The sequence below is a fragment of the Uliginosibacterium flavum genome (assembly GCF_040566545.1).
GTDB classification, from domain to species: Bacteria; Pseudomonadota; Gammaproteobacteria; order Burkholderiales; family Rhodocyclaceae; genus Uliginosibacterium; species Uliginosibacterium flavum.
The window spans coordinates 229,968-344,202 of the sequence record NZ_JBEWZI010000002.1; the positions used below are offsets into that span (position 1 = coordinate 229,968).

The following is a 114,235-nucleotide window of genomic DNA, read 5'->3' on the forward strand; positions in this document are numbered from 1 at the left end:
CAGCATTGGTCTGGACGGAAAACTCGGTATCGCCAGGGTGTCGCAGACATTTCACTGCACGCTCAACTGTGGCAACGTATCCGACACAACGAACGTCAGTACGACTGGCGTGCTTGCCTTGGGCGCACACTGGGACATGACCAAAAACTTGCGGCTGCGCGCCAGCTATGAACACTTTGGAGGCACAAAATACCGGGCATATGACAACGCCGGGGAGGAAGTTTCCAAAACCGTGGACTATGGCCTGCTGTCGGCCGGCATTGCAGTGCGCTTCTGAGCCAGACCCTCTTCGTAAAAACGCCCGCCAGAGTCGATCTGGCGGGCGGTTTTACTTGCGACTTGCGACTTGCGACTTGCGAACCAACCTACTCCGGCTTGGTGGCCTGATATTCAGCCAGAATACTCAGGCCCTTGTGCTCGATATGCCGGCGTACATTCGTGAACCCGGCCGCTTCCAGCGTGGCGACGACTTGCTTGGGCGGCACGCAGGCTTCGATAGTGTCCCAGTAATAACGCCAGAGCTGGCGGGTGTTCTGCTTGCGGCCGACGACCAGCGCCAGCAAGGGCACGAAGCCTTTCATGTAGATCTTGAGCAGGAACTTGCCCCAGGCGCTTTCGGGGCAGGTGATCTCCAGCAAGCACAACTTGGCGCCTGGCTTCAGGACGCGATTGAATTCGCTGAAGGCCACCGATAGATCACTGATGTGGCGCAGGGCGTAGCCCATGCTGAGGAAGTCGAAATGCGCATCCGGGAAGGGGATGGTTTCGGCGCGACCTTCGACCAGCGTCACGCCCGTCGGCACCTTGGCATTGGCCATCATGCCGGGGCTGGGATCAACGCCGGTAACCAGCGTGGCGTCTCCGACGATTTGCGCCGCACCGCGCGCGACCAGACCGGTGCCCACACCAACGTCGACGATACGCATGCCGGATTTGAGGCCGGCGCGCTCCAGTGCTTCGCTGCGGTACTGAACACCGGTGCCGAAGCCGAGAATGTGCTCCATTCGGTCATAGTCTTCAGCAGTGCTGTCGAACATCTCGCGCACGAAACCAAGCCGCGCCTGCTCGTCGGCGTAGTAGTCGGTAAGCGGGACGTGGGGGGCTTGAGCGGCGGCGATTTTTTCGGGGGCGGCGGTCATGAGAGCGTTCCGGTAAGTTTGCGAAAAACAAGCAGGGGCAGACGCAGGATAAAGCCGAACATCAGCCGCGTGTGCATCCAGGTAAGCAGGCGGTTATCCCGCCAGTAATTGAAGTGAGAGACGCCGCCTTCGGCTGCGCTGAGGTATTTGACCGGGGCGGGCAGGTTGATCGGGCGTACACCGCGCCAGGCCAGGCGCACGACGGCTTCGGGATCGAAATCGAAGCGTCGCATCCAGCGCTGGCCACGCATCACCGCGCGCAGCGGGGCGACCGGATAAATGCGGAAGCCATACAGCGAATCGCCGATGCCGCTCCACAATGTTTCGAGATTGGCCCACCAGTTGGAAATCTTGCGGCCCTGCACACGCAGCGCCGGGGCGCTGGCATCAAACACGGGCACGCCGAGAACCATCGCGGCAGGCTGTGCCTGTGAGGCCGCCATAAATAACGGGATCAGTTCGGCGGGATGCTGGCCATCCGAATCCATGCACAAGACGTGAGTGAAGCCCAGTTGCACAGCTTCATCCAGCCCGTGCAACACAGCGGCGCCCTTGCCACGGTTTTCGGGCAGCACCAGCACACGCAAACCTGCATCTGCGACGGTGAGCGTCATCAAGGCTTCTGTCGAGCCATCTGTACTGCCGTCGACCACCACCCACACCGGACTCCACTGGGCGCGCGCCGCACGCACCGTGTCAAACACCGTGGCGCCGGGGTTGTAGCTGGGGATCAGAACAAGGTGAGTAGAGGAAGCGATGGGCATGGCTTATGCAGCAGGGCTTGCAGAGTTCAGTTCAGCCGCAAAATACTCTTGCAGCGTGCGCGTAAAAACTTCGGGATTGGCGGGCGCGTCAAAACGCTGGCCGAGACGGATACGAAAGCGCATGGGCATATCCGGGCGCTTGAACAGCGGCCAGCCCTTGCCGAGAAAATTTGTATCCTGTTCGATGAACACGGTCTGGATCGGCACCCCGGCGCGATGCGCCACATAGGCCATACCGGCCCGAAAATTGTTCAATTCCGGCGCTTGTTCCGTGCGCGTCCCTTCAGGAAACAGCAGCAACTGACTGCCTTGTTTCAACTCGGCCACAGCCAGGTTGATCGAACCGATGAACCAGTCGTTGCGCACATAGCCGGCCAGACGCGATCCGGCACCCCACAGGATATTGTCGAGCAGGCTCGCCTTGAGCACACAAGCAACATTCGGCAGGCGCGAAATCACCATCAAGGCATCCAGCAGGCCCGGGTGATTCGGGGCAATGATCAGCGGGCCGGCATCGCGCAGCGCATCCAGCGCCTTGATGTCAAACCGCCCGACACCGATGAACCCCAGCCAGCCGATATAGAGCCGGAAACCCAGACAGGCGACCCAACGCCCCAACCAGACACCACGCCGACCGCGCACGAGATAGACGAGTGGCAGCGCCGCCAATGTCCACAACACACAGCCGATGGCCAGCGAGCTCAAGCCAAGGCGCAGCGCGAGCCAGGAATGCGCGTGGCGCAGGGGTGCGAAAATACAGGACAACTTCATGATGCTCAGTTGTCGCCCACATCAACCAGTTCGGATGACTGGAGGAAAGACCAGGTCACGCCGAAACCGTAGGTGATATACGAAGAGCGTTTGACCAGCGGGCTGTTCTCGAACACAGCCCCATGCAAATTGTCATAACGCGCATAGGCGCCGACCCAGGTCTTGCCGAATTTACGCGACAAAGAGGTCAGGAACTGCATCCCGGCATACCCACTGCGGGCCTGGTAAGCCGGGCGGTCGGCGCGCGCATATTCCTCGTCAACCGTATAGAAATAGGCATTCTGACGCCGATCCGCAAACATCGGCCCAGCCACCAGACCGAGGTTCCAGCCTTCTTTCGATCCGGCTGGCATGCCCAGTCCGACAAAATCGATATTCAGTTTGGGCGAGAACACCCAGCCCGCGGAGCGCGGATTGCTGCGCGCCTCGATCGCCGCACGCAGCGGCAAGCGCAGATCAAGGCGGGTGTTGTCCGCCTCGTTACGCCACAGATTGAAATCCAGCGAGGGGCCGAATTCGATCATCGGCTTGATGTCGGGCATGCCTTCGCGCGCGACGTTATTTTTGCTGCGTACCGGCGGCGTGGCGCCCAGACTCAGATTCAATTCCGCCTTGTCGGAATCAAACAGGGTGGCGCGCACGCCGTTGCGATCCGCCTTGAGCCATTCCAGGCGATAGGCCACATAAGGGAAGGGCAGCAGGTAATTGCGCGTTTCGTCCGAGCCGCGATAGTCCGGCATGCTCACGCCACCCACGCCCATACCCACTTCCCAGCGCGGCAGTTGCTCGGCGTGCACAGGCAAGGCCAGCGCCAGAAGACCCAAACCCAGGCAGCGAAGTGCGTTCATTTCAAGTCCTCATCCCGAAAGCCAAAGGCCTCGATCTCCACCAGCAACTCTGCACGGCAGATATCTGCCTGCAGGTAAATCACATCCAGCGCCTCACCCAGCACGGCGTTCAAAACCTGCGCTACCGCCGGCATGTCCTCCGGATGACGCACAAAAACCTTGAACACCAGATCGCGGCAGGAGAAGCCTCTGATCGCCGACTGCAGATTGGCCTGTTCGACGATTACCGCAACATTGTGCAAAGTCTCTTCAGTCTGCGCCCGCACATCGCCCGGATGCAGGCTCTCGTGCCCGACGATGCTCGCTGTCCCGGAGATGAACAAAACCTCCTGCCCCGGCAGCGTCAGTAAACTGGCGCGCGAGAAAGTCGGGCTGCGCGGACCATAACGCTCAGGGTACAGATAAGCGCTGAGCTGGCGCGGATTTTCAATCGTCTGTGGCGCGAAGCGCGAGGCGAGAAAATACAAGACGATATCGCCCGACGCCGTGCCCAGCGCACAGGCCGAAGGCGAACCCACCAGCCAGGTCTGATTCGCCGCGATGAAGGCATCTTGCCGACCAATATTGAACTGGCGGTAACGCTCCAGCCCGCCACCATCCAGATTGATGCGTGGCAGGTAATTCCAGCAGCGCGCCAGATAGGGAAAGCCAGTGCGCTGCAAAACCTCGAAGACCGCCGCATAAGCAGCCTGACTGACCTGCTGCAGGGCGCTGCAATCCTCACGCGAGACAAAATCGGCTTCACGCAGGCTGATGCTTCCAAAGAGCAGCTGGGCGTTATGTCGATAGCTCAGCGCACCAGACTGTCCTACCTCGAAAGGCCCAGGCGAAAGCCAGGTGGTATAGGTACTGCCACCGGCCGGCAGAAGTGGCAGCGGCGCGCCAATGGCGGCGGCGTCCTGCAGCAAAGGCACGCCGTACAGCACCGACCCGAGCAAATCGGCGCCCGCATCACGCGGCGCCAGATCCTGAAGATCGAGCAAGCGGGATGGGTGCTGGATACTCACGACAGCGCCTTAAATGCCAGCACGGCATTGCTGCCGCCAAAGGCAAAGGAGTTCGACAGCGCGGCTTTGAGCGGCACACCGCGCAAGCCCTTGCCCATCACATGACGCACGCCCTGGCAGTCTGGCGACACCTCGTCGAGATGCGCCGTCGGCGGCACTTCACCCCGAGCCAGCGCCAGCACGGTGATCAAAGCCTCCATCGCACCGGTGGCACCCAGCAGGTGACCATGCATGGACTTGGTGGCACTGACCAGCAGGTTTTCCGCGTGCGCGCCAAAGATCTGACGCAAGGCTTCGATCTCGGTCGGGTCGCCCTCGCGGGTGGCCGTGCCGTGGGCATTCACATAGCCGACCTCACTCGCATCCAGGCCGGCTTCACGCAAGGCCAGCCTCATTGCGCGGGTCTGGCCGTAAGCATCCGGCTTGACCAGATGCGTGTGATCGCAACTCTGACCATAGCCGGCCAGCTCGCAGTAAATCCGTGCGCCACGGGCCTGGGCATGCTCCCAGTCCTCAAGCACCAGTGCGGCAGCGCCTTCGCCAAGGACCAGACCAGTCCGCCCAACCTGAAACGGACGGCAGGCACGATACGCCGTCTCTTCATCGCCCTGCCCCACCACACGCATGGCTTCCCAGGCACGCATGACAGAGAAAGACAAAGGCGCTTCCGAACCGCCTGCGACCACCAGCTCGGATTCGCCGGCCTGAATGCGGCGCATGGCTTCACCAATCGACACCGCCGAAGACGCGCAGGCAACCGAATAGGTCAGACAGGAGCTGCCCAGACCGAGATTGATGGCCACATGCGATGCTGCCGCATTGCTCATGGCAAGCACGATAGACAGCGGGTGGGCGCGATCTTTGCCGTGCACGTAAAAATCCGCGTAGCCCCTCTCGAAGGTCAGCGTGCCGCCCACACCGGTTCCCCAGGAGACACCGTATTCATCGGAGCCACCATTTTGACGCGGCAGACCGGCGTCCTCCCAAGCGGAAAACGCGGCAGCCACGCCAAGCTGACTGTAGCGGTCACACACGCCAGCCAAGGGGCGGCCCAACACCGCTTCAGCATCGAAATGCGGACAACTCACCGCTGGCTGAGCCAGGGGCGAAGGCGAAGCGGGATGGTGATAGAGGCGCACCGCAGACTCGCCGCGCATCAGGCGCGCGAAGAAATCCAGCAAGTCGCCACCAAAGGGATTGACGACACCCAAGCCCGTCACCGCCACCCGGCGGCGTGCAGCCTCAGACATTGCTGGCTGGCTTGAGCTTTTCGAAAATGGCAATCAGGTCGCCTACGGTGTCCGGGCGCGGCAAGTCGTCGGGCATGCGCACACCGTACTTGTCTTCCATGTCGAACATCAGATCAAGCAAGGTCAGGGAATCAACGCCAATCTCTTCGAGTCGGCTTTCAAGTGTCACCTCTTCCGGAGGGTTGACGACCCGACGCTTGATGAATTCGCGCAGCAGTTCTAACGTGTCCATGGCAAACCTGTTTACATAAAAGTCGCAAGCGACCCTTGAAGATCCCTTTTGCCCGCATCTGGAAACAGGACAAAGGAGAAAAAGAACGGCATGGCGTGGGCCATATCCGTCAAGTGAAGTTGCGCGATTTTAACCTAGAAAGCGTTCTCGGACGCGCTCAGGCTGGCAGCTCGGGCTGGCGGCAACCCTCACTCAAAAACATCTGCCTGAAGAGCCGCACCTGTAGGCGATCTTCAACGCACATCACTGAAGAGCCAATCTGGGCGCGGCTCTGCAAGCATCGCAAAAACACCCCTAAAACAGGTAATCAATGGTCAGCGGCGCGTGATCCGAAAACCGCTGATCCTTGAAGACGGCCGCGCTATACGCCTGCGCCGCAATCCCCGGCGTCGCCAACTGGTAATCCAGACGCCAACCAACATTCTTGGCCCAGGCCTGACCGCGATTGCTCCACCATGTGTAGCAGGCGTCTGTGGCGTCCGGGTGCAGGCGCCGATAGGCATCCACCCAGCCCGCGTCCAGCTGTGTGCTCAGCCATGCGCGCTCCTCGGGCAAAAAGCCCGAGTTTTTCTGATTGCTTTTCCAGTTTTTCAGATCAATCTCACGCTGAGCGATATTCCAGTCCGCACAAATGATGACCTCACGGCCACTGGCATGCAGTGCGGCCATGCGTGGCGCAAACTCCAGCATGAAACGGAATTTGGCCTGCTGACGCTCTTCAGAGCTCGATCCTGAAGGCAGGTACAAGGAGACCACTGACAGCGGGCCCTGCGGCAAGTCGAAATCCGCTTGGATGTAACGTCCTTCGGCATCAAACTCGGCCACGCCGATACCACTCAGCACCGCGTCCGGCTGACGCCGGGCGTAAATCGCCACCCCGCTGTAACCTTTCTTTTCGGCGCAATGGAAGTAAGCATGCCAACCTGCAGGGTTGAGCATGGCGGGGCTCAAGTCCGCTTCCTGTGCCTTGATTTCCTGCAGACAAACGATGTCCGCATCCTGCGCGGCAAGCCAGTCGTAGAAACCTTTGGTCGCGGCGGAGCGGAGGCCGTTGAGGTTAAGGGTGATGACGCGTAACATTCTTGACGTTTTCCTTGAAATCAGTGATTACCGTGGATTTTAGCCGCAATTTTCTCGCGCTCGCCGAGCGCAAAGGTGCATTGCGCTTTGGTGAGTTCAAAACCAAAGCGGGCCGCCTGTCGCCCTACTTTTTCAATACTGCCCTGTTCGATGACGGAGCGTCCTTCGCCGAGCTGTGCGACTACTACGCCCAGGCCATCCGCGCCTCCGGCATTGCCTTTGACACCCTGTTCGGTCCCGCTTACAAAGGCATCCCGCTAGCCGCCGGTACGGCCATGCAACTGGCCGCGCAAGGCAGCAACATCCCCTTCTGCTTCAATCGCAAGGAAGCCAAGGACCACGGCGAAGGCGGCACCCTGGTCGGTGCCCCGCTCAAGGGCCGGGTCATCGTGGTCGATGATGTGATATCAGCGGGCACCTCGGTGCGTGAATCCGTGGAGATCATCCGCGCCAACGGTGCCGAACTGGCGGGCGTGGTGATTGCGATTGACCGCATGGAACGCGGCACGGGCGAGAAGAGCGCGGCGCAGGAAGTACGCGACGCCTTCAACGTGCCTGTCATCGCGGTGACGAATCTGGACGACCTGATGAGCTTCATCACGACTGACGCACGCCTTGCCGCCTTTTTGCCCGCCGTGCAAAACTACCGGCAAACCTACGGAGTGAGCTGAAAATGAAGCTGCTGCACCTCCTGCTCCCGCTGACCCTGCTGCTGGCTGCAACAGCCCAGGCGCAGACGCGCAGCTTCTGCTGCAACGACGCAAACGGCCGACGCAGCTGCGGTGACAGCCTGCCGCAGGTTTGTTATGACCGTGCCTATGTCGAAATCGTCGGCGGGCGCACCGTACGCGAAGTCGAAGCCCCCATGACTGCCGAGCAACGCGCGAAGAAGAACCTGGAGCTGCGCGCGCAACGCGACCGCCTGGCCAAGGAAGCCGAAGATCGCCGACGCGACCAGGTGCTCCTCGACTCCTATGCCAGCGTCAGCGAACTCGATCGGCGGCGTGACCGCGATGTAGGCAATGTGGAGGGCGAACTGAAAGCCGCCCGCGCCCGCGAAGCCGATCTGCAGGTGCAACTGGCCAAACTCGACAAGAGCCGCCCCAGCAAAGGCAGCTTCCCGAAAACTCTGGCAGATAACATTGCGGTCAACACCTCTGAGCTGGAAGCCATTCGCACCGTCATCAATGCCAAACAGCACGAGATCGATCAGTTGCGCATGCGCTTTGACACTGACCGCAAACGCTATCTGGAGCTGACCGGCGCCTCCGCGCGCTGAGCCGCGAACCGGGGTCGCCATGAGCCTCCCACCTGATCGCCACACCGTCCGCGCCGTCTGTCCGCATGATTGCCCGGACAGCTGCGCGATGCAGATCACGGTAGAAAACGGTCGGGCCATTAAGGTGCAGGGTGCTACCGATGTGCCGATCACGCGTGGCACCTTGTGCGCCAAGGTGGCACATTACGAGGAGCGCACCTACTCGGACCAGCGCCTGCTGTATCCGATGAAGCGTGTCGGCAAAAAGGGCGAAGGCCGCTTTGCCCGCATCAGCTGGGACGAGGCGCTGGACGAAATCGCCGAGCGCTTTGCCAAGCTCGCCGCCACCGACCCGCGCAGCATCCTGCCCTACAGCTACGCCGGCACCATGGGTCTGGTGCAGGGCAGCTCGACGGATCGGCGCTTTTTCCACCGTCTCGGCGCCAGTTTTCTGGATCGCACGATCTGCGCCGAAGCCGGCTTTCAGGGCTACAAAGCCAGTATCGGCGCGACCCTTGGCACTGACCCGGAAGCCTTCGCCAACGCCCCCTACATCCTGATCTGGGGCGCCAATCCGGTCGTCTCCAACCTGCATCTGTGGGCGCGCATCGTTGAAGCCCGACGCAAGGGCGCGCGTGTGGTGTGCATCGACCCGGTGCGCAGCCTGACCGCCGAGAAATCCGACTGGCATCTCGCCCCACTCCCCGGTACCGATGCAGCCCTGGCTTTGGCGATCATGCACGTATTGATTCGAGACGGCCTCTGCGACGAAGACTATATCGCCCGCTACACCACCGGCTTCGCCGCGCTGAAGCGCCGTGTGCACGACTGGACGCCCGAACGCGCGGCGGCAGAAACTGGCCTCACCGCCGCAGCCATCGAACAGCTCGCGCGCGAATATGGTCAAGACGGCCGCCACGCCGCGATCCGCGTCAATTACGGCCTCAACCGTTGCGCCGGTGGTGGTGCCGCGATGCGTGCAATCGCCTGCCTGCCTGCGTTGACCGGCCACTGGCGCTCGCCCCACGGCGGCATCCTGCTGTCTACTTCCGGCAGCTATGGCGTCGACGATCATGCGCTGGAACGCCCCGACCTCTACCCCTACGACGAGCGCTTGCCCCCACGTCACGTCAACATGAGCCGTATCGGTGATGCGCTGCTCGAAGACCGTGATCCGGCCATCCGCGCGATCATGGTGTACAACTCGAATCCGGTCGCGGTGGCGCCAGACTCCAACAAGGTGCGCGCAGGCTTTGCCCGCGAAGACCTGTTCGTGGTGGTGCACGAGTTGTTCCAGACAGATACGGCCGACTATGCTGACATCCTGCTACCCGCCACCAGCCAGTTGGAGCACTGGGACATCCACAAGTCCTACGGCCATCTGAATGTGATGGTGAACGAGCCGGCCATCGCCCCGCTCGGCGAGGCGCGGCCAAATACCTGGGTGTTCCGCGAACTGGCGCACCGCATGGGCTTCAGCGAAGCCTGCTTTACCGAATCCGACGAGGAAATCGGCGCCCAGGCTTTCCGCAAGAGTCATCCACGCAGCGGCAACATCGACATGACCACCCTGCGCACTCAAGGCTGGCAACGCCTCGATGTGCCGACCCCGTTTGCTCCCTTTGCCCAGGGCGGCTTCCCCACACCTTCCGGCAAATGCGAGTTCTATTCCGACACGCTCGCCCAGCAGGGCATCGATCCGCTGCCGCATTTCGTGCCGCCACGCGAAGGCCCGCGCAGCAATCCCGAGCTGGCCGCGAAATTTCCGCTGGCTTTCGTCAGTCCACCCTCGCGCCACTTCCTGAACTCCAGCTTCGCCAACCTGCCCCGCTTCAAGGACGCCGAAGGCCGCCCCTGGCTGGACATGCACCCTCAGGACGCCAGCGCCCGCGGGCTTGAAGACGGCCAGCGCGTGCGCATTTTCAATGATCGCGGCGCTTTTCACGCCACCCTGCGTGTGAATACCGAAGCGCCAGGCGTGCGTCAGAGCGTAGTCAGTGCGCCTTCGATCTGGTGGCAGAAACTCTCCGGCGACGGCTGCAACGCCAACGCCGTAACCTCGCAGGCGCTGGCTGACATGGGTGGCGGCGCGACTTTTTATGATTGTCTGGTAGAGGTCGACGACGACGACGGGCCGCCTGCGGCGGAGTCCTGAGCAATGAGGACTGAGTGCTGAGTACTGAGTACTGAGTGGGCATGCTTGCAAAGCCGCTCCGGCATTGAGTTTTCGGGCAGGTATGCTGCAAAAGCAAGTTGGGCGCGGCGCTTCAGAATGATCGCGTAGCACAGGGCTTATTCGAACAGGCAAGCGCAGCATTCAGCCCCCCCAAGCAACCCTGCGCCGGCGAAGCCGGCGGAAATATCTACTCAGCACTCAGCACTCATTGCTCAGTCCTGCTTTCTCAGTCCTGTTTTTCTCCTCAGCACTGCCGCCACAGGCGGCCATATAATGCAGGCATGAAGCTCAAATTCACCAAAATGCACGGTCTGGGCAATGACTTCGTCGTGATCGACGCGATCAATCAGGCTATCGAAATGACTCCGGAACTGGCGAAGACGCTGGGCGACCGGCGCTTTGGCGTGGGCTGCGACCAGCTCCTGATCGTCGAGCGTCCGACCCAGTCGGGCGTGGATTTCCGCTACCGGATCTTCAATGCCGATGGCAGCGAAGTGGAACAGTGCGGCAATGGCGCGCGCTGTTTCGTGCGCTTCGTGGTCGACAAGCAGCTCACCGCCAAGACCGAGATCCGCGTCGAAACCAAGTCCGGCATCATCAGCCCGCGGCTGGTCGAAGACGGTCTGGTGACTGTGGACATGGGCGTACCGATTTTCGAGCCAGCGCGCATCCCTTTCGTCTCGGATTCCGATGCCGTGGTGCAGCCGTTGGACGTGGCCGGCCAGATGCTGGCGATCACCGCCGTGTCGATGGGCAATCCGCACGCGGTGCAGGTCGTCGCCGACGTGGATACCGCACCCGTCGAGCAACAAGGCCCGCGCATCGAGCATCACCCGCGCTTCCCGGCGCGTGTCAATGCAGGCTTCATGCAGGTGGTGGATCAGCACAACATCCGTCTGCGCGTGTTCGAACGCGGCGCGGGCGAAACCCTGGCCTGCGGTACCGGCGCCTGCGCGGCCGTGGTGGCTGGCATCCAGCGCGAATTATTGCAATCGCCAGTGCGCGTACAAACGCGTGGCGGCGAGCTATCGATTGCCTGGAACGGCCCCTGCGCACCCGTGCTGATGACCGGCCCGGCGGTCAGCGTGTTTGACGGAGAGATAGAGGTCTAAGCCTCCTTTCCCCTCCCCTTTACCTTTTCCATTGAGCCCCCATGCACGCACAAGAAATCATCGCCTTCTTCAACGCCCATCCAGAGTTCTTTGACGAGCATCCGGAGATGCTCAACCAGCTGACCGTACCTCATCCGCTCAACGGGCAAGCAATTTCGCTGACCGAGCGTCAGTTGCTGACCCTGCGCGAAAAGCTCGCCCAGGTGCAGGGCAAGCTGGCCGAGCTGGTGAGTTTCGGCGAAGAGAACGATGTCATTGCAGAAAAGGTTCATCGCCTGACCCTGTCGCTGCTGCTGGCCGAGGATTTCGAGAGCGTGAATTTCGCGGTCTACAACCACCTGCAGGAAGACTTTGCCGTGCCGCACGTAGCGCTGCGGATCTGGAACAGCATCCTCAAGCGCCCGGTGCCGGAGTTCATCGAAGTCAGCGAAGAGCTGCGTTTCTACGCCGCCGATCTGCGCCAGCCTTACTGTGGCCCGGCCGCACAGCATGGAGAGATCCTGACCTGGTTCGGCGAAGCCGCAGATCATCTACGATCAATGGCCCTGATCCCGCTGCGCCGCGACGCCCAGATCTTCGGCATGCTGGCACTCGGCTCGGAAGACCCACAACGCTTCTTCCCCGAAATGGGCACCATGTATGTCGAGCGCATCGGCGACATGGTGGGGGCGGCGGTTTTAAAACAAATTGGGTAAGACAGTGCTGGGTTCTGAGTGCTGAGTACTGAGAAAAAGCGGCTCCTTTTGCCGGTTCGCTTGTTTTCGCTCGGCAGATGAAACAAGGATCGAGATGACGCCCAAAACCTCCACGCCTCCCCCTCAGCACTCAGCACTCAGCACTCAGAACCCGCTTCCTCCGGAAGCACTGATCTGGCTCGACTACCTCGCCCACCAACGCCGCGCCAGCCCGCACACGCTGATCAGCTATCAGCGCGATCTGGGCAAGCTGCACGCGCTCTCCGCTGGCCGTTCGCTGATCGAACTCAAACCTGCCGACATTCGCCGTTTCGCCGCCAAGCTGCACGCCGGCGGGCTGGAAGCGCGCTCGATTGCGCGCACGCTCTCGGCCTGGCGCGGCCTGTTCCGCTGGATGCTGGCGCGCAGCCTGTGCGAGGCCAATCCGGTGCTCGGCATCCGCCCGCCCAAGGCCGGCAAGCCGCTGCCCAAGGCTTTGTCAGTCGACGCCGCTGGCGCCCTGCTGAACGCCCTGCCGGACGATGTGCTGGAAGTACGCGATCTGGCTGTGTTTGAACTCTTCTACTCCTCCGGCCTGCGTCTGGCCGAGCTGGCCGGCCTCGATCTGGCCGGCACTTACAGCATCAGCGAAGGCGAAGTCACCGTCTTCGGCAAACGCAACAAGACGCGGCGCGTGCCCGTCGGCAGCAAAGCACTCGAAGCACTTGGCGAATGGCTGGCCGTGCGTGCCACCCTGGCCGCGCCCGAGGAAGCCGCGCTCTTCGTCAGCCAGCGCGGCTGCCGCCTCTCGCACGGCGCCATCCGCGCCCGTCTGGCGCGCTGGGCTCGCGAGAAAGGCGCGCCGCAGCACGTCCATCCCCACATGCTGCGTCACAGCTTCGCCTCGCACATGCTCCAGTCCAGCGGTGATCTGCGCGCCGTCCAGGAACTGCTCGGCCACGCCAGCATCCGCAGCACGCAGGTCTACACCCATCTGGATTTCCAGCACCTGGCCAAGGTTTATGACGCTGCGCATCCACGAGCAAAAAAGAAGTGCTGAGTGCTGAGTGCTGAGTACTGAGTGTGCTTGCTTGCAGAAGCGCGCCCGTATTGGGTCTTCGGGCGGTGGTGGCGGAAAGGCAATATGGAGACGACTCCGCGAGCATGTCCCGTAGGATCTCGCCCATAGTGCCTCTACAACATACCGTCACGAAGAGTTTTTCTGGGCCAAGCTCTACGAGCACGCCCACTCAGCACTCAATCCTCAGAACTCGGCACTCCGCCGAAGGCGGCCGCTCAGTACTCCGCCGCAGGCGGCCGCTCAGCACTCAGTCCTGAAATAACACACATCCAGGTCATCTGCAGCACCCGTGCATCGACGCTGGCGCGATGGCGGCGCACTTTGAGGCTTTTCTCCACGTCTTCACGGATGAGATTCCATTGGCAGGCTTCGATATCGGGCGTGATCCGTACGAGATGATCAAGGCGATAGGCCGGCGGCACGCCCGCCGCCTCGTGCAGGGTGGCCAGCCAGGAATAGTCGTGCGCCCAGGCGTCGCAATACACCGTCTGCCCGCGCAGCAGCGTATTCAGCCGAATAGCCACCGAGAGCGGCGGCAAACCGTGCGTCTGCAAGGCTTCGCGGCTGATGCCATGCACCGCCTCGGCCGCCGGATCCCAGTGCGTCCACTCCGCCACCGGCTGGATCAGCGCACAGTAAGTACGCCCATCCGGCAAGGCACAACCGACCTCAATCGGATAGCTGCCCGGCCCGAAACCGGAAGCTTCCACATCAATGATGGCGGGCGGCTGGAGCATGCAGATCCTGAGAGATTGGAAAGACTATTGGCTCATTGTGGCTGATCCGCGCGGAGTCTGCCGCCTGAAAAAACAGGCCTACCGGAGAGCCGCGCGGGATAAGGCTCTTCGGGCATGCCCCGCCAGCAGGCAAGCGGGGTGCGGGTCTCGTAGGGTGGGTTCGGAGCACAGCGACAACCCACCATGGGCAAGCGACGAAGCGTAGTGACTTACTTCGCGAACCCACCTTTTTTACCTTACGCGTTATTCCGGTTTACCGCCTCGACCAGTCTATAAGCGATTTTTCGAGCTCATCTTCCCAACAATGAGCACATATACCTTCGTAGTAGTTCTCTTTAATGAACGACAAACCACATGCAACAGCCTTGTTTTGCGCCAGGCCGAACAGTCCATATTGACGATCTGACGGACCTGCGCTCACTGAATTTATGAACTGAATATAGTAAGGGTCTCTATCTTTGCCGTCGACACCAGAGGCAGCCAGTTCAATTAATCGTGGCATGTAATAGGCCATTGCTTCAGGCGTAAGAAAAGAAATTGGCCCCCAACAATCAGTACCGATCTGCTCTATTGAAAGGTCTTGCCGCAGAATCTCAGATAGCAATTCATCATATTCCGCACACTCGCCACAGTGTTGGTGGTTTGTTGAATGCGCCGGTTTCTCATACCCGGAGAATGCTTCAAACGCACTCGTGACCAACTGTTGGAAATCCATATGCCGTTAGAGCTCGATTTCGCGCGTTGCTTTTTCAATGGCTTGCGCATTAAGGAACGGCTTAATGACGGACCATTGCGCAAGAGCCGAATAAAACAAAACACTAAGCCCGCAAAAAACTCCGCCGGCAATACCTACTGCGGAAATAAAAGGCAAGGGCCAGTGGGGCTCAAAAGATTCTAGAAGAGACGCCGCAACAAAAAGTAGTCCAAAAAATTTTAGCGCCGAATTGCGGCGACGAAACTTTAGTAGCTCGCGATCCTCATCCGCAATCAACGCGGACAGCGCGTGCAGTACCTTGAGTCTGAAATTGGATGTACGTTTCACATGGAGTCCTAACTCTAAACTCAAAACCCATCCGCCTTGATCGTGCCAAATGAATTACCCACCCAAGCCCAAAATCGAGCAGAAGCCGTAGCGAGCGGGCCGAGGTCGAAGCGAGGCGCGGAGGCGTACGCGAGTACGTTGAGCACCGGAGCTTCGAGATCGGCCCGCGTAGTAGGCTTATGCCGATTTTTCAGTCGCCGAGGACTGCGCGGACGTTCGCCCACTGCCGCCGGCTGATCGGCAGCAATTCATCCAAGCCATTCAAACGCACGCTCCAGTAGCCTTCGCCACCATCCTCGCCCACCGAGCGTTCGAAGCCAACCACGGCGGCACGCGAGGCGAGGCAGTTGCGGTGGATGCGCACGAAGCGTTCGGCGAATTCCTGTTCGAGTTGCACGAGGGATTCTTCGAGCAGGTATTCGCGTGCGGCGGTGCGGGCGGTGACGTATTTGAGTTCGGCCTTCAGATACAGCACGTCGCCGATCGGGATCAGGTGGATCTTGCCGCGTTCGCTGCAAGTCAGGTGACGGCGCGGCTCGGCGATGGTGTCGAGGCTTTCACGCGCGACCGGCGTGGCGTGACGGGCTTTCTGCAGGGCGCCGGCGAGGCGGTCGGCACGCACGGGCTTGAGCAGGTAATCGATGGCATTCAGCTCGAAAGCCTGCACAGCATGTTCGTCATAGGCGGTGACGAAGATGATCGGCGGCGGCGGCTTGAGCAGGTTGGCATGCTGGGCGAATTCGATGCCGTCCATGGCCGGCATGCGGATATCGACCAGAACCAGATCCACCGGGGTGGTTTCCAGCAGGCGCAGGGCTTCAAGGCCGTTGCCGACCATGCCGATGACGCGGTTGGGCTGTTCAGCAACGATGTCACCGAGCAGGTCGCGCAGGCGCTCACGTGCGGGGGCTTCGTCATCCACAATCAGGATTGCCAGCTGGCTCGTTTCCATCACTTCTCCTCTTTTCGCAGCGGTATGCGGACGCGCACTCTGAATTCACCGTCTTGCTCTTCGGTGTTCAGCGTCGCTTCCATATCAAAAAACAGTGCCAGTCTTTCCCGGATGTTATTCATGGCCATGCGGTTGCCGCTTGTGCGTCGCTCACCACCGGGATTGAGTGGGTTACTGATGCGCATGTCGAGCATGTTCCCGCGCCGGATGATACGCACCAGAATGCGTCCCGGCTCCGGGTTGGGTTCTATACCGTGAAATACCGCATTCTCCAGTAGTGGTTGCAGCATGAACGGCGGAACTTGGGCGTTGAGCGGCGCGTGCTTGAGTTCCCACTTCACATTCAGGCGCTCGCCGAGGCGCAGGCGCTCAAGTTCGAGATAGCGATTGCACAGCTCGATTTCGTCACATAGTTGGACTAACTCGCGGCTGTCGCGCATCAGCTCGCGGAACAATTCGGCCATCGCTTCCAGTGCCTGTTCGGCGCGCTTCGGGTCGGAGCGCATCACGCCGAGCACGCCGTTGAGACAATTGAAGAAGAAGTGCGGACGGATGCGCGCGGTCAGCGCGAGGATGCGCGCCTCGCCCAGGGCCGGCATCTGCGAGATCTGGTGCCAGCGAAAATAGGTGAGCACCGCCATCGAACTGCCCAGCGCCCACATCAAGCCGCGCAGATAGGCATCGCTATCGACGGAAGGCAGAATCCAGGTCTGGAAGATAATGGCCAGCGCCAGCGCCATGCAGCCGGTGATCAGGGACAGATCGCGCCAGCTCAGGCGATTGAGCCAGGGCCCGAGCCAGTAGAGCAGCCCGGCCAGCGCCATCAGGGGCAGCTCGGCACGCCCCAGCATTACGGTCAGGTGATAGCCGAATTCGCGCAGGTGCGGGATGCGGATCAGCACGGTAAAGATGATCAGCAGATTGCCAAAGGCCAGCACCCGCAGTACCGCGCCGAGATTGCGAAAATCCGGCACCAGCACGCGTAGGCCGGCCGGAATCGCTGAGCGTTCCTTCGCTTGCTTTATACTTGTCGTCTTCCCCGGTGTGCCCGCCATGTCCCTGTCCGTGGTACTCCGCCCGAATCCGTCTTTGATGAGCCAATCTGCAGATTATGACTGATAAATCCTCCGGTAACGCTTCCGGCGCCTGGTCCGGGCGCTTCTCCGAACCCGTCTCCGATCTGGTCAAGCGTTATACCGCTTCCGTATTCTTCGATTGCCGCATGGCCGCGCAAGATATCCGCGGCTCATTGGCACACGCCCGGATGCTCGCAAAACAAAACATCATTGGCAATCAGGACTTGTCCGATATTGAACGCGGCATGGCGCAGATCATCGGCGAAATCGAACGCGGCGAATTCGTCTGGACGCTGGACGGTGAAGACGTGCACATGAACATCGAGCAGCGCCTCACCGCGCTGATCGGTGACGCAGGCAAGCGCCTGCACACCGGCCGCTCACGCAATGATCAGGTTGCCACCGACATCCGTCTGTGGCTGCGCGACGCCATCGATTCGATCCTCGTGCTGATTGGCGACTTTCAGAAGAACGTACTGGATCTGGCCGAGCTGCATGCGGCCACGCCGCTGCCGGGCCACACCCACTTGCAGATCGCCCAGCCGGTGACCTTCGGCCACCACCTGATGGCCTATTACGAGATGACCCGGCGCGATGCCGAGCGCTTCGCCGATGTGCGCCGCCGCACCAATCGCCTGCCGCTGGGCAGCGCTGCGCTGGCCGGCACCAGCTATCCGATTGACCGCGAATTCGTAGCGCGCGAACTGGGCTTCGACGAAGTCTGCGAGAACTCGCTGGACGCGGTGTCGGATCGCGATTTCGCCATCGAATTCTGCGCCGCCGTGGCGACGACGATGATGCATCTGTCACGCCTGTCCGAAGAGCTGATCCTGTGGATGAGCCCGCGTTTCGGCTTCATCGATCTGGCCGACCGCTTCACCACCGGCAGCAGCATCATGCCGCAAAAGAAAAACCCGGACGTGCCCGAGCTGGTGCGCGGCAAGACCGGCCGCGTGAATGGCCACCTGATCGCCCTGCTGACCCTGATGAAAGGCCAGCCGCTGGCCTACAACAAGGACAATCAGGAAGATAAGGAACCCTTGTTTGATGCTGCCGACACCCTGATCGACACCCTGCGCATTTATGCCGACATGATCACCGGCATCAAGGTCAAGCCGGACAACATGCTGCAGGCGCTGAGTCTGGGCTTCGCCACAGCGACGGATCTGGCCGACTATCTGGTCAAAAAAGGTCTGGCCTTCCGCGACGCGCACGAAGCCGTGGCGCTGGCGGTGCGCGCCGCCGAAATCAAGGGCGGCGAGCTGCCACACATGTCCATCGATGAGCTGCGCGCCTGCATGGCCCATGTGGCCGGCGCTGGCGAGAAGATCGGCGAGGACATCTACGCCGTGCTGACCGTCGAAGGCTCGCTGGCCTCGCGTAGCCACATCGGCGGCACCGCGCCGAATCAGGTGCGGGCAGCGATTGAGCGGGCACGGGCACGACTGGCGAAGTAATTCGCAAGGCAGGTAAACGTCACAAGGGCCGCAATTGCGGCCCTTGTGACGTACAGCCCGGCGCGAACCGGGATGAACTTATCTTAATCGCCGAGACGACGCAGGGCGCTGATGCCGCGTGAGAACGCACCGCGCAAACCGCTCGGTGCGTCACCGCTGCGTGCCGGTTGGGCACGATTGCCGTCGGCTTCGCGACGCGGCTGGGCGTGCACATTGCCATTCACTTCACGTGCCGGGCGGGCGACATTGCCGTTGGCTTCGCCGCGCGGCGCATTGCTGCGTTGCGGACGGCCATTGGCGCCTTGCGACGAGCCACTGCGAGCCTGCCCGGAAGCCGCACCGGACGGACCTGAGCGACGTGGCTGCCCGGAGGCGCCCGTGCCACGGCCTTGTCCAGCACCACCACCTGCAGAACTACGACGGGCCTCGCCCTGCGGGGCGCGACCTTCGCCGGAGCCCGCTGCACGCGGCTGGCCAGAGGAGCGGCCTGAAGAGCCATTACCGGAGCGGCTGCGCGGCGCACTGGCCTCGCCACCTTCACGCCGCTGGCCCTGACCTTGACCCTGACGACCACGGCCCTGCGGCTGACGCGGCGCGCGGGCTTCGCTTTCGTTGGCCGCACCTTCAGGAATCACGAACTCGGGCAGTGCCACGCGTTCGATCTTGCGCTTGATGAGCTTTTCGATATCCGTGAGGAACTGGGTTTCATCCGGCGACACCAGCGACAGCGCCTCGCCCGTCGAGCCGGCACGGCCGGTACGACCGATGCGGTGCACGTAATCTTCCGGCACGTTCGGCAGTTCGAAATTCACCACATGCGGCAATTCGGAAATGTCGATGCCGCGCGCCGCGATATCAGTCGCCACCAGCACCTGCAGATCGCCGCTCTTGAATTCGGCGAGTGCGCGGGTACGGGCGTTCTGGCTCTTGTTGCCGTGAATCGCCAGCGACGGAATGCCGCCCTTGGTCAATTGCTCGGCGAGGCGGTTGGCGCCGTGCTTGGTGCGGGCAAACACCAGCACCTGGAACCAGGCCTTTTCGCTGATCAGGTGGGCCAGCAGGTGACGCTTGGACGACTGCGGCACCAGCATGACGCGCTGGGTGATGGCTTCGACCGTGGCGTTGCGACGCGCGACTTCGATCATCGCCGGCTTGTTCAGCAGGCCATCGGCCAGGGTCTTGATCTCTTCGGAGAAGGTCGCCGAGAACAACAGGTTCTGACGCTGACGCGGCAGCAAGGCCAGCACGCGCTTGATGTCACGGATGAAACCCATGTCGAGCATGCGGTCGGCTTCGTCCAGCACCAGAATTTCGACGGCGGACAGATCCACCGTCTTCTGCTGCACGTGATCAAGCAAACGGCCCGGCGTGGCAACGAGGATGTCGACGCCGCGCTTGAGCTGGGTGATCTGCGGATTGATGGACACGCCGCCGAACATCATCATCGACTTGAAGGGCATGTGCACGCCGTAGTGGCGCACAGATTCCTCCACCTGCGCCGCGAGTTCGCGCGTCGGGGTGAGAATCAGGACACGGATCGCGCCGGGCTTGCGCGCCGGAGTGTCGTGCAAGCGCTGCAGAATCGGCAGAACAAAACCGGCGGTCTTGCCGGTGCCGGTCTGGGCGCCGGCGAGCAGGTCGCCACCGTTCAGAACCGCCGGAATGGCTTGGGTCTGAATGGGCGTAGGAACGGAATAACCGCGCTCGGCAACGGCGCGGACGAGGGGCTCGATGAGCCCGAGGGATGCAAAGGACATTTTTCTCTCAATCTGAGAGCTGCGTCGACCAGCCGCTGCCTTAAGGGCACGGCTCCAGTCGAGGAGGACGAAGCAGGTTCGTGTGAATTACTGAGAGCAGCAGAGGCTGCGACAGACAGTGGCGGGGAGACTGGAACACATGCCACAGGCTGCGCAGTGTGCATGAGAAGCCGGCAAGCGCCTAGTGAATTCTGGTGTCTTGTGCACAAAAAATAAAAGAGGCCGCAATCTGCGGCCTCTTTCGAAACAAGGACTTCCGTGCGTTCACGGAGTACGCACGGCCGGCAGCGCGACAGCCCCCATGCCATTGCCAAGGAAGAAACTCGGGTGCGGGGGCTGGTTGTAGGCCATGTTCTGGCCCGCGACCTGCACGCGATACTGGGTGTCGTGCATCAACGTGGGGAAGCGGTAGCTGGTCGGAATGCCGGTCGAATAGATCAGCAGAGCGCTGTTATCCGTGTTGCGCCAGATGACCTCTTCGCGCCAGTCGCCGAACAGATCGGCGGAAATTACCGGGTTGGCCTTGGTGCCGTTATTGGAACCCGCATTGGCGCCCGTGACCAGACGCGTGACGCTGGATGAAGACGGCGTCCACTTATCGATTTTCACACCATCGAGCAGTTCGCGCGACAGATCGCCGTCCCACCAGATACCGAAGTTGATGCTCGGACGCGAGCTGCTGATCGACACGCCGGTGGCGCTATACACGCCGCCCACGCTGGACCAGCACTCATAGCCAGGGAAGGCCGGATCGATATCCGCGCACATGCCGCGACCGGTATCCACGCCTGTCTTCACGCCCCACAGGATCTTGCCGGTGGCGGCATCGTGCATCTCCATGCCGTAGGCGGCACCGGTTTCCTCATGCACCATGAACACTTCCTGACCACTGTGGTTCGGATCAAGGTCGCTCATATGGATGGCATCGCCATGGCCCAGGCCTGTGCGATAGAGCAGCTTGCCGTCGCTGCCGATGGTGGCTGCGCCGTAGACGATATCGTCCTTGCCATCCTTATTCACGTCGCCCACGGTGAAATAGTGCGCGCCTTGACCATAGGCACCAACATCCTTGGTCGGGCTGTCATGCGTCCAGCGCTGGGTCAGCGCTCCGTTGCGCCAGTCCCAAGCGACCAATACTGCACGGGTATAGTAGCCGCGCGCGAACACGGCCGAGGGCTTGCTGCCATCCAGATAGGCGACGCCGGCAAGAAAGCGGTCGACGCGATTCCCGTAAGAGTCACCCCAGCTGCTGACCGTGCCACGCGCCGGCAGATAGTTGGTGGTGGCCATCGCGGCGCCGGTAGCGCCGTTGAACACTGTCAGGAATTCCGGGCCGGAGAGGATGTAGCCCGCGCTCGTGCGGTAGTCAGCACTGCTGCTGCCGATCACCACGCCCTTGCCGTCCTTCGTGCCATCGGCCGTCTTCAGCATGACTTCGGCCTTGCCATCGCTATCCAGGTCATACACAACCATCTGGGTGTAGTGCGCGCCGGCGCGGATATTCTTGCCCAGATCGATACGCCACAGGCGGGTGCCGTTGAGTTTGTAGGCATCGATAAAGGTATTGCCGGTGTAACCGGACAGGGAGTTGTCCTTGGCATTGGTCGGCGCCCACTTGAGCACGATTTCATACTGACCGTCGCCGTCCAGATCTGCTGGCGTACCGTCGTTGGCTTCGTAGGTATAGGCCACGCCATCCGGTGTCGTGCCGCCAGCGGGCTTGCTGATCGGAATGCTCAGATAGGGGTTGGCAAAGACCATGGCACTGCTGCCGCTGCCGGTCTGCTCAGCGCCGTTCAGGACGGCCTTGATCGTATAGGCCGAACCGGTGCTGCCAGTCGTGTCGTTGTAGTTGGTGCTGGTGGTGATCGGGCTGCTGTTGAGTTTGACCGTACCCCGATAGACGTTGAAGCCGGTGCTCGCGGACTCGGTGCCCAGCAAACGCCAGCTCACCAGCATGCCACTGGCAGCGGGAACGGCAACCACGCCGCGATCCAGCTTTTCGACATATTTGCCGGTCGTGCCGCCGCTGCTGGAGCTGCTGCTCGACGACGAACTGGAGCTGCTGCTTGAGGAAGATGAACTCGAACTGCTGCTGGAGCTGCTCGACGAGCTGCTTGAGCTTGAGCTGGAGGATGAAGAAGACGAGGACGAGGACGAAGATGTCGTCGCAGCGTAAGAGCAGTAGCGCGTACCCGTAACCGAGCTGGCGGGGAACAGCGAAGCCTGGCAGGTGAAGTTGCCGGTCAGCGTCGCATACACGAAAACGCCTGATTTACCCAAAGCCACCTGGCGCGTGCCGGTCATGCTGCAAGCAGCACCTTCCTTGGCGCACTTGGTGTAACCAGTGGGGTAATCGGTGGCTGCCTGGGCGTTTGCCGCCAGCAACATGACGGCCAAGCCGCCCAGAATCTTGCTACGCATTGTGTCTCCTCACTGTTTTTTTTGAGTGAGGACTGCTGCCCCACCTCTCTGAGTTTTTGTAAGAAAAACTCTTATAAAATCACCCAGAAAGCGGAAGGTAGGCAATGCCGATCCCGCTGTCAAGCAGCGACATCAAGCCGTCTTCGCGGCAAGTTGTCAGTCAAATTTCAAGCATTTAGACGTCGCCACGGATGCTGCCGCGCACTTGCCGAAACGGGCTTGTATCAGAGCACCCTCCGCAAGCCGCGCGGGGATTGGCTTTACAGACAGGCAGGCCGGAGAGGAGCGTCGCGCGCGCCTCTCCGGCCTGTTGTTGCAAGTTGTTATTGATCCAGCACTTTCTTCCAGGTCGTGACGGTCCACTTGCTGGCAAACAACTGATTGATGGCAGGTTCTGCCGCTGTACGGATTGCGGCGGCGTCCGGCGTGACGATCTTCATGCCGGAGGCCTGCAGTTCAGCCAGCAAACTCGCTTCGCGATCCTGAATGGTACGCGTGCCCCATTGCGCGGCTTTCTTGAGCGCCAGACGCACCTTGCTCTGATCGCCCTTGGAAAGTTCCTGGCGATAGAAGCAGGCATTGGCCATCTGCATACCGAAACCAACCAGGTGATTGGTCATGATCAGCTGACTTTGCACTTCGTAGAGTTTCAGCGATTTGATCTGGGTGAGATCGCCTTCCGAAGCTTCGGCGGCCCCGGTCTTGAGCGCCTCATAGATGCCAGGCAACGGCACCTGCACGGGCACCACGCCCAAGGATTGCCAGACCGAAATCCAGTCCGGCACTGGCGGCAGACGCAACTTCATGCCCTGAAAGTCGGCCGGCGTGTTGATCGGTTTATTGGCCGTGAACTGACGAAAACCGCGATAGACCGGATCGAATGCCACCATCTTGCCCTCGGACTCGAGCAGTTTGACCAGACTGTCGCCGATCTTGCTTTCCCAGACTTCCTGCAGATGCGGAAAATCGCGGATCACATACGGGCCATTAAAGAAAAAATAGGCTGGCGCGTAGTCCTGGATCGGCTGACCGCCGGTCAACAACACTTCACCGACGCGATCCGCCGCCGCACATTTCTGGAAAGCCGGATCGATCGTCTGTTCGTTGAGCACGCTGGTCTGGATCGTTACCGTGATATGCGGCGCACGGGCTTCCAGCTCCTGTTTGAACTTGACGGCTGTATCAGCCAGGATATGACCCGTAGCGAATGGGGTCACGACGCGCAGATTGATCGGTGCCGGGGCAGCCTGGGCTGCACCTGCAATCAGGCTGGCGATAGCCAGGGCGATGCCAGTAAGAGCGAACTTCATGGACGAATTCCTCCGGGTCATATGGCGTGGGCAGCGTGCGCTGCCGCAGCGATGCTACCCAATTGCCACAAAGACCCATAGCGCCCTAAAGGACGTAGGCCGTTCATAAAAACGTCACGGCCACGCATCTGCATGCGTGGCCGTGATTGGGTTGTGAGGCTTGATGCGATGCTTAGCGAATGGCCTGGATAGCCTGCATCAAGGTGCGTTGGTCGGCGGTGGTAATGAATTTGTCGTAGACCGGCTTCATCGCCCGCTCGAAAGAAGCCTTGTCGACATCGCGCACGAAGATCGAGCCGGCTGCACTGACGGCCCGGCTGGCCTGCTCTTCGCGCTCCTTCCAGAAGCGCCGCATGATACCAACCGATTCACGGGCCGCATCGGCAATGATCTTGCGATCCTCTTCGGCCAAAGACTCCCAACGCTTCCTGGAGAACACCAGAATGTCCGGCGACATCGAGTGCTCGGTAAAGGAGAAATACTTGAAGACCTCGGAATGCTTGAAGCCTTCATAGGAAGGCAGGTTGTTCTCTGCCGCATCCACCAGACCCATGCGTTGCCCCGAGATGATTTCATCGAGCGCCATCGGCGTAGCCCGCGCGCCCATGGCATTGGCGATCGCGATCCACAAGTCTGACGGCGGCACGCGCAGCTTGATGCCGCGCATGTCGGCAATCGACTTGACCGCCTTGTTGGCATAGATCGAACGCGCACCACTGTCATAAAAACCCAGACCTACAAAGCCACCTGCCGCACAGGAGGCCAGAATCTGTTGGCCCGGCGCGCCATCCATGGCTTTTTGCATGTGATCAATGGAACGGAAGAGGAAAGGCATGGCCGGTACCACCGTGGCCGGGCAGTCCTTGTTCAGACTGGAGAGCATGGTGCGCGTCATGTCCAGGCCACCATTCTTGATCTGCTCCAGCGCTTCTTTCTCAGCACCGAAAGAGCCTTTGGACATGATCTTCATCTTCATGCGCCCGTCCGAGCGCTGCTCGATCAGCTCTGCCATCGCGCGCACCGCACGCACCGCCGGGTGCTCATCGCCATGAATATCAGCCACGCGCAGTTCGATCACGCGGCGACTGTTATCCACCTTGTACAAGGACAGCGACTGAGCAATCTCGCGCCCGGCTTGCGAAATGCGACTCACCGCCGTGGCGGAAGCACCTGCAGCGGCAGAGTTCTGCTCGCTCATCTGGGCGATCTGTTCGATGTTCTGGGCAATCTGGGTGCTCGCCGTCTGCTGCTCGCGAATCGCGCCGGCAATATCCTCCACCACCCCGGCCGCAGCTACCGAACCCGCCTTGATGCGATCAATCGACTCACCCGCCTGCTGGGCATTGACCACGCCGAGACCAACGGCTTGCTCGGTTTTAACCATGCTGTCGACGGCGGATCGCGCGCTGTCCTGCATGCGCAGGACCAAGGCACTGATGTCCTGCGTGGATTTGGTGGTGCGCTCGGCCAGCTTGCGCACCTCATCCGCCACCACTGCGAAACCACGGCCCTGTTCGCCGGCCCGCGCCGCCTCGATAGCCGCGTTCAAAGCCAGCAAATTGGTCTGATCCGCAATCTCATGAATGATCCCGGCCATCGCCGAGATGCTGTCGCAATCGACGCGCAGCGTCTTGATGCGCGCGGCGGCCTCCCCCACGGAGTCGGAAATCGTCCGAATCCCGTCCACCGTATTCATGATCGCGCCGGAACTCTGCTCGGCGATATTCCGGGAATCCTGCGTATGGTGATCGGCGTCCTGGGCTTGCTGCGCCACAATGGAAATACTGACGGTCATCTCCTCCACAGCCGCCGCCATGTTGGCCGAGGCATCGCTCTGGATCTGCGAGTTGCGTGCAATCTTGCGCGAAGACACATCAACCTCTTCAGTCACGTCCAGCATGCGCGTCGTGGACTCCTGAATGGCGACAAAACTCTTGCGCAGACTTTCCAGCAGGCGGTTATAGGCGCTCAGGGATTGTCCGATTTCGTCGTTGGCGCTGATGTTGGCCGTCGCGGTGAAGTCCAGTTTGTCCGCCGCGTGAGAAATGGTTTCCTGCATGCGCTGCAAGGGCTGGATCAGCGAGCGCCAGAGCAGGTAGCCCAGGCCCAGAATCACCACGACGCCCACCACCAGCGCCACCATCGTCAAACTGCGCGCTGACGAAAATGCGGCCTGCACTGCCTGCGGCTCTGCCGACCCTGCGGCCGCCTGCATTCGCGACAAACCCGTCAGGGCCGCCCCGAAAATGACGCCACAACTGGCCAGAGCCACACAGATCAGCAAAAAAATCTTGCGGGTGATGGACATTATTTCTCTCCGAAAATTCTGATCGCTCCGCTCGGAACCCCACGGCGCCGCCTCGGATCACAGCCCTGTTTCTGGCATTGCGAGGGCCCCTGAAAACCCTACGCAAGACAGGCTTACAGGGATGCTTACGGCAGCCCTGCGCTGTTCTTGAGCTCTCGAACCCAAAAGGACGTAGTCCCTTTTTGCCCTGCACAAGTGATACAGACACAGAATCAAGAACGGCCGAAGAGGCTTGAGGCGCGGGCTTCTCCAGCCATGCATTGGCAAGAAGCAAGCTGGGTGCGGCTCTTCAAGCACCACCCAAAAACAATACGGCCGCACACTGGTTCGACCCGCCGACTTGTGCTTGAATGCCCGTCATGCTTGAAGCCCACCACCTCGCCTGCCAACGCGGCGACCGCCTGCTCTTTCACCGCCTCGCCCTTGCCGTAAAGCCCGGCGAGCTGCTGCGCATCGCCGGCGCCAACGGTATGGGCAAGACCAGCCTGCTGCGCCTGCTGGCGGGCTTGTCATCCCCCGCGGCCGGCTCCGTCAGCTGGCACGGTGACTACATCCAGCATCAGCGCGAAAGCTTCCACGCCGCGATGCTGTATCTGGGCCACGCTCCAGCGCTCAATGATCTGCTCACGCCCGCCGAGAACCTGCGCTTTGCCTGCGCGGTGGCCGCCACGCCGGCCAGCCCCGCCACCTGCAGCGAAGCGCTGACCCGCATCGGCCTGCAGCGTCAGCTTCCGCTGCCCTGTAAAGTTTTGTCACAGGGCCAGCGCCGTCGCGTCGGCCTCGCCCGCCTCTTCCTAGAAACGCAACGCCCGCTGTGGATTCTCGACGAGCCCTTCACCGCGCTGGATGCGGCCGCCGTCTCTGATCTGGCCGCCACCCTGGATGCGCATTGCGCCAGTGGCGGCGCGGTGATCTTCACCTCGCATCAGGACGTCGCCTTACGCACCCCCGAGCGCCTGCTCGACGTGGAGGCGTTCGCCAAGTGAACATCTTCCTCGCCGTCCTGCGCCGGGATCTGCTCCTCGCCTGGCGTGGGCGCAGTGATCTGCTCGTTGCCCTGGCCTTCTTCCTGATCGTGGCCAGCCTGTTTCCCTTTGGCGTCGGCGCCGATCCGGTCCAGCTGCGCGCCATCGGCCCCGGCGTGGTGTGGGTCGCCGCACTGCTGGCCAGCCTGCTCGCCCTGCCGCGTTTGTTCGCACAGGATCACGACAGTGGTGTGCTGGAGCAATTGCTGCTCTCGCCCGAGCCGGCCGTCATCTGGGTCAGCGCCAAGATTCTTGCTCACTGGATCGCCACCGGCCTGCCGCTGGTGCTGATCGCCCCGCTGCTGGGTCTGATGTACCGGCTGGAGCCGGGCGCCACCCAAGTGCTGATTGCCAGCCTGGCACTCGGCACACCGATCCTTTCGCTGATCGGCGCCATCGGTGCGGCCCTGACGCTGGGCCTGCGCGGCGCGGGCAGCCTGCTGGCCCTGTTGGTGCTGCCGCTGTTCGTGCCGGTGCTGGTTTTCGGCGCGGGCGCGGTAGATGCCTGGGCGGGCGGCATGAGCATTGCACCGCACCTGTCATTATTGGGTGGCGGCAGCCTCGCCGCACTGGCACTGGCGCCGTTTGCCTGCGCGGCAGCATTGCGACTGGCCTGTGAATAGCGGCACTTGAAATAGATCAAGGCGCCAAGGCCCTGATTTCTTCGTATCATGCGGCACCCCCTGAGAATCCAGCCAAAGACCATGAACATCTTCAGGTTTTCCTCACCGCAGACTTTCTACCCACTGGCCGGCAAACTCATTCCGGTTTTCGGCACGCTGGCCGTCCTGTGCACGATCATCGGGCTGTATCTAGGCTTCTTCGTCGCACCGACCGATGCGGTGCAGGGCGAGGTCTATCGCATCATTTACCTGCACGTGGCAGCCGCCTGGATGAGCATGTTCATCTACCTTGTCATGGCCTTCTGGTCGGCTATCGGCCTGGGGCTCGGGACCCGCCTGTCCTTCTACATGACCCAGGCGCTGGCCCCGACCGGCGCCCTGTTCTGCTTCATCGCGCTGTGGAGCGGCGCCCTGTGGGGCCGCCCGACCTGGGGCGCCTACTGGGTGTGGGACGCGCGCCTGACCTCGCAGTTGCTACTGCTCTTCCTCTACTTCGGCTTCATCGCCCTGACCCGCTCGATTGAAGATCCGCGCCGCGCCGACAAGGCCGGAGCGATCATCGCGCTGGTCGGCGCGGTGAATGTGCCAATCATTCATTTCTCGGTGAAATGGTGGAGCACCCTGCATCAGGGCGCCTCGGTCAGCATGACCAAGTCCAGCATGGAAAGCAGCATGCTCTGGGGCATGCTGATCATGGCCTTCGCCGCCTGGTTCTACAGCCTGGCGGTGACGCTCGCCCGGGCCCGCTGCATCATTCTGGAACGCGAACGCCACACCGACTGGGCCGCTGCCGAGATCGCCGCTAAAGGAGCAAAAGCATGAGCTGGAATTCGCTGAGCGATTTTCTCGCCATGGGCGGGCGCGGCTTTTTCGTGTGGGGCTCTTACGGCGCCGCATTTATCCTGATCGTCGCGGAACTCTGGCTGCTGCGCGTGCGTCGGAGGCAGAGCCTGCAGCGCCTCTACCAATTGCAGCAAATTGAAAAGGATTGACGTGAAGCCTCGCCACAAACGTTTTCTGCTCATCGGCATCGCCCTGGTCCTGCTCGGCGGCGCCACCGCGCTGGTGCTGAACGCCTTCAACGACAATCTGGTGTTCTTCCACACCCCGACCGAGGTGGCCGAAGGCAAGGTGCCGCAGGGCCGCAGCTTCCGCGTCGGCGGCATGGTGCTGGCCGGTTCGCTGACGCGTGACGCGGACGGCCAGAGCGTGCGCTTCGTGATCACGGATACGGCCAAGACCGTGCCGGTGTTCTACAAAGGCGCACTGCCGGATCTGTTCAAGGATGGCAAAGGCGCCGTGGCTCAGGGCGCGCTCGGCGCAGACGGGGTTTTCGTCGCCACCGAGGTGCTGGCCAAGCACGACGAAAACTACATGCCGCCCGAGGCCAAGGACGCCATCGACCGCGCCCACAAAACCGCTCAAACCCTGAATTAGAGAGGCCGCAAAAAATGAAGCGAAGTGAAACGAAGCGGTTCTGGCAAGGCGTGGTTCCGCAGACAGTACAGTTAGTACGGCAAGGCGCCGCAACGACGCCAGAATCATTTTCTTGTGGCCTCGAAGCATGATTCCCGAACTCGGCCATTTCTCTCTGATCCTCGCCTTCGTCATTGCTGCGGTGCTCGGCAGCCTGCCCATGATTGGCGCCCAGCGCGGCGATGCGGCGCTGATGGCCATCGCCCGCCCGGCGGCACGCCTGCAATTCGCGCTGGTGCTGATCGCCTTTGCCTGTCTGGCACGGGCCTTCGTCGATAACGATTTCTCGGTGGCTTACGTCGCCGCGCACTCCAATACACAGTTGCCGCTGATCTATCGCCTGACCGCCGTGTGGGGCAGCCACGAAGGTTCCTTGCTGCTGTGGGGGCTGATGCTGACCGGCTGGACGGCGGCGGTGTCTTTCTCACGGCGTTTGCCCGAGGTGTTCTCGGCGCGGGTGCTGGCGGTGCTGGGGCTGGTCAGTCTGGGCTTTCTGGCCTTCACGCTGATGACCTCGAACCCCTTCGAACGCCTGCTGCCCGGCGCGATGGAAGGCAATGACCTGAACCCGCTGCTGCAAGATCCGGGCATGATCATTCATCCGCCGCTGCTGTACATGGGTTACGTGGGCTTTTCGGTGGCGTTCGCCTTTGCCATCGCGGCGCTGATCGGCGGCCAGTTCGACGTGGCCTGGGCGCGCCTGTCGCGGCCGTGGACGCTGACCGCCTGGCTCTTCCTCACCGCCGGCATCATGCTCGGCTCGGGCTGGGCGTATTACGAACTCGGCTGGGGCGGCTGGTGGTTCTGGGATCCGGTCGAGAACGCCAGCTTCATGCCCTGGCTGGTCGGCACGGCGCTGATCCATTCGCTGGCCGTCACCGAAAAACGCGGCGCCTTCAAGAGCTGGACGGTGCTGCTGGCGATCTCGGCTTTCTCGCTTTCGCTGCTCGGCACCTTCCTCGTGCGCTCCGGCGTGCTGACCAGCGTGCATGCTTTTGCCACCGACCCCAAGCGCGGCGTGTTCATCCTTGCCCTGCTGGTCATCGTGATCGGTGGCTCGCTGCTGCTTTACGCCTGGCGTGCGCCGAAGCTGCAAGGCGGGGGCAAGTTTGCCAACGTCTCGCGCGAAACCTTTCTGCTCACCAACAACGTGCTGTTCGCCGTGGCCGCTGCCTCGGTGCTGCTCGGCACCCTCTATCCGCTGCTGCTGGACGCGCTGAACCTGGGCAAGCTCTCGGTCGGCCCGCCTTACTTCGAAGCGGTCTTCGTGCCGCTGATGGCACCGGTCGTGCTGCTGATGGTGGTCGGCCCCTTCATCCGCTGGAAAGGGCAGGCCCTGTCGCCGATCCTGCGCAAGCTGCTGCCGACGCTGGGCGCGAGCCTGCTCGCTGGTGGGTTACTGGCCTGGTGGATCGGCTCACCCTCGTGGAGAAGCGCGCTGGGCCTCAGTCTTGCGGCATGGGTGCTGGCCGGCAGCGCCCAGCTTCTGTGGACGCGCGTGCAGGGTGAAGACGGCCTGTGGGCGCGGATCTCCGGCATTCCCGGCAGCTGGTGGGGCATGTGGCTGGCGCACCTGGGTATCGGCATCTTCATCATCGGCGTGACGCTGGTGAAGACGCTGGAAAGCAATGCCGATGTGACGATGAAGATCGGCAGCAGCACCCAGCTGGCCGGTTACGACTTCACCCTCGACACCGTGCGCGAAATTAAAGGCCCCAACTACAACGCCGCGCAGGCGGACCTCAGCCTCGCCCTCAAGGGCCAGCACATCAATGTGCTGCATCCGGAAAAGCGCATCTACACCGCGCGCCAGATGCCGATGACCGAATCCTCGATTGATACCGGCCTGTTCCGCGACGTGTATGTGTCGCTGGGCGACGCCGTCGGGCCGGATAGCTGGGTCGTGCGCCTGTACTACAAACCCTTCATCAGCTGGATCTGGGCGGGCTGTCTGCTGATGGTGATCGGCGGGCTGTGCGCGGCCATGGATGGGCGTTATCGCAAACAGGGCAAGAAATGAAAGCCTTCAATATCGACGGATTGAGTGAAGCGGAACTCATCGACCTGAACCGTCGCGTCGTCACGCGCCTGCGCTTCCTGCAAGACGTGCGTACCCACAGTCAGATGTTGAATTTCAGCGTTGGCGACCGGGTAGGCTTCAAAACCAACGACGGCCGCACGATTTTTGGCATTCTCACGCGTTACAACAAAAAGACCGTCACGCTCATCACGGAAGACGGACATCAGTGGAATGTCGCGCCGGGCTTTCTCTTCGCGGCCGAGCAGAAAATACGCGACATCACGCCACAACCGGGGACGCTTGAACCGTGAAAATCACCCTATCCCACCACAGAGACGCAAGAGGCTTCGCCCTGGGCCCCTTCCTGATTTTCATCGCCCTCATTGTTTTTCTCGGCATCGGCCTGACCCTCAATCCGCGCGAGATTCCCTCACCGCTGATCGACAAGCCCGCACCGGCCTTCGCCCTGCCACAACTGCATCAGCCAGAGGCACAGCTGAAGCTGGCGGACATGGCCGGCAAGGTCTGGCTGCTGAATGTGTGGGCCAGCTGGTGCGTGGCCTGTCGCGAGGAGCATCCGGTGCTGATCGATTTCGCCAAGCGCGGCGTGCTGCCCATCGTTGGCCTGAACTACAAGGACAAACGCGCCGACGCGCTGGGCTGGCTGCAGCAATTCGGCGACCCTTACACGACGAGCATCGTCGACGCAGAAGGCCGCGTGGGCATTGATTATGGTGTGTATGGTGTGCCCGAGACTTTCCTGATTGATGGCAAGGGCCGCATCCGCCACAAGCACATCGGCCCGGTCACGCCCGAGGTGCTGGAGAAGGAATTGCTGCCACGGATCAAGGAGTTGCAAGGTGCGTAAATTCATCACGGGCCTCTGCCTGCTGCTCACAACGACGACTTTCGCAGCAAGCCCCGAAGCAGCGCTAGACGCCCGCGCCACGCGGCTTGAAGAACAGTTGCGCTGCCTCGTGTGCCAGAACCAGTCGATTGCCGAATCGCAGGCCGATCTGGCCATGGACCTGAAACGCCAGGTGCGCGAGATGCTCGTCGCCGGCAAGAGCGAGGCCGAAGTGCGCGATTACATGGTCGAGCGCTACGGCGATTTCGTCCTTTACGACCCGCCCATGCAAACCGGCACCCTGCTGCTGTGGCTGGGGCCTTTTCTGCTGCTGCTGGGCGCCCTTGGCGCCTTCTTCTGGCGCCTGCGCCAGCGTGGCAAAGCGCCCGCCGACACCATGCTGGACCCCGCCGAACTGGCGCGCGCCCACGCCCTGCTGAATAACGATGCACCCCACACGGACAAACCGGCATGAGTACCTTCCTGATCGCCGCCGCACTCCTCACCCTGATCGTGCTGGCACTCTTGCTCCAGCCTTTGTGGCACGCCCGCCCGGCAGCACCGTCAGCGCCCGAAACCGATAGCCCGGCGCTGCGCATCCTGCGCGAGCAAGGTGCCGCGCTGGATGCCGAACTGGCCGCCGGCCAGATCGACGCCGCCGCCCATGCCGAAAGCCGGGATGAACTGGCGCGCCGTGCGCTGGCGGAATCCACCGCACCCGAAACCGTGCGCAGCAGCGCGCCACGCCGCAGTTGGGCAATCGCCACCGGCCTGAGCGTCACGCTCGCGGCCGTCGGGCTCTACCTCGTACTGGGCCAGCCCGCGGCGCTCGACCCAGCCGTGCGCGCCCCGGCCGCCGCCGGCATCACGCCGATGCAGATGGATGCCATGGTGGCCAAGCTGGCCGCCAAGGTCGCCGCCAATCCCGATGATCTGGAAGGCCTGAACATGCTGGGCCGCTCCTACATGGTGCTGGAACGCTTTCAGGACGCCAGCGACACCTTCGCCAAGCTGGCCGGCAAGCAGCCGCAAGACGCTCAGACCCACGCCGACTGGGCCGACGCACTCGCCAGCGCCACCGGCAAACTCACCGGCGAACCGGAAAAGCTGGTCGCCAAGGCGCTGAAACTCGATCCAGACAACGTCAAGGCGCTGGCCCTGGGCGGCAGCATCGCCTTCGACAAGCAGGACTTCAAACAAGCCGCCGTGCTGTGGGAAAGAATGCTCGCCAAGGTCGATCCGCAAAGCGACATCGGCCGCTCGGCCCAAGCCATGCTCGCCGAGGCGCGTGCGCGTGCCGGCCTGCCGGTAGCCGCGACAGCCGTCCCTCCCACCTTGCCGCCAGCGCATCCACCCATTTCTACCGCGCAAGCACCCGCGGCCAGCGCGCTGAGCGCAAGCGGACGGCTCAGCATTGCCAGCAAGTTCAAGGGTCAGTTTGATCCGGCGGCAATCCTGTTCATCTTCGCCCGCCCCGCCGCCGGCGGCCCGCCGCTGGCCGCACTGCGTTTCAAGGCCGGCGATCTGCCGCTGGATTTTGACTTCAGCCAGGCCACCTTGATGGCAGCAGGCGGCGCCCTGCCCGAAAAAATCATCATCGGCGCGCGCATCTCCAAATCCGGCATCGCAACCGCTGGCCCCGGTGATCTGCAGGGTTTGTCGGCTGCTCTGGCGCCGAATGCGCAAGGCATCCAGCTGGAAATCGGCGAAGAGATTGGCAAGTAATCCCTGTGTTCGCCCCGGAAATACCGAAACGGCCCTCCGCTCCGTCATTCCGGACTTGATCCGGAGTCCAGCGCCCTTTAATCGTTCCCATGCTCAGCGTGGGAACTTCATGCTGGACGCTCCTGCGTCCGGTTTTGCGGGCGACAGCGGCGGTTGAAACCCTGGCGCAGAGCGCCGGCGGAGGCGCTCCCACGCAGAGCATGGGAGCGATCCAAGCCCGAACCCTCCCTGGAGGGTCGGGTATGCACACCCGACCCGCTCCAGAGGCGCAAGGCATGCCTTGCGAATTCCCTCTTCCGCGCCTCCTTTTGCAAAGGAGGGAATATTCAGACCTATCGATTTCCGCGTGCAGGAAAATCAGACCTGCCACATAGAGCCTGAAGACGCCACCCCGCAGAGCCGCCTCTGGCCTGCTTCTCCAGCACCCCACCCCGCAAAAACCCGCCCACTGGGCATCTTCAGCACACCTTCAAACAGAACAAAATCCCAAGCCGCCCGCCCTTCTGTTCGGGTAAGTATTTTCCCTCTTCCGTGACGTACTTCACGTTTTCTCCAAACTGCAAATTGTTGATTTTAAAAACAATTTTTCGTTGATCCGGTCCGACCGACCATCGGTCGTTAACCGCCATTCAAGCCCCTTCAGACAGTAGGCTGCGCATCGTGAGACGGCTAGCATTCACACAGTTGTCACAAAACACCACACCATGTTTGATATCGCCATCTACAGCAAAACCGCCAAAGGCCGAACCGAAGTCAGCGAACGTACGCTGGGTCTGCCGCCACGTTTGCGCCGGGCGCTGATCATGATTGATGGCAAAACCACCTTCGGAGTGATGCGCCAGATGCTCGAACAACTGGGTGAGCCGAAGGAAATCATGCGTCAGCTGACCAAGCTGCGGCTGGTTGAATCCGACTACGATCTGCCGGCCATGCCCGAATTCCCTGGCATGACCATTGAAGACCCGAGCACGATGATGGATTTCCACCCCAGAAGGTGATGCTGCGCTGGCGTGATTGACCAGGGCGCATAGGCCTGCGCCGGCAACACGCCAAAACTGCCGTGATCGTGCAGTACCAGCTCGCCGCCCGGCCAGAAGCTGACCAACACTTCCTCCAGACTAGTTTCCGTCGTGAAACTGCGCGCCTGTGCCTGCACGGGCGCTTGCGCGGTGGCGATCACGTCGTGATAGCTGGCCCATGAATGTCCGGCCAAAGCTGTTTGCAGGGCCGCCGGCCAACGCGGATCAAGCTGTGCGAGCTTTTGCCCGAGGACATTGGAAAAAAGAATGGCTGCCTGCGGATACGCATCGGCCAAGGCTTGCGGGCCGGCCAAGCTGGAGAAGCAATCCACGCGCCCCTCTACAAAGGGCATGCCCGCAAAGCGCCGTCGCAAGAGGCTTCTGGCGATGGGGTCGGGTTCCAGAATCGTTACCTGTTTGAAGCGCGCCAGAAAGTCGCCATTCAGCGTGTAGCCCGCGCTGGGGCCGACAATCACCAGCTCATTCTGCGGCGGCTGCCAACTGGCCAGCCAATCGGCCACCTGCACCACAAAGGGCGCCCACAACACGCGCCGATAGCGCAGCGCACGCCAGTGATAGACCAGCCCGCCGCTGGCATCCCACAGATGGCTGCGCAGACGACTCATGTCAGAGGATGAGGGCTTTCAGCTCCGCCACTTCAGCACGCAGCTGCATGACTTCTTCGCGCAGACTGGCGACCTCGGCAGCCAGACCGCTACTGCTGGCTCGCGCGGCACCGCCCGGCTCGGCCGAGATCTCCGGCATGCCGCACAGCAGATGCGCCCAGCGGCTTTCGCGCGCGCCCGGCGCGCGCGGCAGCAACACCGTCAGCGGATTCGCCGCCCGCGTCGACAACTCTTCGAGGAAGGCTTCCAGCGAGGAGGCATCGGCAAAGCGATACAGGCGCTCGCAGTTCGCGCGCAGCTCGGCCACCGTCTGCGGGCCGCGCAGCACCAGCGTCGTGACAATCGCCACCGATGGCGTCGGCAGCTGATACACCCGCGCCAGATTGTGACCATATTTTGTAACACGCCCGCCCGAAGATTCGACCACCAGCGCATGGCTGCGCAGCGTGTCGATGGCCTCCAGCGCTTCGGACTCGGTGACTTCCATGATCGGCTCGCGCGCCGTCTTCTGGTTGCAACCGGTGATCAGGGCATTCAGCGACAGCGGATAGGTATCCGGCACGGTGGCCTGCTTCTCGACCAATACTGTGAGGACGCGGGCTTCAACGGGCGTGAGTTGCTGCGGTTCAGACATGAATATTTCCTTGTTGAATTAACCAGCCGATCACTTCGGCCACAAAGCATGAAAATGATGCACCGGGCCGTGGCCCTCGCCAACGTTGAGCTGACCGGAGGCCGCTATCGCGCCGCGCAGCCAGTCACGCGCCTGGCGCACCGCGTTCTCGACCGGGCGAAATCCACCCGCATATTGCGGCAATAGCGCGGCAATCGCGGAAGACAGGCTGCAGCCAGTGCCGTGGGTGTTCTTGGTATCGATGCGCGGGACGCGCATCTCGATCATGCGGTCGCCGTCGAAAAGCAGATCGATCAGTTCCTCACCCGGCAGGTGGCCGCCCTTGAGCAGCACCCAGCGCTCTGAAGACTGCGGCAACATCTCGCGCAGACGTTCGGCGGCGCGGAACATTTCCTTCACGTTTTCCGGCGCGCGGCATTCGAGCAGCACGCCGGCCTCGGGCAGGTTCGGCGTGAGCATGAAGGTCTGCGGCAGCAAGGCCTCAATCAGCATGCTGACGGCGTTGCGGGCGAGCAGATGATCGCCGCTTTTCGCCACCATCACCGGATCGCACACCACCTGCGCTGCCTGCCAGTGATGCAGACGCTCGGCCACCGTGCTGACAACTTCAACCGAGCCGAGCATGCCCAGCTTGACCGCGTCGATACGCACATCGGCGAACAGGGTGTCGATCTGCAGCTTGAGGAAATCGGTCGGCGGCACATGCACGCCGGTGACCGTCCGGGTGTTCTGCGCGGTCAGCGCGGCCACTACGCCGCAGCCATAGGCGCCGAGCGCGGAGAAGGCTTTCAGATCGGCAAACAGGCCAGCGCCGCCAGAGGGATCAATTCCGGCGATGGAAACGACATTGGGAATGCGACGGGTCATGGGGCATAGGCAGAAAAACCGGAGGCGCCATTGTCGCAGAAGCGGCCGGCTCGCGAACGACTCGCCGTACAGCCGCGCCCAGTTTTACTCTCCAGACAGGGCGCGGGAAGAAGCAATCCCCGCGCGGCTTTTCAGGCAGCAGGTTTGAGCCTGTTTACCCGCGCGCCGCGCGTTTCTTCCAGATCGCAGCATTCATCGTCCAGCGCCTGCGCCAATCCTTTGGCATTTTTCCGCGGAGCAGGCCTGCCCTGCGCGGCGCCCGCCGGGAACGGTTCGGACATGGCCGTCGCCAACAACATCATCAGGAACATCGGGGGCCTCTTCATGGCGTTTCTCCGCAAGGGCATGCTGTGAAGCATAGGAAGCGCCAAAGCAAGCTACAAGGCCGGTTTTTGCTGCTGCAGCGCAGCATTAACTGACCCTGATCAAACTTGGGTCTTTGCGCCATTTTCCGGAGCGCGCCGACTAGAATGACATCACCTCCAACGTTCATCGTTTCATGTCTGCACACGCCGAATCCGCTCTCGCCGAAGTCCCTTGGACCGAACGCATCCTGCTCGGCAGCTTCACGCCGGCCTCGGATCACGACTGGCCCGGCCGCCGCGCCGCCACGATCTATCTGCTCGGCTGCCCCTGGCGCTGTGCCTACTGCCACAACCCGCAACTGCAGAAACGCGGCACGGCGCCCGCGCTGAGCTGGTCGCGCATCGCGGCAAAGCTCACGGCTTCACGCGATACGATCAGCGGCGTAGTGTTCTCCGGCGGAGAACCGACCACCGACCGCACCCTGCCCGAGGCCATCGCGGCGGTGAAGGCGCTGGGTTTGCCGGTCGGCCTGCACACCAGCGGCGCCTACCCGGAGCGGCTCGAAACCCTCTTGCCGCAGCTCGACTGGGTCGGCTTCGACCTGAAAACGGATTACGAAAGCTACGACAAACTGACCGGCGCCCCCGGCAGTGCGGCCCGCGCGACCCAAAGTGCGCGTCTGATCATCGCCAGCGGCGTGGCGCATGAATTCCGCCTGACCTGGCATCACCAAGTCATCAACGAGGAATCGGCCCTGCTCGCCGCCCACTTCGCGCAGCATCTGGGCGCACGGCGTTTCGTGCTGCAGGCCTTCCGCAGCGAAGGCGTCGCCAACCCCACGCTGGCACCCGAATCCATGCCCAGCGCCGAGCTGGTGGCACAACTGCGCGCCCTGTTTGCCGATTTCGAAGTGCGGGGCGATATTTGCGGACTGGCAGACTGAAGAGCCGCAGCCACATTGGCTGAGCGGGCAGGCAGGCTGGAGACGTCCGCTGCGCGCGGCGCTTCGGGCGACCGCTCCTTGTATTATCGAAGCCACGTTTTCGTAGGGCCGACTTCAGTCGGCCAGCCACGCATGGCGTGCGACTGAAGTCGCACCTACGCCTGGAGCCCCATCTCACTCCTCACTTCAAGGATAATCCGCCAAACCCAAGCGGACTCCCCTGTGACCTCTTCCAGTAAAACACCTGTCTGGCTCGCCGCCCTGCTCAACCGCCGGATGCTGATCTGCATCATTACCGGCTTCTCCTCCGGCCTGCCGCTCTACCTGCTGCTGAACCTGCTGCCGGCCTGGCTCAAGACAGAGGGCCTGAGCCTGAAGCTGATCGGCGCCTTCGCCCTGATCCAGTTTCCCTACACCTGGAAATTCCTCTGGTCACCGCTGCTCGATCGCTACGCCCTGCCGCTGATGGGCCGTCGACGCGGCTGGATGCTGCTGACGCAAGTCCTGCTGCTCGCCGCGATTGCCGCGCTGGGCCAGCTCTCACCGGCCAATCAGATCGGTCTGGTGCTGGGCCTGACCGGCCTGATCGCCTTCCTCTCCGCCACCCAGGACATCGTGCTGGACGCCTTCCGCCGCGAGCTGCTGCCGGAGATCGAACTCGGCCTGGGCAATGCCATTCACGTCAATGCCTACAAGATCGCCGGGCTGGTGCCGGGCTCCATCTCGCTGATCCTCGCCGACCATCTGCCCTGGGGCACGGTCTTCCTGATCACCGCCCTGTTCATGCTGCCCGGCGTTGCCATGAGCCTGCTGGCGGGCGAGCCGAAAGCGTCCAGCGCGACACCGCGCACGCTACGCGATGCGGTAATCGAACCCTTTCACGAATTCTTCAACCGCCACGGCGTCCGCTCGGCCCTGCTGGTGCTGCTCTTCATCCTGCTCTACAAACTCGGCGATTCGCTGTGCACCTCGCTAGCCACGCCCTTCTATCTGGACATGGGTTTCACCAAGACCCAGATCGGCCTCGTCGCCAAAAATGCCGGCCTGTGGCCCAGCGTGATCGGCGGCCTGCTCGGCGGCCTGTGGATGCTCAAACTCGGCATCAACCGCGCCCTGTGGATTTTCGGCGTGCTGCAATGGATCGCCATCCTCGGCTTCGCCTGGCTGGCCTGGCTCGGCCCGGCCGAAGCCGATGCGGCGCGACTCGCCGTGCTGGCCATCGTCATCGGCGTGGAAGCCGCCGGCGTAGGCCTTGGCACCACCGCCTTCGTCGCCTGGATGGCGCGCACCACGCACCCGGCCTACACCGCCACGCAACTGGCCTTGTTCACCAGCCTGATGGCCGTGCCACGCACCTTCGTCAATGCCTCCGCCGGCTGGCTGGTCGAGGGCGGCAAGCTGCCCCTGGGCAGCTTCGGCGAATTCAGCTTCGGCGGCATCGGCTGGTTCAATTTCTTCATGCTCTGCACCGCGCTGGCGGTGCCCGGCATGCTGCTGCTGTTCAAGGTCGCGCCGTGGAACGAAGCCCCGAAGGAGATACCATGAGCGCCGCCGCCCTGATCACCGCCGCGCGCGAACTCTCGGCCGCGGTCGCCCCGATGCGTTTCGCAGCACCGATCACGCATACCTACAACCCGCTCGATTACGCCTGGGCGCCACACGCGGAATACCTGCAACGTTTCGGCGAGGGGCGCAAACGCGTGATCTTCGTCGGCATGAATCCCGGCCCCTTCGGCATGGTGCAGATCGGCGTGCCCTTCGGCGAGATCGCCGCCGCACGCGACTGGATGGGCCTGTCCGCCCCGGTCCGCAAACCCGCGCAGGAAACGCCGGATCGCCCCATCGAGGGCTGGAATTGCGCGCGTTCCGAAGTCAGCGGCCGGCGCCTGTGGGGCTTGTTCGCCGAGCGTTTCGGTACGGCCGAGACCTTCTTCGCCGAACACTTTGTCGCCAACTACTGCCCGCTGGCTTTCTTCGAGGGCAAGCGTAATGTCACGCCGGACAAACTGCCGGCCGCCGAACAGGCGCCATTGCTCGCCGCCTGCGATACGCACCTGCGCACGCTGGCCGAAGCCACACAAGCCGAATGGGTCATTGGCATCGGCGCCTGGAGCGAGCTGCGCGCCCGCGTGGCCTGCGCCGGCCTGCCGGTAAAGTTCGGCCGCGTGCTGCATCCCAGCCCGGCTAGTCCGGTGGCAAATCGCGGCTGGAGCGAAGCGGCGACGAAACAACTGGTGGCGCTGGGGGTCTGGTAGGGCGTAATCGAAGCAAAGCGCATTGCGCCGGATGTGCGCATGCCCTGCGGCGCAATGCCCTGCGGGCGATTGACGCCCTACAGCAGAATTCGCACACGCAGCCAATCCACCGTACACTTGCGCCCTTCTGCTGATTTCCACCGAATCCGACCATGAGCTTGCGCGTCCTCACCGGCATCACAACTTCCGGCACTCCCCACCTTGGCAACTACGCCGGCGCCATCCGCCCGGCCATCACTGCCAGCCGCCAGGCCGGCGCCGAAAGTTTCCTGTTCCTCGCCGACTACCACGCGCTGATCAAGTGTGACGACCCGGCGCGCATCCAGCGCTCGCGCCTCGAAATCGCGGCCACCTGGCTGGCTGCCGGGCTGGACACCGCGCGCGTCACCTTCTATCGCCAGAGCGACATTCCCGAGATCCCCGAGCTGAACTGGCTGCTCACCTGCGTCACCAGCAAGGGCCTGATGAACCGCGCCCACGCCTACAAGGCCAGCACCGACGCGAATGAAGCCGCTGGCGAAGAGCTCGATGCCGGCATCAACATGGGCCTCTACTGCTATCCGGTGCTGATGGCCGCCGACATCCTGATGTTCAAGGCGCACAAGGTGCCGGTGGGTCGCGACCAGATCCAGCACATCGAAATGGCCCGCGACGTCGGCCAGCGTTTCAACCACCTCTTCGGTGCAGGCCGCGAGCTTTTCGTGCTGCCCGAAGCGGCCATCGAAGACAACGTCGCCACCCTGCCGGGGCTGGACGGCCGCAAGATGTCCAAGAGCTACGACAACACCATTCCGCTGTTTGAAGGCGGCGCCAAGGCGCTCAAGGCTGCGGTGGCCCGCATTGTCACCGACTCGAAACTGCCGGGCGAGCCGAAGGATGCGGACAACAGCCACTTGGTCACCCTCTTCGATGCCTTTGCTAACGCAGAGGAACGCGCACAATTCCGCGCCGACCTGCGCGCCGGCTTGGGCTGGGGTGATGCCAAACAACGCTTCCTGGCCGTGCTGGAGCGTGACCTCGCACCGATGCGCGCCCAGTACGACGAACTGATGAGCCGCCCCGAGCACATCGAGGATTTGCTGCAGGAAGGTGCCGCCAAGGCCCGCGCCGTGGCCACGCCGTTTCTGGCTGAGCTGCGCGAAGCCGTCGGCCTGCGCCGCTTCAACGCGATCCCGGTGCCTGTCGAGAAGAAGGTCGAAACCGCCGCCTCGCAATTGCCGCTCTTCAAGCAATACCGCGAAGCCGACGGCAAGTTCTACTTCAAGCTCAGCAGCCACGATGGCCGCCTGCTCCTGCAGAGTCAGGGCTTCGACTCCGGCCGCGATGCCGGTCAGTGGGTCGGCCGCCTCAAGAGCGAAGGCGCGGCCGTGCTGGAGTGCGTGCCAGCGAGCCTGGGCGAAGACGTGAGCCGCGAGGATGTGGCAGCGGCGCTGGCAGCATTTGCGCAGTGAGCTTTCAGGCCGGAATGCACCGCGCGTTCCGACCTGCAAAGCGCATCCGACAGACCAGTTTGTGCAAGCCTCAGGTCTGGCCGGTTCGTGCATACCCGTACCGGGCATGGCGACCACGACCGGCGCTCATTATTCTTTCTGGCGAACTTGCCGCTCCGCGCACGGTCTTTAGATGGCACGGCGCCCCGGCGCTGCATGACTCATTCAAAAAAAGGATTCCCCCAATGCTGCATCTCCGCTCCGTTCTGACTGCGTTCACCTTGGCTTTGGCCCTGCATGCCGTGCCTGCCAACGCAGGGCCACAAGCTGAAGCGCTCGGTCAATGCTTCGTCAATTCGACCACGGCCGCCGAGAAGGAAACCCTCTCGCGCTGGCTCTTCGTCGTGCTGGCACAGCAGCCCGAAGTGCGTGATCTGGCCAGCATTCCGGATGCGACCAAAGTGGAAACCGACCGTGCGATGGCCAAGCTCGTCGAACGCATGGTCACCGCCGCCTGCCGCGGCCCGGCCCAGCAGACACTGCTGCAGGAAGGCCAGGCTGGCCTCAGCCAGAGTCTGGAAGTTTTCGGTCAGGCCGCAGCGCGCAAGATCTTTGCCGAGCCCTCCGTCGTCAGCGCCGCGAATGGTTTCACGCGTTATATCGACATGGCACGCATCGTCCAGAGCTTCCTGCTGATCCAGTTCGGGCGTTAAAGCCAGCCCATCAAGGGATGGATAACCTATAGAACCGCATGCAGCAAGGCTCTGCGAGGTGGGTTACTGAAAATCCCCACGCAGACTGCCTGAGCGGGCGGCATGTTCGAAGAGCCCCGCTGGACGACGATCTGCGGGCAGCGTCGATTCAGGTCCTGAACTGCATGTCCCTGCCCGCCAAGCCGCTGGTCAGTCCCGCAGCACGGGCGGATAATCTGGAACATCCCAGAAGCCGGAAAGCTCCTCATGCGCCCCTTGTACCGTCGCCTCCTGATCGCGCTATGTCTGCTGCTCGCCCTGGGCGCTTTCATTGTCTGGCTCAAACGCCCACAACCGATTCCCGTGGTGCTGAAAACCGTCGAACCCGGTCTGGTTGAAGCCTCGATTGCCAACACGCGCGCCGGTACGGTGGAGGCCTGTCAGCGCGCCAAGCTGGCGCCGATCACTGGCGGGCGCATTGAATATCTGGGCGTCAAGGAAGGTGATCATGTGAAGGCCGGGCAGGTGCTGATGCGCCTGTGGAATGAAGATCAGCAGGCGCAGGCCGGGCTGGCCTCGGCGCAGCTCGATGCCATGCGCAAACGTGTCGCCGAGGCCTGCACGGCTGCCGACAGCGCCACACGCGAGGCGGAACGCAAACACAAACTCTTCGAGCAGGGCTTTGTCTCGGCGGGCGCCGAGGACACCAGCCGCCTCGAAGCGCAGGCACGCCGCGCCGCCTGCGAAACCGCCCGCGCCGAGGTGAAGAGTTCGGATGCGCGCTTGGCCTCGGTGAGGATCGAACAGCGGCGCACGATTCTGATCGCGCCGTTTAACGGCACCATCGCCAAGATCGTCGGCGAAGTGGGCGAATACACCATGCCCTCGCCCCCCGGCATTGTCACCCCGCCAGCGATTGATCTGATCGATGACAGCTGCCTGTACGTGAAGGCGCCAATGGACGAAGTCGATGCGCCGCGTCTGGCCAAGGATCAAGCCGTGCGCATCAGCCTCGATGCGCTGCCCGGCAAGCCCTTCGAGGGCCGCGTGCGGCGCATCGCGCCCTATGTGTCGGCGGTGGAAAAGCAGGCGCGCACCGTCGATATCGAAGTCGATTTCGTGCGTCCCGAAGAAGCCCGCGGCCACCTGCTGGTGGGTTACAGCGCCGACGTGGAAGTGGTGCTGGCAAGACATGAAAACGTACTGCGCGTACCCACCGCCGCGCTGCTCGAAGGCAACCGCGTGTTGGTCTGGCGCCCGGCGGATGGCAAGCTGGAAGAGCGCAAGATCAAGGCCGGCATCGCCAACTGGGACTACACCGAGGTGCTGCAAGGTCTCACCGCTGGCGAGCGCATCGTCACTTCGCAGGAGCGCGCGGGGGTGAAGGCCGGCGTGCTGGCCACGCCAGAAGAAGACAGCCCGGGCGCGAAATAAGATGGCCCTGATCGAACTCGCCCACATCGAACGCCGTTTCACCCTCGGCGACAGCGTGGTGCATGCGCTACGCGGCGTGAACATCGGCATCGAAGCCAGCGAATACGTGGCGGTGATCGGCCCGAGTGGCTCGGGCAAATCCACCCTGCTCAATCTGCTCGGCCTGCTCGACCGGCCGGACGCCGGCAGCTATCGGCTGGACGGGCGCGACACCACGGGCCTGTCACCGGATGAGGCCGCCAACATGCGCAGCCGGCATATCGGCTTCGTCTTCCAGAGTTTCCATCTGGTGCCGCGTCTCACCGCCGCCGAAAACATCGCCCTGCCGATGGTGCTGGCCGGCATTGATCCGGCCGAACGCAAGCGCCGCGTGCAGAAAGCACTGGAAGGCTTCGGCCTGGCGGACCGGGCGCATCACCAGCCCAATCAGCTCTCCGGCGGCCAGCGCCAGCGCGTGGCGATTGCGCGCGCCACGGTGATGCAGCCCGGCGTGTTGCTGTGCGACGAACCCACCGGCAATCTGGATCGACAAACCGGACAGGAAGTCACCCATCTGCTTGAGGATCTTAATGCCAACGGCGTGACCTTGATCGTCGTCACCCACGACCCGAGCATGGCGGAACGCGCCCGCCGCCAGATCCGCATGGAGGATGGCGCGGTGCTGTCCGATAGCGGAGAGCCGGGGTGAAGCCGCTCGACATCCTGCGCTTCGCCCTGCGCGCGGTCACCGCCTACCCGCTGCGCACCACGCTGATGCTGCTGGCGATGTCCATCGGCGTGGCTGCCGTGGTGATGCTGACTGCATTGGGCGATGGCGCGCGGCAGTATGTCGTGAATGAATTCAATGCGCTGGGCAGCAATCTGTTGATCGTGCTGCCGGGGCGATCCGAAACGCGCGGCGTCAATCCGGCCACTTTCGTCACCGACACGCCGCGCGATCTGAGCATTGCCGACGCCGACGCCCTGCGCCGCCTGCCCGGCGTGGTGCGCGTATCGCCGCTGGTCGTGGGCACCTCGGAAGTGGCCTTCGGCGGCAAACTGCGCGAGACCCTGATCCTGGGGACCAACGCCCAGTATCTGGCCCTGCGCCGCTTCACGATGAATAAGGGCACGTTTCTGCCGGACACGGCCGGGCAGGAAAATGCCGCCGTCGCCGTCCTGGGCAGCAAGCTGCGCGCGGAGCTTTTCGGCACCGCCCCCGCCGTCGGGCGCATGCTGCGTATCGGTGACCGGCGCTATCGCATCACCGGCGTGCTGGCCCCCACCGGCAATGCCATGGGGCTGGCCATCGACGAGATGGCCTTCATCCCGGCGGAGCAGGCCTTCGCCCTGTTCAACACCAGCACGCTGTTCCGCATCTTCATCGAAGTGCGCGAACGCGGCGCACTGGCCGCCAGCGGCGAACGCGTGCGCGCCGTGCTCAAGGCCCGTCACGATGGCGAAGAAGATTTCACCCAGATCACCCAGGATGCGGTGCTCGGAACCTTCGACAAGATCCTCGGCGCCATCACCCTCGGCGTTGCCGGCATCGCCGCCATCAGCCTGGCTGTCGCCGGCATTCTGGTGATGAACGTGATGCTCGTCGCCGTGACCCAGCGCACCCCCGAAATCGGCCTGCTCAAGGCGCTGGGCGCCAGCAACCGGAACATTCGCCTGGCCTTCCTCGCCGAGGCGGTGCTGCTCTCGCTGGGCGGCGGCGTGGTCGGCGTGGCGCTGGGCCAGCTCGGCGCCTGGGCCCTGCGCCTCACCTACCCGGTGCTGCCGGCCTTTCCGCCGCACTGGGCCGTACTCGCCGGGCTGGGTACAGCGCTGGTCACCGGCATGCTCTTCGGATTCCTGCCGGCGCGCCGCGCCGCGCAACTGGACGCGGTCGACGCGCTGGGACGGCACTGATGCGCTGGGCCGACTTCCTTCTCCGCGGCGGATTTGAATTTGAGCTGCGCACTCAACCCCTCCCGTTCGTGCTGAGCGTAATAAGCGCAGCGACTGAAGTCGAAGCATGGGCGCGAATGCCCACACTTCGACTTCGCTTCGCTACGCTCTGTGCGAACGGTGCTTTGTGTACCCGAGGCCTCACCCCCTACCCCCCACTTCCGAGGCATCATGCGCTGGTCTGACTTCCTCCAGCTCGCCACCCGCGCCATCACCGCGCACCGCCTGCGCAGCGCGCTGACCCTGCTCGGCATCGCCGTGGGCATCGCGGCGGTGATCCTGCTGACCTCCATCGGCGAGGGCGTGCATCAGTTCGTGCTGAACCAGTTCACCCAGTTCGGCACCAACGTGATGCAGGTCACGCCCGGCAAGGTCTCCACCGGCGGTGGGCCGCAAGGCCTGCCCACCTCGGCGCGGCCGCTGTCGCAGGAGGATGTCGGCGCGCTGGCGCGCCTGCCCGGCGTGAAAGCGGTCAGCCCGATGGTGTGGGGCAATTCCGAAGTGGAAGCCGAGGGCAAACTGCGCCGCACGATGGTCTACGGCGTCGGCTCGAACATGACCGAAGTGTTCAGCATGGCCGTGCGCAGCGGGCGTTTCCTGCCCCCCGACGAAGCCGGCAGTGCACGCGCCTTCGTGGTGCTGGGCTCGAAACTGAAACAGGAACTCTTCGGCAACAGCAACCCGCTCGGCCAGCGCCTGCGCATTGCCGGCCAGCGCTTCCGCGTGATCGGCGTGATGGAAAGCAAGGGCCAGTTCGTCGGCATGGATCTGGACGACACGGCCTATATCCCGGCCAGTCAGGCACTCGCCCTGTACAACCGCGAAGGCATGCAGCGCCTGGACATCAGCTACACCGAAGGCCTGCCCTCGGCGCTCATCGCCGAACGCGTCAAAACGCTGCTCAAGGCCCGCCACGGCCGCGAAGATTTCACCCTCACCACGCAGGAAGACATGCTCAAGACCCTGTCGAAAATCCTCGACGTGCTGACCGCCGCCGTCGGCGCCATCGGCAGCATCTCGCTGCTGGTCGGCGGCGTCGGCATCGTCACGATCATGACCATCGCGGTCAGCGAGCGCACCCAGGAAATCGGCCTGATGGTCGCGCTGGGCGCCACGCGCCGCAGCATCCTCGCCCTCTTCCTCGGCGAAGCCGTGATGCTCTCCGCTGCCGGCGGAGTGATCGGACTGGTAGTGGGCATGGGGTTGGCTCAGCTGCTGCGCCTCGCCGTACCGGCGATGCCGGTGCACACGCCCTTGCTGTTCGTAGTACTGGCCGAAGGCGTAGCGATTGCCATCGGCCTGCTGGCTGGCGTGCTGCCGGCAAGGCGAGCGGCGCGGCTGGATCCGGTCGAGGCGCTGCGTACGGAGTAGCTGTCGGAGACACGCCAGAATGCATGCCTGAAGAGCCGCTCCCAGCAAGGCTCTTCAGGCATGCATAGCTACGAGGCAAGCGTGGCGAGGCTGTTCAGGCATCGGCGAAAAAGAATGCCTGTACTCTGCTGCTGTGCAAAAACGCCAAGCGTCACGGCTATACTGAGGCCGTCGCACCTCGATTTTGGCAGATCTGATGAATTTCGACTTTTCCGCGCCATCGATCTTCCTGTTTGTCAGCGCCACGCTATGTCTGTGGCTGAGCATTCACGCGCTAAGACGGCAAACCACAAGCTTCACACGCAACTATGCCGGCCTGATGCTCTGCGCTGCGGCCTATGCCTTGGGCTATGGGTTGGAGCTGGGCTCGCCTGACCTTATCCACGTTCAGGTCATGCTGCGCATCCAGTATCTGGGCATCCCCTTCCTGCCATATTTCTGGATTTCCCTTGCCTGGGCCTATCTTGAACCACAGGGCATGCCGCTGCGCTGGAAATACCTGCCGCTGTGCCTATCCGTTGCCATTTTCCTGGTCTTCCAGACCAATGACCTGCACCACCTGTACTACACCAGCCAGGAGTTCACGCGCAGCAACGGGCTGAGCATCACCCGCATCGGCAAGGGCCCCGTCTACTGGCTCAACATTGCCTATCTCAACATCAGCATCGCCATCGGCGCGCTGCTGCTGTTCCGCGCCTGGCGTCAGGCAATTCCACTGTACCGCCAGCAAGCACTGATGCTGCTGGCCGGCTCATTTTTGCCCTGGATATTTCATCTGCTTTACCAGACCGGGCTATCGCCACACCAGATCGATCTGAGCCCCTTCGGCATAGCCGCCACCGGCATCATCTATAGCCTCGCCACCCTGAATCACAAGATGCTGAGCGTGCTTCCGCTGGCGCGCGACATTGTCTTCGATGGCATCGCTGAAGGCGTAATCGTGCTGGACTCCAACCTGCGCATAATCGACTTCAACCATGCAGCCACCCGGTTTTATCCCAAGCTGATGCTGTCGATGATCGGGGCAGAAGCGGCCACGCTGGTCAATCCCGCCGCTTTCGCCGATCCCCTGCCCAGCGCACAAGCCTTCATTGACAGTACGGATGGCCGCAAACTCGAGATCCGTTGCTATCCACTTCGCAACAAACATGGCCCGCAACTCGGCACCGCATTGCTGATTCAGGACGTCTCCAAAAAACTCGCTCTCATCGACGGGCTGCGCGAACTCGCCACCATCGACGAGCTCACCGGCTGCTGCAATCGTCGCCGCCTGATCGAGCTGTCGGAACGCGAAGTTCTGCGTGCCACACGCCACCACCAGCCGCTGGCCTTCATCATCCTTGACGTTGATGACTTCAAAACCATCAATGACACACTGGGCCATCTGGCCGGCGACGATCTGCTGCGGCGCATCGCCTTCACCCTGCGCGGCCGGCTGCGCAGCACCGACATCCTCGGTCGCTATGGCGGCGACGAATTCATCATCACCTTGCCAGAAACAACAGGCTCGGCCGCCGCCCTGATTGCGCAGGAACTACTTGAACACTGCTTCGAGCATTGCGACTCCCGCATGAGCATTGGCGTGGTTGAATTGACGTCCGAAAACAACAGCTTCACTGAACTGCTCAGGCAAGCCGACTTCGCGCTCTATCAGTCCAAACTCGACGGCAAAAACCGCGTCACGCTCTACCGGCCCACACAAGAGCTGGTTGATATCAGGACGATGCTGCGTTGATAATTCCATGAGAATAAATGGAAACGGGCATGCGTCTTTCGACGCATGCCCGTTTTTGCAAGCCAACTCCAGACTGTTACAGCGCCGGATAGGCGTTGCGGATCAGCATCAGGAATTGCTCATGGAACCAGTGGCCGGCGTGCGGCGCGCCGGTCAGGGCGTCAATATTGCCGGTGCCACACATCGGGTCGAAACGCTTGCCTTCCGAATTTACGGCGGTCGCTGAACTGTCGCTGGTGCCATCCGATTCGCCCGGCCCCTTCACCCAGTAATAGGCATCCAGATAGCTGCGCGACGCATCAGGCGCCACTTTCGGGCGCGCGCCGACACCCGCGTTGCGTACATTGCACCAGTTGCCGCGATGCGCACGCAGATCGATGCGCATGTTATCGACATCCGCAGCACTTGCCGTCGGACGCAAGCCACTGCCCCAGCCATTGCGACCCGTATCAACCATGAAGCCAAGGCTGGACGGAAAGCCTGCAGCGACGAATTCGGCGCGCAGCTTGTCGATATAGCCCAGCTCATCGACCATATAATTCCACTCGTAGAACTGGGTCGTGCCGCCGGTGCCGACGACATCCGCCGTGCCGTTGAAGAAGGGCTCATCCAGTGGCGTGTAGTTCGCCACGTTGGTCACGAAACCACGAATCACCGACAAATCACCGTTCTTGATACCACCAATCCAGGTCTTGAAGGCAGCCACCGCACGGCTGCGGTTGTTGTCCCAACCCAACCAGCCGGAGTGAGCAATATCCAGATACTGATAGACGTTGCTCAGCGCCGCGAACTTGCCAACCGCATACTGCACACCTTCGACATAGGTGTTGTTGTTCTTCACCGTCACACAGGCTGCAATCGACGCGCCTTCACCGGCGTTGGTCACCAGATTCGGCAACGAATCCGGCTCGATCACCAAGGTGATACGCAGGCTCTTGTAGGCGTCCTTGGCAAAGATCGCATAGAGGCGGTCGATGTACTGGGCCTTGTACTTGACCATGCCACCATTGGCGGCACTCAACTCGCCGTTGGAGGCTGCGGCTGCGCAATCGCGATCCGGCAGGTCATACACGACAAAAGTGATGGTCATCGCACCACCGCGAGCTTTTTGCTGTGCCAGTGCTTCGATCAGATGACCTTCAACGCTCAGGCGGCCATTGTTCAAGACCCCACCATCAATCGCGTCCATGCGATCGATCCACACGCCGGTCGGGAAGGATTTCATTGCGTTGACGCGCGTAGCTTCTGTCGAGCCCGAAGCCACCAGCGCCTGCGATTGCGCAACGTACTTCGCATAATCCGGATTGACGTACATGCCGGCGCCGGCAAACGGATTGCCGGCAGTGATGCCGAGCGCGGCAGTAATACCACCGCTGGACGAGGAGCTGGACGAACTGGATGAAGAACTGCTGGAGGAACTTGATGAAGAGCTACTGGAGCCGGACGAGCTGCTCGAGCTTGACGATGAACTGCTGGAGCTGGAGGAAGAACTGCCCTGCCCTGAAGAGGTACCGGCGCCAGAGCTTGATGAAGAACTGGCGTTGCCGGCGCCCGACGAACTGCTGGATGACGAAGACGTAGCCGCGCCGCCAGAACTGGAAGACGAGGAGCTCGCCGGACTGCCCGATGATGAACCACCACCATCACTACCGCCGCCACTGCCACCACCGCCACACGCAGCCAGAAGGCCCGCACATAACAGCATGCCCAAAGTCATGCCGTTCAAGCTCAATCTTTTCATCTATCCGTCTCCAAGTAATTCAATCAGTGCTTGCCTGTACAAAACGCCAAAAAGTGTGACTTATTTCCGGTTTTTACGCGTTTTCAAGCGATGAATTACCCGCAGCAGGGGGCGAACGGTTTTAAGGTTTTTTGCACTATTTCCAGTTTTCTGGCGTAGCACCTCTGAATCAACTCAGGGAAATGGGCATTACGCCTTTTGAATACGCGCATTGTCGTATTTGTCATTTCTGGTTCACCCTGCATCATCGCAAGGCAACAGCCTTCGGCCGCGCGGAAAAGTAGCGCTTCTGGCTTAAGATGCCGACAAAGCCGCCACAACAGGTCGATTGCAGCACCTGCCTGAAGAGCCGCCCCCGACGGACTTCTCCAGCATGCCTGCCCGCACAGGTCCGCCCCGCGCGGCTTTTGAAGCGGCCTACCCCGACAGGCAAATCCCAGCTCGGAAAAAACAAACGCCGGCAAAAGCCGGCGCAGGTTTTACTCAGTCCTCAGCACTCATTGCTCAACACCGGGGCTAATGGCCCTTAAGCGCGTAGATGCCGGGCGCGTTGCGCCAATAGCCCTTGTAATCCATGCCGCAACCAAAGAGAAAACGGTCGGCTACATCCAGTCCGGTGAAATCGGCACGCATGCCGGGCACAGCTTTACGAGGATGGTCCTTATGCACGAGCACCGCAGAGAGCACTTCGGCCGCGCCTTCGGCCTTGAGGTATTCAAGGATGGCTTGCAAGGTGAAGCCTTCGTCGAGGATGTCATCCAGCACCAGCACCGTGCGGCCGCGCAGATCCTGCGTGGGGCGCACGCGCCAGTCGAGCAGGTTGCCGTTCAAGGCATGACCATAGCGCGAGGCATGCAGGTAGGATACCTCCAACGGGAAATTCAGTTTGGGTAACAGACGCCCGGCAACGACGAGGCCGCCGTTCATCACCACGAAGACCAGCGGATTGCTGTCGGCCAGCCGGGCACTGATCGTCAGCGCCAGCGCATCGAGTGCGGCCTCCACCCGGGCGTTGTCGACCAGGCAATCTGCCTCGGCCATGGCGCGCTGGGCGTCCTGCAAGTTTTCGTTGTGCTGATCCATTGTGCTGCTCCTGATTGAATCGGCGAATTCTATCTACAGTTCCTGACGATTGACTGATTTACAGCAGCAAAAACGGCCCCGCAGGGCCGCTGACGGATGAGATGGTCGATCCTATTTGCGCCGGCGTGTCGTCGGCGCCGGATCAATCTCCTGCGAGGCTGGAGTCGTGCCGCCCTGTACGCCCAAGCGCCCGCCCGTACCCAGACCGCCACGCACCGTCTGCGCCTGATAGTTCCTGACCGAGCGAACCATCTGGTTATAGGCATCGAAGAAAGCTGCGACGACCAACTTGCCTTCCGGAGTATTGCTGTAGCCGCCCACGCCGAGCATGAAGCCGGGGAATGCCCCCGCAAAACCTCCAAAATCGATATTGCGCGAACTACCCTCCGCGGCCCCCAACTGCACGCCCGAACGGTTATCCGTCATCAGCAGCATGGTGGAGGCATCATTGAATTTCATCGAACCGAGGACCCCTGCTGCAAGACCACCGTAGCGCCCGCCGACCAGACCACCAAGTCCGCCTGTGCCCTTCTGGCTGAAGGTCACCGAGGGCGTCAGGGTGTAATCGGCCGCTACCATCTGGCCCTTGCCGAAATTGCTGCCGGCACGCATCTCGCCAGAGTCCTCCAGCGCACGCTCTTGACGCATATTGCGCATGGCCTGACCACGCTCGACGACCACAAAGCAATTGGACTGCTGGATCAGCATGCGGATCACCGGCACGGTGGACTGCAGGTTCTGACTGCGCAGGCTGTGGTACCAGCCGGCGTTCTGATCCTCAACCACGGTAATCGTACCCATGGATTCGTTGCAGCGCTCCAGCTGATCATTCACCCCGGAGCTGTTTGCGCCCCCGGCCGAACCACTGGCCACGGTACGGGCACCGCTGCTGCCGATACTCGGCGTCGTGCCGCAGCCCGCCAGGGTCAAGGCCAGCAAGGCGCAACTCGTTACGATCTGGATTTTATTCATGTTTGGCTCCTGACAATCAGGCGGGGCGCCCGCCTATGGATGCATCGAAAGCAAGCACACTCAGCCGACACATTAATTTTTGGCACATCCGGACAAACTTCGCTGATTTTTCCTTGTCCGCCCAGCGCGGGCAAGGCCTTCCCGACAGTCGTGCCGAGCGCGCCTGAAATACGCCACTTCGGGCAGCCACGCCATGCGCCGCAAGCTTGACCGTCGGCCAGCCTCCCGCCCAAGCTTGCGGCGTATGGGCTTAGGCGCAATCTCCGGCGCAGGATGAAACAACGCATCGAATTCGCGAACACAGTCAGTGCAACATTCCTGTCACAGGAATATCGTATTAGCTCAAGGCACATTCAACTGATTTCGACTCCGCAATGAATTCCAATAAGACTCGATCTCCCTATCCCAGCCACGACCGGTTGGTGCTGTTCGATGCAGACGGCACGACCATCGACGCTTTCAAGGCCATCGGCCGGGCGTTCGCGGAACACAACATGGATCTGGGCGATCTGGAGCGCTTCCAGAAACGCCACAACATTTTCAAGTATCTGGGCGGGCTCAAGGAATTTCCGCTGAATCTGAAACAGCAGATCGGCAAACAGCGGCGCAAGAAACTGATTGCCACCATGACCCGGATCTACCGTACCGAGGCCAGTCTCTTTCCTGGCATGGCGGAATTGCTCAAGGCGCTGATCGCCCGCAGCGATGTGCGCGTCGGGCTGGTAACCCGCAATATCACGAACTCACCGGAAACAACCCTGTCAGCCCTGCTTGCCCGCCATGACATCGATCTGCGCGAACTGGATCACTGGGCGCATGTCCAGCTGGGACAAAGCAAGACCGATGCGTTCAAGGCTGCGCGCGAGCGCTTCGGCATCAATCCGGCCCGCGCCTTTGTGTGTGGAGATGAATCCAAAGACTACAGCTCGGCAATTGCCGCCGGCATGCACCCTTTGATCGCGTCATATGGCTTTGAAAGCTTCGAACGCCTGACAGAACGCCATGAGGTGCCCGTCGAAGTCATCGCCCAAAGCCCGGAGGAACTGATCGCACGCCTGATGCACGCGCTCGACCTGCCTGTGCCGGAGAGTGCCCGCGCCGAGAAACATGAGCGAGGCCTGTAATGCAAAAAGCCCAGTCCGAAGACTGGGCTTTCTACATATTTTGGTAGGGGCAGTAGGATTCGAACCTACGACCAATTGATTAAGAGTCAACTGCTCTACCAACTGAGCTATACCCCCAAAATCTTTAACGCTTCACAATCCAGTGGTAGGCCGTGCGGGATTCGAACCTGCGACCAACGGATTAAAAGTCCGCTGCTCTACCAGCTGAGCTAACGACCCTCCAGAAGCGAAGGGACGCATTCTAGCCAACAGACCAAGGCTGTGTCAAGCAAGAAAACACATTCAGGCCTGATTCACCAGACCCAATCGACGACACAGCTCGCTGGTCAAACCGGCCTGGTTGAGTGAGTAGAAATGCAGGCTCGGAACTCCACCGGCAATCAGGCGTTCACACAGGGCCGTCACCACATCCAGACCGAAAGCGCGCACGCTTTCGGCATCATCACCGAAGCCTTCGAACTTGCGCCGCATCCATTGCGGGATCTCGGCGCCACAGCTCTCGGAGAAGCGGGCGAGCTTGGTGAAGCTGGCGATCGGCATGATGCCCGGCACGATGGGAATATCGATACCCTCGCGGCGCACACAGTCGACGAAATGAAAGTAGGCATCCGCATTGTAGAAATACTGGGTCATCGCCGAGTTGGCGCCAGCGCGCGCCTTGGTGATGAAGGCCTTGAAGTCCGCCTCGAAACTGCGCGCCTGCGGGTGCACTTCAGGATAGCCTGCCACTTCGAGGAAAAATTCGTCGCCGGAATCCTTGCGGATGAATTCAACCAGTTCGTTGGCATAGCGGAACTCGCCCGGATCGGCCATGCCGGAGGGCAGGTCGCCGCGCAAGGCGACGACGCGCTTGACGCCGATCTCGCGGAATTCGGCCAGATGCTCGCGGATGCTGGCTTGTGTGGCTCCGATACAGGACAGGTGCGGCGCGGCGTCCAGCCCGGCTTCGCGGATCTCGCGCACGATCTGCAGGGTGCGGTCACGCGTCGAGCCGCCTGCGCCGTAGGTGACGGAAAAAAATTCGGGGTTGAGGGCGGCGAGTTGATCACGCACGCCACGCAGCTTTTCGATGCCATCAGGCGTCGCGGGCGGATAGAACTCGATGCTGAAATGCGGTTTGCTGCTCATCATTCAAAACTCCAGAAACTGCACTGCCACTCGCACAGAGTGGCAGTGCAGGCACGGCATCAATAACGGTAGTGATCGGCCTTGTACGGGCCTTCAACCGGCACGCCGATGTAGGCGGCCTGATCCGGACGCAGCTCGCTGAGTTGGGCGTTGAGCGTCTTCAACTGCAGACGCGCGACCTTCTCATCCAGATGCTTGGGCAAGGTATAGACGCCCACCGGATACTCGGCGGTACGCGTGAACAATTCGATCTGCGCAATGGTCTGGTTGGCAAATGATGAAGACATCACGTAGCTCGGATGGCCCGTACCGCAGCCCAGATTCACCAGACGGCCCTTGGCCAGCAAGATGATGCGCTTGCCGTCAGGGAAGATGACGTGATCGACTTGCGGCTTGATCTCTTCCCACTGGTACTGCTCCAGCGACGCGACATCGATTTCGTTGTCGAAGTGACCGATGTTGCAGACGATGGCGTTGTTCTTCATCGCCTTCATGTTGTCGTGCGTGATCACGTGGAAATTGCCGGTGGTCGTCACGAAGATGTCGGCTTTTTCAGCCGCATATTCCATGGTTACGACGCGGTAGCCTTCCATGGCTGCTTGCAGCGCGCAGATCGGGTCGATTTCGGTGACCCAGACCTGTGCCGACAGGGCGCGCATGGCCTGGGCGCAGCCCTTGCCCACGTCGCCGTAACCAACAATCAGGGCGACCTTACCGGCGATCATCACGTCGGTGGCGCGCTTGATGCCGTCCACCAGTGATTCGCGGCAGCCATACAGATTGTCGAACTTGCTCTTGGTGACCGAGTCATTGACGTTGATCGCCGGGAACTTCAGGTCGCCGCGGGCGTGCATCTGATACAGGCGGTGCACGCCGGTGGTGGTTTCTTCGGTCACGCCCTTGATGGCGGCCAGACGCACGGAATACCAGGTCGGATCGATCGCCAGCTTGGCCTTGATCGAGGCGAACAGGATGGTTTCCTCTTCCGAGCCCGGCTTGCTGATGACCGACAGATCTTTCTCGGCCTTGGCGCCCAGATGCAGCAGCAGCGTGGCGTCGCCGCCATCATCCAGAATCATGTTGGAATAACCGCCATCCGCCCATTCGAAGATGCGGTGGGTGTAATCCCAATATTCGGTGAGGGTTTCGCCCTTGACGGCGAAGACCGGAATGCCGGCAGCGGCGATGGCAGCAGCGGCGTGATCCTGGGTCGAGAAGATGTTGCACGAGGCCCAGCGGACTTCGGCGCCGAGCGCGGTCAGCGTCTCGATCAGCACGGCAGTCTGGATGGTCATGTGCAGCGAACCGGTGATGCGCGCGCCCTTGAGCGACTGGACTTTCGCGAATTCTTCGCGAATGGCCATCAGGCCCGGCATTTCGGTTTCGGCAATGAGAATTTCCTTGCGGCCCCAAGCGGCATCGGCCAATTTGGGATCGCTGGAAATAACGTAATCGGTAAAGGTGTTAGCCACGGTGTTCTCCTTGAACAAGTGGCCGGAACGGGAGAAATGAGGCTGGATGCGGCTCACCGTCTACCCCGTGCCCGGCACGGTTGAACTGGTGAGCGCGGTTGAATCTTGACCCGCCGCAGAACAGCTGCGGGTTCCGAGCCTGGGATCGTGATGACCTCGCAGCGCTCCTCGGAAGTTTTGGATTATAGCGACAAATTCCGCCGAAGCCAGCCCTGAAACACATGCTAACAGAGCCCTCTGAAGAGCCGCGTGCAACGGCCACCTTCAACATGCCATGCCGAAGACCCAAGCGCAGAGCGGCTTTCAAGGCATGCTTCGGTCAGGAACAACACAGCAATCCACCTCAAGACGCGAAGCCCAGCTGCCGATATCAGTACTGCCGCACCCATTCGGCTTACGGCCAAACCCGGGGATTCCGCCATGCGTTTTCATGCTTGCTGTCTAGTACCGACCCTGGCGCTGCTGGCAGCCTGCGTCCAGTCGGAGCCGATCAAGCTGGGTTTCATCGGCGGGGTATCGGGGCGCTTTGCCGATCTCGGCACGGCCGGGCGCAACGGCGCACAACTGGCCGTGGAATGGCGCAATCAGGCAGGCGGTATCAAGGGGCGGCAGGTTAATTTACTGGTGCGCGATGATCGCCAGGACGACGCCGGAGCACGCGATGCCGTGCGGGCGCTGGCCGCCGAGGGCGTCAGTCTGATCGTTGGCCCGATGACCAGCTCGGTTGCCGTTGCAGCGCTGCCCGAAGCACAGGCTGCCGGTCTGGTCATAATCGGCGGCACGGTGACAACCACGCGCCTGTCGGGCAAGGACGATAATTTTTTCCGTGTCGTCTCCAGCACCAGCGTTTATGGTCGCAGCATGGCCGACTTCCAACGCAATACAAATAATCTGTCGCATGCGGCAGTGCTGGTGGATCTGGCCAATCGTGATTACACCCTGAGCTGGCTGGAAGATTACCGCCTCGCGTTCGAACAGGCGGGCGGCAAAATCGTTGCCGCTGTGGAGTTCGATTCGCGCCAGAGTCCGGATTACGGCGCGCTGGCGCAGCAACTGCTCAAAAGCCGGCCAGACGTCATCTCACTGGTGTGCAACACGGTGGATGCGGGCATGCTGGCGCAAAAGATCCGCCAGCAAAACAACACGGTGCAGATCGCCGGCGCAGGCTGGGCTGCAACCGAACGCCTGATCGAGCTGGGTGGCGTGCACGCCGAGGGCATGCTGGTCGAACAGTATTTCGACCGCAACGACGCCTCGGCCAACTACCTCAAATTTCGCGAGGCCTACCTCAAGCGTTTCGGTCAAGAGCCGGGCTATGCCAGTGTGGCCGGTTTCGATGCCGCCAATGTGGCGCTGGACGTGCTGAGCCGTACCGATCAGCGCAAGGAAATCAAAGCCGAACTCCTGCGCCGCAAGACTTTCCAGGCCTTGCAAGGGCAAGTGGTGTTTGATGCCTTTGGCGACGCCAGCCGCCCGCAGTTCATGACAGTCGTTCGCAACGCACGGTTCGAAGCACAGCACTGATCCGGATCAGGTCATGCTTTCCTAGCATCGTATCCTGACACTGACAGCCTTGTTGCTGGGTCTGCTGCCAGCCCTGCTGGGTGGCGTAGCGATCCGGATCTGGTTGATGCCGCGTCTGGAACAAGAGGCGGTCGCCGCGAATACTGCCCTGGCCCGCACGCTGGCACTGCAAACCAGCCTGTATCTGCAAGGGCCGCTCGCTTCGCAGCGCTTTGACGCTAAAGAGTTGCGCACACAAAACCTCTCGCGCCTGAAACCACAGGAGGTTCTGGACTGGCTGATGACCTCCAACAACGTGTTTCAGGCTGTCTATCTGGCGACGCCGAACGACGTGTACGCATGTCAGCCTGCACGGCTACAGCAGCCTGCGGCGCACCGATCTGCTCGGGCTGGATCTGTCGCGCCTGCCCAGCAAGGCTTCGATTTCACCTGGCCCAGGAGCCACGTATGCGAATACTCTCAACTCCTGGACGGTCTGCACCAGATGTTCGACGTGATGCGCTCACGCGAACAAGCCCTCCGCGATGCCAACGAACAGCTGGAAGAGCGCATCCAGGAACGCACGCACGCCCTCTCGGACACCAACGAAGAGATGTCCGTCAGCATTGAAGTACACAGCACGCCCGGTCAAGGCAGCCGCTTCATCCTCGACCTGCCTCGGGTTGCTCCCGGGGCTCCGCCCGGAGCGCCAAGCTAAGCGAGAACAGGATGCTGAAGAGGTGCATGCCACGGCCATCTGCGGGCATGCATGCTGAAGAGTCAAGCGGGTAGAGGCTTTTCAGCCAGCCCTCGATCGCCTGATCCACGCACGCAGATCATCCAGCGGCATCGGTCGGCCGAACAGATAACCCTGCGCTTCGGGACAGCCCATGCGCTTGAGCAAATCCGCCTGCGCCTCAGTTTCCACGCCTTCGGCAATGACCTCTTTACCCAGGCGCTGACCCAACTGGATTACCACCCCGGCGATGCTGGCATCAGCCCCGGCTTCGTCCAGATCGCAGACAAAGGCCTTGTCGATCTTGAGGCGGTCGACCGCCATGCCCTTGAGTTGCGCCAGCGAAGAGTAGCCGGTGCCAAAGTCATCCACCGCCAGCTGAATCCCCATACCGTGCAAGGCGTCCAGCGTTTCCCGGACATACACGGCATCTTCCATGGCAATCGATTCGGTGATCTCAAGCTCCAGACAACACGGGTCAATCCCCGAGTCACCGATGATCTGGCGCAGTTCGGCCAGAAACGCCGGATGGCGGAACTGGATCGCCGACACATTGACTGCCATGCGCAAACCTTGGCAGCCTTCGCCATGCAAGAGCGCCAGGACGCTGCAAGCCCGCCGCAGCACGAAAAAACCAATTTCGCGAATCAGCCCGGACTGCTCCGCGACGGGGATGAAGCGATCCGGGCCGATCATTTCACCACTCTCGGTGCGCCAGCGCACCAGCGCCTCCAGCCCGATCAGACGACGGTCACTCAATGCGATCTGCGGCTGATACACCACAAACAAACCCTCGGCGCGCATGGCCGTTCGCAAACCGGTCAGCAGCGTCACACGATCATGGGTCTGACGTGAAATCTCCGGCGTATACCAGGCCAACTGCCCACGCTGCGTAGACTTGGCCGTGCGCAAGGCCTGAAACCCGGCCTCCAGCGCGGCGGCGCCGCCACTGGCCTCCACATCCACAAGGCGCGTCAGGCCCATAGTGACCGACACCATGCTCTCCTCACCCAGCACCGAAAGCGGCGTCGCAAACATCGGCAGTAAAGTCTCCGGCAGCACGCAATCCTGCGGGCCGAGCACCGCAAAAATATCCGCCGACAAGCGTGCCAGCATCGCCTCAGCCGGCACGCCCGCACGCAAACGCTCACCCAGCGCCCGCAACAAGGCGTCACCAAAAGTCTGGCCCAAGGCCTCATTGATCTCGCCAAAACGGTCAATATCAATCAAGGCCAACACCCAGCCGCCCTGCGTACCTGCGGCACAGCGCGCATCCAGCAACTCGCTCAGGCAGCGGCGATTCGGCAGGCCCAGCAAACGGTCATAGAAGGCATCATGGTGCAGGCGCGCCAGCAAAGAGCGGTTGTCCAGACAAGCCGCAAATTGCGCCGCAAAGGTTTCCAGCACGCTGTCATCCACCTGACGGCGCACCAGCGCAGACGCGTCGAGATACAGGCTCAGCACACAGCCATCGCGCGCCGGGATGCTCAAGGCGACCCCTTGCGCGCACCATTCGGCTCGCTGATTTTCCAGGCTGCGCAAACAGGCGCCAGTCAGGTCGGCATCCAGCAGGCTGGACAGCGGAAGCCCCTGCGCTGCGCTGCGCGCGCCGGTGGCACACAATACGCGCACGTCAGCCCAGACGTCACCGGCCTGCCGCAGCAGCGCCAAGCCCGCGCACGCCACCTGCAGCATTGCCGCGAATTGCTCAAGCACCCCGCGCGCGAACGCTTCGTCATCCTCCAGGCTCATCAAGGCGCTACCGCCCTGAATGATGCGGCGTAGTTGCTGCCGACTGGCTTCGATACTGCGTATCTGCCGATAGGTACGGATTGCCGAAGCCAAGCAGGTAAAAATGTGATTGCGGGTGAGCTCGGATTTGGTCCGGTAATCGTTGATATCGTAATCGCGGATCGCCGTGATCTCGGGTGCAAAACCGGGCTGGCCGGTATGCAGGATGATGCGGGTATCGATCAGCTTCAATTCAGTGCGAATCGACTTGACCAGATCAAGGCCGGCCTGCTCATGCTCCATCACCACGTCCAGCACGATCAGGGCCACATCCTTCTCGCGCTGCAGCAAGGCATACGCCTCGCGGGCCGAATACGCATGCAGCCACTCGATCAGACCACCTTCCACCACCAGATTGTTCATGGCAAACACCATGGACTGATGCACGCCTTCGTCGTCGTCGACGATCAGGCAACGCCAACGCAAAGCCTCCGGAACAAGCTCATGGAGCTCCTGAGCTTCTTCTGCAAACAGAAACAGGGGTTCAGCTTGCGAACTGTCGTGCGTCACGAGGGCGGCCCTGAGTGATGGGAAAAAGCGCAGATCAGAGCTTGTAAACGGCACTCCGGCGCATTTCTGAATACGCACCAGCCCTATTCGCCAAGTACTGAAAACCGCAGTTGCCAGCCCATTTCTGAAGCGTGGCGAAGCAAAATAGGAGTCATCATGCTTTACGGCGAGACGGCTGTAAACCAAGGCGCAGTGAGGCTTTCCACAGACAAAGAAAAGGCTGCGCGCGGCAGCCTTTTTGGCAATCCTGGATCAAGCCTGGCAGACGCCAGGCTGTCTCAGACTCAAAGTCCGGCGGACGCGCGCAGTGCAGCCGCTTTATCCGTAGCCTCCCAGGTGAATTCTGGCTCGGCACGGCCAAAGTGGCCATATGCAGCAGTCTTCTGGTAGATCGGGCGCAGCAGGTCGAGCATCTGGATGATGCCTTTCGGACGCAGGTCGAAATGCTCGTCGACCAGTGCCGACAGGCGCTCATCCGAGATCACGCCGGTACCGTTGGTGAACACGGTCACGTTCATCGGCTTTGCCACGCCGATGGCGTAAGCCACCTGCACCTGACACTCGCGCGCCAGACCGGCAGCGACGATGTTCTTCGCCACATAGCGGGCGGCATAGGCGGCCGAACGGTCGACCTTTGTCGGGTCTTTGCCGGAGAACGCGCCGCCGCCATGCGGGCAGGCGCCGCCATAGGTGTCGACAATGATCTTGCGGCCGGTCAGGCCACAATCGCCTTGCGGGCCGCCAATCACGAAACGCCCTGTCGGATTGACCAGATACTTGGTTTTCTTCAGCAGATCCGCCGGAATCACCGCCTTGATGATGTCTTCGATGATGGCTTCGGTGAAGCTGGCTTTCATCTTGGTCGGCGATTCGCTCTGATCCGGGCTGTGCTGGGTGGAGATCACCACGGTGTCAATCTCGACCGGCTTGCCATCCACGTAACGGAAAGTTACCTGACTCTTCGCATCCGGGCGCAACCAGGGCAGACGGCCGTCCTTGCGCAGCTCGCTCTGACGCTGCATCAGGCGGTGTGCGTAATAAATCGGGGCGGGCATCAGCTCGGGGGTTTCATCGCAGGCGTAGCCAAACATCAGGCCCTGATCGCCGGCGCCGATATTCAGGTGATCGTCAGAGGCGTGATCGACGCCCTGAGCGATGTCGTTGGACTGCTTGTCATAGCAGACCATGACTGCGCAACCCTTGTAGTCGATGCCGTATTCGGTGTTGTCGTAGCCGATGCGCTTGAGCGTATCGCGGGCGACCTGAATGTAATCGACGTGGGCGTTGGTGGTGATTTCACCGGCCAGCACGACCAGGCCGGTGTTGCAGAGGGTTTCGGCCGCCACGCGCGAACGCGGATCCTGCTCGAAAATCGCGTCCAGAATCGCATCGGAAATCTGGTCGGAAACCTTGTCCGGATGCCCTTCCGAGACGGACTCGGAGGTAAAAAGAAAATCATTGGCCATAAGGCACTCCACAAAAGCAAAAACCCCGGATGATCGTCGGCGCGGCCGACTCCGGGGTTTCGAGTGGTCGACGCTTTAGCAGAATTTGTGTGTGCGGCTTGCGCTGCACAACCGCCCTGCAAGTTGTCTTAACTCGGCGGTGCGCGATTATAGCCCCCGCCTCGCCCTATAATGCAAGCCCTTTTCCCCCTGCCCATGCAGCCAAACGTGTCACTCAACCGCCTGCTTCCACCCCTGTTCCGCCTGTTCGGCCGCTTCTCGCTGCCTGCGCTGCATCGCCTGGGCGGCTGGGCCGGACTGGCAACCTACGCGTTGTCGGGCAGCTACCGTCGCCGCCTGCAGGAGAACATGGCGCGCGGTCTGGGACGCAACCCGACGCGTACAGAACTGCACGCCAACGCCAGTGAAACCGGCCGCATGATGCTGGAGTTGCCCTTCGTGTGGCTGCGCCCACTCGACGAAGTCCTGCAGCACATCGTCGAAGTAGTCGGCTGGGATCTTGTCGAATCTGCGCACACAGAGGGCAGCACGATCATCGCCCTGACCCCGCACATGGGCTGCTTCGAAATCGCCTCGCAGTACTTCGGCACACACCTGCCGATGACCGTGCTGTATCGCCCGCCCAAACAAAGCGGCATTGAACAGATCCTGCGCGCCGGGCGCGCGCGTGGTCAACTCACCCTGGCCACGGCGGATCTGGCCGGAGTGCGACACATCATCAAAGGTTTGCGCCAAGGCGTCTCCACCGGCCTGCTGCCCGATCAGGCGCCGGGCAAGGGTGAAGGCGTATGGGCCCCCTTCTTCGGCAAACCTGCCTACACCATGACATTGGCCGCACGCCTGTCCGAGGTGAAGAACACCCGCGTGCTGCTGTTCTGGGGCGAACGCATCGTCGGCAAGGGCTGGCGCCTGCATATCTTCGCACCACAAACACCAATCGAAGGCAGCCTGGAAGAACGCGTGCATGCCATCAATCACGCTGTCGAAGACGTGATCCGCAAATGCCCGACGCAATACCTGTGGGGCTATAACCGCTACAAAACCCCGGCCGGTGCGCCGCCGCCTCCTTCGGCCGATGCTTCCCCCTCACCCCTTGCTCCTGACGCTGAATGACACGCATCTTTCTCGCTTTTCTGTGGTTGCTGCACTGGCTGCCACTACCGGTTCAAGCCGCCTGTGGCTGGCTTCTCGGCCACCTGCTGTATGTGCTGGTCGTGCCGCGTCGCCGCGTCGTGCTGACCAACCTGCGCCTGTGCTTTCCCGAACTTACAGCAAGCGAGCGCCGCAAGCTGGCGCTCCGCAATGTAGTAGCTGTCACCCGTTCATTTCTGGAACGCGGCATCGTCTGGTGGGCCTCCGAAGCGCGCATCCGGCGTCTGGTCGAGCTGCGCGGACTGGAGAAACTCCAAGCACTGCAGCGCGAAGGTCGCGCGATCATCTTGCTGACCCCGCACTTCACCAATCTGGACGCCGGCAATCGCCTAGGCTTGGAGATTGACGTCGTCAGCGTATTCTCGGCGCAGAACAACAAGCTACTGGAAAAAATGCTCCTGCACGGGCGCACACGCTTCGGAAATCAGCAGCTGCTGTCGCGTCAGGACGGCATCCGTGGTGCAGTGAAGGCCCTAAAAACCGGCCGCCCGCTGTACTACCTGCCGGATATGGACTTCGGTCCGCGCGACTCGATCTTCGTGCCCTTCTTCGGCGTGCAGGCAGCCACTGTGCCCGGCCTGCCACGTATCGCGCGTCTGGCGAACGCCGTCGTGATCCCGCTGATCATCCTCGCCAAACCGGATGCGAAGGGCTACGTCTGTGAATTCGGCGATGTCTGGCAGGACTTCCCGAGTGAAGACCCGGTCGCCGACACCGCACGCATGAACGCCTTCATCGAAGCCGAAGTCCGCAAACACCCGGAACAGTATTACTGGGTACACAAACGCTTCAAGACCCGCCCGCCGGGGGAAGCGAAGCTGTATTAAATTCAGTGCTGAGTGCTGAGAATTGTAGGAGCGGCTTCAGCCGCAAAAGACTTCGCGGCTGAAGCCGCTCCTACAAAACCAACGATGCCGCACCTCGAGAGCCGCACTGATCAAGCCTCTTCAGCACGCCTGCCCGGAGACGCTTACCGGGAAAGGCTCTACAAGCATGTCCCCCTAATTCCGAGTCCCGAGAGTCCCCAGCTCAATCCCGCTTGCCCGAGGACTCAGCACAAGCGCAGGCCTGCTGGAAAACCTGCCCGTCTTCCAGACGCCACGCAGTCAGCGCGCCGCCCCACACGCAGCCGGAATCCAGGGCAATCACTTGCCCGGTCTCACGAAAGCCCAGCGCCGACCAATGCCCATGCAGAATCGTATGGCTGCGCCAGCGTGCATCGGCTGCTTCGTACCACGGCACATGGGTCGGCGTTTCTTCCGGTCGCCCCTTGGGCTTGAGATCGATACTTCCGTCGAGGCGCAGGAAACGCAGGCGGCACAAGGTATTGACGATGATGCGCAAGCGGTCCGGCCCTTGCAGATCGTCGCTCCAGTTTTTCGGTTTGCTGCCCCACAGACCGCGCAAAAAGGCTTGCCAGTCACAGCTTTGCAAGGCAACTTCCACCTCGTGCGCCAATGACTGCGCCTGCGCGATGCTCCACTGCGGCAGCAGGCCCGCATGCACCATGGCGAAGCTGTCTTCGACGTGGAACAAAGGGAGATGGCGCAACCAGTCGACCAGTTCCTCACAGTCCGGTGCGTCAAGCAGATCCTGCAACGTGTCGTCCGCGCCTTGCTCGACCGCACCAGCCACCACGGCCAGAAAGAAAAAGTCATGATTGCCGAGCACACAGGTGGCTCGCTCGCCGAGGCTGCGCAAATAACGCAACACGGCTGCGTTGCCCGGCCCACGATTGATCAGATCACCCGCCAGCCAGAGCTGATCTTGGATAGGATCAAAATCGCACTGTGCCAGCAATGCCTGCAGCGGCTCGGCGCAGCCCTGCACATCGCCGATCACATAGCGGAAACGGGTCATTGCACCGAGCGCAGGAAGCCACCCGCTGCCAGGCTGGCAGGCGTGGCTTGCTGCATCGGCTCGTATTCAGGCACCCAACGCCGTAAGCCCGCGCGCACTTGCTCATCGGCAGGGCTGGCGCCCTGATCCAGCCAGGCCTCCACTTCGTTGATGAGATCGACGGCCACAGGTCGGGAGCACGCAATTCGCAACTTGGGATGCGGCGTTGCACGCGTTCGTTCAGCATCGGCCAGTAACTCTTCGTAGAGCTTTTCGCCAGGCCGCAAGCCCGTAAATTCGATGCGAATCTCGTCTTCAGTAAAACCTGAAAGGCGGATCATGTTGCGCGCCAGATCGACGATTTTCACCGGCTCGCCCATGTCGAGCACGAAGATCTCGCCGCCCTCGCCCATCGCGCCAGCCTGCAAAACCAGCAGCGCGGCCTCCGGAATCGACATGAAGTAACGGGTGATTTCCGGGTGAGTCACCGTGATCGGACCGCCACAGGCAATCTGCTCCTCGAACTTCGGGATGACACTGCCATTACTGCCAAGCACATTACCAAAGCGCACGGTTTCGAAAAGTGTCGTGGGCTGCGCAGCATACAAGGCCTGACACAACATCTCGGAGAGGCGTTTGGTCGCGCCCATGACATTGGTCGGATTCACTGCCTTGTCGGTCGAAATCAGCACGAAGCGCTGCGCCTGATGCTTCTGCGCACAGCGTGCCACCGTCAAAGTGCCCAGCACGTTATTGCGCACGGCCTGCCAGGCATTGCGCACCTCCATCAAAGGCACATGCTTGTAGGCAGCAGCATGGAAAACTACCTGCGGAGCATAGGTCTCGAAAATCTCATCCAGACGCGTGGCGTCCTTCACGTCAGCGGCCAGCGTAACGACTTCAAGCACAGGCTGATACTGCGCAAACCACTGGTCAATCGTATAGAGGGCAAATTCGCTCTGCTCCAGCAAGATCAAGCGTGCAGGCGCAAAGTGGGCGATCTGTCGGCACAGCTCGGAGCCGATGGATCCGCCGGCCCCTGTGATCAATACCGTCTTGTCCGACAACAAGCCAATCACATTCGCGGTATCGATGCAAACCGTCTCGCGACCCAGCAAATCCTCAATCCCCACTTTGCGGATGCTATTCACGGAAATACTGCCGGACATGATGTCTTCGAGCGCGGGCACCGTCAGCAACTGCAGATTTGCCTGCGCACAAAGATCAGCCACCCGGCGACGCAACTCCACCGAAGCGGAAGGGATCGATAGAATGACATGGCGCGCTTTCAGGTCCCCGGCAATCTCGGGCAAAGAGGCTATCGCGCCGACAACGCGATGCCCGCCCAGCTCACGCCCCCACTTGCCCGCGCTGTCATCCAGCAAGCCCACCACGCGCCAGTCCGGGCTTCGCTCCATATCCCGCACCAGCATGGCCGCAGCGCGGCCGGCGCCGATCACGATCACCGGCTTACCCTGGCCCACCAGCGCGCCAAACATGCGATGTTCTTTCCACATGCGATAGGCAATCCGGCCGCCGCCCATGAATACGGTCAACAACAAAGGATAGAGCACAATCAGCGAACGCGGCACCGCTGGCAGCGGATGGAACAGCATGGCATACGCCACCATCGCTGCCAGCGATCCAGCCACCGCCTTCAACACCCGCTTCATATCCGGCAGACTGGCAAAAATCCACAGGCCCCGATACAGGCCAGCAATCCAGCACATCAAGGCATGCACCGGCAGGATCACCGCCAGACCGACAAAAATGGTTTGCGCGTACTCGTCAGGCCAGGAGAAATTAAACCGCAGCCAGAATGCGCCTGACCACGCCAGTGCGGCCACGCCCAGATCGAACAGGAAGACCAGCAGGGATTTTCGACTCATTTTCAGCATCACCTTGTCAGGCGTTGATTTTATCCGACTCAGGCAGCCCGGCATCGAAGCGCCAGGCCAACCAGATCAGTGCGGCCAGACTGAGGCCTGCAAACAACAGTGCCCACAGCGGCCAAACCATGCTCGCCAGGGCCAGTGGCAGCAAGAGGAAAATATTGATGAGCAAGACCGATAGTGTCACAGGTTTGTGCGCGCCCAAACGACGCGACGCCCACTGATAGGCATGCGTGCGATGCGCATCGGTCACCCGGATGCCGCGCAGCCCACGCCGAACCAGTGTCAGCGTGGCATCGACCAGAAAGACGCCTAACAGAATCGTCCACGGCCAGATCGCTGTCGTGCCCAACGCCGTCGCATGCAAGGCCATTACACCAAAGCTGTAGCCCAGAAAACCACTGCCCGCATCGCCCATGAAGATACGCGCTGGCGGCCAGTTCAAGAGAAGAAAGCCCGTGGAAGCCGCCGCCAGCAAAAACAGCGGCATGCCATCCGCGCCAGCCAGCCAGAGTAGAGCCCCACCGGCGCCACCGACAAACACGGCTTGCATCCCAGCAAGGCCGTCAATGCCGTCCATGAAATTGTACAGATTGATGGCCCAGGCCAGCGCCAGACCGGCGACGCCGGCGCCGAACCATCCCCACGCAAAGCTCGTAAACCCCAGATCCAGGCTCGGCCATCCGCCCAGACAAAAAACCGCCCAAGCCGCTGCGAGCAGATGAAAAGAAAATCGCAGCTTGGCCGACAACGATGAATGGTCATCCCAGAAGCCAACAATGGCGACCAGCGCGCCGCCAGGCAACAAAGCCCAAAACAAGTCTGTGGCCATGTCGCCGTATAGAAACCAGCCGGTGAGAATCAACAGAAATGCCAGAACGATGGCTACACCGCCACCACGTGGCGTCGGCACGGTATGCGAACTGCGCGCATTGGGCACATCAATGATCTGCTTCGCCAGGGCATAACGACGCAAAAGCAGCGTCCCCAAAAACGCCAGAATCATGCTTGCGAAACACAGCCAGATCTTCATTCGATCAACCTTTGTGGTGCGTCAGATAATACTCAACCGTCCGTTGCAATGCCTCCTCCGCAGACACGGAAGGGTTCCAGCCCAGCAAGCGTCGCGCTTTGCTCGAACTCACTTCAAGCGTGCCAATCAGCCGCCGGAATGCAGGCCCCAGGACAGGTAGCACTTCGCAGCACCTCAATATCCAGAGCGGGAACGGCAACAATGCCGACCGCTTGCCCATTGCCACTGCGATGCGGTGCACCAACTCGGGCGTACTCAAGGTGAGATCCTCGGCCAGAAACAGTTGGTTGGCCGCAGCAGGACGATCGCAGCACAGCAGGATCAGCTCGGCAAAATTCCACACATTCACGTAGCTGCGTCGGGCCTGTACCCGCCCAAGCGGCAAAGGCCAGCCATGATCTACCAGACGTAGCAGTTTGCGAAAATTCCCGCCGACATTCGCGCCATAAACCAGCGGCGGCCGCAGCACCACCCACTCCATGCCATGCGATTCGGCGAATTCCTGCAGCGCCGTCTCAGCCAACCATTTCGAACTGCCATACAAATCCAGCGGGCCGGGTCTGGACTCCTCGATGAAGGCCTGCCCCCCCGAGGACTCGCCGTTAACCTTGATGCTGCTGATGAACACAAAGCGCCGGACCCCGGCGGCTGCAGCCTGTTGAACCAGACGCCGGGTAGCATCCACATTTACACTATGATAAGCAGCGGCGGCGTGTTTGCGATCCTCACGCATCTGATGCACCCGCGCAGCCAGATGCACCACCACATCAATCCCGGCAAACGCGGCCGACCAGTCCTGCGTCGTCGCCAGATCGCCAACAAAGCATTCACTCAAACCGTCAGCGGGCTGTGTACGCACCACTTGCCGAACAGAATGCCCGTGCGCAATGGCTGTCGCGCAAAACACCTTGCCCACAAATCCGCTTGCACCCGTCACCAGAATTCTCATGCCTCAAGCAGCTCCGCGTAAACCTGCAAAGTCTGTTGTGCGACCGACTCCACCGAGAACTCAGCCTCGGCCAGTCGCCGACCCGCTGCACCCATACGGACACGCAGGGCGGGGTCTTCAACAAGAACCTTGATTGCGCCCGCCAATGCAACGACGTCCTTTACGGGGACCAGCAAACCGTTCTCTCCATCACGAACAACCTCACGGCACCCCGGCGCATCGGTCGTTACAATTGCCCGGCCGCACGCGGCAGCCTCCAACAATGACTTAGGCACACCCTCACCGTAATAGGAAGGCAGACAGGCGATATGACAGGAAGCCAGAATCGCCGGCACATCACTGCGCCGCCCTAACCATTGAACAACGCCATCGTCCTGCCAACTCTGAAGCTGCGCTGTAGAAATAGTGGCGGGATTCGCGTCATCCGGCTCACCCACCAGCAGAAATTCGGCGCTCACCCCTTGCTGACGCAACAGTCGGGCTGCCGCTACAAAATCGCCGACACCTTTGTCCCACAGCATGCGCGCAACCAGCACGATTCGCGGCACGCCATCAGGCTCGGGCCTCAGCGCGTACTCGGCAAGATTCACCCCCGCCCCCTTGATCAGGCGCACCCGTTCCAGCGACACAATGCGCGCGCCAACCATCTCTGCAACGTTATCCGGATTCTGCAAGATCATGCGCTTGCGCCCACCCCCGAGCAGCACGCGGAATGCCACCAGCACCGGCACGCGCAACACGCGGGCCTTAAGCGAAGTCGAGCTGAAAAGGATTCCCATCCCTGCCATCGCATTCACCACACGCGGCACGCCCGCCAGCATGGCCACCAGACTTCCGTAAAGAACCGGCTTGAGCGACACATGGTGCACAAGGTCGGGTTGTTCCTGCCGGTAAATTTTCCAGAGCTGAAACAAGAAACGGATCTCGGCCAAAGGATTCGCACTACGGCGCTCCAGCTCGATCGGGATCAGCCTCAGGCCCGCCTCCAGGATCTGTTCCCCGTGCTCACGCACCCGGGTCACCACCGTAACTTCATAATCCGCCTCGCGCGCAGCAACACCCAAGGGCAAACGATGGGAACAGAAGTACCAGTCTTCGGCCACGAAGAAGAGCAGCTTTTTCTTGCGTACACCAAGCATCAAAGATCCTCGCCTTGATGTGCCAGCCACTGCTGGAACATCAGGACATCCCACAGTGGATACTGCCAGTTACGCCGGCCAGAGAGATGCTCAGCCCAACGCAGACGAATCAGGGCAGGCTGCAGATAGCCTTCGCGACGCAGGCGGGACTCATCCAGCAGATCCTCAGCCCAGTCACGTAGCGGGCCACGCAACCAGTCGCCAATCGGCACACCGAAGCCCATCTTGGGCCGCTCAATCAGCTCGCGCGGCACATGCCGATACAGCACTTCGCGCAGAGCCCACTTGGTGTCATGCCCTCGCAATTTCATGTGCATGGGCAGGCGCCAGGCAAATTCGACCACCCGGTGATCAAGCATCGGCACACGCGTCTCCAGCGACACGCCCATCGCAGCCCGATCCACCTTCACCAGGATGTCATCCGGCAGATAGGCCGTCAGATCCATCGCCATCATCTGCTCGACAAAGCTGGCGCCCTCGACAATCATGCTGCCGTCTGTCAGACAAACCGGAGGCTCCGAGCCACCAATCACCAGCGCTGCCGGACAATGCCAATGCGATATCAGCATCTGATACAGTACCAAGGGCGAATCGGCCCCCAGCACGCGTGCGCCCTTATGCAGCTTGTCACCAATATTGCCGTGGCGCAGCGAGCGCGGCATCACCGGCGCCAGCGGCCCCAATAGCCGATTCCAGGCGCGCGGCGACAGACCATGAATCGCCCCACCCATCGCCTTGCGAACGAAGCCGGGCATGCGCGAGAGTTTTCCCCACATGCGTTTGGCAATCAGGTAACGCGTATAGCCGCAAAACAGCTCGTCCCCCGCATCACCCGAGAGCGAAACCGTCACATGCTCACGCGCCAGCTTCGACACGAGATAGGTCGGGATCTGCGACGCATCCGAGAAGGGCTCGTCATAGAGGCTGGGCAACAAGGGGATGACATCCATCGCCTGTTGCGGCGTCACATACAGCTCGGTGTGCTCCGTCCCCAGATGCCGCGCAACCGCCTTGGCATGGTTGGCCTCGTTGTACTCCTTTTCGTGAAAGCCAATAGTGAAGGTTTTCACCGGCCGCGAGGACTGCGCCTGCATCAGCGCCACAATCACCGAGGAATCCACCCCGCCGGACAGGAAAGCTCCCAGCGGCACATCGGCCACCATCTGCTGCGCCACCGCATCCTTGAGCAAACGCTCCAACTCATCCACCGCCGTTTCTTGGGTGTGATGATCCGGCTCGACAACCCCCCGCGCCACCATCGCCTGCGGATCCCAGTAAAGCTCCGATACGCCCTCATGGCTGCGAGCAGAAAACACCTGCACACTGCCCGGCCGCAATTTTTGGATACCACTGTAGATCGAGTGAGGTGCAGGAATGTAGCTGTAACGCAGCAGCTGGGTAATCGCGTCACGATTGACCCCTGCACAAAACGCCGGATGCGCCTTGAGCGCCTTGAGTTCCGAGCCGAACAACAGGTATTCACCCTGCCAGCCGAAATACAGAGGTTTCTCGCCCAGGCGATCACGGGCCAGCGAAAGCGTCTGAGCCTGGCGATCCCACAACGCAAGCGCGAACATCCCGATGGCGCGCTCCAGCGTAGCCTTCAAACCCAAATATGCGAACCCGGCCAGCAGCGTCTCGGTGTCGGAATGCCCCCGCCAGGCCGGTGCGGCGCCAGAGGCCTCGAGCTCCTCACGCAGCTTCAGGTGGTTATAGACCTCACCATTGAAGGCAATCACATAGCGCCCACAAGGCGACAGCATCGGCTGATGTCCTGCCACCGACAAATCCAGAATCGACAAGCGGCGATGCCCCAGCGCAATACCCGCCGCTTCATCCAGCCATTGCCCGGAATCATCCGGCCCGCGATGGGTGATGCGATCAGTCATGCGCGCGAGTGCGCCTGACCAACCCTCACGTGCCCCACCCATCGAGAAAAAACCAGCAAACCCGCACATAGCGCAATCCCGCCTGATTACCCCTGCCGTAAAGACGACAAGTGCTTAAAAATTTCTTCGTACAAGCCTGCCACCTGCCGGATTTCAAACCCCTCCAGCATACGCTCGCGCCCGCGTGCACCCATGATCTGCCTTTCGGCTGCCGACAAACACAACATTGCTTGCATCGCCTCAGCCAGTGCGCGGACATCGCCTGGCGCAACGACCTTCCCGCAATCGCCGACAATCGCTTCCGAGTCGCCCACATCCGTCGCCACGCAAGGCACTCCGCAAGCCAACGCCTCCCCCAGCACATTCGGGAAAGCCTCGCCGAAAATGGACGCCAGGCAGCTCAGATCAAGCGCCGCGGTCAATCGAGGAATATCGTGACGCAAGCCAAGGCAATGTACCCGCCCAGTCAGACCGTGCCGCTCAATCAATCCGCGCAATTCGACATTGTCACCAGTTGCGCCAACGCCAGCCATGACAAAATTCACACCCGGGCGCATTTTCAGCAGTAATCCAGCCGCCTCAAGAAATCCAGCATGATTTTTCTGAGGCGAATAGCGCGCAAACAAACCCAGCAGCAAGGCATCTTCGGGCAAGCCCAGCTCAGCCCGCACGGTTTCGCGTGCGACAGGATCTGGCGCAAACTTTTGCAGATCAAATCCGTTCTGGATCATGCAGAATTTTTCGGGCCGATATCCTTCCTCGACATGGAGGTCGCGCGCCCGCACCGAACAAGTGATGATGGCGTCCGGCACGGGGCCGGAAAGCCAGCTGCACAACTTGATAACGCCACGCGTGGCACGACTGGTCAAGCGCTCATCCACCCCGGAATTCCGGATACCCCAGGCAACCGGCACGCCCGCCAGCTTCGCCGCCAACCCGCCAATCAGGTCTGCGTGGTACATCCAGGTCGACACCACGTCTGCATTCAGCTCGCGCAAACGTCTGGCCAGCTGAAGAATGGCGAATGGATTCGGCCACCCTGGATGCATATCCAGCGCTTCAACATGAATCCCCGCCGCCTGATACTTGGGCAACAAATCGCCGCCAGCACGCAGCGTGATAACCGTAGCCCCCTGCAGATGCTGGCCATGCTGCAGCACTTTGAGCAACATGTTTTCTGCTCCACCAGCGACCAGACCAGTAATTACAAAGACGACCTTCATGGCTGCCCCCCTCGCATGAAAAGGGCTGTAGAGGGAAGAGAGAAAGGAGAAGGGAGAAGAGAAAAACCAGATACTTCCCGCGCCCTGCCATCTGGAGAACCGCAACTGGCGGGCTTACCCAGCCCTACCCCTTGAAGACCATCGCCCATAGAAGATCTCCCGGCGGGCACACTGAAGATCCTCACCCACAGAGGATCTCCGGGCAGGTCGTACACGACCCATGCCCCTTCACCCTTCACCCTTCCCTCCCACACCCTCACTCATCCACCTCCTCAAGCAACAATTCTTCGTACAACCGAACAATGCGCTCAACAGCATAGGGCGCCACGACATCCGGCAACACCCGTGCCGGCCTGCGCGCAGCCCAGCACCGCAATGCCGCCGCGAGCGCCTCCGCACTGATCGCCTCGGCAATCTCGCAGGCGAGAACATCGGCCAGCGCCTCGCGCACACCACCAAGGCAAGGCGTGGCGATCACCGGCGTGCCGCAGGCCAGCGATTCGAGCACCACATTCGAGAAGCCTTCGTAACGCGAACTCAGCACGAAGCCATCAGCCGCGGCAAACCACGCGTAGGGATTGGACTGAAAGCCGCGCAGGTAAATGCGCCCCCCCTGCCCGGCGGCATCGATCTGCGCCTGCAGGCGTTCGCGTTCCGGCCCCTCGCCAAGAATGTCTAGCTGCAGATCCAGCGCCGGGCATTGTGCCACCGCCGCAACGAGTAGGTCGAAGCCCTTCTGCGCAACCAGACGACCGGCAGCGACAAAGCGCAGACGCCCCGGCACACATGCAGCGAACTCGGCGGGCAAGGCCTCCGCGCCGCGCGCCCGGATCGTCTCCAACGCAAGCGGGTTGCGGATTACCCGAGTCTTGTTCAGCGGAAAGCCAAAGTGCGCGACCAGATCATCACGCATGTCATACGACTGGCAGACCAGACGATCCACGCGTCGATAGGCGTGGCGATACAGCGCCGCCCACAGGCGCGGCCGGCGGAATTCACGCAGGTATTCGCTGACGACCATGGTCTCGCGAGCTACGTGGCGCAAGCCACGCGGAAAGAAGACCCGCATCAGACTCAGGGCCAGATTCAGGTGGCCCAGCGTGGAGAACAGCAGCTCGGGCCGCCGCGCCCACAGCAGGCGGATGATCTTCGGCAGCGCTGCCAACACCCGCGTGCAGCCCAAGTCGATCAGCTCCACGTCGGCCGGCACGGCATCTCGATACGCCGCATCGCGCATATCCACCACGGCCAACACGGGACGAATGCGCGTGCGGTCAAAATGCTGCAGCAAGATCAGCATCACCCGCTCCGCACCACCGCCGTGCAGGGAGGGAATCACGAACAACACCGTCTTCAAGACGCCACTCCGCAGCGCCGCCGATCCCGCCAGGCCAGCAAGGCGCCAGCCGGAAAGCACAGCGCACACAGCGCCCGCGCAGCAAAGCCTTGCGGCCAAGCCAGAATAACGCCACGCGCAGCACGATCATGCAAACTGAATCGCGCCCAGTTCACCGCCATGCGCACAAACCAGAGGGGCGCAAAGCGGAACCAGCCCAGTTCCTGCGACAAGACCTGCCGCGCCCAGCAGGCCTGACCGGCCGCATTGCGGCGCGCATCCTGCACACCGGTGACCATGATCGAGTCCCTGGAGTGAAAATACACGCGCACCACCTCGTTTACGAACAAGGTCTTGTACCGCGCGCCGATAGCCCCCCACGCCACCCCCTCGGGAACATGCCCGGGAAGGTCTTGCGGAAAAGGGAATTGTCGCAGCACATCCGTGCGGATGAAGCCCCACTTCTCCCCGCCAACCCGATGGCGATACGCCATCTCCTGCGGCGAGCTCTCCATCACATCCTGCGGGAAGCGCTGGCCCACCAACTGCCCGGCCTCATCCACGCACAAGGCGCTGACGCCAGAAAACTCCTCATGCCGCCCGGCAGGAATGGACAACCAATGCTTACGGAATATCCCCAGTGCATCGGCAGGGCAGGCATCATCACTATCGAGCGGCAAAAAGAGCTCGCCCTGCGCCTCAACAACCCCGCGATTGAATGCCGCTTTCTTGTGGCCGTTCGCTTGCCACACGTAACGCACCAGAAAATCAGCCTCCGCCTGCCAGCGTTCAAGCAACTCACGTGTGTTGTCGGTCGAGCCATCATCGACGATCAACCATTCGAAGTCGCGACAGATCTGTGCGCACAAACTGTCATACACGCGATGCAGCACGGAGGCGCGGTTGTACGTCGGCGTGAACACCGTAAACAAGGGGCGACTCTGCTCGTTCACGCTTTGCCCTCCCCGTCCGGATAGCGCCTGCGATAATAACCAGTAAGGCCCGCCAAAATCCGCAACACAGCTGGCGGATACACCGCCCACGCCAACATCCGGACGCCGAACACAGTCCATGCCATACGCAAGAGCCGCAAGACCTCGCCGCCGCCCTCGCGCGAAACCGTTACACACACAGCAGACAACCCGTGCGCCTCGCAACGCAGGCGCAGCCAGGTCGCCAGCCAGGCGGGCATTCCCGCCACACGCGCGGCCGCGACAACCGATGCCCAGATGCGCAGGTTGTCGAGCTGCTGAGGCCCCTTGGCTGTCGCCGTAGTATTGCCTCCATGCTGACGCCAGACGCCGACGCAGCGATCCAACAAGACCACATTCCCCTGCGTCGCCAGTCGGTACAAAGACTCCCAGTCGGAGCTGATCGCGGGCGAACGGTAAAAATCAAGCAAGAAGGCCTTCTTGCGGTCGTACACGACAGCCATGTGCATGAGCTGATGCTCTGCGGGCAACTCCGCCACGAGCACAAGTCCGCAAACCCGACGCACGCCAAGCGTCACACCAAACGTTTGCTCCGGGTTCTCAGACGTTGATGCATACCCGGCAACCATCACACACGCAGGATCTTCCTCAAAGAAAGACATGGCTTCTGCAATAAAGCCCGGATCGAGGAAGTAATCGTCCCCGTCCAGATTGACGACGTAATCCCCGCTTGCCAACTCGTAGAACAGGCGACGGTAATTACCCACGCGGCCAAGGTTACGTTCGTTGCGAACGATCTTCAGACGTGGATCATCAAAACGCTCAAGACGAGCCAGCGTGTCGTCTGGCGAGGCATCGTCGCAGACGATAACTTCCAGATTCGACCAGGTTTGCCCTAGGGCGGACTCGACCGCCTGCTCGACAAAGGCAGCCTGCACGTAGGCAGGGATCATCACCGAGACCAACGCCCACCCCGTCCCGCAGCCCTGGCTAGCACTACAGCTCATTCATTCACGCCTTGCCAACCAGAACTCGAATGACTTTCCCCGGCAGCCCAAGGAGCTTGACGTAGTAGTGCGCAAAGCCCTGATAGGTCCGGTCCGGCAGGGCCGACGCCAAGCGAACAGGGAAAAAAGCCATCCGAACAAGTTGCTGGCGCAGCGATAAGCCGCCCTGCGAAACAAGCATCTCCTCATGGAGCTTTTTTTGATCTTCCAGAGCTCTTGCTTTCAATGCAGGCAGGTCAACATCAAAAAGTCGCGGAGCGCCTTTTTTAATCCCGACGAAGTACAAGTCGCACACATACGGATTCTTGATGAAAAAATACTGCTCGAATAATTCATCGAGCGTCAGGCTCCGTCGAAAGTCTTTCTCCGTGAGATTCAGGTAATAGTCCCAGCCGACACTCTGGGTCCCCGGTGACGATTTCGGAGAGGTACGCGTGGTGCCGTGCTCCAACTGCCCTGTTGTCGCACAGGTAACAAGCACTACGCCTCCCTGTCGGGTCATCCGATGCATGTTCCGGAGAGTTTCGACCCACTGAGGGTTGTGCTCGAAACATTCGCAGGAAATAGATAGCTCGTAAGACGCGTCTGGATGGTCAAGCGTCCCTCCTTCACACACAACGTCGACGCCCGGGCCTTCCGTCAAGTCTACGCCGACGTAAGAGCTTCCTTCGAACACCTTCCGGACTTCGCCATTCACATCGTACGAACCGATCTCCAGAATCCTGAGATCGCGATAACTGTCAGACAGAGCTCGACTGACCGAGCGGACGAATTGAAGCTGCTGCGGATGTGCCATTTTTGGCCTCCAATAGATAAACCGTCTTGCGTGAATTGATGGCTTCAATCCACGCAAGCTAATCATTCACTCTTTCCATGTCCCGAAAAAATACAAACACAAACAGAGCGCAGAAAACAAATGCATCACAACTGAAGATAGAACGACACCATTAAGTCCGAGCGAGTCGATCAGAATCACATAGGCCAGCGCCTTGACTACAATCCCGAGCAGAATTACGACTATCAAGACGGCATGACGCTGAGTGGCTGCCATGACGTTGAACATGAAGATAGCCACAAAATACGCCGGCATCTGAATCAGACTCCAGCGTAGAACCTCGGTTACCTGAACACTATCCTCTGGCGTGAACGCTCCGCGCTCGAACAGCAAGCGCACCCCCTGCGGCGCCAGCAAAGCCGCAACGCCAGCACAAACCACGCTGGCAACCACAATCAGCAACACCCAGCGCCCCAACCTACCGCGCAGATCTTCCCCTTTTGCGACCACCCGGGACAGCACAGGCAGACAGGCACGGCTCAGGCTGGTAGCACCGAGCCCCAGCAACAAAGCCATGATCCGGTTGGCGTAGCCGAGGGTGGAAATTGCACCATCGCCGAGCGACCCACAGAAAAACTGATCCAATAAGGGCAACAGCGCCGTCAGCGCCTGAGCGAACAACATTACCCCAAAGCCACGCCGGAAATCGATCCAAGCCAGCGCTTTGAAAGACAATCGAGGAACTTCAAACTCCCCAGCACGCCGCGCGAACCAGATAAAAGTGCCGGCCTGAACGGCAAAACCAAACACAGTCCCCCAGATCAGCACGGCGGGCCGGGCATCCAGCAGAAGCAAGGCCAGCAACAGAACCAGCGAGGGCACCGCTTCCAGCAAGGTATTCAAATGCCGCCCGGCGGCCAGCATCCACGAAGCCAGCAGACTGGAGATCAAACCAAACGGGACGATAAGGGCCAGCACTTGCAGCATACCCTCGCCAATCCCCCCGCCTTGCCCATGCACGATCTGCGGCAAAACCGGGGCACACAGAAAGAGACCAACGCCAATCAACACCCCGGCAGCCAGCGTCCAACCCAGCAATTCGCTGCGAAAACGATGAAGTTCCGCCTTGTCTCCGCCCTGCAGGCGCGCGGACAGAGGTACGAGCACGATCGAAACCACACCCAGCGCTAACGCCACCGGGTAATTCACAACATTGAAGGCCAGCAGATAGCCATCGACCGCCGGTGCCGTGCCGAAGCCGGAGGCAACGGCCATCTCCTTGAAGGCCCCGGCCAGCTTGGCGAGGAACACGAAACCACCCACCCACAGCATGCCGCGCAGGATACTGCGACCGGCGCTATGTCCCGTGTCGCTCATGCCGACAGGCGGAAATACCCGCGATACCAGGCCACAAACCGCGCCATGCCTTCAGCAATCGGCATGTCCGGCTTGAAATCGGACCAGGCCGTCAGCGCAGAAACATCTGCCGAAGTTACCGGCACATCGCCCGGCTGCATGGGCTGGAAATCTTTTTCGGCGGTCTTGCCGGTCGCAGCCTCGATGGCGGCGATGAAGTCCATCAGCGGCACGGGATCCTGATTGCCGATATTGAAGACGCGATAAGGCGCGCGACTGGTGCCGGGGTTCGGCGCCTTGCCGTCATAGGCCGCGTCCGGCTCGGCAGGGAGATCCAGCGTGCGCACGACGCCCTGCACGATGTCGTCGATATAGGTGAAATCACGCAGCATCTTGCCGTGGTTGAAGACCTTGATCGGGCGGCCTTCGAGGATTGCGCTGGTGAACAGCCAGGGCGCCATATCCGGTCGGCCCCAGGCACCGTACACGGTGAAGAAGCGCAAGCCGGTCGTGGGGATGTTGTAAAGATGGCTGTAAGTGTGGGCCATCAGCTCGTTGGCCTTCTTGGTCGCCGCGTAGAGACTGACCGGATGATCCACAGGATCGTGCTCGGAGAAGGGCGTCTTCTCGTTGCCGCCGTACACGCTGGAGCTGGAGGCATATACGAGATGCTGCACGGCGTTATGGCGGCAGCCTTCGAGGATATTCACGAAACCGACCAGATTTGAATCCACATAGGCATGTGGATTTTCCAGCGAATAACGCACGCCGGCCTGGGCGGCCAGATGCACAACACGTTCGAACTTCTCTTCCGCGAAGAGCTTGGCGATGCCGTCACGATCAGCCAGATCGAGTTTAACGAAACGGAAATTGGCAAAGGGTGTGAGTTGCGCCAGACGATCCAGCTTGAGCTGCGGATCGTAGTAGTCGTTCAGATTGTCGAGACCCACGACTTCGTCGCCACGCTGCAGAAGCAGGAGCGAGGTGTGCATGCCGATGAAGCCGGCGGCGCCGGTAACGAGAACTTTCATAGAAGAGGCGCTTTCAGGACAACGGCAGGGCTGCTGCACAAAAATAAACGCGGCTTCAGCGCCGCGAGAACTCGATCATTTTCGCATACTTGGCGAAGCTGTTGAAACAACCGATCAGGATGTGAATCAGGCCTGGCGTGCCGTCTAGCCAGCCGCCGCGCAAAAAGTAAAATTTGATAAAACGGAAAAACGGGCTGAATAGAAGCTTGGCAAATGGAACCTGCGCCCCTTCCTCGATCAGGGCCTTGGCCGCCAGCGTGGTATAGCGGTTCTGTTTGGCTAGGTAGATTTCGATGTTGTCTTCCGAATGGTGCAGCAGATCACCCTGCAAACGCCCGACGATTCCAAGCGTGATGACCTTTTCGTGCACGATATCGTCTGACCAGCGGGCCTGGCGGCGGTCGAACAGACGCAGGGACAAGTCCGGATAGCCTTCACCGTGACGCAGGTAACGGCCGAGAAAACGGTTGCTGCGCGGAAATTCATAGAACTGGAAAGCGGGCTGGATCAGCGCAGTTTCGATGCTGGCACGCAGCTCCATCGAGACGATCTCGTCGGAATCGATACACAGCACCCAGTCATGCGCAGCCTGATCAATGGCGAACTGTTTTTGCGGCCCGAAGCCGCGCCATTCCTCGACGATCACTTTGGCGCCGAACTCCTGCAGCAACTCGATGGTGCCATCCGTACTGCCCGAATCCACGGCCACGATTTCCTCGCAGAAGCGCAGCGAGTCCAGCGTGGCACGCAAAGGGCCGACGCAGTTCAGGGTAATCAGTACGGCCGACAGCGGCAGGCGTTCAGTCATGGGCAGCGTCAAGGGTTACAATCCGGCGCTCATTCTAGCGGACATGGCGCGACGGAAGTCAGCCCTCTCCCCCAGCCCCTCTCCCCGAAACGGGCGAGGGGAGCTTCGAGAGTCGCACTGCGACTGATACAAAACTGCCATGCGCTCGATCCTGCTCGTTAAAACCTCTTCGCTCGGTGATGTGATCCACAACCTGCCGGTGGTCAGCGACCTGCGCCGCATCTGGCCGAATATCGCCATCGACTGGGTTGTGGAAGAGGCGTTTGCCGAGATCCCGCGCCTGCATCCGGGGGTGCGCACGGTGCTGCCTATGGCGCTGCGGCGCTGGCGCAAGCAATTGGGGCAGCGCGCGACCTGGGCCGAGATGCGCGAATTTGTCCGCCAGTTACGCACGCCGTATTACGACCTGATCCTCGACACCCAGGGCCTGATCAAGAGCGGGATCATCACCCGCCTCGCCCGTGGCCTGCGCTGTGGCTACAACGCAGAGGTCGCACGCGAACGGCATGCGGCCTGGTTCTACGATTGCAAATATCTGATCCCGCCGAACGCCCACGCGGTGGAGCGCAACCGCTGGCTGTCTGCCGCGGCATGTGCCTACGAGCAGCCCGCAGCCTTGCGCTACGGCATCCATGCCCCGCAAGCCACCCCGGGTGCGGTTCTCCAGCCTGCCTACTGCGTACTGCTGAGTGCCACCAGCCGCGACGACAAGCTCTGGCCGGAAGAAAACTGGGCGCGACTGGGTCAGCACCTGACCGCGCAAGGACTGCGCTGTGTGCTGCCGGCCGGCAACCCACGCGAACGCGAACGCGCCACCCGCATTGCGGCCAGCATCCCCGGCGCCACTGTTGCGCCGCCCTCCTCGCTGAATGAACTGGCCACGCTGCTGGCGGGCGCAGTGGGCGTGGTCGGCGTGGATACCGGCCTGACGCATCTGGCGGCGGCTCTGGATCGCCCGGTGGTGGCGCTGTATGTAGCGACCGATCCGGGCCTGACGGGCGTGTTTGCCGGCGTGCAGGCGGTCAATCTGGGCGGCAAGGGGCAAATACCCTCGCCCGAGCTCGTGCTCGCCAGCCTTCAATCCTTGCTCACCAAGGTCCACGCATGATTCGCCTGCTCTACTCCGTGCTGTGGCATCTGGCTCTGCCCCTGATCGGCCTGCGCCTGCTGTATCGGGCGCGCAAGCAACCGGAATACCTGCAGCATCTGGCCGAGCGTTTCGGCGCTGCGCCGCTGATCGGCGAACGCCCGCGCATCTGGCTGCATGCCGTGTCGGTGGGCGAAACCCGCGCGGCCCAGCCGCTGATCAAAGCCCTGCTCGCCCAGCACCCGCAGCACGAAATCCTGCTGAGCCACATGACGCCGACTGGCCGCGCGGCCAGCGGGGAGCTCTTCGGCAAGGAAGAGCGCGTCACCCGCAGCTATCTGCCTTATGACTTTCCCTGGGCGCAACGCCGTTTCCTCGCCCGCGCCCGACCACAGCTAGGCGTGGTAATGGAAACCGAAGTGTGGCCGAACCTGATGCACGCCGCCGGCATTGCCGGGGTGCCAATGCTGCTGGTCAATGCACGCCTCTCGGCCCGCTCGGCGCGCGGCTATCAAAAGCTGGGCGGCCTCGCCCGCGATACCTTCGCGCGCTTCGCCAAAGTCCTCGCCCAGACGCCTGACGATGCGCAGCGCCTTGCCACCTGCGGCGCCAGCGGCGTCGAAGTGACGGGGAATGTGAAATTCGACCTGGAACTCGCGCCGGCCCTGTTGGCGCTAGGCGCCGAGTTCAAAGCAGCGGCAGCCGGCCGGCCGGTAATCCTGGCAGCCAGCACCCGCGAGGGCGAGGAAGAGCCGCTGCTGGCGGCCTTCTCCCGGCATGCCCCGCCGGAAGTCTTGCTGGTATTGGTTCCCCGCCACCCCCAGCGCTTCAACGAAGTCGCCGCGCGGATCGCCGGGCAAAATCTCATCTACGCCAGGCGCAGCGCGGGTCTGCGCATCGCGCCGGGCACCCGCGTCTGGCTGGGCGATTCGATGGGCGAAATGCTGGCCTACTACGGCATGGCCGATGTCGCGATCATCGGCGGCAGCTGGCAGCCCTTGGGCGGACAGAACCTGATCGAAGCCTGCGCGGCCGGTGCGCCGGTGCTGGTCGGGCCGCACACCTTCAACTTCACCGAGGCCGCCGCCAAGGCCATCGAAGCCGGGGCCGCACGACGCTGCAGCGATCTGAACGAAGCCCTGCAAGTCTGTGCTGCCCTGCTCGCCAATGGCGCCACGCTGCAGGCCATGAGCCGCGCCGGACAAGGTTTTGCGGCAAGTAATCGTGGCGCCACGGCGCGCACGCTGCAGACCATTAACGCCGTATTGAAGGCCTGAACAAGTCTGCCCGAAGAGCCGCATGGAGCGGACTTCTTCAGGCATGCTCGCCGAAGAAGTCCGCTCCATGCGGCTCTGCCGGCATGTCTCCGGCACGATCTGCCTTTCGTAGGTGCGACTTCAGTCGCACGCCACGCGTGGATGGCCGACTGAAGGCTCTCCTGAGCTTGTCGAAGGTTCGGCCCTACGGAAACGTAGCCCCGGCACAAAACCCACATTCCATCTCCGTGAACGGAAAAGGGCGCTTGCCGCGCCCTTTTCCGTTCTGCAAACCGCTGAAGCTCAGCGATCCAGCAGCGCATTCACCTCTTCCAGATCCTTGATCGACAGCACGCCGACCGACTGCTTGAGTTTCACCTGCGCCATGATCGTGTCGTAACGCGCCTTGGCCAGTTTCTGCGCGGCATCGGCGAGCTGGGACTGGGCGTCCAGCACGTCCTTATTGATCTTCACGCCGACCTGATAGCCAAGCTTGTTGGATTCCAGCGAGCTGGTGCTCGACAGCACGGCCGCTTCGTAGCCCTTGACCTGCGCCACGCCGCTGGTTACGCCCAGATAGGACTGGCGCGCCAGTTGCGAAGCAGCACGCTTGACGGTTTCCAGATCTTCTTTCGATTTTTCCGACAATGCTGCCGATTCACGCACCTTGGATTGGGTCGCGCCCCCTTGGAACAGCGGCAGCGAAGCCTGCACACCGACCGTCCAGTTACGACTCTGTGAAGGTGTGTTGTTACTGCCATTACCGGAATGGTTGCGGCTGTAAGTGCCCACCGCATCGACAGTCGGCAGATGGCCCGCGCGGTTACGCTCAACCTCGCGCGCGGCTATCTCGCGAGCGATCTGCTGCGCCTGCACGTCCAGATTGTCTTTCACTGCAGCTTGCGCCCAGGCTTCGACATCGGCCGGCAAAGGCTGGGCCAGACTCATGCCCTGACGCAAACGCGCGAGTTCGGGCGGTTCCTTGTTGATCAGCACGCGCAAGGCTTCGCGTTTGACGTTCACGTCGTTCTGCGCGGCAATTTCCTGTGCCGAAGCCAGATCGAAACGCGACTGTGCGTCATTCACGTCGGTCACCGTCACGGTGCCTACTTCGAAACTTTTCTTCGACAGCTGTTGTTGCTCGCCTGCCGCCGTCTTGAGCTGGGTCACCGTGTTGAGCACATCCTGCGCATTGAGCAGATCAAAATAGGCCTGGGCACTGCGCAGCATCAGATCCATCTGCGCGGCCGCGTATTGAGCCTCGGCAAGGCCAACCTGCAGCTCGCCCTGCCTGAGCGCCACCCAGTTCTGCCAGCGGAACAGCGGCTGAACCAATTGCAAAGTGTAAGTATTGCTGTTGAAGGCATACTCACGCTCGGCTGGCAGCGTGGCATTCACATGGTTATAAGTGCTGGAGCCGCTCAGGGTCAGCGTTGGCAAGAGGCCGGCGCGGGCCTGCGGATATTTCTCGCGCCCGGCTTCAAGCTGCATGCGGGCACTGGCAAACTTGGTGTCGCTTAAAGTGGCGTCGCGATAGATTTCAAGCAGATCAGCGGCCTGCACGGCACCCGCGCCAAGCATGGCAGCAAGCACAACAACTGCGTGTTTCATTCCCGTCTCCTGATAAAACCCTGAATTCTCAATAGGTCGGCATCGCCGGATCGACCCGCCTTGCCCATGCATCCACGCCGCCGGTCAGGTTATACACTTTTTCAAAACCCTGCTGCGCCAGATAGGCGGCGGCGCGCATGCTGCGCATGCCGTGATGGCAGATGCACACCAGCTCACGCGTACGATCCAGCTCCGTGGCCCCGGCCGGCACCTGCGCGAGGGGCAGCAGTTGCGAATTATCGAGAGCGCAGAATTCGTGTTCCCAGGCCTCGCGCACATCCAGCAACAAGGGCGCCGGCCGCGCCGGATCAGCCAGCCAGGCTTGCAATTCTTCCGCGCTGAGGCTCGTCACCATGTTGATGCTCACAACACGAATTGCGACTGTGTTGCCAGTTTGAGTGCCGGCACCACGGTTTCAAAAACGCCGTGCTCGCGGTATTCGCTGGCGCTCACCCGCGTCACCAGGATTGCCCGCATCACCGGCGCACGGCCGACGAAGGCAAACAAGCGGCCGCCTACTTTGAGCTGCTCGCGCCAGTTGGCCGGAATGCTATCGACCGCGCCGGAGGCGATGATCACATCGTAAGGTGCATGCTCGGCCCAGCCAGCGGCACCATCGGCGTCCTCCACCAGAACATTGTCCACACCAGCCCGGTCCAGATTGCGACGCGCCTGCGCGGCCAGTTCCGGTTCGATCTCCAGCGAGCACACATGCGCGCCACGCGCCGCCATCAGGGCGGCCATGTAGCCCGAACCCGTGCCGATTTCCAGCACGTGTTCGCCACGCTTGAGTTGTAATGCCTGCAAAGCCTTGGCTGCGGTCTTCGGTTCGAGCATGGTCTGGCCCTTGCCGATCGGCACTTCGATTTCGGCAAACGCCAGCGCCTGCAGATGGGCCGGCACGAAGCGTTCGCGCTTGACCTGGGCCAACGCCTCCAGCGCCCCCGGATCGAGCACGTCACAGGTGCGGATCTGCTGTTCGATCATGTTGAAGCGGGCTTGTTCGATATCCATGTTCTTATCCTCTGTCGTCTGCGCGGGGTGGGCTGGATTTTAACCCCTAAAAAAGCGGCTCAAGCTCACCATCAACAATAGTCCGAAGACCCGCGCCCAGCTTGCCTGTGCAGCAGCCATACCTGAAGAGGCTTACCACATGTGCCTCTCCAAGCACGCCATTTCACCCCTCAAACCTCACGGTAAGGCGTGCGGTTCCAGGCTGCGTACAGCGCCGGCAGGAACAGCAGCGTCAGCAGCGTCGCCACAAACAGACCACCCATGATCGCCACCGCCATCGGCCCGAAGAAGGCGGATCGCGACAGCGGAATCATCGCCAGAATGGCCGCCGCCGCGGTCAGGATGATCGGCCGGAAGCGCCGCACGGTGGCCTCGACGATGGCCTTGGCAGGCTCGACACCGGCTTTCTCGTCCTGATCAATCTGATCAATCAGGATCACCGAGTTGCGCATGATCATGCCCGACAAGGCAATCGTCCCAAGCATCGCGACGAAGCCGAAGGGCTGGCCGAAGCCGAGCAAGGCGAGGGTCACGCCGATCATGCCCAGCGGCGCCGTTAGTACGACCATCACCACGCGCGCAAAATTCTGCAACTGCAACATAAGGATAGTCAGCACCACCAGAATGAACAGCGGCACGCCGGCGGCAACGGACTTGCCGCCCTTGGCACTTTCTTCGACCGAGCCGCCGACCTCCAAGTGATAACCCAAGGGCAAGGCCTGTTCAATCTGCGCGATCTGCGGCGCCAGCTGTTTGACCACCTCGGACGGTTGGACCGCACCGTACAGACTGGCGCGTACATTCACCGTCGGCGAGCGGTTGCGGCGCCAGATGATGCCGGGCTCAAAGTCATAGTCCAGCGTGGCGATCTGCGACAGCACCACACCGCGCCCGCTGCCGTTCGGAATCGTCATCTCCGACAGAAAGGCCATGCCGATATCTCGCCGCGCGCCACGCAGATAAACCTCGATGGTTTCGCTGCCTTCGCGGAACTGCGTCACGCTGCCGCCGTTGAGGGCGGTGGCCATGAATTGCTGCACGTCCTGCCGCGACATGCCGGCAATCCGCGCCTTCTCGGTATCGATATGGATGCGCACGACCTTGGACGCCTCATCCCAGTCCTTCTGCACGTTCGCCAACTGGGCATTGCCGCGCATCAGCACCGCGATCTTGTCGGCGATCTGCTGCAATTGCGCCTGATCCGGCCCACTGACCCGGTATTGCACCGGGAAGCCTACGGGTGGGCCATTCTCCAGCCTGTTGATCGAGGCGCGCAGCTCCGGGTAATCCGTCCTGAACAGCTCGATCAGGCGCGTGCGCAAGGCCTCGCGCGCCTGGATGCCGTGGGTGAGCACCACGAACTGGGCAAAATTGGCCTGCGGCAACTGTTGATCCAGCGGCAGATAGAAGCGCGGGCTGCCACCACCGACATAGGCGACGTAATTCTCGATGCCCTCCTGTTTCTGCAAAAAGGCTTCGATACGCTTGACCGAGGTTTCCACGGCGCTGACCGAAGCGCCCTGCTGCAGGCGCAGATCGACCAACAATTCGGGGCGCGTCGAATCCGGAAAGAACTGCTGCGGCACGAAGCGGAAACCCCAGATCGACACCGCAAAACTCAGCAAGGTCGCGCCAATCACCAGCCAGCGATGCTGCACGCACCAGACCAGCGTACTGCGGAAACGCTCGTAGAAAGGCGTGGAGTAAATCGCTGCCTCAGCGTGGGTGTGCGTGGAGCGTTCGATCAGGCGCACCGCCAGGCGCGGCGCGATCTTCGCCAGCACGCGCACGATCAGGCCGGTCTTGCCCGAGCGCTTGCTGAAATCCGGCAGCAGGTAATAGCCGATATAGGGCACGAAGAGTACGGCCGCGACCCAGGACACCAGCAGGGCGATCACCGTGACCTCGAAGATTGAGCGCGTGTATTCGCCGGTCGAAGACGCTGCCGTGGCAATCGGCAGGAAGCCCGCCGCCGTGACCAGCGTGCCCGACAGCATCGGCATGGCTGTCGAAGTGTAGGCAAAGCTCGCCGCGCGGGCGCGCTCCCAGCCCTGCTCCATCTTGGTTGCCATCATTTCCACGGCAATGATCGCGTCATCCACCAGCAGACCGAGCGCCAGGATCAATGCGCCCAGAGAAATCTTGTGCAGCCCGATGTCGAGCATGTGCATGAACAGGAAAGTAATCGCTAATACCACCGGGATACTGATCGCCACCACCACGCCAGTGCGAAAGCCCAGCGAAAGCAGGCTTACAGCCAGCACAATGACCACCGCTTCGGTCAGTGAGCGCACGAAATCCTGCACCGATTCGGCCACAGCGCGCGGCTGGTTGGCCACCCGAGCCATCTTCACACCAAGCGGCAGTTGCGCGTCAATCTTCGCCGTGGCCTGATCCAGATGCTTGCCCAGTGCGATGATGTCGCCGCCGGCGCGCATCGAAATGCCGATGCCAAGCGCTTCGCTGCCCATGAAGCGCATCTTGCTCGATGGCGGGTCGACGTAGCCGCGTTTCACCTCGGCCACATCACCGAGGCGAATGGTACGCCCACCGGCACGGATCGGCAGTGCGCGCATCGATTCCAGCGTATCGAATTCGCCCTGCGGACGCAGATAGATGCGCTCATCCGCCAGTTCGAAATAGCCACTGGAAATTTTCGAATTCTGCTCGGCAATCGCCGCCATCAGTACTTTCGGATCGATGCCCAGCGTGGCCATGCGCAGCGGCGAAAATTCGACATAAACGCGCTGCTCCTGCTCGCCAAAGAACTCGACCTTGGCCACGTCCGGTACAGTCAGGAACTCCTGACGGATCGCCTCGGCATAACGCTTGAGCTCGGTGTAGGAAAGGCCTTCCCCACTCAGCGCAAAAATATTGCCGAAGGTGTCGCCGAACTCGTCATTGAAATAGGGGCCGTTTACGCCGGCCGGCAGGCTCTGGCGGATATCGCCGACCTTCTTGCGCACCTGATACCAGACATCCTTCATCGCACTGGAATGCAGCGAATCCCTTGCCACCACGATAATCTGCGAGCCGCCCGGGCGCGAAAAACTGCGCAGGGTTTCGATCTCGTTCATCTCGCGCAGCTTCTTCTCGATCTTGTCGGTAACTTGCAGTTCGACCTCACGTGCGCTCGCGCCCGGCCAATTGCTGGAGATCACCATCACCTTGAAAGTGAAGGGCGGATCTTCACTCTGGCCGAGGTGCGTATAGGCGCTCAAACCAATCAGCGTAAGCACCAGCATCACGAACAGGATCAGCTGGGGATGGCGCAGGCCCCAGTCCGACAGGTTGAATTTTTTCATCGTTTCACATCCAGCACGACTGGCGCGGTCTGCTCGACCGGATTGACCTTCAAGCCCGCGGTCAGCGCATAGGCGCCCACCGTCACGATGCGTTCGCCCATCGCCAGGCCGCTGCGCAGCACGACCATCTCGTCGCCATAATTTTCCACCTCGACGGCCCGCGCCTGCACCACGTTGTCAGCCCCGACAATCCACACCTGCGCCTGCTTGCCTGCACCACGCAGTACCGCTGCCAGCGGCACGCGCACCGAGCTTGCGGCACTCGCTTCCACGAAACCCACTGCCGCCGTTGCCCCCAGACTGAAACGCTCATCAGCCGTCGGCACGCTGATGCGCGCAGCATAGGTGCGGGTACTCACATCGGCACTGGCGGCAATTTCGCGCAGGACGCCCGGATAGGTCTGATCCAGCGAACCCCATACGCGCACCAGCGCAGCCTGGCCGGGCTTGAACTGACGGGCACGCCCCTCGGGAATCCAGGTCAGCACCTCGCGCTGCGCCGGATCGGCGATACGCACGACCACTTGCCCCGCCGCCACGACTTGCCCCGTTTCCACCGGCAACGCCGTCACAACACCATCACGCTCGGCCAGCAAGCTGGTGTAGCCGACCTGATTGTCGGAAGCATTGTTCTGCGCCTGCGCCTGCTTGAGCCTGGCCTGAGCCGCCTCGAACTGGGTACGGCGCGTATCGACTGCGCTGCCGCTGAGGAATTTCTGCGCAAACAGATTCTGCGCACGCTCGTACTCGGCCTTGGCCAGGGTCAGATCGGCTTGTGCCGCGCTCACCTGAGCCGCTGTCGCCGAGGCCGACAGGCGCACATCCTGCGGATCGAGGCGCGCCAGCACCTGACCTTTGCGCACCGCATCGCCCAGATTCACGCGGCGTTCGATCAGCTTACCGCCGAGGCGAAAGCCCATATCCACTTCATAGCGCGAGCGCACCTCGCCCGAATAAGCGAACAGCGTGGCATCGGCACCGTCCTTGACTGTCATCACCACAGCCGGGCGCAGGGCCACGGTGGGTTCTGGCGCCTTTTTGCAGCCAAGCAGGGAGATTGCTGCCATGAGGGCGAGCAGAGCTGTTTTCATTCCGGTTTCCTTTCGCCAGCCGGATCGGCCAGCAAGCCACGCATGAACATGTCCAGATGCGTCTGGACAAAGATTTCGGGATCAATCGATTCGGTATCGCAGCAGGCCAGCGTCTGCCGCCACATGCAGCTGAACATCAGCGGCGCGATAGCCAAATGACAGAGCACCAGCGGATCGCCGACACGAAACTCGCCGGATTGCATGCCGCGCTCCAGCACCGCCATGAACAGCGCACGCCCGCGCTGCACGACATTCTCGTGATAGAAGGCCGCGACCTCCGGGAAATTGCCCGCTTCGGCCATCACCAGCTTGGGAATGCCGGCCAGGCGTGCATCGCCAAGCACCTGCCAGTAACGTCGCAGCAATTCGGGCAACAGTTGCGCAGGGGCCCGGTCCGCCGCCTCGACCAGCGCCTCGCCCGCCGCGAGATGCGGCACGACAGCCTCTTGCACCACAGCCCGGAACAGAGCTTGCTTACTCTCGAAATAAAGAAACACCGTGCCTTTGGAAACACCGGCACGCCGGGCAATGTCTTCCATCCGCGTCGCCGCAAAACCCTTCTCGACAAACACGTCGAGCGCCGCCGCCAGCAATTCGGCGGGACGGGCATCTTTGCGACGCTGACGGGCTGGGGTAGGCAGAGCGGACATGGGCAAGACGGACGAGCAGAAAGTCGACAATCAATACTAACTAACCAGTCAGTAATTAGCAAATCTGGAAACAATCTTTCGCAAATTTCTGACAAAACCCTCTTCACAAAGCAGTCAATGAGAAGTATTCTCAACTGCGAACAATTCTCAGGCGTAGCACCATGCAACTCTCTGAACTCACTCTGGGCACCCGTGCCACCGTCGTTGACGTCAGCAATCTGACCGAGCCCGACCCCATTGCCATGCGCTTGCGCGATCTGGGCTTTGTGGCTGGCGAGCCGGTCAGCCTGGTCGCGCACGGGCCGTTCGGCGCCGACCCCATGCTGGTCCAGATCGGCTTCACCCGCTTTGCCCTGCGCCGCAGCGAAGCGGCGCGTGTGGAGGTTGCGCATGTCTGAGATCGCCCTCCCCCTGCCTTTGTCGATCGCGCTGGTTGGTAACCCGAACTGCGGCAAAACCGCCCTCTTCAATCGCCTCACCGGCAGCCGCCAAAAAGTGGCGAACTACGCTGGAGTCACCGTCGAGCGCAAGGAAGGCCAGATGGAACTGCCGTCCGGCCGCAAGGTGCGCGTGCTTGATCTGCCCGGCGCCTACAGCCTGAACGCCACCAGCCCGGATGAAGCGGTCACGCGCGACGTGTGTCTGGGTCAGCACCCCGACGAAACCCTGCCCGATCTGCTGCTGTGCGTGGCCGACGCCACCAATCTGCGCCTGCACCTGCGCTTCGTGCTGGAACTCAAACGCCTCGGCCGGCCCATGGTGCTGGCCCTGAACATGGCCGACGCAGCACGCAAACGCGGCATCATCATCGATGCCAAAATCCTCGAACAGGAACTCGGCTTCCCGGTCGTGGAAACCATCGCCGTGCGCCACGAAGGCGCCGCTGCCTTGATCGCCGCATTGGATGGGCATCTGCCTGAGATTCCACCGGCCTCGGCGGCCGATGCCGACCTGCACGCCGAAGCTCGCCTGTTGATCGCCCATGCCGTGCACATGCCCGATCCGACCAGTCCGCTGGACGCTACGATTGACCGCTGGGTGCTACATCCCGTGGCGGGCTTGGCAATTCTCGCGGCCATCATGCTGTTCGTCTTCCAGGCGGTATATGCCTGGGCCGGCCCGTTTCAGGATGGCATCGAATCCGGCATCGGCTGGGTCGGCGCGCAGGTCGCGGCAAACTTGCCGGCGGGCATGCTGAGCAGCCTGCTGGTCGACGGAATCATCGCCGGCACCGGCGGCGTGCTGGTCTTCCTGCCGCAAATCCTGATCCTGTTCTTCTTCATCCTGGTGCTCGAAGAATCCGGTTATCTACCCCGCGCGGCCTTCCTGCTGGATCGCTTCATGGTCGGCGCCGGCCTGTCCGGGCGCGCCTTCATCCCCATGCTGTCAAGTTTTGCCTGCGCCATTCCGGGCATCATGGCCACGCGCAGCATCCCCGATCCGCGCGATCGCCTGCTCACCATCCTGGTCGCCCCGCTGATGACCTGTTCGGCCCGTCTACCGGTGTATGCACTGCTGATCGGCGCCTTCATCCCCTCGCAAACGGTGGCCGGCGTTTTCAATCTGCAAGGTCTGGTGCTGTTCGCCCTGTACATGGCGGGCATCGTCGGCGCCCTGCTGGTGGCGCTGATCGGTCGGCGCTTCGGTGGCAAGCTCGCCGAGCACGCGCTGTTGCTGGAAATCCCGGCCTGGCGCCTGCCCAATCCGCGTGACCTGTTCATCGGCCTGCGCGAACGCGCCATGATCTTCCTGCGCCGTGCGGGTACGTTGATCCTCGCCCTGTCGGTACTGCTATGGGTGCTATCCACCTTCCCGACTCCGCCGGCGGACTGGACGCGCCCGGCCATCGAGTACAGCTTCGCCGGTCACATCGGTCGCGCCCTGGCCGTGATTTTCGAGCCCATCGGCTTCAACTGGCAGATCTGCGTCGCCCTGATCCCCGGCCTGGCGGCGCGTGAAGTCGCCGTCTCGGGACTCGCCTCGGTGTATGCGATTGCCGCCGAAGGCGAAGGCGCCACCGAAATGGCTTTGGGCAGCGCCCTGGCGGCCCAATGGTCGCTGGCCACCGCACTGTCGCTGCTCGCCTGGTATGTATTCGCACCGCAATGTCTGGCCACACTGGCGGTGATCCGCCGTGAAACCGGCTCGCTCAAGATCACCCTGTGGGCCACCGCGATGCTCACGGGCATGGCCTATGCCGCGTCCTTGCTGGTCTACCGCCTGACGCTGCTGCTGACATGAACGCCTACGCCATCCTCGAACCCCTGCTGGTCGGCGTGATCATCGCCGCCAGCATCGGCTTTGCACTGCGCCGCTTCGCGCCGCGTCTGCTCGCCCGGCTAGGCGCCGCGATCCGCCGCGCCGGGCTGCCGGCCTGGCTGGGTGAGCTTTGCGGAAAGCCCGCAAACAGCGCCGGCTGTTCAAGCGGCTGCAGCAGTTGCAGCAGCTGTGGTCCCATACAAAACAAGCAGATAGTCGTCCTGCATCGCAGCAAACCCGAACAAACGGTCTGACACCGACCGCACCTGTAACAAAAAACTACGCTTCCAGCCCTCAGCTGTCTCAACCAGCTCGCTGCCCGGCCGTTAAAGCTCTCAAGGATCGGTGATTTACGACCGGTCAGCATCAGGAGCACGGTCATGAGACTCTGGAACAACATTGTGATGTACGCACCGCGCTCGCCGGACTACTACGCCCTGCCTGACACGGAGCACTGCATCTTTCGGCTCATGCACAAATATGCCGACTCGCAAGCTTGGAATCTGTACTGGCTCAGCCAGCCGCAGACCGACCTGATTCCCCTGCATCGCAGCGACTGGCATGCCCACTACCAATCCTTCAGTGGCGCGCAGACGCGTGCTTTTTACGAAGCACTGGATACGGCCGTGCTCAACAAGATGAGTCTGGCCACCATCATGAGCCGCCCGCCACGTGAAGCCATCCGCCTGTTGCGCGCTGCGAAACTTGATAACACCCGGCTCTACGCCATGCTGGGCGGCGAGGAATGGCGCAGCCTGATGCTGGGACGCCTGTTTCTGGCCGAGCGTCTAAATGTGACGCGCCCACCGCAAGAGGAAGCGGGTCAGGTCGTCATGGCCGATTTCATCCTGCATCGCTACGCCCGGCTGGGTAGTCACGACTACAAGCACGCCAAACGACCGGCCTGAGCACCGGAACACTCATGGACAAGAAAAAAGCGGCCGACGGCCGCTTTGTCATTTGAATACGCCGCTGCCCGCAACAATCGCCAGCCCGAACACCAGCACCAGAAACACGGCCATGACCGTGCGCCGCACATCCCATTCGTAACGCCGCACCGGTTTCTGCGTTGCGGGCGTGGCCGCCTGCAAACGCTGGCGCAGGCGTTCCAGCTTCTGCGCCTTGGCTTCTTCGTCGAGGGCGAAACCAGCTTGCCCGTCCGATCCGGACTCCTGCTTCATCACCACACTCCAAGTATCCATGCCCGAAGAGCCGTACCCAGCGGGCATCTTCACGGCATATACCTGCACAAGTCCGCCCCGCGCGGCTCTACAGGCATGCTCGATAAACTCCTTCAACTGGCACGTCATGGCGCCGCCAACAATCCCGCCCAGCGCGCGTTCCAAAATTCACAAACGAATCCGCCACTCAAGACAAAACGCGGCGAGTTGCTGCAGAAATCCAGTCAGGCTGCATGTTACTGGCAAACCCCCGGCGGCCAACAGCTTGCGGCTCGGTGGCGCTGGATGCGCTCAAAAACAAGGCGGCCAAAGCATCAGACTCAAAGCTTCCGGGTTTTTCGCCGCAAGGGCGCGACAATCGTCGATAACATGGTCGACAGCGGCGAAGCGCCCGGCATTCCGGCGAAATCCGGTTCATCCATGGGCATGCCTTCACTGCGCATTCTGGACTGCACCATCACGATCATCCGGCTGATAACCCGATCACGCCCCTGATGTTTGGCGATGTACAGGTAGGAATCGGCCTCATCTACCAGCACGCCGTAATCCCCTTGCCCGGCATAGGAGCTGACGCCGAAACTGGCGGTCACGATGCCTGCCTTGTGAACCGGTCGCTGGCTGATGGTACGGCGCATGCGGTCTGCGACCAGCATGGCATCGGTGGTGTCGGTTTCGGGGCAGATCAGCAGAAATTCCTCGCCTCCCCAGCGCCCGAAATGATCCGACAAGCGCATCCGGCGCCGGATACGTCGCGCAATTGCGGCAAGCACCATGTCGCCAACAGCGTGCCCGTGAGTGTCATTGACCTGCTTGAAGTGATCAACATCGAGCATGACGATGGAGAGTGGCCGCCCGTAACGCAGCGCCCGGTCAAACTCGTGGGAGAGCAGGCTTTCGATCTTGCGACGATTGTGCACGCCGGTCAGCACATCGGTTTCCGCCACGGCCTGCAATGTGTCAATTTCTTGCCAGCGCCGCCATGCGAACAGGGTCTGCAACACCAGCACCAGACCAAGCCAGATCAACCACTTGGCAGCCTGTGCGCCGGAGCCAGCGGGAAGCCATTGGCGTGCGCCCAAGGCATCCAGACCAAACAGCCAGATTGCGCCGATCAGACATGCAAGCACCAACACGCCCAGATCGAGCATCCGATCCCGATGTCTGAAATACCAGCGGCGGAATTTACGCCACACGGGTCTCATCACGCACCAGTCCCAAAGCCATTCCGACCACCCTTTCATCTCCGCACGGATGCGGGATAAATACTGCCGAACACAGCGCCATTACCGGGAAGTTCGGGCACTCGCGCCCCTCGCTCTCAGCGGTAGCGATACTGCCCCATCGTGCCGACCAGATCGCTGGAAACACGCTCCAGCTCCTCGGCCGTACTGCTGCTGCGCTGAGCCACGGCGACATTGCGCTCCGCCATATCGGAAATCACCTGGGTATTGCGTGCCAACTCTTCCAGCGCGCTGCGCTGCTCGGCCACGGACAGATTGATTTCCGCCACGCCCGCGCAAGTCGCTTCGGCCGTGCTGCGCGCCTCATCAAGGACGCTCACCACCACCGCTGCGGCCTCACTGCTTTCCGCCAGCAGGCGACAGCCAATCTCGATATTGCTGCCGACATTGCGGTAATGCTCGTCGAGCTGGTGCGTGATGCTTTCAATCTGGCTGGCGGATTTGGCCGAGTTTTCAGCCAGCTTGCGCACCTCGTCCGCCACCACCGCAAAACCCCGCCCGGCCTCGCCCGCACGCGCCGCCTCGATGGCCGCATTCAGGGCAAGCAGATTGGTCTGATCGGCAATCTCTTTGACATATCCGGTGATCTGGCTGATCTGCTGCATGTTCTCGCTGAAGGCCTGTACCGATTGCGTGATGCCGCCGCTGAGCACCTGCTCGGCCTCGCTCACTTTCTGCACCAGCTGCGCCAGCCGGGAGTTGCCGTGCTGCGTGCTTTCACTGTTGCGGGCTGACAGGCTGGAGATTTCGCTGGATCGTTCGGCAATCTGCGACACGCTGACGGTCAACTCTTCAAGCGTGCTGGCCGCCGCCTGCGCCGCCTTCGATTGCTGATCGGCGCTCTGCGACACCGCACGCGAGTCATCGGCCACGCCGCCGGCCATTTCATCCAGATGCGAAGCCTGGCTGCCAATCGCCTGCAAGGATTGACGCAAGGCACCGAGCAGGCTGGAGAAACTCTTGCCCAGCTTGCCGAATTCATCCTGTTGGCCGGCTTCGATCTCGCGGGTCAGATCGCGCTCGCTCGCCACCTTGCCCATCACCTCCTGCATGTGGCCCAGACGCTGCACGATGCTGCGCCCGAGCAGACTGGAGAGCGCCATCACCAGCAGCGCCACGGCGATCAGAGCGCCGACGAACCAGGCCGTCGCCCGGTAGAACTGCTGATCGATGTTGTCGATATACATGCCGGTATTCACCAGCCAGTCCCAGCCCTCGTAGCGCTGCGCATACGACAGTTTTGGCGAGGGCTCTTTCTCGCCCGCCTTGGGCCACCAGTATTCGACATAGGCGCTGCCATCCTTGCGCACCTTGTCCACCATTTCGGCGATGAAGAGCTTGTCGTTCTTGTCCTTAAGACCGCCGAAATTTTTGCCTTCAAGTGCTGGCACGGCCGGATGCATCAGCATCACCGGCTCCATGGTGCCGACACTGAAAAACTCTTTCTCCTGATAGCGGATCTTGCGCAGGGTTTCGAGGGCCTGTTTCTTGGCCTCGTCCAGCGGCAGCTTGCCGGCATCGGCCTGCGCCCGGTAATAATCGAACATCGTGAATACGATGCTCATCTGGTCGCGCAATTGCTGGCGAACCCCGTCCATCATGGTCTCGCGACGCGCCTGCAATGAAGCCAGGCCGATGGCCAGCAAAGCCGCCAAGGCGACCAGATTGATCAAGCGCAGCTTGGCGCGCAAGCTGAGAAGTCTGAACATGCCTTGTCTCCCGGGAATGCGTATCCACCCGGCAGAGCACCGGGTCACCCCAAGAGATTCGGCCGCTGTGGCCACAACTTGAGACGAGTGCCCGTGAAGGCAGAACAAGGCTGAAACAGCAGCACCCCGAAGACCCTCACCCAGCGGTCGTCTTCAGGGTGCATGCCTGCAGAAGTCCGCTCCGCACGGCTCTACAGCCAGGTCCGCGTACGTTCGACAAACGCGTCCAGCTTGCGCGTCGCCGCCCCGCTGGCAATTACATCCAGCGCGCGTTCCACGCCATTCGCCAATGACTCCGCCACGCCGGCCACATACAGGCTGGCGCCGGCGTTGAAGGCGACGATGTCGCGCGCGGCAGGGATCGTCCCGTTCAGCGCGCCAAGCAGGATCGCCTTCGAATCCTCAACGTTCGCCGCCCGGATCGCGGAGGCAGCATGCAGCGGCAAACCGACATCTTCGGGCGTCAGGCGGTATTCGCGGACGACGCCATCGCGCAGCTCGCCGACCAGCGTCGGCGCCGAGATAGAGATTTCGTCGAGGCCTTCCATGCCGTGCACGATCAGCACATTGCGCGCCCCCAGCTTCTCCAGCACCCGCACCTGAATGCCGACCAGATCCGGGTGGAAAACGCCCATCACCTGATTCGCCGCATCGGCCGGATTGGTCAGCGGACCGAGCAGATTGAAGATCGTGCGCACGCCCAGCTCACGACGCACCGGCGCGGCATGCTTCATCGCGCTGTGATGATTCGGCGCGAACATGAAACCCACGCCGATCTCGTCGATGCACTGACCGACCTGCTCCGGGCTCAAATTCAGATTCGCCCCCAATGCCTCCAGCACATCGGCCGAGCCAGACTGCGAGGACACAGCGCGCCCGCCATGTTTGGCCACGCGCGCACCCGCTGCAGCAGCCACGAACATCGCCGAGGTCGAGATATTGAAGGTGTGGGCGCCGTCGCCGCCTGTGCCGCAGGTATCAACGAGGCCCGTTCGATCGGACTTCACGGGCACCTTGGTCGCCAGTTCGCGCATCACCGTCGCAGCACCGGCAATTTCGCCGACGGTTTCCTTTTTCACGCGCAGACCCGCAATGATCGCCGCGATGAACACCGGCGACACTTGGCCGGACATGATCTGACGCATCAGATCAACCATCTCGTCATGGAAAATTTCGCGGTGTTCGATGACTCGCTGCAGGGCTTGTTGTGGGGTCATGGCTCAGATCTCCAGAAAATTCTTCAACAGGTGATGACCACCCTCGGTCATGATCGACTCGGGGTGAAACTGCACTCCCTCGATCTGCAGCGTCTTGTGGCGCACACCCATGATTTCGCCATCATCGGTCCAAGCGGTGATTTCCAGACAATCCGGGCAGCTTTCGCGCTCAATCGCCAGCGAGTGATAACGCGTCGCCGTGAAGGGTTGCGGCAGGCCTTTGAAGATACCCACGTCGGCGTGCTGGATCGGCGAAGTCTTGCCGTGCATCAGCTGCTTGGCATGCACAATCTTGCCGCCGAAAGCCGCACCGATACTCTGGTGGCCCAGACACACGCCGAGGATTGGCAGCTTGCCGGCAAAGTGCTTGATCGTCGCCACCGAGATCCCCGCCTCGGCCGGCGAACACGGCCCCGGCGAAATCACGATGCGCTCGGGCGCCATCGCCTCGATCTGCTCGATAGTGATGCCGTCATTGCGGAACACGCGCACATCTGCCCCCAGCTCGCCGAGGTATTGCACGATGTTGTAAGTAAAACTGTCGTAGTTGTCGATCATCAGCAGCATGGCATTCTCCAGATCTTGAATTCAGGTGTTGCAACCGGACACGGCAACTTCACGGGCAGCAAGCTCGCCGCCTTGACTCCACATCCGGTAATTCCCCTCAGGGCTGGGCGCGCGCAGGGGGACGCGCAAAATCTGTGCAGGATGGCTAACGCCACCAGCGAAACAAGGAAGACTTGCGAAGAAGGAGAGATTTGCGCCGCATTGTGGGGACATTCTAACAACCCGGAGGGCACCGGGAAAGCGCCAAGCCCGCCGACACGGCTCGATAGATCTGCCCAAAAGCAAAAAGCCCGGAGAACCGGGCTTTTTGATGCAAACAAAATCCGACTTAGTCCAGATACAGACCGATCAAGCCTTTGGTACGCACGGACTCTGCATCCGTCAGCTTCTCCAGGCGCGTGCGCTCGGCCTTCAAGTAAGCCAGCGCGCTGGTCGACCCTAGATCGCCAATTGCCTTGAGCGCGGTCGCACGGTCTTCCCAGTCATCCTTGGTGTTCTCAGCCTGCTTCTTGAGCAAGTCAAACTGCTCGGTCGCGCGCAGCATCCCCAGAGACGAAATTGCGCCTTGCAGCACCTCGTCATCCTTGTGCGCGCTCAGCTTCACCAGCTGAGGAATGGCACGCACATTGTTGCTGAAGCCCAGTTCATGTACATCACGATAGTCCAGAGTCGCGCCGCTGGTCTTGGCAATAGCAGCATCAACCTGTGCGTCGCTCAGCTTGGCATCGAAAAGGATGCGCGCCAGCTTTGCAGAAAACTCTTTGGCAGCCAAAGCCAGGGGCTGGTTGTAATTCGGATCGTAAATTTCGTTGAACGACCAGACCGGCACCTTGCCGCGTTTGATGAAAGCTACGATCCGCTGCGTACCCGAAGCGGTAACAACATCAGCACTGACGCTGGTGAAGGTTTCGAACGGAGAAAAACCACTGACCCGACGCGACTCAATGAACAAACGCTTGATGACAACCGTGTTGGCGCCAGTTGCACTGGTTGCACGCTGCACAGGAAGGCCGCGTGCCGTCATTTCCCTGATGATGTTGGCGCTAAGCCACGTCACTGGCTCCAAGGGCTTTTCAGCACTATCGGTCACGCTCATCCCAAAAAAAGGATTGATGAAAGCAACCTTGTTCTCGGCAGTACGTTCGTCGCTGAAATACAAAGGTACCGGTGCAGCACTGGCAGGTATAGCGTATTTCGCGGTCGACGGTGTTACGTCCTGAACGGTAACCTTCATGCCAACGGCGCAACCGGACAACAGAGTCACGGAAAGAAGCATGCTGGCCAGCAAACTGCCATTAAACGAACGGTATATTTTGTTCACAATTGTCACCATGTTGATTTGTGGTATGCCCGCCGCAACGCGGCTTTTAAGCGCCGCGATTTTAACAAATTTAACAAAACAAAACCGGCTGTCATCAATAATTCTGGGCATGCACTCATCCGTTTAGACGCGCCACTTCGGCCATCTCACACCTGAATTGCGGGCCAGACCACGCCACCAGTCAGCCCCCGGTATCGTCCTTGATTTTATTCAACTGGTTGCGCGCCTGATGCAGAATCTCATTCAGCTCTCTGACCTTGGCATAAGAGTCTCCGTGAGACTCATCAGCCAACCTCCGGCCCATCTCCTGGACAACCACGAGCAGATCCGACAACTCGTCGATGGTTTCGCGTCTTTCGCCTTCCCGGGTTCCATCCAGCATGGTGATCACCTTTCATGATTGAGGCGCACCGCCTGGGCGCCTCTATTTCAGTAAGCCTAGCGGAGACATTCAAAAACAAAACCATGCATACCCGAAGAACCGCTTCCAGCAAAGGTCTTCAGGAATGACTTCCGTTCAGCCAATCCAGGCGCGGCTCTTCGGCCACTCCGTACGATCAAATCCGCGTCGCAAGGATCTCGCCAGCAATGGCCGGGGTGATGCTGCCATGCTCGCCAATCTTCAAGAAGCCATGCCTGGTGAGGCGGTCGGCAATTTTCTGCGGCGCCAGTGCGGCATCCGTCACGCCGTACAGCGACAGATGTGTGTGCACGCCAAGTGACTCGAAGAAGGCTTCAGTCGCGGCAATCGCCGCTTCGATACGCTCATCTTCGCTGCCCGTATTGATGCCCCAGATGCGGTCGGCGTACTGCAGGAGTTTGGCGCGTTTCTCTTCGCGACGGTTGCGCCACAGACCGGGCATCACCACAGCCAGGGTCTGGGCGTGATCCAGACCGAATTCGGCGGTGATTTCGTGACCGATCATGTGGGTGGCCCAGTCCTGTGGCACGCCGCAGCCGATCAAGCCGTTCAGGGCCAGCGTCGCGCTCCACACCTGGCTGGCGCGGGCCGCATAGTCCTGTGGATTGGACATCACTTGCGGGCCGACTTCGATCAGGGTGTGGATGATGCCTTCGGCAAAACGATCCTGCAGCGGAGCATCCGCCGGGTAGGTCATGTACTGTTCCATGGTGTGCACAAAGGCATCGACGATGCCGTTGGCAACCTGGCGCGGCGGCAGGCTGAAGGTGGTTTGCGGATCGAGTACGGCGAACTGCGGATAACAGTGCTCGCTACCGAAACCGAGTTTGTCACCCGTGGATTCGCGCGAGATTACCGCGAAGGTATTCGACTCGGAGCCAGTGGCCGGCAAAGTCAGCACCACGCCCAGCGGCACAGCGGACTCCACCGGAGCGTGCTTGGCGAGGATGTCCCAGGGATCGGCGCCTTCGAAACGGGCTGCGGCGGCGATGAACTTGGTGCCATCAGCCACCGAACCGCCACCGACGGCGAGCAGGAATTGCACATCTTCGCGCTTGACGATGTCGACCGCCTGCATCAGCGTTTCATAGCGCGGATTCGGCTCGATGCCGCCGAACTCCAACCATTGATGATCTTTCAGCGCGGCCTTGACCTGATCGTAAACGCCGTTTTTCTTGATGCTGCCACCGCCATAGGTGACCAGCACTTTGGCACCGGCTGGAATCTGGCCGGCAATCGCGGCGATCTGGCCCTGGCCGAAGAGAATGCGGGTGGGGTTGTAGTAGCTGAAGTTCTGCATTGCCAAGCTCCTTGTTGATCAAACAGCGGGCCAGATGGCCGGCGGAAAAACATGTCGCGTCCTGCATTTTTTGGCGCAGTGCGCAAGGCTGCGCATTTCCTGCAATCAGCTGCCTGAAGAGCCGCGCCCAGCGAGGCTCTTCAGGCTTCAGTCGAGCTGCGTATCCAGCCCGCCCTCAGCAATCTCGGCAGCACGGATCACCGCGCGCGCCTTGCTGAGGGTTTCCTGCCATTCGGACTCAGGATTGGAATCGGCAACGATGCCAGCGCCGGCCTGCACGTGCAGGATGCCATCCTTGATCACCGCGGTGCGGATCGCAATCGCCACATCCACATCGCCATCGAAACCGATACAGCCCACCGCGCCGGCATACACGCCGCGTTTGGTCGGCTCCAGCTCGTCGATGATCTGCATGGCGCGTACCTTGGGCGAACCGGACACGGTGCCCGCCGGGAAGGTCGCGCGCAGCACGGACAGCGCCGCAGCACGCTTGTCCTGATTCGGCGGCAACACACCTTCCACGTTGGACACGATATGCATGACGTGAGAATAACGCTCGACCACGAACTGCTCGGTTACCTTGACGGTGCCGGTGGCTGCCACGCGGCCCACATCGTTGCGACCCAGATCCAGCAGCTGCAAGTGCTCGGCCAGTTCCTTCTGATCGGCCAGCAGCTCTTTTTCCAGCACCAGATCTTCTTCCGGCGTGGCGCCGCGCCGACGCGTGCCGGCAATCGGCCGCACCGTCACCAGTTGCTGATCACCATCATGTTCGAGCTTGACCAGGATCTCCGGCGAGGTGCCGACGACATGGAAATCCTCGAAGTTGAAATAGAACATGTAGGGCGAGGGATTCAGCGCGCGCAGGCTGCGGTACAGCGCCATCGGGCTGGCCGCGAAGGGCTTGCTCATGCGCTGGCTCAGCACCACCTGCATGATGTCGCCCTCGACGATGTAATCCTTGGCGCGCTGCACGGCAGCCTTGAAGCCTTCCTGACCAAAACTCGATACCGCCGGCTGTGGCGTGGTACGCACGTCGGCCGGAATGGCGACCGGCTCGCGCAACTTGGCGACCAGCTCGACGAGACGTCGCTGGGCACGCTTGTAGGCGCCCGGCACTTCCGGCTCGGCATACACGACGAGCGTCAGCTTGCCGGAAAGGTTGTCGACAATCGCCAGCTCTTCGGACAGCAGCAACACGATATCCGGCAGATCCAGATCGTCCCTGGGCTCGCTCTGGGCCAGCTTGGGTTCGATGTAGCGCACCGTGTCGTAGCCAAAGCTGCCGACCAGACCGCCGCAATAACGTGGCAGGCTGGCAAAGGGCGGCACCTTGATGCGCTGCATGTACTCGCCGATGTAGGCCAGCGGATCGCCATAGTCGCGACGCTCGACGATGCGGTCGTTGGACAACAGCAGCACGCTGCGCCCGCGCACTTCGATGCGCGTATTGGCGCGCAGGCCAATCACGGAGTAACGCCCGAAGCGCTCACCGCCCTGCACAGATTCGAGCAGATAGGTATAGGACTCGTTGGCGAGCTTGAGGTAGATGGACAGCGGGGTGTCGAGATCCGCAAAGGTCTCGACGGTCAGCGGGATACGGTTGTAGCCCTGGGCGGCAAGCGCCTGGAATTCTTGTTCGGTCATCATGACTCCGATATTTCTCTTCAATTCAGGAAGGCTTGGCCGGCATGCATGCCGGCCCGTGACGCAGCACTCAGAGAGCGCGCCATGAACTCCCGCTGCGTCGCCAACTGAAGGCTAGGCAAGTCGGGAGGATCTCCTCTGCGAGAAACAGGCTCTGGCAAGTCACGATGATGGAATTCAGGTTAATGCCCGCATTTCAAGAATGCTTGAAAATGAAGCGAAGCGGTTCTGACTAGGCGCGCCGACGATGACAGTACATTGAGTACGGCAAGGAAGCGCAACAACGTCAGAATCATTTTCAGGTGTTCGTCAGCAGCGGGGGTAATTCGACGAGCGACGATAGTAACCCGTCGCAATCTTCAGTGTCCACGGCGACCCCCTCGTTGTAGCCATAGGTCATCAGCAGCACCGGCAGGCCTGCGCGGCGGGCGCACAAGGCGTCATTGCCGGAGTCGCCGACCATCAGCGCGGCCTCGCGCGCCACGCCGACCTGGGTGCAGGCATGCCACAAAGGCTCGGGATCGGGCTTTTTCTGCGCCAGGGTATCGCCGCCGACAATCACATCCATGAAGGCCAGCAGGCCGAGTTTTTCCAGCAGTGGTGCCACAAAGGCCTCAGCCTTGTTGGTCACCACGCCCATTTTCAGACCGCGTGCGAGCAGCAGTGGCAGCGCTTCCAGCACGCCGGGATAGGCGGTGGTGAGCAGGCCATTGGTATCGTCGTAATGCTTCAGAAAGGAAGCCAGGCCTTGCGCCAGACGGTCCTCCGGGACAGGCCCGCGACCGACGGTGAGCAAGCGCTCGACCAGCACCGGAATGCCCTTGCCGACAAAGCTGGCGACTTCGGCATCCGTGCGCGGCGCCTCGCCCAGTTCGGCCAGCATGCGCCGCGCGGCCTCGGCCAGATCCGGGACGGAATCGACGAGGGTGCCGTCGAGGTCAAAGAAGACTGCTTGCGGCGAAAATTTGCGGCTCATATCAATCCAGTCCTAGGCTTTGGACGCAGCCTGCGCCCGGCGCAGCCACTCGGCATTATGGTTTTGGGCATGGCGGTGCCAGTGGCCGGAATCCTTGATGATCTGCTGATACAGCTCGCGCGCCTGAGCCTGATTCGCCTCACCGGCTTGCGTCACCAGCCAGTCGGCAAAACGGCACTTCGGCTCGGCATCGGTGCCGACTTCCAGCGCCAGCGCAAAGGCTTCGTGCACGCCGTCGATCCCCGCAGCCGCGCGGGCGCGGGCATACAACAAGGCGGCTTCGGGATGGCGCCGCGCTTCCTTGTGGTCGGCGTACAGGCGCTCCAGACTCGCCACGGCGTCCTGCGGCTGGTTCGCTGCCAGTTGGGCGCGCGCCAGACCGCGCAACAGCACCGCATCGGTCGCGAACGGGCCTTGCGCAGCATCGGCATATTCCTTCAGCGCAGCCTGCACATCGCCGGCATCGAGCAAGGCGGCGGCCAGACGCAGGCGATTGTTGATGATCGGGGTCAGCTCATAGGCCTTGCGGGCTTCGCGCAATTCACGGCCCGGATCCATGGCCTGCACCACCGCCCGCCCGGCCTTGCGTACGCTACGGCTCCCGCGCAGCTCGGGCAGGTAAATCACCGCAAAATACACAATGCTGCCCAGCAGCGGAAAGGAAAACAGCACAAACAACCAGAACAGATTCTGGCCGTGCCGGATCGCATGAATGCCGAAATACAAGGCGATCAGAATATGCACACCCAAACCGAAAATTTCCACGAATACCGCTCCGGATCAGAAGATGAAATGCGAGGCCGGCAGCATAGCAAGGCGAGGTGAATTGCGCACTGCGCGCAGTTCAAAAGGCGCTTGCAGCATGGCGGAAGACCCTGCCCGAAGAACCGCACCCAACTTGCCTGTGCAGCCACCCTGCCTGCACAGGCAAGCTGGGTGCGGTTCTCCAGCCTCCTTGTGGGATCGACGGGGACGTCGCTCCCACGGTGTCACGCGCCGTGGGGAGGAAAGCCGCTCATTGTTGCTGCTGACCGTAGCCCGCGAACTGCGCCTCAACCTCAGCCAGCTGCGCCGGCGTGAGCAGATGCGGCTCGCCCAGCAGCTTCGCGCGCCAGTAGTGCTCGCACAGGGTTTCGAATTCGACCGCAGCGGCAATCGCCTTGGGCGCATCCTCGCCCAGCACGAGCATGCCGTGGTTGGCCATCAGGCAGGCCGTGCGACCCTGCAAGGCCTGCAGCACTGCGTCAGACAAGGCTTGCGTGCCGTAAGTGGCGTAGGCAGCGCAGCGCACATCCGGCCCGCCGAAGCGCAGCACCATGTAATGAAACGCCGGGATCGTCAGCCCATGGCAGGCGAGTGCGGTGGCGCTGGACGAATGGGCGTGCATCACGCTGCCGACCTCGGGCCGCGCGGCAAGGATGTCGTGATGCAAACGCCATTCTGAAGACGGTTTACGCTCGCCACGGCAGCCGCCCTTGAAATCCAGCCAGACCAGATCGCTTTCATCCAGCTCTTCGGCCGGGATGCCGGATGGCGTGATCAGGAAGCCTTCACCACAACGCAGGCTGGCGTTGCCCGCCGTGCCGGCATTCAGGCCACGTTTGCTCATCTCGCGAAAGACGCGCAGCAAGGCCACGCGAGCATCGCGTTCGGTGTGGGTGGGGCCGGATTGGTGCGGGAAGCCGATCACGCGGCGGGTACTTTCGCCAGCTCGGCGCGCATCGCGGCGATCACCGAGTCATAGCGATTCGGGTCGGAATCCTTGCCGGCACCGAACACGGCCGAACCGGCGACGAAGGCATCCACGCCCGCCGCGGCGATCTCGGCGATGTTGCCCGGCTTCACGCCGCCGTCGATTTCCAGGCGGATGTGCCGGCCGGTCTCGCGTTTATACGCATCCAGCTTGGCGCGTGCCAGACGCGCCTTGGGCAGGGTCGCAGGGATGAAGCTCTGGCCACCGTAGCCGGGGTTCACCGACATCAGCATGATCAGGTCGATCTTGTCCATGACGTGATCGAGCCAGTCCAGCGGGGTGGCCGGATTGAACACCAGCCCGGCCTGACAGCCGTGATCGCGGATCAGTTGCAGGGTGCGATCGACGTGGCGCGAGGCTTCGGGGTGGAAGGTGATGATGTTGGCGCCAGCCTTGGCGAACATCGGCACCAGCGCATCGACCGGCTCGACCATCAGATGCACGTCGATCGGCGCCGAAGTGCAGGGGCGAATCGCCTCGCAGACCAGCGGGCCGATGGTCAGATTGGGCACGTAATGGTTGTCCATCACGTCGAAATGCAGCCAGTCGGCGCCGGCGGCGATGACCTTCTCCACCTCGTCGCCAAGGCGGGCGAAGTTGGCTGAGAGCAGACTGGGGGCGATGATGAAGGAGCTGTCGGACATGGCGGGTTCGCAAGGGTCGGCAAAGCGGTATTATCCCTGTCGCCCCCAGACAGAAGCCAGAAAAAAATGAACGAACCCAAACCCCCTCGCGCCATCAAGGTGGACGCCATTGCCCGTTACGTACCGGAGCAATCCGCGCCGGACGAAAAGCGCCACGTCTTCGCCTACCAGATCACGATTACCAACATCGGCACGCAAGCGGCCAAGCTGCTGGGCCGCCACTGGTACATCACCGATGGCAATGGCGATCTGGACGAAGTGCAGGGCGAAGGCGTAGTCGGCGAACAACCCTTGCTCGCGCCCGGCGAAAGTTTCGAGTACACCAGCGGCTGCGCGCTGGCAACACCCTTTGGCAGCATGCGCGGCAGTTACCTGTTCCGTGACGCGGAGGGTGTCGAGTTCGAAACAGACATCCCGGAATTCTTTCTGGTCGGGCCGCGCGTCCTGCATTAGCCGAAGAGCCGCACGCCGCCTTCATCTACAAGCAGGCACACAGGAGAAGTCCGACCCATGCGGCTCTGCAGGCAGCCTTCTTGCTAGGACAAAAAGAGCGAAGCTGCCCGCTTGGGTGCCACAGTTTTCCTCTGCGCAGCCGTTATAGCCGCTACGCCTGCCCCTGCAGCAAAAAGGAATGCCATGCTTCGTCACCTGCTTGCCCTGCTCTTCGGAGCCTGCCTGCTATGCCCCCCTGCCGCCCTGGCTGCCGGGCCGGACTGCTCGCGTCCGCTGACCCTGGCGCTGCACGAACACGGCCTGCTGTATTCATCCGCCACTGACAGCGGCGTCGACCGGGATATTGCCGATGCGCTGATCCGCCGCAGCGGCTGCAAGGTGACCGTCACCCTGATCCAGCGCGCACGCATCTGGCAGCTGATCGAATCGGGGGCGCTGGATTTCAGCCTGTCCGGCATCACCAACGAGACACGCGACAAATTCGCCGGCTTCGCCTGGTATTTTTCCAACAAGTATTACCTGTTGGTGCGCCGCGATGCCGGCGTCAAGGACATCGACGACTTTGCGCGCAAGCCCGCGCTGCGTCTTGGTGTGATCCGCGGCTTCCGCTACAGCGCGACCGCCAACACCCTGGTCGACCAGCTCAACGAGGCTCAGCGCGTGAGCTACTCATCCGGGTTGGAGCCTCTCTACCAATTGCTGCAAACCCGACACATCGAGGGCATGATCATTGAGCCCTTTGACTACCCGGCAGTGGAGAGCAGCAAGATCCGCGAGATCAGCAACATCCTTGAATTTGGCGATGATCCCGTGCCGCACGGCCTGATCATGTCGAAAAAATCCCTCAGTCTTGAAGAGCAGGAAAAGTGGCGCCAGCTGATCCGCGCCATGCGCGACGACGGCACGGTGCTGCGCATCTTCGAGAAATACTTCCCGGCCGAACTGGCCCGCACCCTGAGCAATTTCAAATACTGAAATGCTGAGCCTGCGTCCGCACCTTCCTGCAGCGCTGGCGCTTGCCGTATCGCTCGGCGTCACCGGCTTGCTCTGGCAACACGAGCAAACCCTTGCCGAACAGAATTTGCACGCCCGCTTTGACGACAGCCTGCGTGACACCACCAGCCGCATCGTGCAACGGATGAGCGCCTACGAGCAGATGCTGCGCGGTGTACAGGGCTATCACGCCGGCTCCGCCCAAATCGACCGGAAGGAATTCACCGCTTACATCGACAGCCTGCAGCTGGGCGCAGATTTTTCCGGCATCCAGGGCGTAGGCCTGATCACGCTGACACCAGCCGCCGGCAAGGAGGCACTCAGCGCCCGTATGCGCGCTCAGGGGTTTCCTGATTACACGATCAAACCGGCCGGGGAGCGCGAGGTCTATGCGGCCATCGTCCAGGTTGAGCCATTCAGCGGACGCAACCTCGTCGCCCTCGGCTTCGATCCCTACACCGACCCCGTGCGCCGTGAAGCAATGGATGCCGCGCGCGATGCAGGCGCTCCGCGCATCACGCGCAAACTGCAACAAGTGCTGGACCGCCAGCCTGACGAAGGCCCGTCCTTCATCCTTTACGCGCCACTTTACCGCCACTCCGCAGCGACGGACTCCGTTGCCCTGCGTCGCGCCAATATCGTCGGCTGGGTCTATGCCCCGGTGCGCCTGGCTGAACTGATGGGCAGTCTGTACGGCGAAGCAGAAACCGATGTAGCCATCCGCCTGTTTGATGGCATCACCGCCGAGCCTGCCGCGCAGTTTTTCAGCACTCACCCGGACTCCCCGCCAGCGCGCATGCACACCCGGGAATACCTTGAGGTCGGCGGGCTCAGCTGGACGGTCGAAGCCCGCGCCCTGTCCGGCTTCGAAGCCCGTTTCGGCAGCAAGGATGCAGGCATCATTGCCATCAGCGGCGTCTGCCTGAGCCTGCTGCTGGCAATGCTGACGCACCTGCTGGTCAGCGCGCGCCAGATCGCCATCGGACTCGCGCATGCCATGACCGAAGATTTGCGCCGCAGTGAAGAGCGCTGGAAATACGCCCTCGAAGGTGCCGGTGATGGCGTCTGGGATCGCGACCTGCGCACCGACGAAGTGTTTTACTCCCAGCGCTGCCTGGAAATTTTCGGCTACACCGAAAGCGAAATCCGCCCTGTGCGCAGCGAATGGGTCGAACGCATCCATCCGGAGGATCGCGATATGGCGCTGGCCGCCAGCTACGCCTGCGTGACGGGGCAACAAGACAGTTTCGCCAGCGAATACCGTCTGCGCTGCAAGGATGGGCGCTGGAAATGGGTGCTCCTGCGCGGCCGCGTGATGAGCCATGATGCCGATGGCAAACCCTTACGCCTGATCGGCACGGTATCGGACATCGACGCACGCAAAGCCATCGAAGAACAAGTCCGCCACATGGCCCAGCACGATACGCTGACCAATCTGCCCAACCGCGCGCTCTTCGTCGAACGCCAGCAACAAGCCCTGAGTCTGGCCCGTCGCGACCACTCCCAGGTCGCCCTGCTCTTCGTCGATCTGGATGAATTCAAGAGCATCAATGACCACTTTGGCCATGCCATCGGCGACCTGCTCTTGCAGGAAGTCGCCCAACGCATGCTGACCTGCGTGCGTGAATCGGATACGGTCGGACGCATTGGTGGGGACGAATTCATCGTCCTGCTGACCCAGTTACACAACGCCGAAGACGCCCGCAACATCGGCGAAAAAATCCGCGCATCACTGGCCGAGCCCTTCATTCTCGACCGCCAGACCATCCGCATCTCCGCGAGCATCGGCATCGCCAGCAACGTCGAGAGCACAGACGATGCCGGCGCCCTGTGGATGGCCGCCGACGTGGCCATGTACGCGGCCAAAGCCGGTGGCGGCAATCAGATCGCACTCAGCACCGACGAGGCGGCCAGCTCTGCCGGATGACTCGTTGTGCCAGAACGGGTGCCGCGCCACGGAGTCCGGCAGGTGCGCCCATGAAGAGCCGCGCGCCGCCTTGACCTACAGACATGGCATGCCGAAGAAGACCGTCCCGCGCGGCTCTCCGGAAGGCCTCCCGACTCAGGAAAATTCCCGGCAACCTGAAATAACCGCCCGCCTGGTGGCCCGGCCATGCGCTCCCGTATACACTCCTGCCGGCTCATCCCGTCAGAAAAATCATCCACCCTGCGGCTTAGCTCCCCGCCCGGAAAATCTCCCATGACTGCAACACCCCGCACCCCCAGCAAGCAGCCCAAAGCCCGCATCCTCTTCGCCCTCGCCCTGATCATTGTTCTGGGTCTGGTCGCACAGCGCTGGTGGTGGGGCCGCAGCCACGTTTCCAGCGACAACGCCCAACTCGAAGGGCATATCGTGCCCATCGCCTCGCGCGTAAGCGGCTATGTACTGAAGGTAAACGCGGCCGACAACCAGCTGGTGCCTCAGGGCGATGTGCTGCTGGAGCTTGATCCGCGCGACTACACCGTCAAGCTGGGTCAGGCCGAGGCCGACTATCACCAGGCACTGGCCGCCGCCGGCAAGGATGGCCAGCCCGGCGAAGCCCTGGCCCGCATCGGCGCCGCCCAAGCCACGGCAGCAGCCGCCAACACCCAGTCCGGCTCGGTCCAGGCACAGATTCGGGAAGCGCAGGCAAATGTCGACAAGGCCGAACGTGACCTGCAGCGTAACCGCGAGCTGGCCAAGCAGAAGATGATCAGCGCGTCCTTGCTCGACGCAGCGGAAACCACCGTCACTGCGGCCAAGGCGCGCGTCTCGGCGCTCGAAGCCCAGCTCAAGAATGTGCAGGAATCGGCACAGGCCGCCGGCCAACAAGTTGGCGTCTCGTCAGCCGGGCTGAAAGTGGCGCAGGCCAAGGTGCTCGCCGCCGAATCTGCCCTGCAGTTTGCCCGCAACCAGCTGGGTGATACGCGCGTGCTGGCGCCCGCAGCCGGCATGGTCACCAAAAAAGCGGTAGAGCCCGGCCAGATGATTCAGGCCGGCCAGACCCTGATGTACCTCGCCTCGGCCGAGCAGGTCTGGGTCACGGCGAACCTCAAGGAGACCGAACTTCACCAGGTGAAGATCGGCCAGCAGGTGGATGTCGAAGTAGACGCCTATCCGGATCTGAAACTCATCGGTCACGTCGAATCCTTCAGCCCGGCGACCGGCGCACGCTTCACCCTGCTGCCGCCTGACAATGCCACAGGCAACTTCACCAAGGTGGTTCAGCGCGTGCCAGTGCGCATCGCACTCGACAATCCGCCTGCCACGCCGCGCCTGCTGCCCGGCTTGTCGGTCAACGTGACGATTTCCACCCACTAAGCGCCGCGTCTCGTGAAACCGATTCTTCCCGGCTGGTCGCTCACCGCCACGCCCGAGGCCATTCTGGCCAAGCGTTTCATCATCGCCATGACGGTGACGCTGGGCTGCGTGCTCGAACTGGTCGACACCAGCATCGTGAATGTCGCCGTGCCGCACATGATGGGCACGCTCGGCGCGACGCTGGATGAGATCACCTGGGTCTCGATCGGCTACGTGATTGCCAACGTCATCGTGCTGCCGCTCTCCGGTTTTCTCTCGCACCTGTTCGGGCGGCGCAACTATTTCATCCTGTCGATTCTGGTGTTCACCCTGGCCTCGCTGGCCTGTGGCAATGCCAGTTCGCTGGGCTCGCTCGTGTTCTGGCGCATCGTGCAGGGCCTGGGCGGCGGCGGGCTGATTGCCACAGCACAATCGACCATCTTCGAAGTCTTCCCGCGCAAGGAAATCGGCAACGGCATGGCCATTTTCGGCATGGGCATCATGACCGGCCCCATGCTCGGCCCGACGCTGGGCGGCTGGCTCACCGATCAGTATTCCTGGCCCTGGATTTTCTACATCAATCTGCCGCTGGGCTTGATTGCGCTGGTGCTGACCCTGCTCTACGTACCGGAATCGAAGCATCGCCAGAAGATTGAAAGCATCGATTATCTGGGCATCCTCCTGCTGGCGGTCGGCGTCGGCACCCTGCAACTATTCCTCGAGCGCGGCGAGCGCCTGGACTGGTTCGCCTCCTGGGAAATCATCTTTTATGCCGTCTGCAGCCTCGCCTCGATTGGCAGCTTCATCATTCGCCAACTCGAAATCGACCACCCTGTGGTCAATCTGCGCGTGTGCAAGGACGCGCAATTCAGCGCCGGACTGGTCATCACCTTCCTGCTCGGCGCCTCACTGTTCGCCACCGTCTTCGTCTTCCCTGTGTATGTGCAGACCCTGATGGGCTACACCGCCTGGCAAACCGGCATGCTGATCCTGCCTTCTGCGCTGGCCTCCGGTCTGGCCATGCCCATCGTCTCCAAACTCATCAATCGAGGCGTCTCGGCACGCGGCATCGTCGTCCTCGGTGCGATGCTGTTTTTGTACTCGATGTGGGGGCATTACCAGTTCAGCACCGAGTCAGGTGCGGCCGATTTCCTGCCGCCCCTGATCCTGCGCGGGCTGGGGCTGGGCATGCTCTTCATGCCACTCAACAGCCTGACCCTGGCCAACATCGCCCCGGCTGAGCGCGCCGGCGCCACCGGCCTCTACAACCTCACCCGCCAGCTCGGCGGCAGCGTCGGCATCGCCATTTCGGCCACCTTGCTGGTCAGCCTGAGCAACAGCAAACGCGCGATATTAGGCGAGCATATCGCCGGCAACAGCGAATCCGGTCTGCTCCGGCTGGCCATGCTCAAGGCCCGTCTGCTCGCCACCGGCATCCCTGAAAGCATGGCTCAACTCAAGGCCTACGCCCTGCTCTCGCTGCAGATCGGCAAGCAGGCGCAGATGCTGTCCTTCGCCACCATCTTTCTGCTCTTCGGCCTGGCCATGGTCGGCATCCTGCCGCTGCTCTGGCTGATGAAAAAACAGAGCGTCACCGCCGGCCCGGACGCACACTGAACCTGCCAACAGACTGCCCGCTCAGCCGCATACAGCAAGGCTGAGCGCGCAGGCTGGCTGCACAAGTCCGTCCGGTGCGGTTCTCCGGGCATGCCACACAAAACCCTCAAAGGAGCAAGCCATGACAAAATCGACGCCTTGGCCTGGCGCCAGGCACCTACTGACAAAGCTGACGCTGCTGTGTGGCGTTTTGCTGTTGGCCGCCTGTGCCAACCCGCCGACAGTCCCCGCGCCAGACGCAACCCCGAAAACATCGGCGACCCTGCCGGATCACCCGCGCCTGATCGCCAGCCGCGCTGACTGGCAGCAACTCGCCACACGCCGCGCCAGCGATCCGGAT

The 114,235-nt window shown here is 61.7% G+C and carries 109 protein-coding genes, 2 tRNA genes and 1 riboswitch (2 of these 112 only partly in view); of the genes, 47 read left to right on the forward strand and 64 right to left on the reverse strand.

Features of this window, described 5'->3' with window-relative positions; translation table 11 throughout:
- Positions 1-277, forward strand: the end of a protein-coding gene (locus tag ABXR19_RS02730; protein WP_354599547.1) for an outer membrane beta-barrel protein. It extends 347 nt beyond the left edge of the window; the window shows 277 of its 624 coding nt (coding positions 348-624); its start codon lies off the left edge, out of view; the stop codon is at positions 275-277.
- Between the two features lie 88 nt (positions 278-365).
- Here ABXR19_RS02730 and ABXR19_RS02735 read toward each other — a convergent pair whose 3' ends face one another.
- From ABXR19_RS02735 to ABXR19_RS02770, 8 genes are all read right to left on the reverse strand, one after another.
- Positions 366-1,139 carry a class I SAM-dependent methyltransferase gene (locus ABXR19_RS02735; protein ID WP_354599548.1) on the reverse strand — a complete coding sequence of 258 codons (774 nt, stop codon included), beginning with the start codon at positions 1,137-1,139 and terminating at the stop codon, positions 366-368.
- Positions 1,136-1,903, reverse strand: a complete 768-nt coding sequence (locus tag ABXR19_RS02740) for a glycosyltransferase family 2 protein (protein WP_354599549.1) — start codon at positions 1,901-1,903, stop codon at positions 1,136-1,138. The genes ABXR19_RS02735 and ABXR19_RS02740 overlap by 4 nt, the downstream gene beginning before the upstream one ends.
- 3 nt (positions 1,904-1,906) lie before the next feature.
- Positions 1,907-2,674, reverse strand: coding sequence for a lysophospholipid acyltransferase family protein (locus tag ABXR19_RS02745; RefSeq protein ID WP_354599550.1), 768 nt, complete (start codon positions 2,672-2,674; stop codon positions 1,907-1,909).
- Positions 2,675-2,679: 5 nt separating this feature from the next.
- Entirely contained in the window at positions 2,680-3,522 is an 843-nt protein-coding gene (locus ABXR19_RS02750) for a MipA/OmpV family protein (protein WP_354599551.1), read from the reverse strand.
- Entirely contained in the window at positions 3,519-4,529 is a 1,011-nt protein-coding gene (locus tag ABXR19_RS02755) for a chorismate transformation FkbO/Hyg5 family protein (protein ID WP_354599552.1), read from the reverse strand. The genes ABXR19_RS02750 and ABXR19_RS02755 overlap by 4 nt, the downstream gene beginning before the upstream one ends.
- Positions 4,526-5,779: a beta-ketoacyl-[acyl-carrier-protein] synthase family protein gene (locus ABXR19_RS02760; RefSeq protein ID WP_354599553.1), complete on the reverse strand. Its 1,254-nt coding sequence runs from the start codon at positions 5,777-5,779 to the stop codon at positions 4,526-4,528. The genes ABXR19_RS02755 and ABXR19_RS02760 overlap by 4 nt, the downstream gene beginning before the upstream one ends.
- The gene (locus ABXR19_RS02765) at positions 5,772-6,011 is read right to left on the reverse strand and encodes an acyl carrier protein (protein WP_354599554.1); all 240 of its coding nucleotides are present in this window, start codon (positions 6,009-6,011) and stop codon (positions 5,772-5,774) included. The genes ABXR19_RS02760 and ABXR19_RS02765 overlap by 8 nt, the downstream gene beginning before the upstream one ends.
- 294 nt (positions 6,012-6,305) lie before the next feature.
- On the reverse strand, positions 6,306-7,091 hold the full coding sequence (locus ABXR19_RS02770) for an exodeoxyribonuclease III (RefSeq protein WP_354599555.1): 786 nt from the start codon (positions 7,089-7,091) through the stop codon (positions 6,306-6,308).
- Positions 7,092-7,123: 32 nt separating this feature from the next.
- Between ABXR19_RS02770 and pyrE the strand changes: the two genes are divergently transcribed.
- The 6 genes from pyrE (at position 7,124) to xerC (ending at position 13,371) form a co-directional block, all read left to right on the forward strand.
- The gene (gene pyrE / locus ABXR19_RS02775; protein WP_354599666.1) at positions 7,124-7,762 is read left to right on the forward strand and encodes an orotate phosphoribosyltransferase; all 639 of its coding nucleotides are present in this window, start codon (positions 7,124-7,126) and stop codon (positions 7,760-7,762) included.
- 2 nt (positions 7,763-7,764) lie between these two features.
- Positions 7,765-8,370 carry a hypothetical protein gene (locus tag ABXR19_RS02780; RefSeq protein WP_354599556.1) on the forward strand — a complete coding sequence of 202 codons (606 nt, stop codon included), beginning with the start codon at positions 7,765-7,767 and terminating at the stop codon, positions 8,368-8,370.
- Between the two features lie 19 nt (positions 8,371-8,389).
- Positions 8,390-10,504, forward strand: a complete 2,115-nt coding sequence (locus ABXR19_RS02785) for a molybdopterin-containing oxidoreductase family protein (protein WP_354599557.1) — start codon at positions 8,390-8,392, stop codon at positions 10,502-10,504.
- Positions 10,505-10,806: 302 nt separating this feature from the next.
- Entirely contained in the window at positions 10,807-11,637 is an 831-nt protein-coding gene (gene dapF, locus ABXR19_RS02790; protein ID WP_354599558.1) for a diaminopimelate epimerase, read from the forward strand.
- Positions 11,638-11,678: 41 nt separating this feature from the next.
- Positions 11,679-12,332: a DUF484 family protein gene (locus ABXR19_RS02795; protein WP_354599559.1), complete on the forward strand. Its 654-nt coding sequence runs from the start codon at positions 11,679-11,681 to the stop codon at positions 12,330-12,332.
- Positions 12,333-12,426: 94 nt separating this feature from the next.
- A complete protein-coding gene (gene xerC / locus ABXR19_RS02800) occupies positions 12,427-13,371 on the forward strand; it encodes a tyrosine recombinase XerC (protein ID WP_354599560.1) in 945 nt (314 codons plus the stop codon).
- Between the two features lie 236 nt (positions 13,372-13,607).
- Here xerC and ABXR19_RS02805 read toward each other — a convergent pair whose 3' ends face one another.
- The 5 genes from ABXR19_RS02805 to ABXR19_RS02825 all read right to left on the reverse strand — a co-directional run bounded on the left by ABXR19_RS02805 (position 13,608) and on the right by ABXR19_RS02825 (position 17,178).
- Positions 13,608-14,129, reverse strand: a complete 522-nt coding sequence (locus tag ABXR19_RS02805; RefSeq protein WP_354599561.1) for a 3'-5' exonuclease — start codon at positions 14,127-14,129, stop codon at positions 13,608-13,610.
- Between the two features lie 253 nt (positions 14,130-14,382).
- Positions 14,383-14,844: a hypothetical protein gene (locus ABXR19_RS02810; RefSeq protein WP_354599562.1), complete on the reverse strand. Its 462-nt coding sequence runs from the start codon at positions 14,842-14,844 to the stop codon at positions 14,383-14,385.
- Between the two features lie 6 nt (positions 14,845-14,850).
- Positions 14,851-15,171 carry a hypothetical protein gene (locus ABXR19_RS02815; protein WP_354599563.1) on the reverse strand — a complete coding sequence of 107 codons (321 nt, stop codon included), beginning with the start codon at positions 15,169-15,171 and terminating at the stop codon, positions 14,851-14,853.
- 190 nt (positions 15,172-15,361) lie between these two features.
- Positions 15,362-16,123, reverse strand: coding sequence for a LytR/AlgR family response regulator transcription factor (locus ABXR19_RS02820; RefSeq protein WP_354599564.1), 762 nt, complete (start codon positions 16,121-16,123; stop codon positions 15,362-15,364).
- Positions 16,123-17,178 (reverse strand): sensor histidine kinase, encoded by a 1,056-nt coding sequence (locus ABXR19_RS02825; RefSeq protein ID WP_354599565.1) that lies wholly within the window; start codon positions 17,176-17,178, stop codon positions 16,123-16,125. The genes ABXR19_RS02820 and ABXR19_RS02825 overlap by 1 nt, the downstream gene beginning before the upstream one ends.
- A 56-nt stretch (positions 17,179-17,234) precedes the next feature.
- Here ABXR19_RS02825 and argH point away from each other — a divergent pair, with 56 nt between their 5' ends.
- Positions 17,235-18,656, forward strand: coding sequence for an argininosuccinate lyase (gene argH, locus ABXR19_RS02830; protein ID WP_354599566.1), 1,422 nt, complete (start codon positions 17,235-17,237; stop codon positions 18,654-18,656).
- Between the two features lie 83 nt (positions 18,657-18,739).
- Here argH and ABXR19_RS02835 read toward each other — a convergent pair whose 3' ends face one another.
- The 4 genes from ABXR19_RS02835 to dctP form a co-directional block, all read right to left on the reverse strand.
- Positions 18,740-20,413, reverse strand: a complete 1,674-nt coding sequence (locus ABXR19_RS02835) for a DEAD/DEAH box helicase (RefSeq protein ID WP_354599567.1) — start codon at positions 20,411-20,413, stop codon at positions 18,740-18,742.
- A 264-nt stretch (positions 20,414-20,677) separates the two neighbouring features.
- The gene (locus ABXR19_RS02840; RefSeq protein ID WP_354599568.1) at positions 20,678-22,837 is read right to left on the reverse strand and encodes a rhamnogalacturonan lyase; all 2,160 of its coding nucleotides are present in this window, start codon (positions 22,835-22,837) and stop codon (positions 20,678-20,680) included.
- 323 nt (positions 22,838-23,160) lie between these two features.
- The gene (locus tag ABXR19_RS02845; RefSeq protein ID WP_354599569.1) at positions 23,161-24,147 is read right to left on the reverse strand and encodes a TRAP transporter substrate-binding protein; all 987 of its coding nucleotides are present in this window, start codon (positions 24,145-24,147) and stop codon (positions 23,161-23,163) included.
- A 172-nt stretch (positions 24,148-24,319) separates the two neighbouring features.
- A complete protein-coding gene (gene dctP, locus ABXR19_RS02850) occupies positions 24,320-26,455 on the reverse strand; it encodes a TRAP transporter substrate-binding protein DctP (RefSeq protein WP_354599570.1) in 2,136 nt (711 codons plus the stop codon).
- 359 nt (positions 26,456-26,814) lie between these two features.
- Here dctP and ccmA point away from each other — a divergent pair, with 359 nt between their 5' ends.
- The 10 genes from ccmA (at position 26,815) to ccmI (ending at position 34,171) form a co-directional block, all read left to right on the forward strand.
- Positions 26,815-27,441 carry a cytochrome c biogenesis heme-transporting ATPase CcmA gene (ccmA, locus tag ABXR19_RS02855; RefSeq protein ID WP_354599571.1) on the forward strand — a complete coding sequence of 209 codons (627 nt, stop codon included), beginning with the start codon at positions 26,815-26,817 and terminating at the stop codon, positions 27,439-27,441.
- Positions 27,438-28,103, forward strand: a complete 666-nt coding sequence (gene ccmB, locus ABXR19_RS02860; protein WP_354599572.1) for a heme exporter protein CcmB — start codon at positions 27,438-27,440, stop codon at positions 28,101-28,103. Before ccmA ends, ccmB begins: the two co-directional genes overlap by 4 nt.
- An 81-nt stretch (positions 28,104-28,184) precedes the next feature.
- Positions 28,185-28,925, forward strand: a complete 741-nt coding sequence (gene ccmC, locus ABXR19_RS02865) for a heme ABC transporter permease CcmC (protein ID WP_354599573.1) — start codon at positions 28,185-28,187, stop codon at positions 28,923-28,925.
- Positions 28,922-29,095: a heme exporter protein CcmD gene (gene ccmD, locus ABXR19_RS02870; RefSeq protein WP_354599574.1), complete on the forward strand. Its 174-nt coding sequence runs from the start codon at positions 28,922-28,924 to the stop codon at positions 29,093-29,095. Before ccmC ends, ccmD begins: the two co-directional genes overlap by 4 nt.
- A gap of 1 nt (position 29,096) precedes the next feature.
- Positions 29,097-29,540, forward strand: a complete 444-nt coding sequence (gene ccmE, locus ABXR19_RS02875) for a cytochrome c maturation protein CcmE (protein ID WP_354599575.1) — start codon at positions 29,097-29,099, stop codon at positions 29,538-29,540.
- Positions 29,541-29,667: 127 nt separating this feature from the next.
- Positions 29,668-31,599, forward strand: a complete 1,932-nt coding sequence (locus tag ABXR19_RS02880; RefSeq protein WP_354599576.1) for a heme lyase CcmF/NrfE family subunit — start codon at positions 29,668-29,670, stop codon at positions 31,597-31,599.
- On the forward strand, positions 31,596-31,910 hold the full coding sequence (locus ABXR19_RS02885) for a hypothetical protein (protein WP_354599577.1): 315 nt from the start codon (positions 31,596-31,598) through the stop codon (positions 31,908-31,910). Before ABXR19_RS02880 ends, ABXR19_RS02885 begins: the two co-directional genes overlap by 4 nt.
- 2 nt (positions 31,911-31,912) lie before the next feature.
- Positions 31,913-32,467: a DsbE family thiol:disulfide interchange protein gene (locus tag ABXR19_RS02890; RefSeq protein ID WP_354599667.1), complete on the forward strand. Its 555-nt coding sequence runs from the start codon at positions 31,913-31,915 to the stop codon at positions 32,465-32,467.
- Positions 32,460-32,921, forward strand: coding sequence for a cytochrome c-type biogenesis protein (locus tag ABXR19_RS02895; RefSeq protein ID WP_354599578.1), 462 nt, complete (start codon positions 32,460-32,462; stop codon positions 32,919-32,921). Before ABXR19_RS02890 ends, ABXR19_RS02895 begins: the two co-directional genes overlap by 8 nt.
- A complete protein-coding gene (gene ccmI, locus ABXR19_RS02900; protein WP_354599579.1) occupies positions 32,918-34,171 on the forward strand; it encodes a c-type cytochrome biogenesis protein CcmI in 1,254 nt (417 codons plus the stop codon). The genes ABXR19_RS02895 and ccmI overlap by 4 nt, the downstream gene beginning before the upstream one ends.
- A 458-nt stretch (positions 34,172-34,629) precedes the next feature.
- Here the strand turns inward: ccmI and ABXR19_RS02905 are convergent, their stop codons facing one another.
- A complete protein-coding gene (locus tag ABXR19_RS02905) occupies positions 34,630-34,800 on the reverse strand; it encodes a hypothetical protein (RefSeq protein WP_354599580.1) in 171 nt (56 codons plus the stop codon).
- Positions 34,801-34,875: 75 nt separating this feature from the next.
- Between ABXR19_RS02905 and ABXR19_RS02910 the strand changes: the two genes are divergently transcribed.
- Positions 34,876-35,169, forward strand: coding sequence for a hypothetical protein (locus ABXR19_RS02910; RefSeq protein ID WP_354599581.1), 294 nt, complete (start codon positions 34,876-34,878; stop codon positions 35,167-35,169).
- Here the strand turns inward: ABXR19_RS02910 and ABXR19_RS02915 are convergent.
- The 4 genes from ABXR19_RS02915 to ABXR19_RS02930 form a co-directional block, all read right to left on the reverse strand.
- A complete protein-coding gene (locus ABXR19_RS02915) occupies positions 35,085-35,816 on the reverse strand; it encodes a hypothetical protein (protein WP_354599582.1) in 732 nt (243 codons plus the stop codon). The two genes, ABXR19_RS02910 and ABXR19_RS02915, sit on opposite strands and share 85 nt — an antisense overlap.
- Before the next feature lies 1 nt (position 35,817).
- On the reverse strand, positions 35,818-36,450 hold the full coding sequence (locus ABXR19_RS02920) for a YceH family protein (RefSeq protein ID WP_354599583.1): 633 nt from the start codon (positions 36,448-36,450) through the stop codon (positions 35,818-35,820).
- A 30-nt stretch (positions 36,451-36,480) separates the two neighbouring features.
- Positions 36,481-37,317: a bifunctional hydroxymethylpyrimidine kinase/phosphomethylpyrimidine kinase gene (gene thiD, locus ABXR19_RS02925; RefSeq protein WP_354599584.1), complete on the reverse strand. Its 837-nt coding sequence runs from the start codon at positions 37,315-37,317 to the stop codon at positions 36,481-36,483.
- Between the two features lie 131 nt (positions 37,318-37,448).
- Positions 37,449-37,628, reverse strand: coding sequence for a hypothetical protein (locus tag ABXR19_RS02930; protein ID WP_354599585.1), 180 nt, complete (start codon positions 37,626-37,628; stop codon positions 37,449-37,451).
- Between the two features lie 188 nt (positions 37,629-37,816).
- Between ABXR19_RS02930 and ABXR19_RS02935 the strand changes: the two genes are divergently transcribed.
- The 10 genes from ABXR19_RS02935 (at position 37,817) to ABXR19_RS02980 (ending at position 49,415) form a co-directional block, all read left to right on the forward strand.
- Positions 37,817-38,566, forward strand: coding sequence for an anaerobic ribonucleoside-triphosphate reductase activating protein (locus ABXR19_RS02935; RefSeq protein ID WP_354599586.1), 750 nt, complete (start codon positions 37,817-37,819; stop codon positions 38,564-38,566).
- A 222-nt stretch (positions 38,567-38,788) separates the two neighbouring features.
- A complete protein-coding gene (locus ABXR19_RS02940) occupies positions 38,789-40,111 on the forward strand; it encodes an AmpG family muropeptide MFS transporter (protein WP_354599587.1) in 1,323 nt (440 codons plus the stop codon).
- Entirely contained in the window at positions 40,108-40,821 is a 714-nt protein-coding gene (locus tag ABXR19_RS02945; protein ID WP_354599588.1) for a uracil-DNA glycosylase family protein, read from the forward strand. The genes ABXR19_RS02940 and ABXR19_RS02945 overlap by 4 nt, the downstream gene beginning before the upstream one ends.
- 152 nt (positions 40,822-40,973) lie before the next feature.
- Complete coding sequence (locus ABXR19_RS02950) at positions 40,974-42,272, forward strand: tryptophan--tRNA ligase (RefSeq protein ID WP_354599589.1); 1,299 nt, start codon at positions 40,974-40,976, stop codon at positions 42,270-42,272.
- A 224-nt stretch (positions 42,273-42,496) separates the two neighbouring features.
- Positions 42,497-42,964 (forward strand): hypothetical protein, encoded by a 468-nt coding sequence (locus tag ABXR19_RS02955; protein WP_354599590.1) that lies wholly within the window; start codon positions 42,497-42,499, stop codon positions 42,962-42,964.
- Positions 42,965-43,210: 246 nt separating this feature from the next.
- On the forward strand, positions 43,211-44,377 hold the full coding sequence (locus ABXR19_RS02960; RefSeq protein WP_354599591.1) for an efflux RND transporter periplasmic adaptor subunit: 1,167 nt from the start codon (positions 43,211-43,213) through the stop codon (positions 44,375-44,377).
- A 1-nt stretch (position 44,378) separates the two neighbouring features.
- Positions 44,379-45,065 (forward strand): ABC transporter ATP-binding protein, encoded by a 687-nt coding sequence (locus ABXR19_RS02965; protein WP_354599592.1) that lies wholly within the window; start codon positions 44,379-44,381, stop codon positions 45,063-45,065.
- A complete protein-coding gene (locus tag ABXR19_RS02970; protein ID WP_354599593.1) occupies positions 45,062-46,270 on the forward strand; it encodes an ABC transporter permease in 1,209 nt (402 codons plus the stop codon). The genes ABXR19_RS02965 and ABXR19_RS02970 overlap by 4 nt, the downstream gene beginning before the upstream one ends.
- Positions 46,271-46,480: 210 nt before the next feature.
- The gene (locus ABXR19_RS02975) at positions 46,481-47,680 is read left to right on the forward strand and encodes an ABC transporter permease (protein WP_354599594.1); all 1,200 of its coding nucleotides are present in this window, start codon (positions 46,481-46,483) and stop codon (positions 47,678-47,680) included.
- Positions 47,681-47,876: 196 nt separating this feature from the next.
- Positions 47,877-49,415, forward strand: coding sequence for a histidine kinase N-terminal 7TM domain-containing diguanylate cyclase (locus tag ABXR19_RS02980; protein ID WP_354599595.1), 1,539 nt, complete (start codon positions 47,877-47,879; stop codon positions 49,413-49,415).
- A 76-nt stretch (positions 49,416-49,491) separates the two neighbouring features.
- On the opposite strand, the gene ABXR19_RS02985 is transcribed toward ABXR19_RS02980, so the two are convergent.
- Complete coding sequence (locus ABXR19_RS02985) at positions 49,492-50,730, reverse strand: glycoside hydrolase family 6 protein (RefSeq protein ID WP_354599596.1); 1,239 nt, start codon at positions 50,728-50,730, stop codon at positions 49,492-49,494.
- Between ABXR19_RS02985 and ABXR19_RS02990 the strand changes: the two genes are divergently transcribed.
- Positions 50,729-51,250 carry a hypothetical protein gene (locus ABXR19_RS02990; protein ID WP_354599597.1) on the forward strand — a complete coding sequence of 174 codons (522 nt, stop codon included), beginning with the start codon at positions 50,729-50,731 and terminating at the stop codon, positions 51,248-51,250. The genes ABXR19_RS02985 and ABXR19_RS02990 overlap by 2 nt on opposite strands.
- Positions 51,251-51,672: 422 nt before the next feature.
- On the opposite strand, the gene ABXR19_RS02995 is transcribed toward ABXR19_RS02990, so the two are convergent.
- Positions 51,673-52,239 carry a hypoxanthine-guanine phosphoribosyltransferase gene (locus ABXR19_RS02995; protein WP_354599598.1) on the reverse strand — a complete coding sequence of 189 codons (567 nt, stop codon included), beginning with the start codon at positions 52,237-52,239 and terminating at the stop codon, positions 51,673-51,675.
- A 111-nt stretch (positions 52,240-52,350) separates the two neighbouring features.
- A complete protein-coding gene (locus ABXR19_RS03000) occupies positions 52,351-53,211 on the reverse strand; it encodes a CsgG/HfaB family protein (RefSeq protein WP_354599599.1) in 861 nt (286 codons plus the stop codon).
- A 422-nt stretch (positions 53,212-53,633) separates the two neighbouring features.
- On the opposite strand from ABXR19_RS03000, the gene ABXR19_RS03005 reads away from it, so the two are divergent.
- Positions 53,634-54,335 carry an HAD family hydrolase gene (locus ABXR19_RS03005; RefSeq protein ID WP_354599600.1) on the forward strand — a complete coding sequence of 234 codons (702 nt, stop codon included), beginning with the start codon at positions 53,634-53,636 and terminating at the stop codon, positions 54,333-54,335.
- Positions 54,336-54,376: 41 nt separating this feature from the next.
- Here ABXR19_RS03005 and ABXR19_RS03010 read toward each other — a convergent pair.
- From ABXR19_RS03010 to ahcY, 4 genes are all read right to left on the reverse strand, one after another.
- Positions 54,377-54,452, reverse strand: a tRNA-Lys gene (locus ABXR19_RS03010).
- Positions 54,453-54,478: 26 nt separating this feature from the next.
- Positions 54,479-54,554 (reverse strand) — tRNA-Lys (locus ABXR19_RS03015).
- 63 nt (positions 54,555-54,617) lie between these two features.
- The gene (metF, locus tag ABXR19_RS03020) at positions 54,618-55,463 is read right to left on the reverse strand and encodes a methylenetetrahydrofolate reductase [NAD(P)H] (RefSeq protein WP_354599668.1); all 846 of its coding nucleotides are present in this window, start codon (positions 55,461-55,463) and stop codon (positions 54,618-54,620) included.
- Positions 55,464-55,522: 59 nt separating this feature from the next.
- The gene (ahcY, locus tag ABXR19_RS03025) at positions 55,523-56,935 is read right to left on the reverse strand and encodes an adenosylhomocysteinase (RefSeq protein WP_354599601.1); all 1,413 of its coding nucleotides are present in this window, start codon (positions 56,933-56,935) and stop codon (positions 55,523-55,525) included.
- 83 nt (positions 56,936-57,018) lie between these two features.
- A riboswitch (S-adenosyl-L-homocysteine riboswitch) is annotated at positions 57,019-57,111 on the reverse strand.
- A gap of 244 nt (positions 57,112-57,355) precedes the next feature.
- Here ahcY and ABXR19_RS03030 point away from each other — a divergent pair.
- Both ABXR19_RS03030 and ABXR19_RS03035 read left to right on the forward strand, forming a co-directional pair.
- On the forward strand, positions 57,356-58,459 hold the full coding sequence (locus ABXR19_RS03030) for an ABC transporter substrate-binding protein (RefSeq protein WP_354599602.1): 1,104 nt from the start codon (positions 57,356-57,358) through the stop codon (positions 58,457-58,459).
- A gap of 52 nt (positions 58,460-58,511) precedes the next feature.
- On the forward strand, positions 58,512-59,156 hold the full coding sequence (locus ABXR19_RS03035) for an ATP-binding protein (protein ID WP_354599603.1): 645 nt from the start codon (positions 58,512-58,514) through the stop codon (positions 59,154-59,156).
- An 81-nt stretch (positions 59,157-59,237) separates the two neighbouring features.
- Here ABXR19_RS03035 and ABXR19_RS03040 read toward each other — a convergent pair whose 3' ends face one another.
- Positions 59,238-61,475 (reverse strand): putative bifunctional diguanylate cyclase/phosphodiesterase, encoded by a 2,238-nt coding sequence (locus ABXR19_RS03040; protein ID WP_354599604.1) that lies wholly within the window; start codon positions 61,473-61,475, stop codon positions 59,238-59,240.
- A gap of 284 nt (positions 61,476-61,759) precedes the next feature.
- Positions 61,760-62,941 carry a methionine adenosyltransferase gene (metK, locus tag ABXR19_RS03045; RefSeq protein WP_354599605.1) on the reverse strand — a complete coding sequence of 394 codons (1,182 nt, stop codon included), beginning with the start codon at positions 62,939-62,941 and terminating at the stop codon, positions 61,760-61,762.
- Between the two features lie 207 nt (positions 62,942-63,148).
- Here metK and ABXR19_RS03050 point away from each other — a divergent pair, with 207 nt between their 5' ends.
- The gene (locus tag ABXR19_RS03050; RefSeq protein ID WP_354599606.1) at positions 63,149-64,054 is read left to right on the forward strand and encodes a lysophospholipid acyltransferase family protein; all 906 of its coding nucleotides are present in this window, start codon (positions 63,149-63,151) and stop codon (positions 64,052-64,054) included.
- Entirely contained in the window at positions 64,051-64,920 is an 870-nt protein-coding gene (locus ABXR19_RS03055; RefSeq protein ID WP_354599607.1) for a lysophospholipid acyltransferase family protein, read from the forward strand. The genes ABXR19_RS03050 and ABXR19_RS03055 overlap by 4 nt, the downstream gene beginning before the upstream one ends.
- A 202-nt stretch (positions 64,921-65,122) precedes the next feature.
- Here ABXR19_RS03055 and ABXR19_RS03060 read toward each other — a convergent pair whose 3' ends face one another.
- The 14 genes from ABXR19_RS03060 to ABXR19_RS03125 all read right to left on the reverse strand — a co-directional run bounded on the left by ABXR19_RS03060 (position 65,123) and on the right by ABXR19_RS03125 (position 81,302).
- Positions 65,123-65,953, reverse strand: a complete 831-nt coding sequence (locus ABXR19_RS03060) for a symmetrical bis(5'-nucleosyl)-tetraphosphatase (RefSeq protein WP_354599608.1) — start codon at positions 65,951-65,953, stop codon at positions 65,123-65,125.
- Positions 65,950-67,821, reverse strand: coding sequence for a polysaccharide biosynthesis protein (locus ABXR19_RS03065; RefSeq protein ID WP_354599609.1), 1,872 nt, complete (start codon positions 67,819-67,821; stop codon positions 65,950-65,952). Before ABXR19_RS03065 ends, ABXR19_RS03060 begins: the two co-directional genes overlap by 4 nt.
- Before the next feature lie 16 nt (positions 67,822-67,837).
- Positions 67,838-68,857, reverse strand: a complete 1,020-nt coding sequence (locus tag ABXR19_RS03070) for an MraY family glycosyltransferase (protein WP_354599610.1) — start codon at positions 68,855-68,857, stop codon at positions 67,838-67,840.
- 4 nt (positions 68,858-68,861) lie between these two features.
- A complete protein-coding gene (locus ABXR19_RS03075; RefSeq protein WP_354599611.1) occupies positions 68,862-69,806 on the reverse strand; it encodes an NAD-dependent epimerase/dehydratase family protein in 945 nt (314 codons plus the stop codon).
- Positions 69,803-70,945, reverse strand: coding sequence for a glycosyltransferase family 4 protein (locus ABXR19_RS03080; protein ID WP_354599612.1), 1,143 nt, complete (start codon positions 70,943-70,945; stop codon positions 69,803-69,805). Before ABXR19_RS03080 ends, ABXR19_RS03075 begins: the two co-directional genes overlap by 4 nt.
- The gene (gene asnB, locus ABXR19_RS03085; protein WP_354599613.1) at positions 70,945-72,903 is read right to left on the reverse strand and encodes an asparagine synthase (glutamine-hydrolyzing); all 1,959 of its coding nucleotides are present in this window, start codon (positions 72,901-72,903) and stop codon (positions 70,945-70,947) included. Before asnB ends, ABXR19_RS03080 begins: the two co-directional genes overlap by 1 nt.
- Before the next feature lie 17 nt (positions 72,904-72,920).
- Positions 72,921-74,057 (reverse strand): glycosyltransferase, encoded by a 1,137-nt coding sequence (locus ABXR19_RS03090; protein WP_354599614.1) that lies wholly within the window; start codon positions 74,055-74,057, stop codon positions 72,921-72,923.
- A 256-nt stretch (positions 74,058-74,313) separates the two neighbouring features.
- On the reverse strand, positions 74,314-75,405 hold the full coding sequence (locus ABXR19_RS03095) for a glycosyltransferase (protein WP_354599669.1): 1,092 nt from the start codon (positions 75,403-75,405) through the stop codon (positions 74,314-74,316).
- A gap of 5 nt (positions 75,406-75,410) precedes the next feature.
- Positions 75,411-76,346 carry a glycosyltransferase family 2 protein gene (locus tag ABXR19_RS03100; protein WP_354599615.1) on the reverse strand — a complete coding sequence of 312 codons (936 nt, stop codon included), beginning with the start codon at positions 76,344-76,346 and terminating at the stop codon, positions 75,411-75,413.
- On the reverse strand, positions 76,343-77,278 hold the full coding sequence (locus ABXR19_RS03105) for a glycosyltransferase family 2 protein (RefSeq protein WP_354599616.1): 936 nt from the start codon (positions 77,276-77,278) through the stop codon (positions 76,343-76,345). The genes ABXR19_RS03100 and ABXR19_RS03105 overlap by 4 nt, the downstream gene beginning before the upstream one ends.
- 58 nt (positions 77,279-77,336) lie before the next feature.
- Positions 77,337-78,128, reverse strand: a complete 792-nt coding sequence (locus ABXR19_RS03110) for a methyltransferase domain-containing protein (RefSeq protein ID WP_354599617.1) — start codon at positions 78,126-78,128, stop codon at positions 77,337-77,339.
- Positions 78,129-78,194: 66 nt separating this feature from the next.
- Complete coding sequence (gene murJ, locus ABXR19_RS03115; RefSeq protein ID WP_354599618.1) at positions 78,195-79,484, reverse strand: murein biosynthesis integral membrane protein MurJ; 1,290 nt, start codon at positions 79,482-79,484, stop codon at positions 78,195-78,197.
- On the reverse strand, positions 79,481-80,494 hold the full coding sequence (locus ABXR19_RS03120; RefSeq protein WP_354599619.1) for an NAD-dependent epimerase: 1,014 nt from the start codon (positions 80,492-80,494) through the stop codon (positions 79,481-79,483). Before ABXR19_RS03120 ends, murJ begins: the two co-directional genes overlap by 4 nt.
- A 55-nt stretch (positions 80,495-80,549) precedes the next feature.
- On the reverse strand, positions 80,550-81,302 hold the full coding sequence (locus ABXR19_RS03125; protein ID WP_354599620.1) for a glycosyltransferase family 2 protein: 753 nt from the start codon (positions 81,300-81,302) through the stop codon (positions 80,550-80,552).
- Positions 81,303-81,441: 139 nt separating this feature from the next.
- On the opposite strand from ABXR19_RS03125, the gene waaC reads away from it, so the two are divergent.
- Positions 81,442-82,410 (forward strand): lipopolysaccharide heptosyltransferase I, encoded by a 969-nt coding sequence (gene waaC, locus ABXR19_RS03130; RefSeq protein ID WP_354599621.1) that lies wholly within the window; start codon positions 81,442-81,444, stop codon positions 82,408-82,410.
- Complete coding sequence (gene waaA / locus ABXR19_RS03135; RefSeq protein WP_354599622.1) at positions 82,407-83,666, forward strand: lipid IV(A) 3-deoxy-D-manno-octulosonic acid transferase; 1,260 nt, start codon at positions 82,407-82,409, stop codon at positions 83,664-83,666. Before waaC ends, waaA begins: the two co-directional genes overlap by 4 nt.
- A gap of 282 nt (positions 83,667-83,948) precedes the next feature.
- Here the strand turns inward: waaA and ABXR19_RS03140 are convergent, their stop codons facing one another.
- From ABXR19_RS03140 to ABXR19_RS03165, 6 genes are all read right to left on the reverse strand, one after another.
- A complete protein-coding gene (locus ABXR19_RS03140; protein WP_354599623.1) occupies positions 83,949-85,256 on the reverse strand; it encodes a TolC family outer membrane protein in 1,308 nt (435 codons plus the stop codon).
- 28 nt (positions 85,257-85,284) lie between these two features.
- On the reverse strand, positions 85,285-85,611 hold the full coding sequence (locus tag ABXR19_RS03145) for a rhodanese-like domain-containing protein (RefSeq protein WP_354599624.1): 327 nt from the start codon (positions 85,609-85,611) through the stop codon (positions 85,285-85,287).
- 8 nt (positions 85,612-85,619) lie between these two features.
- Positions 85,620-86,270: a protein-L-isoaspartate O-methyltransferase family protein gene (locus tag ABXR19_RS03150; RefSeq protein ID WP_354599625.1), complete on the reverse strand. Its 651-nt coding sequence runs from the start codon at positions 86,268-86,270 to the stop codon at positions 85,620-85,622.
- Positions 86,271-86,440: 170 nt separating this feature from the next.
- On the reverse strand, positions 86,441-89,575 hold the full coding sequence (locus ABXR19_RS03155; protein WP_354599626.1) for an efflux RND transporter permease subunit: 3,135 nt from the start codon (positions 89,573-89,575) through the stop codon (positions 86,441-86,443).
- Complete coding sequence (locus ABXR19_RS03160; protein ID WP_354599627.1) at positions 89,572-90,666, reverse strand: efflux RND transporter periplasmic adaptor subunit; 1,095 nt, start codon at positions 90,664-90,666, stop codon at positions 89,572-89,574. The genes ABXR19_RS03155 and ABXR19_RS03160 overlap by 4 nt, the downstream gene beginning before the upstream one ends.
- Positions 90,663-91,316, reverse strand: coding sequence for a TetR/AcrR family transcriptional regulator (locus tag ABXR19_RS03165; protein ID WP_354599628.1), 654 nt, complete (start codon positions 91,314-91,316; stop codon positions 90,663-90,665). Before ABXR19_RS03165 ends, ABXR19_RS03160 begins: the two co-directional genes overlap by 4 nt.
- A 161-nt stretch (positions 91,317-91,477) precedes the next feature.
- On the opposite strand from ABXR19_RS03165, the gene ABXR19_RS03170 reads away from it, so the two are divergent.
- The 4 genes from ABXR19_RS03170 to ABXR19_RS03185 all read left to right on the forward strand — a co-directional run bounded on the left by ABXR19_RS03170 (position 91,478) and on the right by ABXR19_RS03185 (position 94,483).
- Positions 91,478-91,714, forward strand: coding sequence for a FeoA family protein (locus tag ABXR19_RS03170; protein WP_354599629.1), 237 nt, complete (start codon positions 91,478-91,480; stop codon positions 91,712-91,714).
- Positions 91,707-93,557, forward strand: coding sequence for a ferrous iron transporter B (gene feoB, locus ABXR19_RS03175; RefSeq protein ID WP_354599630.1), 1,851 nt, complete (start codon positions 91,707-91,709; stop codon positions 93,555-93,557). Before ABXR19_RS03170 ends, feoB begins: the two co-directional genes overlap by 8 nt.
- The gene (locus ABXR19_RS03180) at positions 93,554-93,829 is read left to right on the forward strand and encodes a DUF6587 family protein (RefSeq protein ID WP_354599631.1); all 276 of its coding nucleotides are present in this window, start codon (positions 93,554-93,556) and stop codon (positions 93,827-93,829) included. The genes feoB and ABXR19_RS03180 overlap by 4 nt, the downstream gene beginning before the upstream one ends.
- Before the next feature lie 126 nt (positions 93,830-93,955).
- Positions 93,956-94,483 (forward strand): hypothetical protein, encoded by a 528-nt coding sequence (locus tag ABXR19_RS03185; protein WP_354599632.1) that lies wholly within the window; start codon positions 93,956-93,958, stop codon positions 94,481-94,483.
- A 48-nt stretch (positions 94,484-94,531) separates the two neighbouring features.
- Here ABXR19_RS03185 and ABXR19_RS03190 read toward each other — a convergent pair whose 3' ends face one another.
- From ABXR19_RS03190 to rpe, 13 genes are all read right to left on the reverse strand, one after another.
- The gene (locus tag ABXR19_RS03190) at positions 94,532-94,777 is read right to left on the reverse strand and encodes a hypothetical protein (protein ID WP_354599633.1); all 246 of its coding nucleotides are present in this window, start codon (positions 94,775-94,777) and stop codon (positions 94,532-94,534) included.
- A gap of 299 nt (positions 94,778-95,076) precedes the next feature.
- Positions 95,077-95,958: a GGDEF domain-containing protein gene (locus tag ABXR19_RS03195; RefSeq protein ID WP_354599634.1), complete on the reverse strand. Its 882-nt coding sequence runs from the start codon at positions 95,956-95,958 to the stop codon at positions 95,077-95,079.
- A 116-nt stretch (positions 95,959-96,074) separates the two neighbouring features.
- A complete protein-coding gene (locus ABXR19_RS03200) occupies positions 96,075-97,706 on the reverse strand; it encodes a methyl-accepting chemotaxis protein (RefSeq protein WP_354599635.1) in 1,632 nt (543 codons plus the stop codon).
- A 191-nt stretch (positions 97,707-97,897) separates the two neighbouring features.
- Positions 97,898-98,923 carry an anthranilate phosphoribosyltransferase gene (trpD, locus tag ABXR19_RS03205; protein WP_354599636.1) on the reverse strand — a complete coding sequence of 342 codons (1,026 nt, stop codon included), beginning with the start codon at positions 98,921-98,923 and terminating at the stop codon, positions 97,898-97,900.
- Positions 98,924-98,926: 3 nt separating this feature from the next.
- Positions 98,927-99,490 carry an anthranilate synthase component II gene (locus ABXR19_RS03210; RefSeq protein WP_354599637.1) on the reverse strand — a complete coding sequence of 188 codons (564 nt, stop codon included), beginning with the start codon at positions 99,488-99,490 and terminating at the stop codon, positions 98,927-98,929.
- A gap of 328 nt (positions 99,491-99,818) precedes the next feature.
- On the reverse strand, positions 99,819-100,922 hold the full coding sequence (locus ABXR19_RS03215; protein WP_354599638.1) for a HEAT repeat domain-containing protein: 1,104 nt from the start codon (positions 100,920-100,922) through the stop codon (positions 99,819-99,821).
- Positions 100,923-100,992: 70 nt separating this feature from the next.
- Positions 100,993-101,193 carry a hypothetical protein gene (locus ABXR19_RS03220; RefSeq protein ID WP_354599639.1) on the reverse strand — a complete coding sequence of 67 codons (201 nt, stop codon included), beginning with the start codon at positions 101,191-101,193 and terminating at the stop codon, positions 100,993-100,995.
- A gap of 175 nt (positions 101,194-101,368) precedes the next feature.
- On the reverse strand, positions 101,369-102,532 hold the full coding sequence (locus ABXR19_RS03225) for an iron-containing alcohol dehydrogenase (protein WP_354599640.1): 1,164 nt from the start codon (positions 102,530-102,532) through the stop codon (positions 101,369-101,371).
- Between the two features lie 147 nt (positions 102,533-102,679).
- Positions 102,680-104,179: an anthranilate synthase component I gene (gene trpE / locus ABXR19_RS03230; RefSeq protein ID WP_354599670.1), complete on the reverse strand. Its 1,500-nt coding sequence runs from the start codon at positions 104,177-104,179 to the stop codon at positions 102,680-102,682.
- 298 nt (positions 104,180-104,477) lie between these two features.
- Entirely contained in the window at positions 104,478-105,155 is a 678-nt protein-coding gene (gene gph, locus ABXR19_RS03235; RefSeq protein ID WP_354599641.1) for a phosphoglycolate phosphatase, read from the reverse strand.
- Positions 105,156-105,167: 12 nt separating this feature from the next.
- Entirely contained in the window at positions 105,168-105,920 is a 753-nt protein-coding gene (locus tag ABXR19_RS03240) for a hypothetical protein (protein WP_354599642.1), read from the reverse strand.
- 250 nt (positions 105,921-106,170) lie between these two features.
- Positions 106,171-106,845 carry a class II aldolase/adducin family protein gene (locus ABXR19_RS03245; protein ID WP_354599643.1) on the reverse strand — a complete coding sequence of 225 codons (675 nt, stop codon included), beginning with the start codon at positions 106,843-106,845 and terminating at the stop codon, positions 106,171-106,173.
- Positions 106,842-107,552, reverse strand: coding sequence for a ribulose-phosphate 3-epimerase (gene rpe, locus ABXR19_RS03250; protein WP_354599644.1), 711 nt, complete (start codon positions 107,550-107,552; stop codon positions 106,842-106,844). Before rpe ends, ABXR19_RS03245 begins: the two co-directional genes overlap by 4 nt.
- A gap of 66 nt (positions 107,553-107,618) precedes the next feature.
- Between rpe and apaG the strand changes: the two genes are divergently transcribed.
- The 6 genes from apaG to ABXR19_RS03280 form a co-directional block, all read left to right on the forward strand.
- Positions 107,619-108,005, forward strand: coding sequence for a Co2+/Mg2+ efflux facilitator ApaG/CorD (gene apaG / locus ABXR19_RS03255; protein ID WP_354599645.1), 387 nt, complete (start codon positions 107,619-107,621; stop codon positions 108,003-108,005).
- Between the two features lie 183 nt (positions 108,006-108,188).
- The gene (locus ABXR19_RS03260; RefSeq protein WP_354599646.1) at positions 108,189-108,980 is read left to right on the forward strand and encodes a substrate-binding periplasmic protein; all 792 of its coding nucleotides are present in this window, start codon (positions 108,189-108,191) and stop codon (positions 108,978-108,980) included.
- A gap of 1 nt (position 108,981) precedes the next feature.
- On the forward strand, positions 108,982-110,925 hold the full coding sequence (locus ABXR19_RS03265; RefSeq protein ID WP_354599647.1) for a CHASE domain-containing protein: 1,944 nt from the start codon (positions 108,982-108,984) through the stop codon (positions 110,923-110,925).
- Between the two features lie 273 nt (positions 110,926-111,198).
- Positions 111,199-112,299 carry an HlyD family secretion protein gene (locus ABXR19_RS03270; RefSeq protein WP_354599648.1) on the forward strand — a complete coding sequence of 367 codons (1,101 nt, stop codon included), beginning with the start codon at positions 111,199-111,201 and terminating at the stop codon, positions 112,297-112,299.
- 12 nt (positions 112,300-112,311) lie between these two features.
- Complete coding sequence (locus ABXR19_RS03275) at positions 112,312-113,895, forward strand: DHA2 family efflux MFS transporter permease subunit (RefSeq protein WP_354599649.1); 1,584 nt, start codon at positions 112,312-112,314, stop codon at positions 113,893-113,895.
- A gap of 121 nt (positions 113,896-114,016) precedes the next feature.
- Positions 114,017-114,235 carry the start of a heparinase II/III domain-containing protein gene (locus ABXR19_RS03280; RefSeq protein WP_354599650.1) on the forward strand. The gene runs 1,617 nt beyond the window's last position, so 219 of the gene's 1,836 nt are visible here — the first part of the coding sequence; it begins with the start codon at positions 114,017-114,019; its stop codon lies beyond the right edge, outside the window.

Coding starts and splice junctions, on each gene's coding strand:
- ABXR19_RS02735 (WP_354599548.1), bottom strand. CDS start 1,139: ATGACCGCCGCCCCCGAAAAAATCGCCGCCGCTCAAGCCCCCCACGTC.
- ABXR19_RS02740 (WP_354599549.1), bottom strand. CDS start 1,903: ATGCCCATCGCTTCCTCTACTCACCTTGTTCTGATCCCCAGCTACAAC.
- ABXR19_RS02745 (WP_354599550.1), bottom strand. CDS start 2,674: ATGAAGTTGTCCTGTATTTTCGCACCCCTGCGCCACGCGCATTCCTGG.
- ABXR19_RS02750 (WP_354599551.1), bottom strand. CDS start 3,522: ATGAACGCACTTCGCTGCCTGGGTTTGGGTCTTCTGGCGCTGGCCTTG.
- ABXR19_RS02760 (WP_354599553.1), bottom strand. CDS start 5,779: ATGTCTGAGGCTGCACGCCGCCGGGTGGCGGTGACGGGCTTGGGTGTC.
- ABXR19_RS02765 (WP_354599554.1), bottom strand. CDS start 6,011: ATGGACACGTTAGAACTGCTGCGCGAATTCATCAAGCGTCGGGTCGTC.
- ABXR19_RS02770 (WP_354599555.1), bottom strand. CDS start 7,091: ATGTTACGCGTCATCACCCTTAACCTCAACGGCCTCCGCTCCGCCGCG.
- ABXR19_RS02780 (WP_354599556.1), top strand. CDS start 7,765: ATGAAGCTGCTGCACCTCCTGCTCCCGCTGACCCTGCTGCTGGCTGCA.
- ABXR19_RS02785 (WP_354599557.1), top strand. CDS start 8,390: ATGAGCCTCCCACCTGATCGCCACACCGTCCGCGCCGTCTGTCCGCAT.
- dapF (WP_354599558.1), top strand. CDS start 10,807: ATGAAGCTCAAATTCACCAAAATGCACGGTCTGGGCAATGACTTCGTC.
- ABXR19_RS02795 (WP_354599559.1), top strand. CDS start 11,679: ATGCACGCACAAGAAATCATCGCCTTCTTCAACGCCCATCCAGAGTTC.
- xerC (WP_354599560.1), top strand. CDS start 12,427: ATGACGCCCAAAACCTCCACGCCTCCCCCTCAGCACTCAGCACTCAGC.
- ABXR19_RS02805 (WP_354599561.1), bottom strand. CDS start 14,129: ATGCTCCAGCCGCCCGCCATCATTGATGTGGAAGCTTCCGGTTTCGGG.
- ABXR19_RS02810 (WP_354599562.1), bottom strand. CDS start 14,844: ATGGATTTCCAACAGTTGGTCACGAGTGCGTTTGAAGCATTCTCCGGG.
- ABXR19_RS02820 (WP_354599564.1), bottom strand. CDS start 16,123: ATGGAAACGAGCCAGCTGGCAATCCTGATTGTGGATGACGAAGCCCCC.
- ABXR19_RS02825 (WP_354599565.1), bottom strand. CDS start 17,178: ATGGCGGGCACACCGGGGAAGACGACAAGTATAAAGCAAGCGAAGGAA.
- argH (WP_354599566.1), top strand. CDS start 17,235: ATGACTGATAAATCCTCCGGTAACGCTTCCGGCGCCTGGTCCGGGCGC.
- ABXR19_RS02835 (WP_354599567.1), bottom strand. CDS start 20,413: ATGTCCTTTGCATCCCTCGGGCTCATCGAGCCCCTCGTCCGCGCCGTT.
- ABXR19_RS02840 (WP_354599568.1), bottom strand. CDS start 22,837: ATGCGTAGCAAGATTCTGGGCGGCTTGGCCGTCATGTTGCTGGCGGCA.
- ABXR19_RS02845 (WP_354599569.1), bottom strand. CDS start 24,147: ATGAAGTTCGCTCTTACTGGCATCGCCCTGGCTATCGCCAGCCTGATT.
- dctP (WP_354599570.1), bottom strand. CDS start 26,455: ATGTCCATCACCCGCAAGATTTTTTTGCTGATCTGTGTGGCTCTGGCC.
- ccmA (WP_354599571.1), top strand. CDS start 26,815: ATGCTTGAAGCCCACCACCTCGCCTGCCAACGCGGCGACCGCCTGCTC.
- ccmC (WP_354599573.1), top strand. CDS start 28,185: ATGAACATCTTCAGGTTTTCCTCACCGCAGACTTTCTACCCACTGGCC.
- ccmD (WP_354599574.1), top strand. CDS start 28,922: ATGAGCTGGAATTCGCTGAGCGATTTTCTCGCCATGGGCGGGCGCGGC.
- ABXR19_RS02880 (WP_354599576.1), top strand. CDS start 29,668: ATGATTCCCGAACTCGGCCATTTCTCTCTGATCCTCGCCTTCGTCATT.
- ABXR19_RS02885 (WP_354599577.1), top strand. CDS start 31,596: ATGAAAGCCTTCAATATCGACGGATTGAGTGAAGCGGAACTCATCGAC.
- ccmI (WP_354599579.1), top strand. CDS start 32,918: ATGAGTACCTTCCTGATCGCCGCCGCACTCCTCACCCTGATCGTGCTG.
- ABXR19_RS02905 (WP_354599580.1), bottom strand. CDS start 34,800: ATGGCGGTTAACGACCGATGGTCGGTCGGACCGGATCAACGAAAAATT.
- ABXR19_RS02910 (WP_354599581.1), top strand. CDS start 34,876: ATGTTTGATATCGCCATCTACAGCAAAACCGCCAAAGGCCGAACCGAA.
- ABXR19_RS02915 (WP_354599582.1), bottom strand. CDS start 35,816: ATGAGTCGTCTGCGCAGCCATCTGTGGGATGCCAGCGGCGGGCTGGTC.
- ABXR19_RS02920 (WP_354599583.1), bottom strand. CDS start 36,450: ATGTCTGAACCGCAGCAACTCACGCCCGTTGAAGCCCGCGTCCTCACA.
- thiD (WP_354599584.1), bottom strand. CDS start 37,317: ATGACCCGTCGCATTCCCAATGTCGTTTCCATCGCCGGAATTGATCCC.
- ABXR19_RS02930 (WP_354599585.1), bottom strand. CDS start 37,628: ATGTTCCTGATGATGTTGTTGGCGACGGCCATGTCCGAACCGTTCCCG.
- ABXR19_RS02935 (WP_354599586.1), top strand. CDS start 37,817: ATGTCTGCACACGCCGAATCCGCTCTCGCCGAAGTCCCTTGGACCGAA.
- ABXR19_RS02945 (WP_354599588.1), top strand. CDS start 40,108: ATGAGCGCCGCCGCCCTGATCACCGCCGCGCGCGAACTCTCGGCCGCG.
- ABXR19_RS02950 (WP_354599589.1), top strand. CDS start 40,974: ATGAGCTTGCGCGTCCTCACCGGCATCACAACTTCCGGCACTCCCCAC.
- ABXR19_RS02955 (WP_354599590.1), top strand. CDS start 42,497: ATGCTGCATCTCCGCTCCGTTCTGACTGCGTTCACCTTGGCTTTGGCC.
- ABXR19_RS02960 (WP_354599591.1), top strand. CDS start 43,211: ATGCGCCCCTTGTACCGTCGCCTCCTGATCGCGCTATGTCTGCTGCTC.
- ABXR19_RS02965 (WP_354599592.1), top strand. CDS start 44,379: ATGGCCCTGATCGAACTCGCCCACATCGAACGCCGTTTCACCCTCGGC.
- ABXR19_RS02975 (WP_354599594.1), top strand. CDS start 46,481: ATGCGCTGGTCTGACTTCCTCCAGCTCGCCACCCGCGCCATCACCGCG.
- ABXR19_RS02980 (WP_354599595.1), top strand. CDS start 47,877: ATGAATTTCGACTTTTCCGCGCCATCGATCTTCCTGTTTGTCAGCGCC.
- ABXR19_RS02990 (WP_354599597.1), top strand. CDS start 50,729: ATGCCGGCGCCGGCAAACGGATTGCCGGCAGTGATGCCGAGCGCGGCA.
- ABXR19_RS02985 (WP_354599596.1), bottom strand. CDS start 50,730: ATGTACGTCAATCCGGATTATGCGAAGTACGTTGCGCAATCGCAGGCG.
- ABXR19_RS02995 (WP_354599598.1), bottom strand. CDS start 52,239: ATGGATCAGCACAACGAAAACTTGCAGGACGCCCAGCGCGCCATGGCC.
- ABXR19_RS03000 (WP_354599599.1), bottom strand. CDS start 53,211: ATGAATAAAATCCAGATCGTAACGAGTTGCGCCTTGCTGGCCTTGACC.
- metF (WP_354599668.1), bottom strand. CDS start 55,463: ATGAGCAGCAAACCGCATTTCAGCATCGAGTTCTATCCGCCCGCGACG.
- ABXR19_RS03030 (WP_354599602.1), top strand. CDS start 57,356: ATGCGTTTTCATGCTTGCTGTCTAGTACCGACCCTGGCGCTGCTGGCA.
- metK (WP_354599605.1), bottom strand. CDS start 62,941: ATGGCCAATGATTTTCTTTTTACCTCCGAGTCCGTCTCGGAAGGGCAT.
- ABXR19_RS03055 (WP_354599607.1), top strand. CDS start 64,051: ATGACACGCATCTTTCTCGCTTTTCTGTGGTTGCTGCACTGGCTGCCA.
- ABXR19_RS03060 (WP_354599608.1), bottom strand. CDS start 65,953: ATGACCCGTTTCCGCTATGTGATCGGCGATGTGCAGGGCTGCGCCGAG.
- ABXR19_RS03065 (WP_354599609.1), bottom strand. CDS start 67,821: ATGAGTCGAAAATCCCTGCTGGTCTTCCTGTTCGATCTGGGCGTGGCC.
- ABXR19_RS03070 (WP_354599610.1), bottom strand. CDS start 68,857: ATGAAGATCTGGCTGTGTTTCGCAAGCATGATTCTGGCGTTTTTGGGG.
- ABXR19_RS03075 (WP_354599611.1), bottom strand. CDS start 69,806: ATGAGAATTCTGGTGACGGGTGCAAGCGGATTTGTGGGCAAGGTGTTT.
- ABXR19_RS03080 (WP_354599612.1), bottom strand. CDS start 70,945: ATGCTTGGTGTACGCAAGAAAAAGCTGCTCTTCTTCGTGGCCGAAGAC.
- asnB (WP_354599613.1), bottom strand. CDS start 72,903: ATGTGCGGGTTTGCTGGTTTTTTCTCGATGGGTGGGGCACGTGAGGGT.
- ABXR19_RS03090 (WP_354599614.1), bottom strand. CDS start 74,057: ATGAAGGTCGTCTTTGTAATTACTGGTCTGGTCGCTGGTGGAGCAGAA.
- ABXR19_RS03105 (WP_354599616.1), bottom strand. CDS start 77,278: ATGATCCCTGCCTACGTGCAGGCTGCCTTTGTCGAGCAGGCGGTCGAG.
- ABXR19_RS03110 (WP_354599617.1), bottom strand. CDS start 78,128: ATGGCACATCCGCAGCAGCTTCAATTCGTCCGCTCGGTCAGTCGAGCT.
- murJ (WP_354599618.1), bottom strand. CDS start 79,484: ATGAGCGACACGGGACATAGCGCCGGTCGCAGTATCCTGCGCGGCATG.
- ABXR19_RS03120 (WP_354599619.1), bottom strand. CDS start 80,494: ATGAAAGTTCTCGTTACCGGCGCCGCCGGCTTCATCGGCATGCACACC.
- ABXR19_RS03125 (WP_354599620.1), bottom strand. CDS start 81,302: ATGACTGAACGCCTGCCGCTGTCGGCCGTACTGATTACCCTGAACTGC.
- waaC (WP_354599621.1), top strand. CDS start 81,442: ATGCGCTCGATCCTGCTCGTTAAAACCTCTTCGCTCGGTGATGTGATC.
- waaA (WP_354599622.1), top strand. CDS start 82,407: ATGATTCGCCTGCTCTACTCCGTGCTGTGGCATCTGGCTCTGCCCCTG.
- ABXR19_RS03140 (WP_354599623.1), bottom strand. CDS start 85,256: ATGAAACACGCAGTTGTTGTGCTTGCTGCCATGCTTGGCGCGGGTGCC.
- ABXR19_RS03145 (WP_354599624.1), bottom strand. CDS start 85,611: ATGGTGACGAGCCTCAGCGCGGAAGAATTGCAAGCCTGGCTGGCTGAT.
- ABXR19_RS03150 (WP_354599625.1), bottom strand. CDS start 86,270: ATGGATATCGAACAAGCCCGCTTCAACATGATCGAACAGCAGATCCGC.
- ABXR19_RS03155 (WP_354599626.1), bottom strand. CDS start 89,575: ATGAAAAAATTCAACCTGTCGGACTGGGGCCTGCGCCATCCCCAGCTG.
- ABXR19_RS03160 (WP_354599627.1), bottom strand. CDS start 90,666: ATGAAAACAGCTCTGCTCGCCCTCATGGCAGCAATCTCCCTGCTTGGC.
- ABXR19_RS03165 (WP_354599628.1), bottom strand. CDS start 91,316: ATGTCCGCTCTGCCTACCCCAGCCCGTCAGCGTCGCAAAGATGCCCGT.
- ABXR19_RS03170 (WP_354599629.1), top strand. CDS start 91,478: ATGCAACTCTCTGAACTCACTCTGGGCACCCGTGCCACCGTCGTTGAC.
- feoB (WP_354599630.1), top strand. CDS start 91,707: ATGTCTGAGATCGCCCTCCCCCTGCCTTTGTCGATCGCGCTGGTTGGT.
- ABXR19_RS03180 (WP_354599631.1), top strand. CDS start 93,554: ATGAACGCCTACGCCATCCTCGAACCCCTGCTGGTCGGCGTGATCATC.
- ABXR19_RS03185 (WP_354599632.1), top strand. CDS start 93,956: ATGAGACTCTGGAACAACATTGTGATGTACGCACCGCGCTCGCCGGAC.
- ABXR19_RS03190 (WP_354599633.1), bottom strand. CDS start 94,777: ATGGATACTTGGAGTGTGGTGATGAAGCAGGAGTCCGGATCGGACGGG.
- ABXR19_RS03195 (WP_354599634.1), bottom strand. CDS start 95,958: ATGAGACCCGTGTGGCGTAAATTCCGCCGCTGGTATTTCAGACATCGG.
- ABXR19_RS03200 (WP_354599635.1), bottom strand. CDS start 97,706: ATGTTCAGACTTCTCAGCTTGCGCGCCAAGCTGCGCTTGATCAATCTG.
- trpD (WP_354599636.1), bottom strand. CDS start 98,923: ATGACCCCACAACAAGCCCTGCAGCGAGTCATCGAACACCGCGAAATT.
- ABXR19_RS03210 (WP_354599637.1), bottom strand. CDS start 99,490: ATGCTGCTGATGATCGACAACTACGACAGTTTTACTTACAACATCGTG.
- ABXR19_RS03215 (WP_354599638.1), bottom strand. CDS start 100,922: ATGCCCAGAATTATTGATGACAGCCGGTTTTGTTTTGTTAAATTTGTT.
- ABXR19_RS03220 (WP_354599639.1), bottom strand. CDS start 101,193: ATGCTGGATGGAACCCGGGAAGGCGAAAGACGCGAAACCATCGACGAG.
- ABXR19_RS03225 (WP_354599640.1), bottom strand. CDS start 102,532: ATGCAGAACTTCAGCTACTACAACCCCACCCGCATTCTCTTCGGCCAG.
- trpE (WP_354599670.1), bottom strand. CDS start 104,179: ATGACCGAACAAGAATTCCAGGCGCTTGCCGCCCAGGGCTACAACCGT.
- gph (WP_354599641.1), bottom strand. CDS start 105,155: ATGAGCCGCAAATTTTCGCCGCAAGCAGTCTTCTTTGACCTCGACGGC.
- rpe (WP_354599644.1), bottom strand. CDS start 107,552: ATGTCCGACAGCTCCTTCATCATCGCCCCCAGTCTGCTCTCAGCCAAC.
- apaG (WP_354599645.1), top strand. CDS start 107,619: ATGAACGAACCCAAACCCCCTCGCGCCATCAAGGTGGACGCCATTGCC.
- ABXR19_RS03260 (WP_354599646.1), top strand. CDS start 108,189: ATGCTTCGTCACCTGCTTGCCCTGCTCTTCGGAGCCTGCCTGCTATGC.
- ABXR19_RS03265 (WP_354599647.1), top strand. CDS start 108,982: ATGCTGAGCCTGCGTCCGCACCTTCCTGCAGCGCTGGCGCTTGCCGTA.
- ABXR19_RS03270 (WP_354599648.1), top strand. CDS start 111,199: ATGACTGCAACACCCCGCACCCCCAGCAAGCAGCCCAAAGCCCGCATC.